This is a genomic window from Nocardioides alcanivorans, assembly GCF_021555175.1.
Lineage (GTDB): Bacteria > Actinomycetota > Actinomycetes > Propionibacteriales > Nocardioidaceae > Nocardioides > Nocardioides alcanivorans.
The window spans coordinates 1-112,576 of the sequence record NZ_JAKGRW010000012.1; the positions used below are offsets into that span (position 1 = coordinate 1).

Annotated in this window: 110 protein-coding genes and 14 pseudogenes (1 of these 124 cut by a window edge); 41 read left to right on the plus strand and 83 right to left on the minus strand. The window is 68.2% G+C overall.

Going from position 1 to position 112,576, the window contains the following annotated elements; all coding sequences use genetic code 11:
* Positions 1 to 145: 145 nt before the first annotated feature.
* The 4 genes from L1066_RS06165 to L1066_RS06180 form a co-directional block, all read right to left on the minus strand.
* Positions 146 to 916, minus strand: a complete 771-nt coding sequence (locus L1066_RS06165; RefSeq protein WP_235735481.1) for a procyclic acidic repetitive family protein — start codon at positions 914 to 916, stop codon at positions 146 to 148.
* Positions 913 to 1,956 carry a sigma-70 family RNA polymerase sigma factor gene (locus L1066_RS06170; protein ID WP_235735482.1) on the minus strand — a complete coding sequence of 348 codons (1,044 nt, stop codon included), beginning with the start codon at positions 1,954 to 1,956 and terminating at the stop codon, positions 913 to 915. Before L1066_RS06170 ends, L1066_RS06165 begins: the two co-directional genes overlap by 4 nt.
* A gap of 207 nt (positions 1,957 to 2,163) precedes the next feature.
* Positions 2,164 to 2,577, minus strand: coding sequence for a hypothetical protein (locus tag L1066_RS06175; protein WP_235735483.1), 414 nt, complete (start codon positions 2,575 to 2,577; stop codon positions 2,164 to 2,166).
* A gap of 78 nt (positions 2,578 to 2,655) precedes the next feature.
* A complete protein-coding gene (locus L1066_RS06180; protein ID WP_235735484.1) occupies positions 2,656 to 2,844 on the minus strand; it encodes a hypothetical protein in 189 nt (62 codons plus the stop codon).
* 150 nt (positions 2,845 to 2,994) lie between these two features.
* Between L1066_RS06180 and L1066_RS27540 the strand changes: the two genes are divergently transcribed.
* Both L1066_RS27540 and L1066_RS06190 read left to right on the plus strand, forming a co-directional pair.
* Positions 2,995 to 3,645, plus strand: a complete 651-nt coding sequence (locus tag L1066_RS27540) for an LPXTG cell wall anchor domain-containing protein (protein WP_235735485.1) — start codon at positions 2,995 to 2,997, stop codon at positions 3,643 to 3,645.
* A gap of 115 nt (positions 3,646 to 3,760) precedes the next feature.
* Positions 3,761 to 4,285 carry a CAP domain-containing protein gene (locus L1066_RS06190; RefSeq protein WP_235735486.1) on the plus strand — a complete coding sequence of 175 codons (525 nt, stop codon included), beginning with the start codon at positions 3,761 to 3,763 and terminating at the stop codon, positions 4,283 to 4,285.
* 21 nt (positions 4,286 to 4,306) lie between these two features.
* On the opposite strand, the gene L1066_RS06195 is transcribed toward L1066_RS06190, so the two are convergent.
* From L1066_RS06195 to L1066_RS06245, 10 genes and pseudogenes are all read right to left on the minus strand, one after another.
* Positions 4,307 to 5,275, minus strand: a complete 969-nt coding sequence (locus L1066_RS06195) for an NADPH:quinone oxidoreductase family protein (RefSeq protein WP_235735487.1) — start codon at positions 5,273 to 5,275, stop codon at positions 4,307 to 4,309.
* A 26-nt stretch (positions 5,276 to 5,301) separates the two neighbouring features.
* A complete protein-coding gene (locus L1066_RS06200; RefSeq protein ID WP_235735488.1) occupies positions 5,302 to 6,531 on the minus strand; it encodes a M15 family metallopeptidase in 1,230 nt (409 codons plus the stop codon).
* A gap of 83 nt (positions 6,532 to 6,614) precedes the next feature.
* Complete coding sequence (locus tag L1066_RS06205) at positions 6,615 to 7,193, minus strand: TetR family transcriptional regulator (protein WP_235735489.1); 579 nt, start codon at positions 7,191 to 7,193, stop codon at positions 6,615 to 6,617.
* Positions 7,194 to 7,211: 18 nt separating this feature from the next.
* Positions 7,212 to 7,747, minus strand: a pseudogene (locus L1066_RS26495) (Uma2 family endonuclease).
* 113 nt (positions 7,748 to 7,860) lie between these two features.
* On the minus strand, positions 7,861 to 9,348 hold the full coding sequence (locus L1066_RS26500) for a fatty acid desaturase (RefSeq protein ID WP_283095308.1): 1,488 nt from the start codon (positions 9,346 to 9,348) through the stop codon (positions 7,861 to 7,863).
* Positions 9,349 to 9,467: 119 nt separating this feature from the next.
* Positions 9,468 to 10,235: an ABC transporter permease gene (locus L1066_RS06225; protein ID WP_235735491.1), complete on the minus strand. Its 768-nt coding sequence runs from the start codon at positions 10,233 to 10,235 to the stop codon at positions 9,468 to 9,470.
* The gene (locus tag L1066_RS06230; RefSeq protein WP_312007163.1) at positions 10,232 to 11,137 is read right to left on the minus strand and encodes an ATP-binding cassette domain-containing protein; all 906 of its coding nucleotides are present in this window, start codon (positions 11,135 to 11,137) and stop codon (positions 10,232 to 10,234) included. The genes L1066_RS06225 and L1066_RS06230 overlap by 4 nt, the downstream gene beginning before the upstream one ends.
* 257 nt (positions 11,138 to 11,394) lie before the next feature.
* Positions 11,395 to 11,577, minus strand: a complete 183-nt coding sequence (locus L1066_RS06235; RefSeq protein ID WP_235735492.1) for a hypothetical protein — start codon at positions 11,575 to 11,577, stop codon at positions 11,395 to 11,397.
* Positions 11,577 to 12,038 carry a PadR family transcriptional regulator gene (locus L1066_RS06240; protein WP_235735493.1) on the minus strand — a complete coding sequence of 154 codons (462 nt, stop codon included), beginning with the start codon at positions 12,036 to 12,038 and terminating at the stop codon, positions 11,577 to 11,579. Before L1066_RS06240 ends, L1066_RS06235 begins: the two co-directional genes overlap by 1 nt.
* A 35-nt stretch (positions 12,039 to 12,073) precedes the next feature.
* Positions 12,074 to 13,372, minus strand: coding sequence for a protein kinase domain-containing protein (locus tag L1066_RS06245; RefSeq protein WP_235735494.1), 1,299 nt, complete (start codon positions 13,370 to 13,372; stop codon positions 12,074 to 12,076).
* A gap of 112 nt (positions 13,373 to 13,484) precedes the next feature.
* On the opposite strand from L1066_RS06245, the gene L1066_RS06250 reads away from it, so the two are divergent.
* From L1066_RS06250 to L1066_RS06260, 4 genes and pseudogenes are all read left to right on the plus strand, one after another.
* On the plus strand, positions 13,485 to 14,186 hold the full coding sequence (locus L1066_RS06250) for a vWA domain-containing protein (protein ID WP_235735495.1): 702 nt from the start codon (positions 13,485 to 13,487) through the stop codon (positions 14,184 to 14,186).
* Positions 14,183 to 14,434 (plus strand): annotated as a pseudogene (locus L1066_RS28440) (protein phosphatase 2C domain-containing protein); the annotation flags it as partial. The gene L1066_RS06250 and the pseudogene L1066_RS28440, both read left to right, overlap by 4 nt.
* Before the next feature lie 29 nt (positions 14,435 to 14,463).
* The gene (locus L1066_RS06255; protein ID WP_235735496.1) at positions 14,464 to 14,967 is read left to right on the plus strand and encodes a protein phosphatase 2C domain-containing protein; all 504 of its coding nucleotides are present in this window, start codon (positions 14,464 to 14,466) and stop codon (positions 14,965 to 14,967) included.
* A gap of 81 nt (positions 14,968 to 15,048) precedes the next feature.
* Entirely contained in the window at positions 15,049 to 16,923 is a 1,875-nt protein-coding gene (locus L1066_RS06260) for an SIP domain-containing protein (RefSeq protein ID WP_235735497.1), read from the plus strand.
* A gap of 38 nt (positions 16,924 to 16,961) precedes the next feature.
* Here L1066_RS06260 and L1066_RS06265 read toward each other — a convergent pair whose 3' ends face one another.
* A complete protein-coding gene (locus tag L1066_RS06265; protein ID WP_235735498.1) occupies positions 16,962 to 18,101 on the minus strand; it encodes a carboxylate-amine ligase in 1,140 nt (379 codons plus the stop codon).
* 26 nt (positions 18,102 to 18,127) lie between these two features.
* On the opposite strand from L1066_RS06265, the gene L1066_RS06270 reads away from it, so the two are divergent.
* Positions 18,128 to 18,940: a class II glutamine amidotransferase gene (locus L1066_RS06270; protein WP_235735499.1), complete on the plus strand. Its 813-nt coding sequence runs from the start codon at positions 18,128 to 18,130 to the stop codon at positions 18,938 to 18,940.
* A gap of 51 nt (positions 18,941 to 18,991) precedes the next feature.
* On the opposite strand, the gene L1066_RS06275 is transcribed toward L1066_RS06270, so the two are convergent.
* The gene (locus L1066_RS06275) at positions 18,992 to 19,603 is read right to left on the minus strand and encodes a flavodoxin family protein (protein ID WP_235735500.1); all 612 of its coding nucleotides are present in this window, start codon (positions 19,601 to 19,603) and stop codon (positions 18,992 to 18,994) included.
* A 27-nt stretch (positions 19,604 to 19,630) separates the two neighbouring features.
* Positions 19,631 to 20,155, minus strand: coding sequence for a hypothetical protein (locus tag L1066_RS06280; protein ID WP_235735501.1), 525 nt, complete (start codon positions 20,153 to 20,155; stop codon positions 19,631 to 19,633).
* A gap of 122 nt (positions 20,156 to 20,277) precedes the next feature.
* Between L1066_RS06280 and L1066_RS06285 the strand changes: the two genes are divergently transcribed.
* From L1066_RS06285 to L1066_RS06295, 3 genes are all read left to right on the plus strand, one after another.
* On the plus strand, positions 20,278 to 20,940 hold the full coding sequence (locus tag L1066_RS06285) for a class I SAM-dependent methyltransferase (protein WP_235735502.1): 663 nt from the start codon (positions 20,278 to 20,280) through the stop codon (positions 20,938 to 20,940).
* A gap of 195 nt (positions 20,941 to 21,135) precedes the next feature.
* Entirely contained in the window at positions 21,136 to 21,999 is an 864-nt protein-coding gene (locus L1066_RS06290; RefSeq protein ID WP_235735503.1) for an iron-containing redox enzyme family protein, read from the plus strand.
* Positions 21,996 to 22,223 carry a CDGSH iron-sulfur domain-containing protein gene (locus tag L1066_RS06295; protein WP_235735504.1) on the plus strand — a complete coding sequence of 76 codons (228 nt, stop codon included), beginning with the start codon at positions 21,996 to 21,998 and terminating at the stop codon, positions 22,221 to 22,223. The genes L1066_RS06290 and L1066_RS06295 overlap by 4 nt, the downstream gene beginning before the upstream one ends.
* Before the next feature lie 24 nt (positions 22,224 to 22,247).
* Here L1066_RS06295 and L1066_RS06300 read toward each other — a convergent pair whose 3' ends face one another.
* The 3 genes and pseudogenes from L1066_RS06300 to L1066_RS27545 all read right to left on the minus strand — a co-directional run.
* A complete protein-coding gene (locus L1066_RS06300) occupies positions 22,248 to 23,249 on the minus strand; it encodes an NAD-dependent epimerase/dehydratase family protein (RefSeq protein ID WP_235735505.1) in 1,002 nt (333 codons plus the stop codon).
* A 1-nt stretch (position 23,250) separates the two neighbouring features.
* Positions 23,251 to 23,436, minus strand: a complete 186-nt coding sequence (locus tag L1066_RS06305; protein ID WP_235735506.1) for a DUF4235 domain-containing protein — start codon at positions 23,434 to 23,436, stop codon at positions 23,251 to 23,253.
* A 2-nt stretch (positions 23,437 to 23,438) separates the two neighbouring features.
* Positions 23,439 to 23,729, minus strand: a pseudogene (locus L1066_RS27545) (hypothetical protein); the annotation flags it as partial.
* On the opposite strand from L1066_RS27545, the gene L1066_RS06315 reads away from it, so the two are divergent.
* The 3 genes from L1066_RS06315 to L1066_RS06325 all read left to right on the plus strand — a co-directional run bounded on the left by L1066_RS06315 (position 23,644) and on the right by L1066_RS06325 (position 26,037).
* Positions 23,644 to 24,822 carry an alcohol dehydrogenase catalytic domain-containing protein gene (locus L1066_RS06315; RefSeq protein WP_235735507.1) on the plus strand — a complete coding sequence of 393 codons (1,179 nt, stop codon included), beginning with the start codon at positions 23,644 to 23,646 and terminating at the stop codon, positions 24,820 to 24,822. The pseudogene L1066_RS27545 and the gene L1066_RS06315 sit on opposite strands and share 86 nt — an antisense overlap.
* Positions 24,823 to 24,880: 58 nt before the next feature.
* Positions 24,881 to 25,264 carry a hypothetical protein gene (locus L1066_RS06320; RefSeq protein ID WP_235735508.1) on the plus strand — a complete coding sequence of 128 codons (384 nt, stop codon included), beginning with the start codon at positions 24,881 to 24,883 and terminating at the stop codon, positions 25,262 to 25,264.
* Between the two features lie 98 nt (positions 25,265 to 25,362).
* Complete coding sequence (locus L1066_RS06325; RefSeq protein ID WP_235735509.1) at positions 25,363 to 26,037, plus strand: DUF6766 family protein; 675 nt, start codon at positions 25,363 to 25,365, stop codon at positions 26,035 to 26,037.
* Between the two features lie 16 nt (positions 26,038 to 26,053).
* Here the strand turns inward: L1066_RS06325 and L1066_RS06330 are convergent.
* The 3 genes and pseudogenes from L1066_RS06330 to L1066_RS06340 form a co-directional block, all read right to left on the minus strand.
* Positions 26,054 to 26,556, minus strand: a pseudogene (locus tag L1066_RS06330) (SRPBCC family protein).
* Positions 26,553 to 26,903, minus strand: a complete 351-nt coding sequence (locus L1066_RS06335; protein WP_235735511.1) for an ArsR/SmtB family transcription factor — start codon at positions 26,901 to 26,903, stop codon at positions 26,553 to 26,555. Before L1066_RS06335 ends, L1066_RS06330 begins: the two are co-directional and overlap by 4 nt.
* 202 nt (positions 26,904 to 27,105) lie before the next feature.
* Entirely contained in the window at positions 27,106 to 28,491 is a 1,386-nt protein-coding gene (locus tag L1066_RS06340; protein ID WP_235735512.1) for an NAD-dependent malic enzyme, read from the minus strand.
* Positions 28,492 to 28,621: 130 nt separating this feature from the next.
* Between L1066_RS06340 and L1066_RS06345 the strand changes: the two genes are divergently transcribed.
* A complete protein-coding gene (locus L1066_RS06345) occupies positions 28,622 to 29,185 on the plus strand; it encodes a TetR/AcrR family transcriptional regulator (RefSeq protein WP_235735513.1) in 564 nt (187 codons plus the stop codon).
* A gap of 39 nt (positions 29,186 to 29,224) precedes the next feature.
* Positions 29,225 to 31,597 (plus strand): MMPL family transporter, encoded by a 2,373-nt coding sequence (locus L1066_RS06350; protein ID WP_235735514.1) that lies wholly within the window; start codon positions 29,225 to 29,227, stop codon positions 31,595 to 31,597.
* 78 nt (positions 31,598 to 31,675) lie between these two features.
* Here the strand turns inward: L1066_RS06350 and L1066_RS06355 are convergent, their stop codons facing one another.
* Positions 31,676 to 32,332 (minus strand): DUF3592 domain-containing protein, encoded by a 657-nt coding sequence (locus L1066_RS06355; RefSeq protein WP_235735515.1) that lies wholly within the window; start codon positions 32,330 to 32,332, stop codon positions 31,676 to 31,678.
* Between the two features lie 23 nt (positions 32,333 to 32,355).
* On the opposite strand from L1066_RS06355, the gene L1066_RS06360 reads away from it, so the two are divergent.
* From L1066_RS06360 to L1066_RS06385, 6 genes are all read left to right on the plus strand, one after another.
* Entirely contained in the window at positions 32,356 to 32,754 is a 399-nt protein-coding gene (locus L1066_RS06360) for a hypothetical protein (RefSeq protein WP_235735516.1), read from the plus strand.
* A complete protein-coding gene (locus tag L1066_RS06365) occupies positions 32,751 to 33,152 on the plus strand; it encodes a hypothetical protein (RefSeq protein ID WP_235735517.1) in 402 nt (133 codons plus the stop codon). The genes L1066_RS06360 and L1066_RS06365 overlap by 4 nt, the downstream gene beginning before the upstream one ends.
* A 120-nt stretch (positions 33,153 to 33,272) precedes the next feature.
* The gene (locus L1066_RS06370) at positions 33,273 to 34,898 is read left to right on the plus strand and encodes a flavin-containing monooxygenase (RefSeq protein ID WP_235735518.1); all 1,626 of its coding nucleotides are present in this window, start codon (positions 33,273 to 33,275) and stop codon (positions 34,896 to 34,898) included.
* Positions 34,895 to 36,091, plus strand: coding sequence for a CaiB/BaiF CoA transferase family protein (locus L1066_RS06375; protein WP_235735519.1), 1,197 nt, complete (start codon positions 34,895 to 34,897; stop codon positions 36,089 to 36,091). The genes L1066_RS06370 and L1066_RS06375 overlap by 4 nt, the downstream gene beginning before the upstream one ends.
* Positions 36,084 to 37,022 carry an alpha/beta hydrolase gene (locus L1066_RS06380; protein ID WP_235735520.1) on the plus strand — a complete coding sequence of 313 codons (939 nt, stop codon included), beginning with the start codon at positions 36,084 to 36,086 and terminating at the stop codon, positions 37,020 to 37,022. The genes L1066_RS06375 and L1066_RS06380 overlap by 8 nt, the downstream gene beginning before the upstream one ends.
* Positions 37,023 to 37,070: 48 nt before the next feature.
* Positions 37,071 to 37,811, plus strand: coding sequence for a FadR/GntR family transcriptional regulator (locus L1066_RS06385; protein ID WP_235735521.1), 741 nt, complete (start codon positions 37,071 to 37,073; stop codon positions 37,809 to 37,811).
* Positions 37,812 to 37,968: 157 nt separating this feature from the next.
* On the opposite strand, the gene L1066_RS06390 is transcribed toward L1066_RS06385, so the two are convergent.
* The 5 genes from L1066_RS06390 to L1066_RS06410 all read right to left on the minus strand — a co-directional run bounded on the left by L1066_RS06390 (position 37,969) and on the right by L1066_RS06410 (position 42,527).
* Positions 37,969 to 38,268: a GIY-YIG nuclease family protein gene (locus L1066_RS06390; protein WP_235735522.1), complete on the minus strand. Its 300-nt coding sequence runs from the start codon at positions 38,266 to 38,268 to the stop codon at positions 37,969 to 37,971.
* Positions 38,269 to 38,629: 361 nt separating this feature from the next.
* Positions 38,630 to 39,430: an amidohydrolase family protein gene (locus L1066_RS06395; protein WP_235735523.1), complete on the minus strand. Its 801-nt coding sequence runs from the start codon at positions 39,428 to 39,430 to the stop codon at positions 38,630 to 38,632.
* Between the two features lie 23 nt (positions 39,431 to 39,453).
* Positions 39,454 to 40,203, minus strand: a complete 750-nt coding sequence (locus L1066_RS06400) for an SDR family NAD(P)-dependent oxidoreductase (protein WP_235735524.1) — start codon at positions 40,201 to 40,203, stop codon at positions 39,454 to 39,456.
* The gene (locus tag L1066_RS06405) at positions 40,203 to 41,330 is read right to left on the minus strand and encodes an acyl-CoA dehydrogenase family protein (RefSeq protein WP_235735525.1); all 1,128 of its coding nucleotides are present in this window, start codon (positions 41,328 to 41,330) and stop codon (positions 40,203 to 40,205) included. Before L1066_RS06405 ends, L1066_RS06400 begins: the two co-directional genes overlap by 1 nt.
* Positions 41,331 to 41,372: 42 nt before the next feature.
* On the minus strand, positions 41,373 to 42,527 hold the full coding sequence (locus L1066_RS06410; RefSeq protein ID WP_235735526.1) for an acyl-CoA dehydrogenase family protein: 1,155 nt from the start codon (positions 42,525 to 42,527) through the stop codon (positions 41,373 to 41,375).
* A 101-nt stretch (positions 42,528 to 42,628) separates the two neighbouring features.
* On the opposite strand from L1066_RS06410, the gene L1066_RS06415 reads away from it, so the two are divergent.
* Genes L1066_RS06415 through L1066_RS06440 form a run of 6 tightly spaced genes read left to right on the plus strand, consistent with a single transcriptional unit; the run spans position 42,629 to position 47,713 of the window.
* Positions 42,629 to 43,825, plus strand: a complete 1,197-nt coding sequence (locus tag L1066_RS06415) for a thiolase family protein (RefSeq protein ID WP_235735527.1) — start codon at positions 42,629 to 42,631, stop codon at positions 43,823 to 43,825.
* A gap of 47 nt (positions 43,826 to 43,872) precedes the next feature.
* The gene (locus L1066_RS06420; RefSeq protein ID WP_235735528.1) at positions 43,873 to 44,631 is read left to right on the plus strand and encodes an SDR family NAD(P)-dependent oxidoreductase; all 759 of its coding nucleotides are present in this window, start codon (positions 43,873 to 43,875) and stop codon (positions 44,629 to 44,631) included.
* The gene (locus L1066_RS06425; protein ID WP_235735529.1) at positions 44,628 to 45,419 is read left to right on the plus strand and encodes a crotonase/enoyl-CoA hydratase family protein; all 792 of its coding nucleotides are present in this window, start codon (positions 44,628 to 44,630) and stop codon (positions 45,417 to 45,419) included. The genes L1066_RS06420 and L1066_RS06425 overlap by 4 nt, the downstream gene beginning before the upstream one ends.
* Before the next feature lie 43 nt (positions 45,420 to 45,462).
* Positions 45,463 to 46,206: a DUF1254 domain-containing protein gene (locus L1066_RS06430; RefSeq protein WP_235735530.1), complete on the plus strand. Its 744-nt coding sequence runs from the start codon at positions 45,463 to 45,465 to the stop codon at positions 46,204 to 46,206.
* A complete protein-coding gene (locus L1066_RS06435; RefSeq protein WP_235735531.1) occupies positions 46,203 to 46,664 on the plus strand; it encodes a DUF1214 domain-containing protein in 462 nt (153 codons plus the stop codon). The genes L1066_RS06430 and L1066_RS06435 overlap by 4 nt, the downstream gene beginning before the upstream one ends.
* The gene (locus L1066_RS06440) at positions 46,631 to 47,713 is read left to right on the plus strand and encodes a zinc-binding dehydrogenase (protein WP_235735532.1); all 1,083 of its coding nucleotides are present in this window, start codon (positions 46,631 to 46,633) and stop codon (positions 47,711 to 47,713) included. The genes L1066_RS06435 and L1066_RS06440 overlap by 34 nt, the downstream gene beginning before the upstream one ends.
* On the opposite strand, the gene L1066_RS06445 is transcribed toward L1066_RS06440, so the two are convergent.
* From L1066_RS06445 to L1066_RS06510, 14 genes and pseudogenes are all read right to left on the minus strand, one after another.
* Positions 47,707 to 48,462, minus strand: a complete 756-nt coding sequence (locus L1066_RS06445; RefSeq protein WP_235735533.1) for an SDR family NAD(P)-dependent oxidoreductase — start codon at positions 48,460 to 48,462, stop codon at positions 47,707 to 47,709. The genes L1066_RS06440 and L1066_RS06445 overlap by 7 nt on opposite strands.
* Positions 48,459 to 49,325, minus strand: coding sequence for a DUF1214 domain-containing protein (locus L1066_RS06450; RefSeq protein ID WP_376707658.1), 867 nt, complete (start codon positions 49,323 to 49,325; stop codon positions 48,459 to 48,461). The genes L1066_RS06445 and L1066_RS06450 overlap by 4 nt, the downstream gene beginning before the upstream one ends.
* A pseudogene (locus L1066_RS27550) lies at positions 49,299 to 49,864 on the minus strand (DUF1254 domain-containing protein); the annotation flags it as partial. The pseudogene L1066_RS27550 and the gene L1066_RS06450, both read right to left, overlap by 27 nt.
* A 2-nt stretch (positions 49,865 to 49,866) precedes the next feature.
* Positions 49,867 to 50,739: an NAD(P)-binding protein gene (locus tag L1066_RS06460; RefSeq protein ID WP_235735534.1), complete on the minus strand. Its 873-nt coding sequence runs from the start codon at positions 50,737 to 50,739 to the stop codon at positions 49,867 to 49,869.
* On the minus strand, positions 50,736 to 51,869 hold the full coding sequence (locus tag L1066_RS06465) for an oxidoreductase (RefSeq protein ID WP_235735535.1): 1,134 nt from the start codon (positions 51,867 to 51,869) through the stop codon (positions 50,736 to 50,738). Before L1066_RS06465 ends, L1066_RS06460 begins: the two co-directional genes overlap by 4 nt.
* The gene (locus tag L1066_RS06470) at positions 51,866 to 52,336 is read right to left on the minus strand and encodes a MaoC family dehydratase (RefSeq protein ID WP_235735536.1); all 471 of its coding nucleotides are present in this window, start codon (positions 52,334 to 52,336) and stop codon (positions 51,866 to 51,868) included. Before L1066_RS06470 ends, L1066_RS06465 begins: the two co-directional genes overlap by 4 nt.
* Positions 52,336 to 53,502, minus strand: a complete 1,167-nt coding sequence (locus tag L1066_RS25875) for an acyl-CoA dehydrogenase family protein (RefSeq protein ID WP_235735537.1) — start codon at positions 53,500 to 53,502, stop codon at positions 52,336 to 52,338. The genes L1066_RS06470 and L1066_RS25875 overlap by 1 nt, the downstream gene beginning before the upstream one ends.
* Positions 53,499 to 53,744 (minus strand): hypothetical protein, encoded by a 246-nt coding sequence (locus L1066_RS06480; protein WP_235735538.1) that lies wholly within the window; start codon positions 53,742 to 53,744, stop codon positions 53,499 to 53,501. Before L1066_RS06480 ends, L1066_RS25875 begins: the two co-directional genes overlap by 4 nt.
* 101 nt (positions 53,745 to 53,845) lie before the next feature.
* Positions 53,846 to 54,613 (minus strand): annotated as a pseudogene (gene dctP / locus L1066_RS28445) (TRAP transporter substrate-binding protein DctP); the annotation flags it as partial.
* Positions 54,614 to 54,882: 269 nt separating this feature from the next.
* The gene (locus tag L1066_RS06490) at positions 54,883 to 55,530 is read right to left on the minus strand and encodes a zinc-binding dehydrogenase (protein WP_235735540.1); all 648 of its coding nucleotides are present in this window, start codon (positions 55,528 to 55,530) and stop codon (positions 54,883 to 54,885) included.
* Positions 55,531 to 55,670: 140 nt separating this feature from the next.
* Positions 55,671 to 55,916 (minus strand): annotated as a pseudogene (locus L1066_RS28450) (alcohol dehydrogenase catalytic domain-containing protein); the annotation flags it as partial.
* A 22-nt stretch (positions 55,917 to 55,938) separates the two neighbouring features.
* Complete coding sequence (locus tag L1066_RS06500) at positions 55,939 to 56,589, minus strand: RraA family protein (RefSeq protein WP_235735542.1); 651 nt, start codon at positions 56,587 to 56,589, stop codon at positions 55,939 to 55,941.
* The gene (locus L1066_RS06505) at positions 56,579 to 57,475 is read right to left on the minus strand and encodes an HpcH/HpaI aldolase/citrate lyase family protein (protein ID WP_235735543.1); all 897 of its coding nucleotides are present in this window, start codon (positions 57,473 to 57,475) and stop codon (positions 56,579 to 56,581) included. Before L1066_RS06505 ends, L1066_RS06500 begins: the two co-directional genes overlap by 11 nt.
* Before the next feature lie 25 nt (positions 57,476 to 57,500).
* Positions 57,501 to 59,174 carry an AMP-binding protein gene (locus L1066_RS06510; RefSeq protein ID WP_235735544.1) on the minus strand — a complete coding sequence of 558 codons (1,674 nt, stop codon included), beginning with the start codon at positions 59,172 to 59,174 and terminating at the stop codon, positions 57,501 to 57,503.
* A gap of 173 nt (positions 59,175 to 59,347) precedes the next feature.
* Between L1066_RS06510 and L1066_RS06515 the strand changes: the two genes are divergently transcribed.
* A complete protein-coding gene (locus tag L1066_RS06515) occupies positions 59,348 to 60,427 on the plus strand; it encodes a Zn-dependent alcohol dehydrogenase (RefSeq protein WP_235735545.1) in 1,080 nt (359 codons plus the stop codon).
* A gap of 27 nt (positions 60,428 to 60,454) precedes the next feature.
* Here L1066_RS06515 and L1066_RS26510 read toward each other — a convergent pair whose 3' ends face one another.
* From L1066_RS26510 to L1066_RS28460, 23 genes and pseudogenes are all read right to left on the minus strand, one after another.
* Positions 60,455 to 61,129 (minus strand): NAD(P)H-dependent flavin oxidoreductase, encoded by a 675-nt coding sequence (locus L1066_RS26510; RefSeq protein ID WP_283095309.1) that lies wholly within the window; start codon positions 61,127 to 61,129, stop codon positions 60,455 to 60,457.
* 32 nt (positions 61,130 to 61,161) lie between these two features.
* The gene (locus L1066_RS26515) at positions 61,162 to 61,587 is read right to left on the minus strand and encodes a nitronate monooxygenase (RefSeq protein ID WP_283095310.1); all 426 of its coding nucleotides are present in this window, start codon (positions 61,585 to 61,587) and stop codon (positions 61,162 to 61,164) included.
* A gap of 49 nt (positions 61,588 to 61,636) precedes the next feature.
* The gene (locus L1066_RS06525; protein WP_235735546.1) at positions 61,637 to 62,032 is read right to left on the minus strand and encodes a Zn-ribbon domain-containing OB-fold protein; all 396 of its coding nucleotides are present in this window, start codon (positions 62,030 to 62,032) and stop codon (positions 61,637 to 61,639) included.
* Between the two features lie 5 nt (positions 62,033 to 62,037).
* Positions 62,038 to 63,321 (minus strand): thiolase C-terminal domain-containing protein, encoded by a 1,284-nt coding sequence (locus L1066_RS06530; protein WP_446499896.1) that lies wholly within the window; start codon positions 63,319 to 63,321, stop codon positions 62,038 to 62,040.
* Entirely contained in the window at positions 63,209 to 63,685 is a 477-nt protein-coding gene (locus L1066_RS06535; RefSeq protein WP_235735548.1) for a hotdog family protein, read from the minus strand. Before L1066_RS06535 ends, L1066_RS06530 begins: the two co-directional genes overlap by 113 nt.
* The gene (locus L1066_RS06540; RefSeq protein WP_235735549.1) at positions 63,682 to 64,299 is read right to left on the minus strand and encodes an FAS1-like dehydratase domain-containing protein; all 618 of its coding nucleotides are present in this window, start codon (positions 64,297 to 64,299) and stop codon (positions 63,682 to 63,684) included. Before L1066_RS06540 ends, L1066_RS06535 begins: the two co-directional genes overlap by 4 nt.
* Complete coding sequence (locus tag L1066_RS06545; protein ID WP_235735550.1) at positions 64,296 to 65,549, minus strand: CaiB/BaiF CoA transferase family protein; 1,254 nt, start codon at positions 65,547 to 65,549, stop codon at positions 64,296 to 64,298. The genes L1066_RS06540 and L1066_RS06545 overlap by 4 nt, the downstream gene beginning before the upstream one ends.
* A complete protein-coding gene (locus L1066_RS06550) occupies positions 65,546 to 66,772 on the minus strand; it encodes a CoA transferase (RefSeq protein WP_235735551.1) in 1,227 nt (408 codons plus the stop codon). Before L1066_RS06550 ends, L1066_RS06545 begins: the two co-directional genes overlap by 4 nt.
* On the minus strand, positions 66,765 to 66,983 hold the full coding sequence (locus L1066_RS06555) for a ferredoxin (protein ID WP_235735552.1): 219 nt from the start codon (positions 66,981 to 66,983) through the stop codon (positions 66,765 to 66,767). The genes L1066_RS06550 and L1066_RS06555 overlap by 8 nt, the downstream gene beginning before the upstream one ends.
* Before the next feature lie 4 nt (positions 66,984 to 66,987).
* Entirely contained in the window at positions 66,988 to 68,193 is a 1,206-nt protein-coding gene (locus tag L1066_RS06560; protein ID WP_235735553.1) for a cytochrome P450, read from the minus strand.
* A 25-nt stretch (positions 68,194 to 68,218) separates the two neighbouring features.
* Positions 68,219 to 69,736, minus strand: coding sequence for a TRAP transporter large permease (locus L1066_RS06565; protein ID WP_235735554.1), 1,518 nt, complete (start codon positions 69,734 to 69,736; stop codon positions 68,219 to 68,221).
* Positions 69,733 to 70,365, minus strand: a complete 633-nt coding sequence (locus tag L1066_RS06570; protein ID WP_235735555.1) for a TRAP transporter small permease — start codon at positions 70,363 to 70,365, stop codon at positions 69,733 to 69,735. The genes L1066_RS06565 and L1066_RS06570 overlap by 4 nt, the downstream gene beginning before the upstream one ends.
* A gap of 73 nt (positions 70,366 to 70,438) precedes the next feature.
* A complete protein-coding gene (dctP, locus tag L1066_RS06575; RefSeq protein WP_235735556.1) occupies positions 70,439 to 71,722 on the minus strand; it encodes a TRAP transporter substrate-binding protein DctP in 1,284 nt (427 codons plus the stop codon).
* A 329-nt stretch (positions 71,723 to 72,051) separates the two neighbouring features.
* Positions 72,052 to 74,412, minus strand: a complete 2,361-nt coding sequence (locus L1066_RS06580; protein ID WP_235735557.1) for an arylsulfatase — start codon at positions 74,410 to 74,412, stop codon at positions 72,052 to 72,054.
* A complete protein-coding gene (locus L1066_RS06585) occupies positions 74,409 to 75,194 on the minus strand; it encodes an SDR family NAD(P)-dependent oxidoreductase (protein WP_235735558.1) in 786 nt (261 codons plus the stop codon). Before L1066_RS06585 ends, L1066_RS06580 begins: the two co-directional genes overlap by 4 nt.
* Positions 75,195 to 75,246: 52 nt before the next feature.
* A complete protein-coding gene (locus tag L1066_RS06590; protein WP_235735559.1) occupies positions 75,247 to 77,355 on the minus strand; it encodes an acetate--CoA ligase family protein in 2,109 nt (702 codons plus the stop codon).
* Between the two features lie 72 nt (positions 77,356 to 77,427).
* Positions 77,428 to 78,738, minus strand: a complete 1,311-nt coding sequence (dctP, locus tag L1066_RS06595; protein ID WP_235735560.1) for a TRAP transporter substrate-binding protein DctP — start codon at positions 78,736 to 78,738, stop codon at positions 77,428 to 77,430.
* A gap of 99 nt (positions 78,739 to 78,837) precedes the next feature.
* The gene (locus tag L1066_RS06600; RefSeq protein ID WP_283095322.1) at positions 78,838 to 80,565 is read right to left on the minus strand and encodes an acetate--CoA ligase family protein; all 1,728 of its coding nucleotides are present in this window, start codon (positions 80,563 to 80,565) and stop codon (positions 78,838 to 78,840) included.
* A pseudogene (locus tag L1066_RS26520) lies at positions 80,545 to 80,778 on the minus strand (CoA-binding protein); the annotation flags it as partial. The gene L1066_RS06600 and the pseudogene L1066_RS26520, both read right to left, overlap by 21 nt.
* Before the next feature lie 178 nt (positions 80,779 to 80,956).
* A complete protein-coding gene (locus L1066_RS06605; RefSeq protein ID WP_235735562.1) occupies positions 80,957 to 82,144 on the minus strand; it encodes a thiolase C-terminal domain-containing protein in 1,188 nt (395 codons plus the stop codon).
* A gap of 114 nt (positions 82,145 to 82,258) precedes the next feature.
* Positions 82,259 to 82,627 carry a Zn-ribbon domain-containing OB-fold protein gene (locus L1066_RS28455; protein WP_376707648.1) on the minus strand — a complete coding sequence of 123 codons (369 nt, stop codon included), beginning with the start codon at positions 82,625 to 82,627 and terminating at the stop codon, positions 82,259 to 82,261.
* The gene (locus L1066_RS06610; RefSeq protein ID WP_235735563.1) at positions 82,563 to 83,435 is read right to left on the minus strand and encodes an SDR family oxidoreductase; all 873 of its coding nucleotides are present in this window, start codon (positions 83,433 to 83,435) and stop codon (positions 82,563 to 82,565) included. The genes L1066_RS28455 and L1066_RS06610 overlap by 65 nt, the downstream gene beginning before the upstream one ends.
* Positions 83,432 to 85,020 (minus strand): annotated as a pseudogene (locus L1066_RS28460) (aldehyde dehydrogenase). The gene L1066_RS06610 and the pseudogene L1066_RS28460 overlap by 4 nt, the downstream one beginning before the upstream one ends.
* Before the next feature lie 14 nt (positions 85,021 to 85,034).
* On the opposite strand from L1066_RS28460, the gene L1066_RS06620 reads away from it, so the two are divergent.
* The 3 genes from L1066_RS06620 to L1066_RS06630 are packed head-to-tail and all read left to right on the plus strand — an operon-like array spanning position 85,035 to position 87,593.
* The gene (locus tag L1066_RS06620; RefSeq protein ID WP_235735565.1) at positions 85,035 to 86,267 is read left to right on the plus strand and encodes an NAD(P)/FAD-dependent oxidoreductase; all 1,233 of its coding nucleotides are present in this window, start codon (positions 85,035 to 85,037) and stop codon (positions 86,265 to 86,267) included.
* Positions 86,264 to 86,719 carry a nuclear transport factor 2 family protein gene (locus L1066_RS06625; protein ID WP_235735566.1) on the plus strand — a complete coding sequence of 152 codons (456 nt, stop codon included), beginning with the start codon at positions 86,264 to 86,266 and terminating at the stop codon, positions 86,717 to 86,719. Before L1066_RS06620 ends, L1066_RS06625 begins: the two co-directional genes overlap by 4 nt.
* Before the next feature lies 1 nt (position 86,720).
* Positions 86,721 to 87,593 (plus strand): SMP-30/gluconolactonase/LRE family protein, encoded by an 873-nt coding sequence (locus tag L1066_RS06630; RefSeq protein ID WP_235735567.1) that lies wholly within the window; start codon positions 86,721 to 86,723, stop codon positions 87,591 to 87,593.
* A 283-nt stretch (positions 87,594 to 87,876) separates the two neighbouring features.
* Here L1066_RS06630 and L1066_RS06635 read toward each other — a convergent pair whose 3' ends face one another.
* Positions 87,877 to 88,638 carry an LLM class flavin-dependent oxidoreductase gene (locus L1066_RS06635; protein WP_235735568.1) on the minus strand — a complete coding sequence of 254 codons (762 nt, stop codon included), beginning with the start codon at positions 88,636 to 88,638 and terminating at the stop codon, positions 87,877 to 87,879.
* Positions 88,639 to 88,652: 14 nt separating this feature from the next.
* Positions 88,653 to 88,835 (minus strand): annotated as a pseudogene (locus tag L1066_RS28465) (LLM class flavin-dependent oxidoreductase); the annotation flags it as partial.
* A gap of 161 nt (positions 88,836 to 88,996) precedes the next feature.
* On the opposite strand from L1066_RS28465, the gene L1066_RS06640 reads away from it, so the two are divergent.
* From L1066_RS06640 to L1066_RS06650, 3 genes are read left to right on the plus strand one after another with little or no spacing between them, the layout of a single operon-like run.
* Positions 88,997 to 90,652, plus strand: a complete 1,656-nt coding sequence (locus L1066_RS06640; RefSeq protein WP_235735569.1) for an AMP-binding protein — start codon at positions 88,997 to 88,999, stop codon at positions 90,650 to 90,652.
* Positions 90,649 to 91,701, plus strand: a complete 1,053-nt coding sequence (locus L1066_RS06645; RefSeq protein WP_235735570.1) for an NADPH:quinone oxidoreductase family protein — start codon at positions 90,649 to 90,651, stop codon at positions 91,699 to 91,701. Before L1066_RS06640 ends, L1066_RS06645 begins: the two co-directional genes overlap by 4 nt.
* The gene (locus L1066_RS06650) at positions 91,701 to 92,465 is read left to right on the plus strand and encodes an enoyl-CoA hydratase/isomerase family protein (RefSeq protein ID WP_235735571.1); all 765 of its coding nucleotides are present in this window, start codon (positions 91,701 to 91,703) and stop codon (positions 92,463 to 92,465) included. The genes L1066_RS06645 and L1066_RS06650 overlap by 1 nt, the downstream gene beginning before the upstream one ends.
* A gap of 73 nt (positions 92,466 to 92,538) precedes the next feature.
* On the opposite strand, the pseudogene L1066_RS06655 reads toward L1066_RS06650, so the two are convergent.
* The 4 genes and pseudogenes from L1066_RS06655 to L1066_RS06665 all read right to left on the minus strand — a co-directional run bounded on the left by L1066_RS06655 (position 92,539) and on the right by L1066_RS06665 (position 95,939).
* Positions 92,539 to 93,839, minus strand: a pseudogene (locus tag L1066_RS06655) (SDR family oxidoreductase).
* Complete coding sequence (locus L1066_RS06660) at positions 93,836 to 94,132, minus strand: acyl-CoA dehydrogenase family protein (RefSeq protein ID WP_283095311.1); 297 nt, start codon at positions 94,130 to 94,132, stop codon at positions 93,836 to 93,838. The pseudogene L1066_RS06655 and the gene L1066_RS06660 overlap by 4 nt, the downstream one beginning before the upstream one ends.
* Positions 94,111 to 94,245, minus strand: a pseudogene (locus tag L1066_RS29260) (hypothetical protein); the annotation flags it as partial. The pseudogene L1066_RS29260 and the gene L1066_RS06660, both read right to left, overlap by 22 nt.
* A 32-nt stretch (positions 94,246 to 94,277) precedes the next feature.
* Positions 94,278 to 95,939, minus strand: coding sequence for an acyl-CoA dehydrogenase family protein (locus tag L1066_RS06665; RefSeq protein WP_235735573.1), 1,662 nt, complete (start codon positions 95,937 to 95,939; stop codon positions 94,278 to 94,280).
* Between the two features lie 90 nt (positions 95,940 to 96,029).
* Between L1066_RS06665 and L1066_RS06670 the strand changes: the two genes are divergently transcribed.
* On the plus strand, positions 96,030 to 97,988 hold the full coding sequence (locus tag L1066_RS06670) for an oxidoreductase (RefSeq protein ID WP_235735574.1): 1,959 nt from the start codon (positions 96,030 to 96,032) through the stop codon (positions 97,986 to 97,988).
* 21 nt (positions 97,989 to 98,009) lie between these two features.
* Here the strand turns inward: L1066_RS06670 and L1066_RS06675 are convergent, their stop codons facing one another.
* Together L1066_RS06675 and L1066_RS06680 are read right to left on the minus strand one after the other, a co-directional pair.
* On the minus strand, positions 98,010 to 98,210 hold the full coding sequence (locus tag L1066_RS06675; RefSeq protein WP_235735575.1) for a hypothetical protein: 201 nt from the start codon (positions 98,208 to 98,210) through the stop codon (positions 98,010 to 98,012).
* Positions 98,210 to 98,785 (minus strand): SDR family NAD(P)-dependent oxidoreductase, encoded by a 576-nt coding sequence (locus L1066_RS06680; RefSeq protein ID WP_235735576.1) that lies wholly within the window; start codon positions 98,783 to 98,785, stop codon positions 98,210 to 98,212. The genes L1066_RS06675 and L1066_RS06680 overlap by 1 nt, the downstream gene beginning before the upstream one ends.
* 25 nt (positions 98,786 to 98,810) lie before the next feature.
* On the opposite strand from L1066_RS06680, the gene L1066_RS06685 reads away from it, so the two are divergent.
* The 5 genes and pseudogenes from L1066_RS06685 to L1066_RS06705 all read left to right on the plus strand — a co-directional run bounded on the left by L1066_RS06685 (position 98,811) and on the right by L1066_RS06705 (position 104,994).
* Complete coding sequence (locus L1066_RS06685; RefSeq protein ID WP_446499897.1) at positions 98,811 to 100,757, plus strand: 2-oxoacid:acceptor oxidoreductase subunit alpha; 1,947 nt, start codon at positions 98,811 to 98,813, stop codon at positions 100,755 to 100,757.
* Positions 100,758 to 100,776: 19 nt separating this feature from the next.
* Positions 100,777 to 101,102, plus strand: a pseudogene (gene fdxA / locus L1066_RS06690) (ferredoxin).
* A pseudogene (locus tag L1066_RS06695) lies at positions 101,099 to 102,194 on the plus strand (2-oxoacid:ferredoxin oxidoreductase subunit beta). Before fdxA ends, L1066_RS06695 begins: the two co-directional pseudogenes overlap by 4 nt.
* A gap of 152 nt (positions 102,195 to 102,346) precedes the next feature.
* Entirely contained in the window at positions 102,347 to 104,485 is a 2,139-nt protein-coding gene (locus tag L1066_RS06700; protein WP_235735577.1) for a tannase/feruloyl esterase family alpha/beta hydrolase, read from the plus strand.
* 86 nt (positions 104,486 to 104,571) lie between these two features.
* Entirely contained in the window at positions 104,572 to 104,994 is a 423-nt protein-coding gene (locus L1066_RS06705) for a universal stress protein (protein ID WP_235735578.1), read from the plus strand.
* A gap of 36 nt (positions 104,995 to 105,030) precedes the next feature.
* On the opposite strand, the gene hsaA is transcribed toward L1066_RS06705, so the two are convergent.
* From hsaA to L1066_RS06725, 4 genes are all read right to left on the minus strand, one after another.
* Positions 105,031 to 106,194, minus strand: a complete 1,164-nt coding sequence (gene hsaA, locus L1066_RS06710; RefSeq protein ID WP_235735579.1) for a 3-hydroxy-9,10-secoandrosta-1,3,5(10)-triene-9,17-dione monooxygenase oxygenase subunit — start codon at positions 106,192 to 106,194, stop codon at positions 105,031 to 105,033.
* 68 nt (positions 106,195 to 106,262) lie between these two features.
* Positions 106,263 to 107,180 (minus strand): VOC family protein, encoded by a 918-nt coding sequence (locus L1066_RS06715; RefSeq protein WP_235735580.1) that lies wholly within the window; start codon positions 107,178 to 107,180, stop codon positions 106,263 to 106,265.
* Between the two features lie 43 nt (positions 107,181 to 107,223).
* Entirely contained in the window at positions 107,224 to 108,411 is a 1,188-nt protein-coding gene (locus L1066_RS06720; protein WP_235735581.1) for an acyl-CoA dehydrogenase family protein, read from the minus strand.
* Complete coding sequence (locus L1066_RS06725; protein WP_235735582.1) at positions 108,408 to 109,277, minus strand: alpha/beta fold hydrolase; 870 nt, start codon at positions 109,275 to 109,277, stop codon at positions 108,408 to 108,410. Before L1066_RS06725 ends, L1066_RS06720 begins: the two co-directional genes overlap by 4 nt.
* Positions 109,278 to 109,444: 167 nt before the next feature.
* Between L1066_RS06725 and L1066_RS06730 the strand changes: the two genes are divergently transcribed.
* Positions 109,445 to 110,047 carry a flavin reductase family protein gene (locus tag L1066_RS06730; RefSeq protein ID WP_235735583.1) on the plus strand — a complete coding sequence of 201 codons (603 nt, stop codon included), beginning with the start codon at positions 109,445 to 109,447 and terminating at the stop codon, positions 110,045 to 110,047.
* Here L1066_RS06730 and L1066_RS06735 read toward each other — a convergent pair.
* The 5 genes in view from L1066_RS06735 to L1066_RS06755 are tightly spaced (at most 13 nt apart) and all read right to left on the minus strand, a layout consistent with a single transcriptional unit that may run on beyond the window.
* Positions 109,936 to 110,427 (minus strand): nuclear transport factor 2 family protein, encoded by a 492-nt coding sequence (locus L1066_RS06735; RefSeq protein WP_235735584.1) that lies wholly within the window; start codon positions 110,425 to 110,427, stop codon positions 109,936 to 109,938. The two genes, L1066_RS06730 and L1066_RS06735, sit on opposite strands and share 112 nt — an antisense overlap.
* A 13-nt stretch (positions 110,428 to 110,440) precedes the next feature.
* Positions 110,441 to 111,268, minus strand: a complete 828-nt coding sequence (locus L1066_RS06740; protein WP_235735768.1) for an ABC transporter ATP-binding protein — start codon at positions 111,266 to 111,268, stop codon at positions 110,441 to 110,443.
* A complete protein-coding gene (locus L1066_RS06745; RefSeq protein WP_235735778.1) occupies positions 111,256 to 111,459 on the minus strand; it encodes a hypothetical protein in 204 nt (67 codons plus the stop codon). The genes L1066_RS06740 and L1066_RS06745 overlap by 13 nt, the downstream gene beginning before the upstream one ends.
* The gene (locus L1066_RS06750) at positions 111,456 to 112,457 is read right to left on the minus strand and encodes an ABC transporter ATP-binding protein (protein ID WP_235735585.1); all 1,002 of its coding nucleotides are present in this window, start codon (positions 112,455 to 112,457) and stop codon (positions 111,456 to 111,458) included. The genes L1066_RS06745 and L1066_RS06750 overlap by 4 nt, the downstream gene beginning before the upstream one ends.
* Position 112,458: 1 nt before the next feature.
* Positions 112,459 to 112,576, minus strand: the 3' end of a protein-coding gene (locus tag L1066_RS06755; protein ID WP_235735586.1) for an ABC transporter permease. 761 nt of this gene lie beyond the right edge of the window; the window shows 118 of its 879 coding nt (coding positions 762–879); its start codon lies beyond the right edge, outside the window — the gene reads right to left on this strand; the stop codon is at positions 112,459 to 112,461.

Consider the following 112,576-nt stretch of genomic DNA (forward strand, 5'->3'; position numbering starts at 1 on the left):
ATGCTTCGTTCCAATCGGGTAGGTGTTGCCAGTTCATGTCGCCTACCGTGACTTCAGAGATAAACAGGTGCGTGTTTTCATCTGGCGCTACCAAACGCTACATCAAAAAGCAACCTCGGCGGGAATCAGAGCGACCTGGGCGACGTCAGAAGGTCTGGGTGTCGTTGCCCGGGTCGGGGTCGATTGCAGAAGGAGCACTCAGCGTCGCCGTCCCGGAGAGATTCATTCCGTACAGGTCGAGCACCAGCGCTGGTGCAGGACTGTCGTCGCTGAACTCATGGGAGCAGGTGATGGTGGTCCCGGCCGCAAAGAAGAACGACTGACCTGTTCCGACCTCTGCGCCGCCCGGTTCCCGGCAGCTCCAGCCGGTCGCCAGGTCGAGCCCGAAATCGTCGTCGAAGACGAAGGCCATCTCCACGACGAGACCCGCGAGCGGGGAGTCGGACGTGACCTGCAACTGACCGGTGATCGTCCACTCGGCCTCCTGCGCACCGGCCGCTTTGCTCAAGGAGCCGAAGGAGAGGTCGTACTCGGGTTCCGGCTCCGGCTCGGGTTCCGGCTCGGGCTCCGGTTCCGGTTCGGGCTCCGGCTCCGGCTCCGGCTCGGGTTCCGGTTCGGGTTCCGGTTCCGGTTCGGGCTCCGGCTCCGGCTCGGGCTCGGGTTCCGGCTCCGGTTCGGGTTCGGAGTCCGGGGCAGGGACAGGAGGCGGTGCCGGCACTGTCTGCTCGGCGGCCAGCTCGATCACCACCTCGCGCACCGGGTTCGCGTCGTCGGCGGGGACCGACGGAGGCCAGTCACGCAAGAGCGAAGGGAAGTCGGGCCCCGCAACCTCAGCGACACCCTCACCGGGGCGGTCCGATGCCCGCCAGATCACCACCGCGCAGACCAGCACGACGAGCAAGAGCGATCCACTCACCAGCCAGAGCGGCCGTCCGCGATTCCCGAGACGCCAGGCGCGGCCGGCCGTGAACAGTCGCGACGTCGTACGCCGTCCGAAGTTCTGGACACCACGCCGATCCCCGAGCCGCCATCACGGTCCGGGTAGGCCGCCAGCGTAGTTGGCCAGGGCGGCCACGGCGGCCTGGCCGCGGTGCCCCAGCTCGACGGCGCCGCGGCGCGCGCAGGCAGCCTGGGTCTGCCGCCGCCGAGAGGGAGCCGAGGTCTCGGCAGTGCTTGGACGAAGCCCGGCAAACCTCCGACGAGCACCAACGGCCAGACCACTGCTCCCATCCGGCTGTTGACCTGCTCGAGTTGCTCGAGCGCGGCCCGACAGGTCGGACAGGTCACCAGATGCTGGTCGATCCGAGAGGTCGCCGAAGCACCGAGGTCACCCCGCACGAACTGCGGCAACCGATCGACCGTCCAGTTGCATCCCCGACTGACCACGGCCGGCAGGTGCTGGGTCAGGTAGGCCCGTCGCAGCCCCTCGCGGGCCCGGTAGACCAAGGCGGAGACGGCCGCAGGCGACGTACCCATCGAGTGAGCGACTTCGGACGGCCCCTGGCCCTCCACCTCCAGCTTCCACAGCACGGAGCGCCAGGAGTCCGGCAGTGAGGCGAAGGCCTTCGCGGCGGCGTCGTGGGTCAGCTCGGAGACCAGCTCCTCGGGGCCAGCGGTGCTCGCGTCCAACAACCAGGGACGATCCGAGGCAGTGTCGATCGCAGGTTGGCGCAGGTGCTGCCGGAAGCCGTTGCGGATGCAGGCGAAGAGGTAGGCCTGGAAGTTGGTCGACGGTCCGAGCCCTTGCTTGAGCTTGTCCAGCACGGAGGCGAAGGCCTCAGCGACGAGGTCCTGATGCATGTCGGCTCCGCGCACCATGGCGCGCGCAACCTGCTCGGCAGCTCCCCGATGCCTCTCGTACAACACACCGAATGCGGAGTCATCCCCCTCGCGGACCCTGCGGACGAGTTCATCGTCGCTGGGCTGCGAGCTGCGCCCGTCGAAGTCTGCTGACACAACCGTTCCTCCTGGTCGGTTCCCCCGGAAGAACCACCGATGCCTGATGGGGAGTCCGATGTGCCGTGCATCACAAATCAAGGAAACGCGTCAGATTCGCGTCGCCGACTCATCTGGATCTCCGGAATGGAAGACGAGACGGCCCTGACGCTCGCAACGCGTCGAGGCGACTGTAGCAAGACGAACGGACTGTGATGAGAAGAACGCTCACGATGGTGCTGGCAGCGATGCTGGCCAGCTTGGGAACGATGTTCGTGGCCTCCCCGCGAGCGCACACCACACCACCATCACCGCCAAGGTCACCTGTGCCGACGACGGTGCATGGACGGTGTCCTGGGCGGTGGAGAACTGGAACGGCGGTGGAACGGCGACCGTGACCGCCTCCACCCGCAACGTGGTGCCCGTCGGGACCACCATCGCCAACAACTCCACCAAGACCTTCACGGAGCGGGTCACCACGGCACAGGCGCTGAACCTCACGGTGGACGCCAGTTGGCCCAGCGGCAACACCGCTCGCAATGCGGGGTCCGTGCCGAAGAGCGCCTTCCCGTCGAACTGCGCCCCTGCCGACAAGCCGGTCACCCCGACCGCGCCCAGTGTGGTCGACCCCACCTGTGACATCGACGGACGACTCGTCGTGCCCGCTGACACCGACAAGGTCGGCTACGCCCAGACTCCGGTCGGTCACGGCCCCGGCACCTACACGATCACCGCCACTGCCAAGCCCGGGTTCACGATCGACGGCCAGTCCACCTGGACGCTCACCGTCAAGCCCAAGCAGACCGGCCCCGCCTGCCTCAAGCCCGTGACCCCGGTGGCACCGGACGTCCAGCCGATCAGCGGGTGCGGCGAGTACGGCCACATCGGCATGATCGGTACCGAAGGCATCACCTATGAGATCGTCGAGGGAGACGGCAAGCAGGGCCCCTGGAAGGTCATCGCCACGATCCAGGACGGCTACACCCTCACCGACGGCGCCACCACCGAGTGGAGCGGCGACCTCGGCACCTACACCCCTGCCCCGTCCCGGTCACCCCGGTGGCACCCGAAGCAAGCCCCATCGACGAGTGCGGTGAGTACGGCGAGATCCGGCTCCCCCAGACCGAGGGCATCACCTACGAGATCGTCGAGGGAGACGGCAAGCAGGGCCCCTGGAAGGTCATCGCCACGATCCAGGACGGCTACACCCTCACCGACGGCGCCACCACCGAGTGGAGCGGCGACCTCGGCACCCACACCCCCTGCCCCGTCCCGGTCACCCCGGTGGCACCCGTGGTCGTCGATCTGGTGCAGTGCGAGACCCCCGGGTCGTTGACCCTGCCGATCACCGAGGGCGTGCTCTACGACGTCGTCCGCGGCATCTCCGGCCAAGGACCTTGGTCGGTCGTGGCCACCGTCCTCGACGGCTTCGTCCTGGCGGACGGTGCACGAACGAGCTGGTCCGGCGACTTCGGCGAGCTGCGTGAGTGCGGCGTGGCAGGCGAGGAGGAGACGAAGGAGGACGGGCCGGCCGATCGTGACGAGTCCACCGACACGACACCCCACAAGACCCACGGCGGTGTCGCGCCACGCGACGGCGTGCTCCCGAACACCGGCTCTCCGCAAGCGCTGTACGGCGCGGGGCTGCTCGGCCTGCTGCTCCTGCTGGGCGGAACGCTCCTGGTCCGGCGCAGGTCCACCATGTCCTGACCGTCCACCGCCCGAGCTCCTGGCCGGACCGCGTCTCCCCCGGACGCGGTCCGGCCAGGACCACTGGTCGACACCGCACTTGCGCGCGGCGTGTGGCACGCGCCACATTGGTCACATGGTGCTGACTCGGCGCACGCTCACCGCGTCCCTCGCCCTGCTTCTCGCAGGGCTCCTCTACTCCTCCGCTCCCACCTACGCAGGCACGGCGCCCTCCGTCAACGAGGTCGCACCTCGCGCCGCCGCCCCGTTGGCCAACGGCAAGTGGGAGAAGAAGATCCTCAAGCAGACCAACAAGCACCGCAAGAAGAACGGCTGCAAGGCGCTCAAGGCCAACAACAAATTACGCAAGGCAGCGCGCAAGCACACGAAGCTGATGGCTGCATCCAAGCAGCTCAGCCACCAACTGCCCGGCGAGGCCACCCTGGGCAAGCGCATCACGCAGGCCGGCTACCGCAACTGGCGTGCAGTCGCGGAGAACATCGCCTACGGCTACGCCAACCCGAAGGCGATGGTGAAGGCCTGGATGAACAGCCCCGGTCACCGCAAGAACATCCTCAACTGCAGCTACCGCCACCTCGGCGTCGGCGTGAAGGTGCAGAACGGCGTCCCCTGGGCCACCCAGGACTTCGGCCGCAAGTGATCCGGCGCGCCTCGCGTCGGGTCAGTCCCGGACGGTGACGACGGACTTGCCGAGAGCGAGTCGGTTGTCCATGTCGATGAGCGCCTGGCCGAACTGCTCCAACGCATAGGTGCGGCCCACGGGCGGGTTGATCGCCCCCGACGCCATGAGCGGCTCGAGGCGCTTCCACTGCTCCTGCATGTAGCCGGGTCGCTTCATCGCATATTCGCCCCAGCCGACACCGCGCACGTCGGTGTTGTTGAGCAGCAGCCGATTGACCTTGACCTCCGGGATGCCCTGCCCTGCTGCGAAGCCGACCACGAGCAGCCGACCCTGGGGAGCGAGCGAACGCAGTGAGTCGGTGAAGACGTCACCGCCGACGACGTCGAGCACCACGTCGACGCCCTTGCCGCCAGTGATCTCCTTGACTGCGTCCTTGAAGCCGTCGATCAGCACCACGTGGTCGGCGCCAGCGGCCTTGGCGAAGTCGGCCTTCTCGGCACTGGACACGACGCCGATGGTGGTGGCGCCCAGCCCCTTCGCGACCTGGATCGTGGCCGTGCCGACACCACCGGCGGCACCGTGGACGAGCACGGTCTCGCCGGTCTCGAGGCAGGCGCGCTCGTTGAGCGCGAACTCGGCAGTGAGGTAGTTCATCGGCAGCGCCGCACCCTGCTCGAAGGAGAGATCGTCGGGCAGCGGGAAGACGAAGACGCCAGGTACGGCGACCTGCTCACCTGCGCCGCCGTACGGCACCACCGCGGCCACGCGCTGACCGGCCGTGAAGCCGTTGCCGTCGGCCGCCACCGTGCCGGCCACGTCGACCCCAGGGATGAAGGGCAACTCGGGCCTGAGCTGGTACTGCCCCTTGCTCAGCAGCAGATCGGGGAACGAGATGCCGACGCGGCGCACATCGATGAGAACCTCGTGTGCGGCCGGCACGGGCGCCGGCACGTCGTTGATCTCCAGGGCTTCGGGTCCGTCGAGTCGGGTCACCTGAACTGCACGCATGACCGCGACCCTACCCGCGGACCGGATCAGCGAGCCTCGACGATGGCGTTCATCTCGAAGTGCATCGGGTCGGTCCAGCTCCAGTCTCCGCCCCAGCCGAAGCCCCACTTCTTGAAGATCGACACGACCTGCCGATCGATCTCACCGGCCGTGCCACGCTGGTTGCCCGGCACGTTGACGTCGAAGGCGATGCCGAAGGAGTGCAACGACAACGACGTGCTGTTGGCGATGAAACGTGGGTAGTAGCAGCCGGCGTACTCACCGGGATGGATCTTGTCGGCCAGGCCACGCTGCACGATCTCGTCCAGGGCCGCCCGCATCTGCGGCAGCATCGCCTTGTGGCAGGTCACCTTGCCCAGGATCGGCACCTCTTCGGTGCGGATGTTGGCGGCCACCCATGCGGGGTCCGGAGCGATCCGGCCGCCTCCGATCGCCTTGTAGGAGAAGGATCCAACGGCCCTGGCCACCGAACCACCGGTCAGGTAGGCCGTCTGGGTGGCGTTGAGGTCGATCCCGGAGCGGGCGACGGCGTCGAGCATCTGCACCGCCGCCTTGCCCTCCACGAGGCTCTTCAGCCGCTTGCGCACCTTCTGCGGCGAGTTGATGCCGGTCGAGATGAGCAGTGCGTTGTCACGGACCAGGCCCAGGGTCTCGCCCCACGCGCGGTTGACGACGATGTCGACGGTCAGCACCTGGTCGGTGTAGGCGCCGACGTGCACCTTGGGCGCCTCCTTGTCGTTGCCGAGCTTCACGAACGACTCGTCGCCCTGGACCTTCTGGCCCAACTCCTCACCGATCGCCAACTCACCACCGGCGACCCGGCCCCAGATCTCCTCGGCCTGCCCGGCCGGAGTGAAGCGTCGGTAGCTGGCGGGGTCGACGGCCGCCACGTTGACCACCGTGTTCTCCAGCGCCACGTTGCCGAGATCGATCAGCTCGGTCGTCTGCACGCCCTTCACCTTCTCGATCGCGGCCAGCAGGTCCTCCGCCAACGGACCGTCCTCGAGGCTGACGAGCATGATGTCGGCCGAAGCGAGCGGTTCGGTCAGCGGGCCCGGTGGATCGACGGCGTGGTCGGGATCGGCTGGCGCAGCGGTTGACGACTCGGGGGTGGGCGGGAGACTCTCGCCCACCTGGCTCGACTTCTCCTCGGCGGGCTGGCGGTCCGACGTACCCTCATCGCCGCAGGCGACGAGCCCAGCGACCAGCACCAGTGCGCCCAGCACTGCCACGGTCGTACGTCGACGAGTCCCCACGGTCCTCCCCCTCACCTTGCCGGAGAGGATATGTCGGCGAGGCCGAACGGACCACGAAATCGGACTCCCGTCCCACTTCTGCTTCAGGAAAGGACGCGTGCTGCCATCCAGGCGATCCCATCAGCGGTCTCCGCAGGCGAGGCCGACGGCTGCATGATGTGGCTGAGCACGACCCGCACCACCATGTCGATCGCGGTGTCGAGGCGTTGGGCGTCGAGCCCGGTGTCGAAGCCGCGGATCCGCTCGGTCAGGACCGCCTTGGCGGTGGCAAGCAGCGACTCGGAGTTGGTGGTGAGCAACGGCAGCAACTCGGTGTCGGCACCGTGGGTGGCGGAGACGATGGCGTGGAGCAGCGTGTTGTCCTGGGCGAACTCCAGCACCGAGCGGCAGGCGGCTCGGATCGCGGCGACCAGGTCGTCGTGCTCGTCGAAGGCGGTGTTGACGACCTCGAGGAACCGGGCGAGCTCCTCGAGCACCATCGCCTCGGCCAGCGCCGGCTTCTTGCCGACCTCGTTGTAGACCGTCTGCCGACTCACCCCGACGACGTCGGCCAGCTTGGCCATGGTCACCGACGCCCACCCGGTGGTGGTGGTCATCTCCCCTGCTGCCGCGATGATGCGATCGCGCAGTGTCAGCGGGATGTCCACGTGCTCGGCGACCATGCGCACCAGCGTATGTCGTCAACCCTCCAGGAGTTCAGCGAGGCGTACGTCGACCGCGAGCGCGGATGTCACCGGCACCGTTGCCTGCGGGGTCGCCTCGTCGATCCTGGCCAACGCGTCCCAACCCGAGTCGCGGTTGGCGAAGACGTCGATGCTGCGGTCGAGCGGGTCGACGATCCAGTACTGCTCGGCGCCTCCGGCGAGATATTCGCCGGACTTGCGCACCGTGTCTTCACTGCGGGTCGAGCGCGACAGGATCTCCACGACGAGCACCGGCGCGAAATCGACGTAGGGGTCTCCGGCACCCGGTCGACGACCATGAGGTCGGGGATGCGTTCGCGGTTGCGCGGCAGGTGGAGAGAGGTTGCCTCGACGACAAAGAGTCCCGGGAGCCCAGCGTCGAACAGTTGCGCGAAGCGCAACGAGATCCGCTGGTGTCGGAAGCTCGGCGCCGGGGTCACCACCACCTCCCCGTCGACCCATTCCGCCCGGATCTCCTCGGGCAGCGCGCAGTAAGCGTCGTAGGACATCCGCTTGCGTTGCAGCGTCGGCATGGGTGCTCCAGAGATGAGTGACACATCGACCGTCCGTCCATTGTGGGTCAGGGTGAGCGAGGCGCCAAGCGTCCCCACTCAACCCTGAGCCAGCAAACGGCTCTCCACAGAGATCACGCCGCGACCGGCGCCACCGGCACGAAGTCGACCTTCTCCCGCACTCCGCAGTCAGGGCAGCACCAGTCGTCGGGGATGTCAGCCCAAGCGGTGCCGGCGGCGAAGCCCTCGAGCTCATTGCCGGCCGCAACCTCATAGACGTAGTCACACCCGGGGCACTGGGCGGCGAGGACCTCGTCGACCTGGGCAAGCGCTGCCGCGGCGGCAGCAGCAGCGGCTGCGTCCTCCCGGGCCTGCTCCTCGCGCGCAGCGTCGGCGCGGTCGGCCGCTTCGCGCATGGCGACGCCGTACTTGGTGAGGATCTTGTCGCGCTTGCGCGGCGAGAGGTTGGCCAGGGTGAGGTCACCGTCGAAGTGGTTGATGACCCGCGGGTCCATCACCCGACGCCAGATCGGCGGGAGCAGGGCCAGCACGATCATGCCGGCGTAGCCGGTGGGGAGCACCGGGGACTCCTCGAAGTCGCGCAGGGTCTGGTAGCGCCGCGTCGGATTGGCGTGGTGGTCGCTGTGGCGCTGCAGGTGGTAGAGCAGCACGTTGGTGGCAATGTTGTTGGAGTTCCAGCTGTGGCTGGGCAGCACCCGCTCGTAGCGCTCCTTGCCGGGCCGGCCGACCTTCTGCCGCAGCATCCCGTAGTGCTCCATGTAGTTGACCACCTCCAGCAGCGAGAACCCGACCACCGCCTGGAGCACCAGGTAGGGCAGGATCCCGACGCCGAGCCAGACGACCAGCGCGCCCCAGAGCACCGCGGTCATGAGCCAAGCGTTGAGCACGTCGTTGCCGAGTCGGAACGGGTGCTGCTTGCGGCGGGCGTAGCGGCGCTTCTCCAGACGCCATGCGCTCTTCAACGAACCGATCACCGTGCGGGGCCAGAACTGGTAGAAGTTCTCACCCATCCGGCTGCTCGCGGGGTCCTCCGGAGTGGCGACGCGCACGTGGTGACCGCGGTTGTGCTCGATGTAGAAGTGGCCGTAGGCGACCTGCGCCAGCGCGACCTTGGAGAGCCAGCGTTCGTGGCTCTCCTTCTTGTGGCCGAGTTCGTGGGCGGTGTTGATGCCGATGCCACCGATGGCGCCGATCGAGACGGCGATGCCGACCTTCTGCCACAGCGTCATCGGGTCGTCCAGCAGCCCCCACAAGGTGCTGCCGCTGACCAGCATCATGGCGCCGACGAAGCCGACGTACTGGATCGGCAGGAACAGGTAGGTGATCCACCGGTAGTACTTGTCGTTCTCGAGCTCCTCGATCACGTCGTCCGGCGGATTGGAACGATCGAGCCCCGTCATCAGGTCGATCGCAGGCACGATCACGAGGATCACGATCGGGCCGAGCCACAGGATCGGGGTGAATCCCGTGGCCGCGAAGATCCCGATGGCGACGAAGGCAAGGGAGGGCACCACCAGCCCGATGAGCCAGAGGTAGCGCTTCTTGTCGGTCCACCGCTCGGTCGAGCCTTCGGGAACGGTTCCTGCAGTCCTGGTCGCCATGACGGGCCTCCTGGTCAGCGGCGACGCCGGGAGGAGTCGAGTGTGACGGGCGTCGCTTTACAAGCCAGCATGATTTGTAAAACGAGACCTGTCAAGGGCTGCCCGGCGTCGCCGCTTCCTCAGGAGTTCTCGCGCCGGAAGACCGCGGTGCCCCACCACAGGCCCAGCACCAGCAGCCCGACGGCCCACCCCGTGCCCCACATGAGGGCGGATCCGTCGAAGTCGCCGACGAAGGTGCCGCGGACACCGTCGGTGATCCACCGGAACGGCATGAAGTCGCTGATCCGCTCGAGCCAGGCCGGGCCGAGCGTCATCGGCAGCATGATCCCGGAGAGCAGCAGCACCGGCATCATGACCATGTTGATCAGCGGCGCCATCACGTCTTCGCTCTTCGTGGTCAGCGCGAGGGCGTTGGAGGCCGCCGCACAAGCGCCGCCGACGCACAGGGTGATCACCACGCCGGCGACCACTCCGCCGACCGGCGCCCGCATGCCCATCCAGAAGCCGAGCCCGACGAGGATCAGCGCCTGCACCAGCAGCTGGAGCAGGTCACGCATGAGGCGCCCGACGAGCAACGCCGTCCGGCTCGCGGGCGTGACCCGCTCCGCCTCGACCACGCCCTCGCGCCACTCGGCGATCAACCCGAAGCCGGCGAAGAACGCGCCGAACATGCCGAGCTGCACCAGCAGGCCGGGCACCAGGAACGTGTAGGGGTTGTCGGTCGGCAGGTCGAACTGGCTCACCAGCGGCTTGAGCAGCGGCCCGAAGAGCAGCAGGTAGAGCACCGGCTGCAGCACGCCGATCAACACCCACGCGGGGTTGCGCAGGTTCATCCGGAGCTGTCTCCGGAAGACGATGAAGCTCTCTCGCCAGAACAGTGCGGTCATCGGTCGGCTCCTTCGAGTACGTCGGGCTGGTCGCCGTCGGACGCCTCGCCAGCCTCCGCGTCACGCAGCGAACGTCCGGTCAGGGTGAGGAAGACGTCATCGAGGGTCGGGCGGAGCACCTCGATGGAGTCGAGGGAGACCCCGTGGCCGTCGAGGTCACGGAGCAGACCGGGTACCGCGCGCCCGGCACGCTGCACCCGACCACGCACGTGGCGACCCTCCACCTCGACACCCGTGGCAATCGCGGCGAGCTTCTCGCCCGCGACGGCCACCTGCGCCGCGTCGCTGATCTCGAGGTCGACCAGATCGCCGGAGACCTGGGCCTTGAGGTTGTCGGCGGTGTCGCTGGCAACGATCCGGCCCTTGTCGATGATGACGATCCGGTCGGCCAGGTGATCCGCCTCGTCGAGGTAGTGGGTCGTCAGGAAGACGGTGACACCCTGCCTGGCCCGCAAGCCGGCGATGTGCTCCCAGAGGTTGGCGCGCGCCTGGGGGTCGAGGCCCGTGGTCGGCTCGTCGAGGAAGACCAGGTTGGGCTCGTGGATCAGCCCCATCGCGATGTCGAGGCGACGCTTCTGGCCGCCCGACATGTTCTTGGGCATCCGGCGCCACAGTCCGGGAAGGTCGAGCTGCTCGAACAGCTCCTTGCCCTTGCGCTCGGCGTCGCGGCGCGACATCCCGTAGAGCATGCCGTGGTCCATCACCTCATCACCGGCAATGGCACTCGAGAAGGTCGAACCGGCCTGCGAGACGTAGCCGATGCTGCGGCGTACGTCCTGCGCCTGGGTGGCCACGTCGAAGCCCGCGACCCGGGCAGTGCCCTCGGTCGGCTTGAGCAACGTGGTCAGCATCCGCAAGGTGGTGGTCTTGCCCGCCCCGTTGGGCCCGAGGAAGCCGACCACCTCCCCTCGGCGACGTCCAGGTCCACCCCGGCCACGGCATGGACCGGGGTCTTCTGTTTGCCCTGACCTGTCCAGAAGGTCTGCACGAGCCCTCGTGCTTCGATCATCGATTCTCCTCCGTATTCAAACTTGAACTGACCGAGTGTTCAACATTGAACACTCGGCGGTCAAGTTGTTTTCGCGGTCGCCCGAGCCGGCCTCCGGTCATGGAGACCGACGGGCGACGACGGATTCATCGCCGGCGCCCGAACGAGGGATCAGCGACCCAGCAGGGCGCGGTAGCGCTCGCGGTCGACGTTCATCTGCCACCCCGGATCGTCGGCGGGCGGCTGCCAACCCGCCTCGTCGAAGTCGCCCACCACCAGGGCACCCGATTTGAGGTCGGCCAGGGTCTCGGTCAACCACGCCAGCTCCGTCACCACCGAGTCGCGCCACAGCATCACCGAGCGGAAGGCGTGGGGAGGCCCGTACTCCGGTGGCTCCTCCCCGGCGACGGGAACGCCGACAGCGCCTCCGCCAACCCCCTCAGGCGGACCTCGAGACTGTGGACCACCTGTGCCTTGTCGAGCAGCGGCGCCATCCCGAACGCGGCATGGAAGGCGAGCCGGTTGTAGGGGTCGACCTCCTCCAGCGCCCGCACCATCAGTTGCAGCAACTCGGCCCGGCCCTTGACGGTCGCCTCGTAGACAGCGACCTCGCGACCGCCGTCAGCAAGGTCGTGGCGCCGCAGGTGGCCCTGCTTGGTGAGCGTTGCGAGCCCGTTGTAGATCGAGCCGGGATTGACCCGAGCCCATTTGTCGACCTGCCAGGAGACCAGCTCGCGGCGGATCTGGTAGCCGTTGACCGGCTCGAACATGGCCACTGCACCCAACAGCAGCATGCGCGTCTCCGACCCGGCCATGGACCTGAGGGTACGTCGTCACGCTGCTCGCGTGATCAGGGAACGGTGATCTCCACCGACCCACCAGAGGTGCGCAACACCATCCCCGGCCGGAGGTCGATGGTCATCCCAGGGCCCAGTGCCACCGAGGAACCGCTCGGATAGGTCGCCGTCCACCCCAGGCCGGCACGATTGGCGACGCCCCAGCGCAGCGAGTCGTCGGGGTGACGGTGGAAGGTGGCCACGACCTGCGGGTCGTCACCGCCCGTCGCGAAGTGGTCGCGCCGCAGCGCCGCCACCTCGCTGACCGCCACGGACCGCCTGCCCACACGCGCGACGTACGCCGGCAGGACGGGTGCTCCGCAGTTGCGGCAGAAGCGTGCCGGGGCAGAACTCTCCCAAAAAGCAGTCGTACCGCAGGAACAGCGGAACATCGCGTCGGCGAGCCTGTCCATCGCCTTGATCCACTGACCCTCGGTCACCCGTCGACTGGGGTCGCGCAACCCGGGGCCGAAGGCCTCGGCGAACAGGTCGCGGAGGAACGCCGGATAGAGGCTCCAGTAGTTCTGCACGATCGCCGACGGCCGGTTGGCGTCGTCGTCGGGATCCATGCAGAAGAGCGGATCGGTGCCGAAGTGGCGCAGCAACCACGGCTGGTCGCGCAGCCCACCCTCGGTGCGTGCGCCCTCGAGCGGGTGGCCCATGAAGAGCACGTAGAACATCAGCACCGCCAGCGAGTGCCGGTCGGTGTCGGTGTTGGGCAGGGTGCGGAAGGTCTGGTCGGCGACGACCTCCGGTGCCATGAAGAACGGAGTACCGAGCACCCGGCCCGTGCCGTTGTCGATGCCCACGTTGTCGTTGTCGCAGATGAGCACGTCGCCGGTCTCGGGCTCGAAGAAGACGTTGCCGAAGGAGATGTCGCGATAGCACAGCCCGCCGGCGTGCAGGCGCAGGAAACTGTGCGCCAGCTGACGACAGAGGTTGATGGTCGCCGCGAAGCTGACCGACAGCGGCGAGCCGTCGGGACGCCGGTTGGCGAGGAGCCAGGAGAGCTCGAGGTAGCGCTGGTCGCGCAGCTCCATCACGTAGCCGAAGCCGGGCTCACCCGGGACCGATGCGAGGCTGAGGGGCCACAGGAACCGGTGGTGCGGCGTACCGAACTCGACGAGCGTCTGGATCTCGCGGTGCTGCTCGAGCGAGGCGCTCTCCGGGCGATACCACTTCAGCGCAAGCTGACGGCCGCTCTGCTGCTGGACCACGTGGACGAACCCTTGGCCGCCCTGTCCGATGAGATGGGTCACCCATGCGTGCCCCAGGGGGCCGAGGTCAACGGGCGTGCCGCCCTGCAACGCCACGTCGGACACCCCCTTCCGAGCGTCGTTCGGTCCGCACGTGTCGTGGCCACGGTATATCCTCGCGGCACGTCCGAGAGTGTTGCGGGATCCGAACCGCACGAGCGAGGGTGGGATGAACGACCGACTTGGCGGTGCCGTGGGACGCAAGCCCCTGCACTTCATCTTCGTGCTCGACGTGTCGGGGTCAATGCGTCGGGGCGGGCGCATCCAAGCGCTCAACAACGCCATCTCCGAGGTGATCCCGCACCTGCGCGACGAGGCCCGCAACAATCCCCATGCCGAGTTGATGGTGCGGGTGTTGGCCTTCGCCTCCGAGGCGGAGTGGGTCGTCGCGGAGCCGACGCCCATCGAGGAGTTCCGCTGGCACCGCCTCGAGGCCGTGCCACAGGGATTCACCGAGCTGGGCAGTGCCCTCAAGCTGCTCGCCGAAGGCATGGCCGAGCTCGACGAGACCGCTGGAGGCTTCCCACCCGCGGTCATCCTCGTCTCCGACGGCATGCCCACCAGCAGCAGTGGCGTCGACTTCGCCGAGGGACTGCAGCAGCTGATGGCCCAACGGTGGGGGGCCGCGGCGATCCGGTTGGCACTGGGCGTCGGACGCGATGCCGACCTGACCTCGCTGCGACGCTTCATCGGCAACGAGGAGATCCCACTGCTGCGCGCCGACAGTCCTGAGCAACTCGTCGACTACATCGTCTGGGCCTCCAAGGTGGCCAGCCGTGGCGCCTCCATGCCTGCCGTCGGTGGCACCCAGGGCAACACCCCGCCACCGCCCACGCCCACCGGCGCCCCGGTCTGGAGTTCGCTGCCATGACCTGGGCGGCCACCTCGGCCACTCACCTCGGCGCCCGTCACGCCCGCGAAGACCATCCCAACCAGGACGCCCACCGCACGGTGACGACCGGGTCCGGTGCCGTGGCGGCTGTCGCTGACGGGCACGGCCACCACGCCCACCCTCGCAGCGGAGTGGGCGCCCTCCTTGCGGTGCGGGCCGCGACGGACCTGCTCGGCGACCTGCTCCCCGAGCTCACCGACGTCGACACCGCCGAGGCCGTCGTCCGGACCCGGGTCGGCCCGGCACTCGTCACCGCTTGGCGCGCGGCAGTGGAGCAGCACGCCGCGGCCGCACCCTTTCCCTCGGCGAGGAGCCCAGCGACGTCGAGGAGACGTGGCTGCGCTACGGCACGACCCTCATCGCACTGGCCGCCACCGATGCCGTGGTGGTGGTGCTCCAACTGGGCGACGGTGACGCGGTCGTCGTGGGCCGCACGGGCGACGTCCAGCGGCCGCTTCCCGAAGATGCGTTGCTCGACGGCACGCGCACCACGTCGCTGTGCCAACCCGATCCCCTGGCCTCCCTCCGGTACGTCGCCCTGCCAGCCACCGATGTCCGGGTCGCCTATGTGTGCACCGACGGCTTCGGCAAGCCTCAACTCGACGAGCAGTGGTGGCGTCAGGTCGGCACCGAACTGGACCAACGGGCCGCGCAGCACGGTCCAGGCTGGCTCGCCGAACGGTTGCCGGGTTGGTTGGAGGAGCCGGCAACCGTCGGCGGTGACGACACCACGATGGCGGTGCTGGTCAGCGCCTCCTGACCGACACCAGGGGCCTTGTTAGGTAAGCCTTGGTTCGCCGCCTAGGGTGATCGGGACGTCTCCCCGACCCCTGAGGAACCCATGCCCCGCACCCGCCGCCAACAGCTGAACTTCCCGATCAACATCCGTGAGCTCACGGTGGCGAAGGTCGAGGACATCACTGCGGGGATGCGTCGGATCACCCTTACCGGTGACCAGTTGGGTGCGTTCACCACCGAGGACGGGATCGCCGTCCCGGCACTGCGCAACGAAGGCTTCGACGACCACGTGAAGGTGATCGTCCCCGGTCCGGGGCAGGAACATCCGGTGCCACCGGTCCAGGTGGAGGGCCACCTCGACTGGAACCCGGAGGCCGGCCGCCCCACCGGCAAGGACTACACGCCTCGACGGTGGGACCCCGAGGCCGGCGAGATCGTGCTCGACTTCGTCCGCCACAGCCACGGCTTCGCGTCGACCTGGGTGGCCGGCGTGCACGAGGGCGACTCGGCCTGGATCGCCGGGCCGAAGGAGTCCGCGCTGCTTCCGACCGATGTCGACTGGATGCTGGTCGTCGGCGACGAGACGGCACTGCCCGCGATCGGCCGCCTGGTGGAGGAGCTGCCCAACGGGATGCGGGCCCAGGTGTTCATCGAGGTGGCCGACCCGAGCCACCAGGTGCCCCTCGCCCGACGTGAGGGCGTGGAGGTCACCTGGCTGCACCGCGGCAGTGCCGCCCCCGGAACGACAGACCTGCTCGAGCAGGCAGTGCGCAACGCCGAGTGGTGGCCGGGCGAGGTCTATGCCTGGGCCGCCGGTGAGGCGATCACCCTCAAGCCCCTCCGCGCCCACCTCAAGCACGAACGCCGGGTGCCGGCCGACTGCCTCGAAGTGACCGGCTACTGGCGGCGCAGCTCGGTGCAGGCGGACGCGAGCGGCATCCCGGTGGAGGTCGAGGTCGACCAGGACGACGAACGGATCGATGCGTTGGTCGACCTGACCAGCCCGGTCGTGCTGCGGGCCGCGGCGACCATCGGCCTGCTCGAGGAGCTCGACCGCGGTCGTACGTCGCTCGCTGCCCTCGCGTCGCAGCTCGGGGTCCACCCGCGTCCGTTGGCCGCCCTGTTGCGCTTCCTGCGCGCCGCCGAGGTGATCGCCCCCGACGAGGCCGACCCTGCGCTCCAGTCACTCGACGCCCCGGTGGCCCTCGCACCGCTGGGCGTCACCCTCGCGCAGGACGAGGAGCTGCTCGAGGAGCTCCGGACCGACGGACCCGGGGCCTTCCTCGACCTGTTGCCTGCTGACCTGCTCCACCTGCTGCGCACGGGGGCTCCGGCACCGCGCGCCGACGGTCGACTCGCCGCCGAGGTGATCGCCTCGGGCGACCCCTTGGCAGTGGCACACCGCCAGCACCGTGGCGAGAGCGCCGTCCGGGTGAGCCCGACCATCGCCCTCCACCACGACTGGTCCGCCCACGACACGGTCACCGTGCTCGGTGCCAGCGCCCCGGAGACAGCCACCAAGCTGCTGCGGGAGTTCCCGCACCTGCAGGTGCGCCTGATCGACCTGCCCTCCGTGCTGGCTGCGGCCGTTGACGGGCTCGACGAGGGCCTGCGCGATCGGATCACGTTGATCGAGCAGAGCCCCCTCGCCCCGCTGACGCAGCCGGTCGGAGACGCAGTCCTCGTGGTGCGGCTCCTCGACCAGTTGAATGACGTCGACGCAGTGCACGTGCTCGAGAACGTGGCCGATGCCCTCGACGAGGCGGCTCTGCTGGTCGTCGAGCTCACCCTCGAGGCCGACGAGGAGGTGCACGACCACGATGCCGAGCTCGACCTCCAACTACTGACCGCGTTCGGATCCGGAGTCCGTGCTCCAGCAGCCTTCGAGGCGCTCTTCAGCCACGCGGGTCTCACCCCACGCGCCCCTGGTGCCCAGTCCATCGGTTGGGACCTCACGCTCTGGCAGCTCATGCGCTGACTGCGGCTCGGCGCATGACACCGCGGCTCGTGGCACGCTCAGGTGAGTTCGGCCAGCCGCACCACTGCCCGGTCGAGTCGCCCCTCCTCGGCGAGGACGGCCCGTTGCTTCGTCGAGCCGGTTCCTTGCGAGAACAGCCGGTCGATGCCCTCCTCGACCCGCGCCGTGTCACCGGTCGCCTCCAGTTCCTCACCGACGTGCGCGACCAGGGATTCCACCACCTGACGCGCCGGCCTCGGGAGGTGGGTGAGTGGATCGAGCAAGTCACCCGCCAACCCGTGCCGACCTGCCTGCCACATCGCCAACCGCAGCAGCGCGACCGGCGCGGCGTCGGGCGGCCTGCCCAGCGACCACTCCACCGCACCGGTGCCGACGAGCGCACGTGACAGCGCTGCGACGAGCACGGCGTCACGCGGGTCGAGGCAGACGTCGGCCACCCGCACCTCCAGGGTCGGATAGCTCCGCGACGGGCGGGCGTCGTAGTAGGCCATGCCTTCATCGAGCGGCACCCCGGTGTCGACCAGCAGGCGGAGGTGATCGGCGTACGCCCGGCCGCTGCCGAAGACCTCCGTCGGTCCGTTGGTCGGCCACCGCGTCATCGCCTGCGAGCGGTAGCTCTCGTAGCCCGAGTCCGCGCCCTGCCAGAACGGCGAATTCGCACTCATCGCGAGCAGCACGGGCAGCCAGGAGCGGATCCGGTCGAGCGCTCCCACGGCCTCGTCGTCGGAGGCGACGGAAACGTGCACGTGGCAACCGCACGTGAGCTGCTCGCTCGCGGTCAGGCCGAACTGTTCCGTGATCTGGGCATAGCGCGCATCGTCGAAGGCCTGGGGGCGCACCGGCATCGGCGTCGTACCACTGGCGAGGATCCGCGCACCTGCCTCGGCTGCCGCTGAACGGGCCTTCTCACGCCATCGCCGCAGCTCCATCTCCAGCAGAGCGAGATGCTCCTCCGCAGGCGTGTCGGTCTCCACCTGCTGCTCCTGCAACTCCGGGCCCACCGACCCTCCTGCCTGGCCCGCATCGACCTCGGTGTCGCCGTGTCGACGCGCCACCCGCAGCACTTGGCTGGCCATCGATCGTGGCGCGCCTGTCTCGGTGTCGACGAGGAGCAGCTCCTCCTCGACGCCGACTGTCCTGACCGGCTCCTGGGTACTGGCGGAGAAGGGTTCGTTCATCGGGACCGGCCGGAAGGAGCTGCACGATGTGTCGTCTGTTCGGATACGTGACGGAGTCCCGCTGCTCCGTCGCCGAGCTGCTCGGCGAGGAAGGCCTGGCCTCCTTCACCTCGCTCACCGCGGTGCATTCCGACGGGTGGGGCATGGCCTGGCAGACGCCCGAGGGCACGTGCACGACGAGCTCGCCGCGCTCGGCGGACATCGACGAGACCTACCGCATGCTGGTGAAGGAGCCGCTCTCGCCGGCCGGCCTCGTGCACCTGCGGTGGGCGACCGGCGGTCTCGACGTACGCCCGGAGAACACGCATCCGTTCCTCGCCGATGATGCCGCGTTCGCCCACAACGGCCACGTCTCGCCGATCGCGGACCTCGAGGCGTTGCTGACCCCCGGCTCCCGGGCGCGGCTGCGCGGCGACACGGACAGCGAGCGCTACTTCCACTTCGTGCACCAGAGCGTGGAGAAGTACGGCGACGAGGCGGAGGGCGTGACCCGGGCCCTGGCCACGTTGATCAAGAAGTTCCCCCGGTGCAGCCTCAACGCACTGATGCTGACCCCGACCCACATGTTCGCGATCCACATCAACTCGCGCGCCGACTCCCCGCTGCGGGCGTTGCGTGAGCTCTTCGACGACGAGGGGGACATCCCGCCCCGCCACACCACGGAGTACTTCGCGATGGACTACCGCGAGACGGACCGCGGACTCGAGGTCGTCTCCAGCGGCCTGGGCCAGCCCGGATGGACGCCCGTGCCTGCCGACACCGCGGTGATGGTCGATCTGGCCACCCGCGAGGTCACCCGCCTGGATCCCGTCGCAAGGCTGGATGTCGACGCCACCTGAGCCCGCGACGTACGACGGCCTGTTCATCTGCTCTCCGACCCGGTTCGGGGTTCAACTCGAGGCCGGGTAGGGCGAGCGTGCGAGCAGTCCGGCCAGGTGGGCGGCATGGGCGGCCAAGGTCTTGGTCGTGGCGGCAGTCTTCTCCGGCGTCGGCGACCTGTCCAAGTAGTCGACACCCTGCATCGCCTCGCCGACCCAGTAGGTCACCGCGTTCGCCGGGAGGCTGAAGCCGACATCACTCAGCGCCTGGGCCAACTCGGCCGTCACGTGGTGGGCGCCGTCCTCGTTGCCGACCACAGCGATGCCGGCGACCTTGCCATGGGTGAGCATCCGGCCCTCGTCGTCGGTCTCGGAGAGTTCGGCGTCGAGACGTTCGAGGACCATCTTGCACACCGCCGACGGCTGGCCGAGCCAGATCGGCGTGGCCAACACGAGGATGTCGGCGTCGAGCATCTTCGTGCGCAGCGCCGGCCACGCGTCACCGTCACCCTCGTCGGTGCTCACCCCGAAGCGCACGTCGTGGTCGACGACGCGCTCCATGCTTCCGGTGACGCCGTGGTCGGAGAGTGCGTCGAGCACCTGCGAGCCGAGCAACTCGGAGCTCGACTCCGCCGGCGACTTCTTCAGCGTGCAGTTCAGGACGAGACAGGTGAGTTCAGCCATGAATGCAGGTACCCAGCCCGGTTGCCGTCAGTCCACGACCCGGTCCAGGACGACCCGCAGGTGAAGTTCTCCCAAGCGATCGAGGTGGGAGTCGGCACGGTCCAGCAGGGTTCGGATGCTTCCACTGTCGATCCGGTCGTCGTGCTCCGAGATCTCGAGGACGACCTGCCAACCGATCCGCTTGCCGGAGAGGGCGTTGCGCAGCATCTCGAGCTCCAGCACGTCGGTGAGGGGTGATCGTCTGATCACCCGGCCGTTGGGCTTGAACCGGCCCAGCCACTCACCGGCTCGAGCCGTGGCAGCACCGAGGCGTGACGGCTCGAATCCCAACGAGCGCATGAGCTGACGCAACGACTCCCGGTCGTCGTTGACCTCGGCTGCCAACCTCCTGACCTCCGCTGCCACCTCGGGATCGGGGAAACCACGACCCACCCGGTCGAAGAAGGCAACGCCAGCAGTGGCGCCCGCCCAGTGGTGTTGGAGCTGGCCCTCCAGGACCTCGTCGTTCATGACCTGGCCCTGCTGGCCTGCTTCTTCTGGTTCGGACGACATCGGGACTCCTCATTCGGGTGGAGGATCTGGTACCCCGTCGTCGGGAGTGCACGACAGCCCACGATCGATTCGCCGACTGCTTGGTCTGTGCATCAAGAAGCCCGAGGTGGGTACCTCGCCGGATGCAGATCTCCCAGCCCTCCGGATCCTCCACGCGCCAGCTCGCCTTCGGCAGTCTCTCGATCGCCTATGACGACCGCGTGCTCGAGCCGCGCCCGTGGACTGCGGCCCAGTCGGCGTGGGCTGCTGATCTCGCCCACGACGTACCGCCCGGTCCGCTGCTCGAGCTCTGCAGCGGGGCGGGCCACATCGGCCTCCTCGCCGTCGAGACCAGCGGTCGCAACGGCGTCCTCGTCGACATCGATCCGGTGGCCTGCGACTTCGCACGCGCGAACGCGGCGGTCGCCGGGCTCGCCGACCTCGTCGAGGTCCGCGAGCGGCCCGTGGACGACTGCTTGGCGGTGGGTGAGCGCTTCGCGCTGGTGATCGCCGACCCGCCGTGGGTGCCCGCCTCCCAGACTGGCCGTTTCCCCGAGGACCCGTTGCTGGCGATCGACGGCGGTGGCGACGGCCTGGATCTCGCCCGCGACTGCGTGACGACGATCGACCGCTGCCTGCACCCGCAGGGAGCGGCCGTGCTCCAGCTCGGCACCGTCGGCCAGGTCGACGACCTCGGTGAGTGGATGGCCGGACGTCTCGACCTGGCCACCACCGAGGTCCGGATGTTCGGTGACCGTGGGGTCCTGGCCGTGCTCCGCCGACCGGGCGCCCAGCTCCCCGGCTGAGAGGAGCTTCGCCGGGTACCGCAGCCACTCGCGATCACGGAGGTTGTCCATGCAGCTCCCTGCCCCTCGGGGTCCCCTCAGTCACCACGTCGGACAGGTCCTCGCCGGCGGGACGACGGGGCTGTCACCGGTGACCGCGCTCCCCGCCCGATCGACACGGTCATCGAGGATGCTGACTTCCAGCTCGCCCTGTGGATGCTCTTCGAGCTGCACTATCGCGGCTTCGACGGCGTCGACCCCGACCTCGAGTGGGACCCACTGCTGATCCACTCCCGCGGCATGCTCGAAGGCTGCCTCGAAGAGGCGTTGCGCGCCCTGACGGCGGCCGACGTACGCCGAGCGGGTCACAGCGGTGGCGATCTCACCACCCAGCTGACCTGGTTGATCGACGACCTGGACCGGGGTTCACTCGCGACCTTCCTCCAGCGCCGCGCGACCGAGGCGCAGTTCGCCGAGTTCATGCGGCAGCGGAGCATCTACCACCTCAAGGAGTCGGACCCCCAGAGCTTCGTGCTGCCCCGGATCGACGGTCCGGCCAAGGCCGCGCTGGCCGAGTTGCAGTACGACGAGTACGGCGCTGGCCGTCCGGAACGTCTCCACGCCGGTCTGTTCGCTCAGGCAATGGAGGCGATCGATCTGGACAGCGGCTACGGCGCCCACATCGATGAGGCCAGCGCCACGACCCTGGCGGTGAACAACGTGATGTCCATGTTTGCCCTGCGACGCCGGCTGCGTGGGGCGGCGATGGGCCACCTGGCAGCATTCGAGGCCACCAGCTCGGCACCGTGCCGCCGCATCGTCTCCGGCATCGAACGCCTGGGGCTGCCGACGGTGACAGCGGCCTACTTCGACGAACACGTCGAGGCAGACGCCGTGCACGAGCAACTGGCGATCCGCAACATCTGCGCGAACCTCGTCGAGGCCGAGCCGCACCTGGCCGCCGACGTGCTGTTCGGCGCGGCCTCCTGCCTGCGGATGGACCAGCTCGCGGGGACTGCGTTGGTCGACTCCTGGCGCAGCCGGCCCGCTCCACGACGGCTCGTGGAGGTGCACGCGTGAGCAACGATCGGGCAACGGGCGACGATGTCCGAGTGCAGGAGTGTCCCGGCGGCCCGCTGCTGGTGCGCGGAGCGGCCGCCTGGGTCGACCGCGACGGCACGGAGCATCCAGTGACCCGTCCCGTGGTGGCCGTGTGCCGCTGCGACCGCTCGCAGCGTCAACCGTGGTGCGACGGCACCCACAAGTTCGTCACCCCGGAGGCGTCAGGCCGAGCAACCGCCTGAATCGAACCTCGGCGGGCGCAACCCTCAGGGATGCAACGGCGGCATACCAGTGCCGGCTCGCTCGGGCATCCCGGTGAGGACGGCATCCAGTGCCTCGGCCGCCGTGTGTCGAGGTCGCCAGTGGAGTTGCTGCTCAGCACGGTCGGTCGCCATCAGTGGCAGCTTCAGGACCGCATCGAGGAGGCTCGCCGGCACTTGGGCCAGCCGGGCGTGCCACGCCGAGTGGAGGCCGCCACGCATCAGGCCCGGGGGCACCTCGACGGTGCGCGCCCCCATCAGCTCGCCGAGCTCCTCACGTCCGATCACTCCGGCACCAGCCAGGTTGAACGCCCCGGACACGTCGGCGGTGACAGCGGTTGCGAGCGCACGACCCACGTCGCCGGCGTGCACAGCCTGGAACCGGAGACCCGCCGGGAGTGGCAGCACCGGGACGCGGCGCCGGTCGAGCAGCCACGGCCGGGCGAGCGGGCCTCCGAAGATGCGGCGCTGCTCGCTCGCCGCCGACCGCTGGAAGACGAACGCCGGACGTACGCGCACGGTCCGGACCTCCGGGTGGGTGGACTCGAAGGCGTCGAGCGTGCGCTCGACGTACGCCTTCTCCCGGCAGTAGGCCGCCGAGGAGGCACCGTCGGTGGCCCATCCCTCGTCCACCGGATCGTCGTGGTCGGCGGGCGAGTACGCCGCGACCGACGAAGCGCACACCAGCACCGGCACACCGGCTCGCGCCACTGCTGCCAGCAGCCGCCGAGTGCCGACGGCGTTGGTCGCCCAGGTGATGTCGGGCCGGTGGGTGGGTTGGAACTTCCACGCCAGGTGCACGACTGCGTCCGCGCCCGTCACCACCGACTCGAGCTCATCGGTGGAGATGTCGGCCTCGCGCCACTCCACGGATCCGGCGGTGGGCAAGTGCACTCCGTCGGGTCGGCGGCGGGCAACGCCGACAACTTCCACGTCCCCCGCTGCGCCGAGCGCTCGCAAGGTGGCGGTGCCGAGGTTGCCGGTCGCACCGGTGACGACGACCCTCATGTCAGTTGCCCGGCCACTCGCCAGTCATCTTCTGGAAGGCGCGGGCGCCACCACGGTCGACGAGCGCTCGCACCACGGCATAGATCGCACCCTGCACGACGGCAGCAGCGACGATCTCCTTGAGCGGGTACTCACTCTCGAGGGGCGGGGCGGGTCGTCCCGATCTCCGTGCGCCGCCTTCTTCCACACCCAGCGGAAGACTGCGCTCGCGAGGAGCCCGGCCACCATCGAGCTGACCAACCCGACCGGGCGGTAGAGGATCTTCGCGGACGTGCTGGCCTTCTGTTCGTGCTTCATGGCGGGCCGGTACCCAGCGGGGCCGGGAACATCCGCGGCGACTGTCGAGCGTGGACCCGGGTACCGGTGGCGGACACGATCTCGAGGAGGCCCACCCATGAAGGCCGTCACCTGGCAGGGCAAGCGCGACATCAGGGTCGAGGAGGTCCCGGATCCACGGATCTCCGAGCCCGACGACATCATCGTCGAGATCACGTCCACGGGCCTGTGCGGCTCGGACCTCCACCTCTACGAGGTCCTCACCGCATTCATGTCACCGGGCGACATCGTCGGCCACGAGCCCATGGGCATCGTCGCCGAGACCGGGCCAGACGTCCGCGAACTCGCCGTCGGTGACCGGGTCGTGGTGCCGTTCAACATCAGCTGCGGCACGTGCTGGATGTGCCAGCACAGCCTGCACTCGCAGTGCGAGACCACCCAGAACCGTGACCAGGGCACCGGGGCGAGCCTGTTCGGCTACAGCTCGCTCTACGGGCAGGTCCCCGGTGGTCAGGCCGAGTACCTACGAGTCCCCTTCGGCAACCAGCTCCCGATCAAGGTCCCGGCTGGTCCGCCCGACGACCGTTTCCTGTTCCTCTCCGACGTGTTGCCCACCGCTTGGCAGGCACTGCGGTACGCCGATCCCAGCCCCGAGAGCACCGTGCTGGTGATCGGAGCCGGCCCCATCGGAGACATGGCGACGCGATTCGCCCTCGAGGCCGGGCATCGGGTGCTGACGGTCGACCGGGTGGCCGAACGCCTCGAGCGGGTCCGCCAACGTGGCGCCGAGGCCATCGACCTCGACGACGGCGACGTGGGCGAACGGGTGCGCGAGCTGACGGACGGTCGCGGCGCGGACGCCGTCATCGAGGCCGTCGGAATGGAGGCCCACGGATCGCCGGTCGTGGAGGGCCTGACCAAGATGATCTCCCGGCTGCCCGACGCCGCAGCGAGGCCGTTGATGCAGAGGGCAGGTGTCGACCGGATGGCAGCACTCAACACCGCCTTCGACGCCGTGCGCCGTGGTGGCACGATCTCGATCGCCGGGGTGTACGGCGGCGCAATGGATCCGATGCCCATGATGCAGTTGTTCGACAAGCAGGTGAGCATCCGGATGGGGCAGGCCAACGTACGCGCCTGGACCGAGGAGCTGATGCCGTTCCTCGAGCAGGACGACGACCCGCTCGGCGTCGAGACCTTCGCCACCCACCACCTGCCGCTGGCCGAGGCTCCGGGGGCCTACCGCTCGTTCCAGGCGAAGTCCGACGGGATGGTCAAGGTCGTCTTCCACCCCTGAGCTGCACCGCGCTCGAGCATGGGGACCACCCGGCCGGGTACAGGGGGCCATGATTCGCGTGGTCATCCCCTTGCTGGCCGGTGCGCTGCTGGTCGGTGGCTGCGGCACCGGCCACGAGGACGACGTACGGCACCGGGCCGGTGCCTTCGAGACGGCGGTCGCCGCCAGCGACTGGGAACGGGCCTGCGACCAGCTGGCGCCCGGCACCCGTGACGAGCTGGCCCAGGATGCCGGCGGATCCTGTGCGAAGGCCTTGGCCGACGAACAGCTTGATCCGCCAGGACGTCCAGGATCCGTGCAGGTGTTCGGCGGCACCGCTCAGGTCCGCTACGCCGCGGACACGTTGTTCCTGAGCCGCTTCGCCGACGGGTGGCGGGTGGTCGCGGCAGGATGCACCGCTCAGCGGCCACGGCCCTACGACTGCCGGGTCGAAGGAGGCTGAGGATGCGCCTCGTTTTCATCACCTACCTGTGCGTGATCGCCGCCGGGCTGGTCTACACCCTGGCGATCGCCCTGCGCCACCAGTAAACGGAGAGGTCCATGCGCCGCTTCCTCAGGGAGAACTCCCTCAGCATCTTCTTCGCCGTGCTGTTCTTGGTGGCGCTGGTCGGCCAGGCGTTCGCAGGATGGCTCCAGTTCAACGACCAGCAACTCGGCGACGGCTACCACCGGATCTCACTGGGCCGCTATCTGACGTCTGCCGACTTCGCGGTGGACGTCACCGAGAACTGGCAGAGCGAGTACCTCCAGTTCCTGCTCTACATCGTGGCCACGGTGTGGTTCCTGCAGAAGGGATCACCTGAGTCGAAGGAGCTGGGGAAGGCCGGACTCGAGTCGGACGAGGCGCAGCGGATCGGACCCCACGCCACTGAGGACTCCCCGCGCTGGGCGCGCGTCGGAGGTCTGCGCACGACCCTCTTCTCCTGGTCGCTGGCCCTGGTGATGGCGTCGATCTTCCTGGCCTCCTGGCTGATCCAGTCGGTGGCAGGGTGGGCGGCCTACAACGAGACGCGGCTCGGTCAGCTGCGCGACCCGATCTCGTGGCACTCCTACGTCGCCAACGCGGACTTCTGGGCGCGCACCCTGCAGAACTGGCAGTCGGAGTTTCTGGCCGTCGGTTCCATGGCGGTGCTGGCGATCTATCTCCGTCAGCGCGGATCACCCGAGAGCAAGCCGGTCGGCGCCGCACACTCCTCCACCGGGGTGGAGGGCTGAGACGCCGATCCGCCTGTCACCCTGCGTCGGCGGCCAGGAACGCATCGATCTGGTTGATCGCCGAGGTCGCTCCCTCGACGACACCCATGTCAAGCACCTGCTGGAGCGCCTCGACGGTGGCGTACGTCGTCAGGAAGGTCGCGCGGGTGCCGCCCCCGTGGGCGACGAAGGCGTAGGTGTTCTGGCTGACCGGCAGGTCGGGGACCACGTTGAAGTCCTGGTCGGCGAAGGCATCCTCGAACGTGAACCCGGCGGGCTCGTCGACGGTCTTGATGTCCCAGAGCCCCGGGTACTTCTCCCCTCCGGGCTGGTCATGTAGTAGGTCGTCCTGGCCCCAGGCACCAGCGCGTGGTCGACGAAGGTGGCCGGGTGGGAGGGCGGGCCCCACACGCGCTCGAGTTGGCGCGGGTCGGCGTACAACGCCCAGATCCGCTCCACCGGTGCCGCGAAGTCGGCGACGATGGTGAGGGTGAGGTTGTCCAGGTCCTGCTTGACGTCGGTGACAGGCATGTCGCTCATTCCTTTGTCTGGTTGGGTTCTGCGATCAGTTCGTCGATACGGGCAATGCGTCCGCGCCACAACGACTCGAGCTCGGTGAGCATCGAGCGCACCGAACGCACGGCTTCCACGTCGCCGCTCGCCAAGGCTTCACGCCCGGCCCGACGCTTGCTGAGCAGGCCGGCTCGCTCGAGTACGGCGACGTGCTTCTGCACGGCCGCGAAGCTCATGTCGTAGTTGGCGGCGAGGGTGCTGACCGAGTGCTCTCCGGCCAGGACCCGGCGCAAGATGTCGCGTCGGGTCCGGTCGGCCAGGGCGTGGAACATGGCATCCGCCCTGCCCTCGTCCTGCTGGTCGCGATCGGTCATGCCTTCATGATGTACAACCAATTGGTTGTATGTCAAGGGTAGAGTCTGCAGGTCTCGACAGGCTCGACCAACGTCTGGCGATCGAGCCCCACCCGGTGATCGAGCTTGTCGAGATCAGTGACGCGCAGGGTCTCGACAGGCTCGACCAACGGCGAGTCTCAACCGACGGCGGCGAGCCTCGAGCGACAGGACGCCGGTGGCGTCACTGCGAGGGAGCGGCCTCCCGGATCGCGGCAGCAACGCGCTTGGCGACATCGGGGTGGAAGACGCTGGGGATGATGAAGGCCGGATGCAGCTCGTCGTCGGTGACCACGTGGGCGATCGCCTCGGCAGCCTTGATGAGCATCTCGTCAGTGACGTGGTGGGCACGCGCATCGAGCAGGCCTCGGAAGACGCCGGGGAAGGCCAGCACGTTGTTGATCTGATTGGGGTAGTCGGAGCGCCCCGACGCCACGACGGTGGCATGCTTCGCGGCGTCCGCCGGATCGATCTCAGGATCGGGGTTCGCGAGCGCGAAGACGATCGCGCCTTCGGCCATCCGGTCGATCATCTCGGTCTTGAGCACACCGGGGCCCGAGACACCGATGAAGACGTCGGCTCCGGTCAACCCGTCGGTCAGGCTGCCGGTACGGAGGTTGGGGTTGGTGCGTGCGGCGAGCTCGGACTTGGCCCTGGAGAGCCCCTTCATCTCACGACAGAGCAGGCCCTCGCGGTCCCAGACGGCCACGTCGACCGCGCCCCCGGCGAGCAGCAACGAGGTGATCGCCGAGCCGGCAGCGCCCGCCCCTGCCACCACGATGCGTACGTCGGCGAGCGACTTGCCGACCACGCGCAGGGCGTTGGTCAGCGCCGCCAACACCACGATCGCCGTACCGTGCTGGTCGTCGTGGAAGACCGGGATGTCGAGGCTCTCACGCAGCCGAGCCTCGATCTCGAAGCAGCGGGGGGCAGCGATGTCCTCGAGGTTGATGCCACCGAAGCCCGGAGCGATCATCTCGACCGCGCGGACGATCTCGTCGACATCCTGGCTGGCCAAGCAGATCGGCCACGCGTCGATGTTGGCGAACCGCTTGAAGAGCGCAGCCTTGCCCTCCATGACCGGGAGCGCCGCCTCGGGCCCGAGGTTGCCCAGACCGAGCACCGCAGAACCGTCGGTGACCACGGCGACGCTGTTGCCCTTGATCGTCAGGCGGCGGGCATCCTCGGGGTTCTCGGCGATGGCGGACGACACCCGGCCGACCCCGGGCGTGTAGGCCAACGAGAGGTCGTCACGGGTCTTGAGCGGCACCTTGGAGTGGACCTCGATCTTGCCGCCGAGGTGGATGAGGAACGTGCGGTCGGAGACCTTGTGCACCTCGACACCCGTCAGCCCGTCGACGACCTGGACCAGGGCCTTGGAGTGGGTCTCGTCGACTGCCGAGCAGGTGACGTCGACGACCAACCGCAGGTGGGTGGACTCCGCGACGTCGATCGCCGTCACGACACCGCCAGCCTTCGCCAACGTGGTGGCCACCTGTCCGACCACCCCGTGATCAGGACTGGTGTGCAGACGCATGGTGATGGAGTACGACGAGGCAGTGGCGGGCATGCTCCCATCGTCTCCCCGGCGACCGGCTACCACCAAGTAACCGTGCGACGCAGATCACGCCCCATTGTTTTGCACTCAACTTGGGCGAAGTGCAAGAATGCACTCTGTGTCCAAAAGTGCAATTCCCCCGATGAGTCGTCGCGAGCAGTCCGCCCGCAAGATCTCCACCTGCGCGCAGGCACTCACCGCCAGCAAGGGGTTCGAGGGCTTCACCATGGAGGATCTGGCGGGCGCCGCCGGCGTCTCCCGTCGCACCCTCTTCAATTACTTCGACTCCAAGCTCGAGGCGGTGCTCGGCCCCGAGCCCGAGCTCGACACCGAGATGACGGCGGAGTTCCGCGCCGGTGGCCCCACAGGTCACCTGTTCGAAGACCTGGGGCATGTCGCCCACACGCACTTCGCCCGCATGCCGCAGAACCGCGAACTGATCACCACCATGCGTCAGGTGATCCGGAACCCTCGGATCATGGCGGCCTGCCACGACCGCTTCGAGAAACTGGCGGAGGACGGTCTGGCGATGATTAAGGAGCGCGAGGGCAGTCACTACGACGAGCGCCAGGCCAGGGTCGCGATCAGCATGCTGCTCGTGCTGTGCCAACTCGCCCTGGACGGGTTCGTCGCAACCACGGACGACCGCACCTTCACCGATCACTACGACGAATGCCTGAGTGCTGCGCGCGCAGTGCTTGCTTGACCTCTTCCCCGCCCATCCACACACAGGAAGCCACCACCCATGGCAACTCTGCTCTACCGACTCGGCAAGACCGCCTACCGGCGCTGGCCGTTCTTCCTCGCAGCCTGGCTGATCGCGATCGTCGGCCTCGGCGGCCTCGCGACCGCCATCAGCCAGCCGAAGTCCGACGCGATGACCATCCCCGGCATCCCATCGGAGAAGGCGGCCGACCTGCAGGCCGAACTGTTCCCCGGCTCCACCGACGCGTTCGACCAGGCGGGCGTCAGCGTGGTGGTCCAAGCTCCTGAGGGCCACACCCTCAACGAACCCGAATACATGGCCGCCATCGACGGCCTCGTCGTCGACCTGCTCGCAGCGCCTCAGATGCACGCTGAGGGCGACACCCTCGAGGACGGCTCTCCGGCACCGGTCCCGGCCAACCCCGTGACCGCTGCGCAGGAGCAGGTCCAGGCCATGCTCGACGCCAAGCTCGAGGCAGGACTGACGCAGGCCGAGGCCGAGGCCGAGATCGCCGAGGAAGCTGCGGAGATGGCGCCGATGGCACCACTCACTGCCGACGGCCGCACCGGCGTCCTCTCCTTCGAATTCGACGTCGACACCGTCATGGACGTCGAGGTGGACACGCAGGACGCCGTCGTCGACGCGATGGAGACCGCCCGTGACTCCGGCCTGACCGTCGAGGCCAACGGCTCCGGCATGACGTCGATGGAGGCGCCCGGCATGAGCTCCGAGCTCATCGGTGTCGGCCTCGCCCTGCTCGTCCTCGTGCTCACCTTCGGATCACTCGTTGCCGCCGGGCTGCCCATCGTCTCGGCGATCATCGGCGTGGGCATCGGGATGATCGGCATCGAGATGATGACGGCGTTCACCGACATCGGCACCAGCACCCCGATGCTGGCCACGATGCTCGGCCTTGCCGTGGGTATCGACTACGCACTCTTCATCCTGGCGCGCTACCGCAACGAGCTCGACCACACCGATGACCGTGAAGAGGCGGTCGGCGTCGCCGTGGGTACGGCGGGTTCCGCCGTGGTCTTCGCCGGCCTGACCGTGCTCATCGCCCTGTGCGCACTGGCCGTCGTGCAGATCCCGTTCCTGACGACCATGGGTCTGGCGGCCGCTGGCACCGTCTTCGTCGCCGTGCTGGTGGCGCTGACGCTGCTCCCCGCGATCCTGGGCATGCTCAAGACGAAGGCCTTCGGTGGCCGGGTCCGCAAGTACAACCCGAGTCGCGAGGCCAACGGCAAGATCGTCAACAACGGTGTCCGGTGGGCCCGCCTCGTGGGCAAGAAGCCGATCGCCGTCGTACTCCTCGTGATCGTCGGGCTCGGCGCACTGGCCATCCCGATGAAGAACATGCACCTGGCCTTCCCGAGCGACGCCACCTCGTCGCCCGACAAGACCATGCGCAAGGCATCCGACATCCTCGCGGAGTCGTTCAGCCCGGGTCGCGAAGGCCCGATGATCCTCGTTGCCGACGGCACCGAGGTGCCCGCGGACGAGCGGATGGCCAAGTACGACGAGATCGTCGACTGGGTCAAGGGTCACGACGATGTCGAGATGGCCATGATCGGTGGGGTCAACGAGGCCGAGACCGGCGCCCAGATCATCATCGTTCCCGCGTCCGGGCCCAATGACGGCGCGACCGAGGACCTCCTCGCCGATCTGCGGGACGGTCAGTCCGACATCGAGGCCGCGACCGGCACCGACACCGGCATCACCGGCATGACCGCCATCACCGTGGACGTCTCCGAACAGCTCGCCGACGCCCTGCCGATCTATCTGGCAGTGGTCATCGGGCTGGCATTCATCCTGCTCATGATCGTCTTCCGCTCGATCCTGGTGCCGCTGACCGCCACCTTGGGCTTCCTGCTCTCGGTGCTGGCCACGCTCGGCGCGACGGTCGCGATCTTCCAGGAGGAGGCGTTCGGCCTCTTCGACGGCCAACCCATCGTGAGCTTCATGCCGCTCTTCCTGATCGGTGTGGTCTTCGGTCTGGCGATGGACTACCAGGTGTTCCTGGTGACCCGGATCCGCGAGGCCCACGTGCACGGAGCCGACTACCGCGAGGCCGTCATCGACGGCTTCCGGGGCAGCGCCCGGGTCGTGGCCGCGGCCGCCGTCATCATGACCGCCGTCTTCGCTGCCTTCATGTTCCAGGAGGAGCCGATCATCAAGATGATGGGCTTTGCACTGGCCGCCGCCATCGTGTTCGACGCCTTCATCGTCCGCATGACGCTCATCCCGGCGCTCATGTATCTGATGAAGGAGAAGGCCTGGTACCTGCCCAAGTGGCTCGACCGGATCCTTCCCAACGTCGACATCGAGGGCGAGAACCTGCACCGCCCCCACATGGAGACGCTGCACCGCGACGACAAGGACGACGAGGACCTCGCACCCGCGGGCGTCTGACCTCCGCGCGAACCTTCACTCAGAACAACCGAACCTGCAGGTTCGGGCGTTCTGAGTGAAGGTTCGCGCGTTCCAAGGCTAGGTTCGGCGGCGGCTGAGGCGGCGGCCGCGCACCTCGGCGTACTGCTGGTGCCCGATCGGGTTCTCGAAGGGACCGAGATCGACCTCGATGCGTTGACCCTGGCAGGTGAGCACGAGGTGGCCGTCGGAGATCTCGGCGACCTCGCCGCGTACGAGGACGATGTCGCCGCCGAGCTCCTGCACCGTCTCCGGTGGCTTGCATCGCACCACGTCGGCCAGCGCGAGGAGCTCGAAACGTTGCGTACGGCGGACCCAGAACATCAGGCCGAGCATCACCAGGATCATCGCGTCGGCACCGAGGGTGATGACCCACGCGACGGTACTGCTGCCGGTGTGCTCGACCGCCCGGTTGTCGGCGCGGTTGCCCGGGAGGTACTCGACCCTCAGCTCATCGGTGCTGCGCGCCTGTTCGTAGCCGGCTCGCGTGACCTCGGAGGAGTACTCCGGCTCCTCCTCGTCGGCGTAGTGCCAGGTGACGTAGTAGCGGGTGGCGCCGGACCTCTCCACGGCGCGGGCGTCGGTGACGGTGACCGTGGTCTCCAGACCGTCGACGTCGAGCTTGTGATTGGTCCACCAGCCGTGCGCCAACGGCAGGTTGACGAGGAACACCGCGACGAGCGCGGCCAGGATCCACCAGCGAGGGCTCGTCTTCACGGGCGTGACGATAGCCTCTTGTCGTGTCGTGGACTGTCGCCCTGGTCATTGCCGTGCTGCTCCTCGTGGTGGCCGTCGTCGCCCTCCTCGCCGGCTTCGTGCCCGCCGCGGGCCGACTCGAGCCGGTGGCCCGTTGGGGGATGAAGGGCTGCCAGATCGCGGTGCTCGGCTACGTGATCGCCGATGTGATCACCCTGCTGCAGGGCCATCGCGCCGACGAGGGCATGACGCACGCCGGCTACGCGATCGCCGCGGTCGGCGTACCCGTGCTCCTGCTGACCCGCCAGCCCGTTCCTCCGGACCCGGACGACCCGGATCCGGAGGCGAAACCGCGACCTGCCGACCCGCCGCACCTCGCGGTGGTCGCGGTCGCGGCGCTCGCGACCGCCGTGCTGATCGTCCGGCTGCAGCAGACGTGGTGACGCAGGGACGCTCGACCGGTCGTCAGCTGCTCATCGCGGTGTACGCCGTCTTCGCGGTCGCCGCCGGAGCGCGCAGTGCCGTGCAGATCGCCACGAAGCTCGACGAGGCGCCGGTCGCCTATCTGCTGTCGGCGTTCGCCGCCGTCGTCTACCTGATCGCAACGGTTGCATTGCGCTGGACCGGGCCGCGGGCCTTCAGGGTCGCCCTCGGCGCGATCCTCATCGAAGCCGTGGGGGTGATCGTGGTCGGACTGATGTCGGTGCTCGATGACGAGCTCTTCCCCGACGCCACCGTGTGGTCGGACTTCGGTGCTGGCTACGGCTACGTGCCTCTGGTGCTCCCCTTCATCGGCTTGTGGTGGCTGCTGAAGAAGGAGCGGCTGGCAACCGCTGACTGACCGCGGACCCGCGCGCAGCAATGGGCGCCCAGCTCGTCCAGCAGAGAGCTGGAACCTGCCCTTGTGACGCGCTTCACCTCAATGCTAATATTCATAGGCATTGATTCTAGGAGGGTCCCTGTGCGCGTCACCCCGCCAACCGAACTCGACGTCCTCGTCGTGGGAGCCGGCTTTTCCGGGCTCTACAGCCTTCACCGACTCCGGACACTCGGGCGTTCGGTCCATCTAGTCGAAGCAGACGACGACCTGGGCGGCGTGTGGTACCGCAACAGGTACCCCGGCGCCCGCTGCGACATCGAGAGCGTCGACTACTGCTACTCCTTCGACGACTCGATCGTCCGGGAGTGGACGTGGGCCGAGCGCTATCCCGCGCAGCCCGAGATCCTGCGCTACATCAACTTCGTTGCCGACCGCCTGGACCTCCGCTCCGGGATCTCGTTCGACACCCGTGTGGACGCGATGCACTGGGATGCCGAGGACTCCGTCTGGCTGGTCGCCACCGACTGCGGGGACAGGATCCGCGCCCGCCACGTGATCATGGCCAGCGGCCAGCTCTCCAAGCCCCAGTTCCCCGACATCGAGGGCATCAAGGACTTCTCTGGTGAGCTGCTCCACACCGGCGACTGGCCGCGTGACGGCGTCGAGCTGACCGGCAAGCGGGTAGGCGTGATCGGCACCGGCTCCTCCGGCGTGCAGACCATCCCTCAGGTGGCCAAGCAGGCGGCACACACCACCGTGCTCCAGCGTACGGCGCACTACGCGATTCCGGCCCGCAACCACGACCTCGATCCTGCCTACGTGGAGGACCTGAAGAGCAGGTTCCAGGACTACCGGGAGATCGCCCGGCACCATCCCGGCGGCACCCACCGTCGTATCGGGACGGAGTCGGCCCTGGACGTCGACCCCGGCGCCCTGGAGGAGACCTTCCGGGGCCACTGGGAGAAGGGCGGGCCCGACATCCTGGCCGCCTACCGTGACTTCCGCACCGACGAACGGGCAGCAGAGAAGGCCGGGGACTTCGTCAAGGAGCGCATCCGGGAGATCGTCAAGGATCCCGAGACCGCCGAGAAGCTGTGCCCCAAGGGTTATCCCTTCGGCGCCAAGCGACTGGTGCTCGAGATCGACTACTACACGACCTTCAACCGCGACAACGTCTCGCTGGTCGACGTCAAGGCGGACCCGATCGATCGGGTCGACGGCAGCGCCGTGGTGCTCGAGAGTGGGGCCCGACACGAACTCGACGTCCTGATCACGGCAACCGGGTTCGACGCCCTCACCGGACCACTCTTCGCCATCGACATCGTCGGGGTGGACGGCCAGCGACTCCCCGACGCCTGGAAGGACGGCCCGCGCACCTTCCTCGGAATCGGCACCCACGGGTTCCCGAACCTCTACGTCGTTGCCGGCGCGGGCAGCCCGTCGGTGCTCTCCAACGTGCTCATCTCGATCGAGCAGCACGTGGAGTGGATCACCGACTTCATCGACCACCAGTTCCGCACCGGCATCATCAGCGCAGAGGTCGACGAAGACGCCCAGGACCGCTGGACCCAGGAGGTCTACGACGTTGCGGCACCGACCCTCTTCATGAAGGGCAACTCCTGGTACCTCGGCGCCAACGTGCCGGGCAAACCGCGTGTCTTCTCGCTCTACCTGGGCGGCGTCGGCCACTACCGCGACATCTGCGACAAGGTCGCCGCCGACGACTACGCCGGATTCACACTCACTCGAGGAGAGATCAAGTCATGACCAGCAACGGACCCCTCGCCGGGCTGCGGGTGATCGAAGCCGGCTCTATGTATGCCGCGCCGACCGCCGGTCGAATGCTGCGCGACTTCGGCGCCGAGGTGATCAAGATCGAGGATCCCGCCCAGGGCGACTTCGCACGCCAATGGCAGCCCGCACACAACGGCACCGCAATCGGCTTCGCCCGCCTCAACTCGGGCAAGCGGTCGGTCGGCATCGACATGCGCAACTCCGACGGCCGCGACGTCCTCAAGCGTCTCGTCTCCGGCGCCGACGTGCTCATCGAGAACTTCCGCCCGGGTCGGATGGAGAAGTGGGGCATGTCCTACGCCGAGCTGGCCGCTGAGAACCCCGGTCTCGTGATGGGTCGCGTCAGTGGATTCGGCCAGACCGGACCCTACCGGGAGCGTCCCGGCTTCGGCACGGTGGCGGAGACCGCGAGCGGCTACGCCTACCTCAACGGTTGGCCGGACACTCCGCCGACAGCACCGCCGTTCGGCTTCGCCGACTCGATCGCCGGCATCTCCGCGGCGTACGGCATCGCCATGGCGTTGTTCGAACGGAGCCGCACCGGGCGCGGTCGTGAGGTGGACGTCGCCCTCTACGAACCGCTGATGTTCATCCTCGGTGATGCCGTTCTCAACTTCACCTCGACCGGCACGATCATGCAGCGCCACGGCAACGCCTCCGGCGCCGCTTCGCCGCGAGGCATCTACGAAGCCGCCGATGGCGGCTGGCTGTCGATCGCAGCCTCGAACCAGGCGATCGCCATGCGCCTCTTCGACGCGATGGAACGCCCCGACCTGAAGACCGACGAGCGCTACCGGACGAACGAAGCCCGGATGGCCAACAACGAGACCCTGCAGGCAATCGTCATCGCATGGATCAAGGAACGCACCCGCGACGAGAACCTGGCCATCCTTGAGCAGCATGAGGTCGTGGCCGCAGCCGTCAACGATTCCTCCGACATCGTCGACGATCCCCACTTCCGGGAACGCACCTTGAGCATGCTCAAGAACAGTCCCCTGGGTGACGCCCTCGTGCCCGGCCCGATCCTCCACGTCAACGGGTACGACGGCCCGACGTACGACGGCGTTCCTGCGGTCGGCGAGCACACCAACGAGATCCTGACATCGGCCGGCATCGGGGAGGACGAACTCGCTCGACTGGTCTCCGCCGGTGCGATCAGTGGCTGACCTCGACCCAGGGATCTCCGCACTGCGCGACGCGTCAGCTGGCGGGGTCCCGATGATCGACCTGCCGCCCGCGGAGGTACGGGAGCGGATCGTGACCGGCAACCGGCTCTGCTCCGCCGGCCCTGAAGTCGTCATTCGCGACGTCGCCGATGGGGAGGACGGCGCCCCCGTTGGGCTCCGCCTCTACGGCACTCCGGACCGCACCACCTTGGTCTATGCCCACGGAGGCGGCTGGGTCACCGGCGGCCTGGACTACGCAGACGAGTTCTGTCGTTTCCTGGCTGCTGAGGCCGACGTCCACGTGGTGAGCGTCGACTACAGACTGGCACCCGAGCACCCGTTCCCAGCCCCGCTCGACGACCTCGCCGCTGCCTGGGACTGGGCAGCAGCACGGTATGGCGGCCCCCTCGCCCTGGGCGGGGACAGCGCCGGAGGCAACCTGGCCGCGGCGCTCGCGCTGCGGCTGCGGCTGCGAAACGCTGCCCGGGAACCGGCGTTCCAGCTGCTGATCTATCCGGTGCTCGGCGCTCCCGGTGTCTCCGACTCCTACACGACCCGCGCCGATGCGTTTCCGATCGGCGCAGCCGACATGCACTGGTTCTTCGACCACTACGTTGGCCGAGACGCGCGGGACGCGGCCGGCAGCGACCTCCTGCCCCTCGCGGCAGATGACCTATCCGGCCTGCCGCCGACGCACGTGGTGGCGGCCGGCCACGACCCGCTCCACGACGAGGCGATCAGCTATGCAGCCCGGCTCAAGGACGCAGGCACCGTCGTCAGCGTGCAGGAACACCCGGCCCTGTGTCATGGATTTCTCCGCTTCACGGGTGCCTCAGACGCGGCCCGCGCGGCCCGCGCGAGTGTCGTGAAGTCGGTCCGGCGCCTGGCCCAAACGACCCATGTCCACGCACCTGACACAATTCATGACTAGGATTAGACGACTTCACCCCCAGCACCCGCTGACGATCGAGGACATGCAATGAGCTCAGCTTCGATGCGACCCCAGAAGACGGCCATGCTCCTGGCCCAGCGGATCGTCGCAGACATCAACCGACGCGGTAACACGGTCGGCGACCGGCTGCCCCCTGAGCGGGTGATGCTCGAGGAGTACGACATCGGCCGCGGCACGCTCCGCGAGTCCTTGCGTTTTCTCGAGCTCCAGGGCGTGATCGCACTGAAGCCCGGCCCCGGCGGCGGCCCGGTCGTGCAGAAGCCGGACTCGGCCAGCCTCGCCACCTCGCTGACGTTGCTGCTGCAGTTCTCCAGCGCACCCTTCCGGACCATCGCGGAGGCTCGCGCCGGCCTGGAGCCGATGATGGCCCAACTCGCCGCCGAGCGGATGCAGAAGGACCAGCTGGCCGATCTGAAGTCAAGCGTCGACACGATGTATGACAACCTCGGCGACCAGGAGATCTTCCTGGAGGAGAACAAGCGGTTCCACGACGTCATCGCCCACGGCTCGGGCAACGCCATGTTCGGCTACCTGGTGGACGCGCTCCTGGGCATCCTGGACGGTTCCGCAATCGGCATCGACTACCCCGAGGTACGCCGCGTCGCGGTGCACAAGGCCCACCTCGACATCTACGAGGCGATCGCGGCCAACGACCCCGCGCAGTCTGCCGCTGCGATGGAGGACCACATCGCGCAATACCTGAAGTACGCCGAGAAGAAGTTCCCCGACGTACTCGACGCCCCGATCGTGTGGGGCGTCTCCGGCTGACCGGAGATCCTCCCAACGTAGGTCGAGCCCGCACCCGTTGGTCGAGCCTGTCGAGACCGGCCCAGTCATTGATCTCGACAAGCTCGATCACCGGACGAAGGTCGAGCCTGCACCCGTTGGTCGAGCCTGCACCCGTAGGTCGAGCCTGTCGAGACCATCACTCCTCAGCGAAACGCTCCACGTAGTTCCGTGCCAGTAGCGGCAACTCGGCCGTTCTCCCCTCGATGAGTGCCTTCCGTTTGGCCCGACCCCAGTTCTGGATCTGCTTCTCGCGGACGTAAGCCGCGTCTATGCGCGGGAAGTTCTCGTACCAGACCAGTCGCACTGGTCTGCGGCGACGGGTGTAGGCCGCGCCGAGCCCCATCTGGTGCTCCGAGAAACGTCGCTCAAGATCGACGGTGCTGCCGACGTAGTACGACCCGTCAGCGCACTCGAGGATGTAGCAATATCCATTCATCACCCCACCACGATCAATCGCTCAGAGGCACCTGTCGAGCGGCTCGGTGGGGGCTGTGGATGACGGGGTCTCGACAAGCTCGACCAACGAGTGGGCTCGACCAACGGGGTGAGCTCGACCAACACTGCGTTGATCGAGCTTGTCGAGATCACTGACCTACGCGGGTCTCGACAGGCTCGACCAACGGGTGGGCTCGATCAACGGGGTGGGGGTCTCGACAGGCTCGACCAACGGGGTGGGCTCGACCAACGGGGGTGGGCTCGACCAACGGGTGGGCTCGATCAACGGGGTGGGGGTCTCGACAGGCTCGACCAACGGGGTGGGCTCGACCAACGGGGGTGGGCTCGACCAACGGGGTGGGTCAGGACCAGGGGGAGTCGATACCGAGGACCCGGGCCAGGGTGCCGCCGAGGACGAGCTTGGTCTCGGTGTCGTTGAGCCCGAGGCCCTCAATGGCGGCGATCTCCTCTGCCGGACTCGTCATCGGCCAGTCCGACCCGAAGACGATGCGCTCTGCTCCGTGCTTGCGGATGAGGTTCCGGACCCGCTCGGGACGCAGGGTCTTCAGGCTCGGCGGCCAACTCGTCTCAAGGACGACGTCGGCACCGGCCAGCATCTCCTCGGCGTCATCGAGGATCTTGTAGCCGCCGAAGTGGCACGCCATCAGTTTGAGCTGCGGGAACTGCCGGGCGATGTCGGCGATCATCCGCGGGCTCGAGAGCCTGTTGGTCTCCGGGGAGCCGCCCTCACCCACGTGGGTGATGACGGCGATCTCGTCGCCGAAGGCCTCGAGGATCGCCCACAGCCGGGGGTCGTCGAGTGCGAAGCCCTGGAAGAGCGGATGGATCTTCACCGCACGTATCCCGTGCCGCTTGAGGCTCGCGATGTTGTCCTCGACGGACAGATCGACGTGGACCGTCCCGAACCCGAACCGGTTGTCCGCACTCAGCTCGGACACGAAGCGATTGACCGAGTCGACGTGGCGCGCCTGGTTCGCGATGCCCAGGCAGCAGCTCATCGAGACACCGCTCGCCTGCATGTCGGCCGTCAGGCCGCCGACAGTCCCGTCACCACGCGCGTGGAGGTCGGGCAACCGGTTCGCGTTGAGCGCCAGGTCGGCGATCTTGTCGGGCCAGACATGGGCGTGAGCGTCGATGATCACAGTGTCCTCCTGGGATGAGTAGGTCAGAGCTTGCCGGACTCGCCACCGTCGACGACGAAGATCGCCCCGGTGGTGAAGGACGACAACGGGGAGACGAGCAGGCATGCCAGCGGCACCAGCTCCGACGGGTCGGCCATGCGACCTGCGGGGATCTTCGCGATCCGCTTCGCGTGCAGCTCCGGAGACTCGGTCACGGCCTTCTGCGCCTCGGTGACGAAGGCACCCGGCGCGATGCAGTTGATCTGGACGTTCTTGGGCGCCCATTCAGCGGCGAGGGCCTCGGTGAACCGGACCACCGCACCCTTGGAGGTGGAATAGGGCACGAGGAAGGGCTTGCCCCGCACTCCCGTCGTGGAAGCCACGTTGACGATGCGACCCGCGCCCTGCTCGATCATGTGTACGCCGGCAGCTTGTGCGAGCAGCATCGGTGCAACGACGTTGACCGCCAGCGCGTCCTTCCAGATCGACGGATCCTGCGTGGCGAACTTGCCGGCCGGCGCGATGCCGGCGTTGTTGATCAGAGCGTCGATGCGGCCGTGCCTGGCAATCACCTCGGGGACGATCGCTTGCACCGAGTCCTCGTCGCGCATGTCGGCCTCGATGGTGGTGATCCGACCGTCACCCTGGGCTGCGACATCGGCAAGACTGTCCTTGGACCTGGCCGTTGCCACGACGTGCGCACCCTCCTTGGCCAGTGCGATCGCCATCGCCGCCCCGAGACCCCGGCTCGCACCGGTGACGAGGACGACGCTGTCCTGAAGTCCCAGGTCCATCAGCGCGCACCCTTCGCGAGTCGCCGGGCGAGCGAGTCCAGCAGCACCTCCGTGGCGCCTTCGTAGACCCGGAGCGGTCGAGCGTTGCGATAGAGCCGCTCGATCTTCGATCCCCTGACCAGACCGAAGCGGCCCATCGTCTGCAACGAGCGGTCCACCACGGCGCCCGCTGCCTCCGTGGCATGCACCTTGGCCATGGAGGAGTAGTCGAGGTGACCCAACGGGTCATCCTTGGCCAGCGAGGCCGCGCGATAGACGAACGCGCGTGCAGCCTCCACGTCGGTCCAGGACTGCGCGAGCTTCTGCGAGACGGCACCGATCTCGATGAGGGGCTTGCCGAACTGCTCACGAGACAGTGCGTGCGCCTTGGCCTCGTCGAGAGCAGCCTGCGCCAGACCGACGCCCGAGGCAGCGACCGAGACGCGGAAGACGGCGAGGGTCTGGAGCATCAGCGAGAACGCCTTGCCCGGCACCCCGAGTCGGTGGTCGACCGGCACCCTCACGTCGGTGAAGGTCAGCTCGCCGAGGATGTGCGGAGCGATGAGATCGGCTCCGCGCTCGATCGACACACCAGGTGTGTCGGCCGGGATGAGGACCATCGACCAACCATCGCCCTCACGCACGAGGGTGCAGTAGAACGCGGCCGCGCCGCCGTTGGTGATGAACGACTTCCTGCCGTTGACGACGAGCTCGTCTCCGACGACCTCCATCGTGGTGCTGACGGCACGCAGGTCCGAACCCACGTCGGGCTCGGTGAGCGCCAAGCCAGCAATGGCCTCCAGCGCGGCGACCTGCGGCAGCCACCGTTGCTTCAGCTCCTCGGAGCCCCCTACGGAGAGCGAGTAGCTGCCCACCCCCTGCATGCCGAACATCGAGTCGAGGTGAGCCGAGGAGTACATCAACGCCTCGCGGACCACGGCGATCGTCAGGGGGTCCAGCACGTCGTGCACGCCGCCGTACTGCGCGGGTACGACGTAGCGAGCAAGCCCGCTCTCGGCCAGCAACTCACGTGTCTTGGGGTGCACGTCGATGTATTCGTCGGCCTCGTCGGCGAACGGCGCGACCGCCGCGGCGAGCTCACGTGCCTTGGCCTGGATCTCCCGGTGCTCCGGGCTCAGGTCGAACATGGGTCCATCCTCCCTGCCACACGTGCGGCAGTCACTGGTCGGTCAGCGTCGCTGGTCGAACTTGCGGCCGAGCACCTCGGAGACGATCCGGGTGCGCTGCATGGTGGGCGTGCCGCCGGCGATCGCCCAACCGTGGGCGTCCCGGTGCAGTCGCTCGAGACCGTACTCCTCGGTGTAGCCGTTGCCACCGTGGATCTGGATCGCGAGGTCGGTGACCCGTTTGGCCATCTCGTTGGCCGTGCACTTGGCCAGCGACACCTTCAACGGATCGGGGATGCCGTGGGCGTCGACCGAAGCAGCGGCATCGTCGCGCAGCAGACGCGCGGCCCGGACCTGCAGGACCATGTCGGCGACCATCACCTGGATGCTCTGGAACTCGATGAGCGGCTTCCCGAACTGCTCGCGCTCCTCGACGTACTTGAGGGTCTTGTCGAGCGCAGCCTGGGCGATGGCAAGACTCATCGTCGTGTTGCCCATCCGTTCGATGGAGAAGACGCCGAACAACTTGCTGAACCCACCGGCCGGAACGACGATGTTTCCCTCGGGCACCTCGACGTTGTCGAAGTACAGGTCAGCAGACGGGATGCCGCGGAAGCCCATCAACCGCTCGCTGGCGCCGCACGAGAAGCCCGGCGTGTCCTTGTCTACGACGACAGCACCGATGGCCTTGCCGCCCGGGGCGTCGGAGAGCCGGCAGTAGACGACGTACTGGTCCGCCTCACCACCGTTGGAGATCCAACGCTTGCTGCCGTTGAGGACGACCGTGCCGTTGGTGATCTTGCCGGTGGTGCGCATGTCCGTCGCGGCCGAACCTGCGTCAGGCTCCGAGATGCCAACAGCCATGGTCTTCTCACCGGTGATGATCTCCGGCAGCCAGCGCTGCTTCTGCTCCTCGGTACCGAGGTGGTTGATCACCTGGGCGGGGCCGGTGTTGGCCTCGAAGATCTGGAAGGCAGCCGGTCGGCACACCTTGCCGAACTCCTCGACGACCACCAGGGCCTGCTCGAGCGGCGCACCCGAGCCGCCGTACTCCTCGGGGTGAGCGATGCCCAGGAAGCCGAGCTCGCCCAGCTGCATCCGCTGTTCGCGGGTCACGGGCGTCCTGTTGACGTCCATCGCTTCAGCCAACGGCCCATAGATCTCGCGGGCCACTTGGGCAGCAAGCCCTCGGATCTCCGCATATTCGTCGTTCGGCACGACATCCTCCTCCACGGTTGTAATCATTATCCTAGATTATTACCCCGGCGGCATGTCAAGCATCTGGTGACATTCACTGCATACCATGATAAGGATTAGGTGTGACTGCTACCTCACCCACCGATGTCGTGATCGTCGACGCGATCCGCACCCCCAGCGGGCGCGGCAAGGCCGGCGGCGCCCTCGCCGACGTCCATCCCGTCGATCTCCTGTCCCAGACCATCGAGTCGTTGCTCCAGCGCTCGGCAGCCGTCGACCCCGGCGCCGTCGACGACGTGATCGTCGGTTGTGTCTCCCAGGTCGGTGAGCAGTCCGCCACCCCGGGCCGGATGGCCTGGTTGGGCGCAGGATTCCCGGCCCACGTTCCCGCGACCACGATCGATCGCAAGTGCGGCTCGAGCCAACAGGCCGTGCACTTCGCTGCCCAGGCGATCGCCTCGGGCGAAGCCGACATCGTCGTCGCCGGCGGCGTCGAGTCGATGAGCCGGGTCGTGATGGGCTCGGCACGCATGGGCGCCGATCCGTACGGCGCCCGGGTCGCCGAGCGCTTCGCCCCGGGTCTCGTCTCCCAGGGCGTGGCCGCAGAACTGGTCGCTGCGAAGTGGAAGCTGAGCCGGACCGAGCTCGACGAGCTCTCGGCCCGGTCGCACGAGTGGGCCGCCGCCGCACAGGACAGCGGCGCCTTCGACCGCGAAGTCATCACCATTAGGACACCGACCGGTGACGTCGACCGCGACGAGTCGATCCGCCGCGGCACCACGATCGAGAAGCTCGCCGGCCTCAAGCCAGTCTTCGAGACCCCCGAACTGAGCGCGCGCTTCCCCGACGTGACGTGGTCGGTCACCGCAGGCAACTCGTCGCAGATCATCGATGCGGCCAGTGCTCTGCTCATCATGTCGCGCGCCCGTGCGACCCAACTCGGCCTCACTCCCCGCGCGCGGATCCACAGCATGGCCGTGGTCGGCGATGACCCCATGCTGATGCTGACCGGCCCGATCCCCGCCACGCACAAGGTGCTCGCGCGCGCAGGCCTCTCGATCGGCGACATCGACCACGTCGAGCTCAACGAGGCATTCGCACCGGTTCCGCTGGCCTGGCAGGCCGAGTTCGGTGTCGACCCGGCCAAGCTGAACCCCCGGGGAGGGGCGATCGCCCTGGGGCACGCGCTCGGCGCGTCCGGCGCCCGACTGATGACCACCATGCTCCACGCGCTGGAGGACAACGACCAACGTTTCGGCCTCCAGCTCATGTGTGAGGCCGGCGGCATGGCCAACGCCACCATCATCGAGCGGCTCTGAGCCGCTCCGGCCTCGACCGCCCGCAACTGATTGAAGGAGAAGAAACAGTGGATCTCACCGGAGTCTCGGCACTCGTCACGGGGGGCGCATCAGGACTCGGCGCAGCCACCGCCCGCCGGCTTGCCGCCGCGGGAGCCCATGTCGTCGTCATCGACCTCAACGAGGAGCTCGGGAAGGAGTTCGCGGCAGGGATCGGCGGCTCCTTCGCGCTGGGCGACGTCACCGATCCGGCTGCGGTCGAAGCAGCGCTCGACACGGCTGAGGAGAACGGCCCCCTGCGCGCACTGGTGCACTGCGCCGGCAAGGGCGGCACCGTACGCCTGGTCAACAGGGACGGCTCCGCGGGCGACCTCGAGCTCTACCAGCAGCTGGTCAACATCAACTTGGTCGGCACGTTCAACGTGCTGCGCCTGGCCGCCACCCGCATGGCGCGCAACGAGTTGGTCGACGGCGAGCGCGGCGTCTGCATCCTCACCGCCTCCGTCGCCGCCTGGGAGGGTCAGGTCGGCCAGATTCCCTACGCCTCCGCGAAGGCCGGCGTGGTCGGCATGACCCTCGTCGCAGCCCGTGATCTGGCCACCAAGTCCATCCGGGTGAACTCGATCGCCCCGGGTGTCTTCGACACCCCCATCCTGGCCCGGTTCTCCCAGGAGATCCGCGACGGCCTCGGCGCCCAGGTGCCCAACCCCGCCCGCCTCGGCCAGCCCGACGAGTTCGCGATGCTCGCCCAGCAGATCGTCGAGAACCCCTACCTCAACGGCGAGACGATCCGCCTCGACGGCGCGATCCGGATGAGCCCGCGATGACCAACCAGGAGACCCCCGTGGAGAACGCACCCGAACTGATCGTCGAGGAACGAGGTCGGGTCCTCGTGCTCACGATGAACCGCCCCGAGGCCAAGAACGCCATGTCGATGGCGATGGCCCACCAGATCGCCGATGCCCTCGACCTGCTCGACTCACGCGACGACCTCAGCGTGGGGGTGATCACCGGAGCCGGCGGGACCTTCTGCGCCGGCATGGACCTCAAGGGCTTCGCGCGCGGCGAGAGGCCGGTCGTCGAGGGCAAGGGGTTCGCCGGCCTGGTCAAGCAGCCACCGCGCAAGCCACTCATCGCGGCCGTCGAGGGCTACGCCCTCGCCGGTGGTTTCGAGATCGTGCTGTCGAGCGACCTGATCGTCGCCTCGTCGGCCGCGAAGTTCGGCCTTCCCGAGGTGAAGCGCGGCTTGACCGCCGCTGCTGGGGGCTTGCTCCGCCTGCAGCACCGGATCCCCTACCACCTCGCCATGGAACTCGTCCTGACCGGCGCGATGTGGCCCGCCACCGAGGCCGCCGAGGCGCGCCTGGTCAACCGGCTCACCGAGCCCGGCCGGGCACTGGAGGAGGCACTCGTCCTCGCCGACGAGGTCGCAGCCAACGCACCGCTGGCCCTCGCGGCGTCCAAGCAGGTCCTCGTCCAGTCCGTCGACTGGTCCCTCCCCGAGAAGTTCGACCGGCAGGAGGAGTTCGTCAATCCGATCCGCGAGTCCGCTGATGCCAAGGAGGGCGCAGCCGCATTCGTCGAGAAGCGCACTCCGCAGTGGACTGGGCACTGACTCGACCCACCTCCGTGCAGGAGGTGGCCGCTGCCGCCTTGGTGTGGGGAGCCCGTACGTCGCCGCGGCCCGGTTGCGGTTGAACCGGACGTTGCCGCAGACCCCCTTTGCACCTCGGATCGCGACGTCACCGGGAGCTGCACTCAACAATCTCGGCCGACAACGCCGGGCCTCGGACTCCCGCTATCGACCCGGTGTCGGCGTCAGCACGGACACGCTCTACACGTCAGCATGGCTCGATCTCGCGAGTGGTCCCTTCCTGCTGGAGGTGCCGACCATCCGTGGTCGCTACTACTCGTTCCAGTTCGGCCACTCCGATACCTCCAGTGACCTCGCGGTCGGCTCACGGACCCATGGCGAACAGCTCCCACCGATCGTGATCACCGGCCCGGGCCACGAACCAGTTGGGCTCCCCGAGGGCGCGATGCTCGTGCGGTCGCGCACCCGCTACCTCAATCTGCCCGGGCGCATGTTGGTGGATCCCGAGGATGCCGCCGATCTCGCGTGTGCGCACCAGATCCAGGACGACATCCGGCTCCGGCCACTGGACTTCTGGCGCCGGGGCGACAACACCGTCGTCAACCCGCCTCCTGATCAGCGCAGCATCACGCCGCCCGAAGGTCTGCCGCCCGAACTGGGCATGCTCCACTCGCTGGGTGAGGTGCTCCGCGACGAGATCGTCCCGGAACCCGACCTGCAACTGGTGGAGGAGTTCGCCCGGATCGGGCTGACTCCTCGACCGGCTTCGACCCCGGCCACCTCACCGCCCGTGATCGCGATCTGGTGATCAGCGGAGTTCGAGCAGGACGTGAGCTGGTCGACGAGCAATGTCGTCACCTGGGCGTCCGGAGCGGCGGCTGGGGCACCAACCTCGTCGGCCCTCGCTTCGACGGCGACCATCTTCTCCGCGCTGCGGTGGCACGCGACCAGATCTATGTCACGGTTCCCGAGGAGGGGATCTATCCCCTTGCCCGGACCGACTCGGACGGCGTCTCCCTCGACGGGCGCCGCTCCTACCGCATCCATTTCCCGGCCGGGTCCCTTCCCCCGGTGGCGGCCTTCTGGTCGATCACCCTCTACGACGACGACGGCTTCCTCGTCGCCGAGGCCGATGGACGGCACGCGGTCGGTGACCGGACGCCGGGATTCGTCCGGTCCGACGGGACGGCCACTCTCGGGGTCGGGCCCACCGCGCCACCGGACACGACCGCATGGCTGCCGGCCCCCGCGGGCCGTTCTACCTGATGATGCGCCTCTTCTGCCCCCGCGCCGAAGTTCTCGACGGCCGCTGGAGCCCCCGCACGTGGAAGCACTGGACGCATGCGCGTGAGGAACAGAGGAGAGCGACGATGCCATCGATGAAGGCTTGGCAGATGACCGCGGCCCGATCCCCGCTCGTCCTCGCCGACGTGCCGGTCCCCGTCCCTGGCCCCGGAGAAGTGCTCATCGAGACCCGTGCGGCCGGGCTGTGCCACACGGACGTAGGGATCCTGGACGACCCTGAGTGGCTGGAGCGCGTCGGGCCACTGCCGCTGACCCTGGGACACGAGATCGCCGGCGTGGTCTGCGAGGTCGGCACCGAGTTGCAGGGATGGCGCGTGGGCGAGCGGGTGGCCGTCAATCCGGCCGGCAGGACCAGGCCCGGCTTCGGCCGAGGCGGCGGCTACGCGCCCCTGTGCACCGCCTTGCCCGAGGACCTCGTCCGCATCCCGGAGGGACTCGACTTCCCGTTGGCGGCCGCAGGAACCGACGCAGGACGGGCGCCCTACCGAGCCGTGGTCGTACGCGGACAGCTACGACCAGGGGAACGTGTCGGAATCATCGGTCTCGGCGGGCTCGGTCAGGTCGGTGCCAGGATCGCCGTGCTGCGCGGTGCGCAGGTGTACGCCGCGGAGCCCAAACGGGAACTCTGGTCGATGGCCCGAGAGCTGGGGGTGACGGACGTGGCGGCCGACATCAGCGAGTTCTCCGACCTTGACCTGGTCGTCGACTTCGCCGGCTTCGGCTCCACCACCGCCGGCGCGATCAAGGCCGTGCGGGAGTTCGGACGCGTGGTGCAGGTGGGGATGGGGCGCCTGGAAGCGACGATCTCGACCAATGACCTGATCCTGAAACAGGTGACCCTTCTCGGGTCACGCTCGGGCACCGTCGACGACATCGCCGCCGTCTACGAGATGTTCGCCAGTGGCCAACTCTCACCAGCCCTGGAGCAGATCGGCTTCGAGGACATTCCGGCAGCACTCGACCGGCTCCGGGCCGGCAAGGTCACCGGTCGGCTGGTCGCGGTCTACTGACCCTCGCCAGCGCCCAGCAACCCCGGGTGCCCGGCGAGGAGACCGCCGTCGACGTCGTACGTCGATCCGGTGACGAAGCCTGCCGCCGGCGAGACCAGGTGGGTGACCACGGCCGCAACCTCGTCGACGTGCGCCAGTCTTCCGAGCGGGTGGGCCGCCTCGAGGCGGTCGATCTCGGCCCTGCTCCGTCGCGAACGCAGGAAGTCGGTGTCCACGAAGCCCGGCGCCACCGCGTTGATCCGGATGCCGTCCCTGGCGTACTCCAGGGCCGCCGAGCGGACCATGCCGGTGAGCCCGTGCTTGCTGGTCGAGTAGGCGGCCGCTCCCGCGAAACCGACCGCGCCGCCGACCGACGAGACCACCACGATGCTCCCGCCGGTCGGCAGCATCGCTGCGACCTGAGCCCGCAGACAGCGGAAGGTCCCGTTGAGGTTGACCTCGATCACCCGGCCCCACTCATCATCGGCATACTCGTGAAGCCGGGCCGCGGGCCCGCCGATGGCGGCGAGGTTGACGGCGGCTGCCAGGCCGCCGAGCATCCCGACAGCCGCGTCGGTGGCGCGTTCCACACTCTCGGTCGACGTCACGTCGACCTCCACGGCCCCTGCCGCACCGAGACGCTCAGCGACCCGAGCTGCCGCCGTACGGTCGAGGTCGGCAACCACGACCGACCAGCCCACGGCAATCAGTGCCTCGGCACACGAGGCACCGATCGCTCCTGCCCCACCGACCACCAGCGCACCCGTCATGACGCCCTCTCCACTGGGGACGGCACCCAGGTGCCGTCAACGACCTGCTGGTGCCCGAGATATGCCCGGAGGACCAGGTAGAAGGGCGCCTCGGGCACCGGCAGCCACACCGTGTCCTCAGGCCCGGACTCATGGCCGAGGTGGAGCGTCAGTGACCCGTCCCGTGCCGGACGCAAGCCCTCGGTCAGGGTATTGATCGCGTAACGATCGATCGGGTTGGGCACCAGGCCGCGGCTCGCCCGGTCGTAGGCCGTGACCGACCAGAAGGCATCGACAGGCGGTGGTGTGAATCGGAGACGATAGCTTCCCGAACCGCCGTCCAACGGTGCTCCACGGCCGTCGACCAGCACCGTGTAGGGCCCGCTCTCCTCGCGCGTGGTGCCGCCGAGCCCGACGAAGTTGGTCGCGGCCCGATGCAGATAGTTGTAGCCGTACGCGCCCGAGCTCAGGGTCCGCCAGCCGGAATCGCCCGCCGGCGCACCCCGTGCAGTCACTGCGGCAGCGATCAGTCTTCGGGCGTCTGCGAGTCCCAGTGCCACGGCTTCGTGCACGTGCGGCGCCCACCTCGCGGGGTCCAGCGGCTCTCGACCACCGACACCGAGTGGGCGGAACCGAGCCAGCAGCGCCTCCTCCTGCACAGGATGGCCGTTGTGTCGCAGCACGGCGTCCAGGGCGCGCAGGACAGTGGCCCCGTCGAAGCCGTCGTCGTCGGCCGGCACCGCCGGCCAGCTCCCGTCGGCCTCAGCGGCCCGCAGGTCGAGTGACTCGGCGAGTACCGGACGCAACACCACCCGGTCCTGCAGCGAGCAGACCTGGGCGACGTCCTCGGCTGAGCGTACGAAGATGCGCATCAACGCCCACATGTGCTCCGACGCCACCCGCAACCGGCGGATGTCCCCGGGCACCACACCGTTCCAACCAGGAGCGACGAGCCAGACCCGTCCGCCCCCGGCCCCAGCGTTCGGGTGCTGAGGTTCACCGCATTGCTGTGGACATCCAGCAGGTTCACCGTGTAATAGCGCTCACCCATCGCCGGAACCTCCAGCTCCACCGGACCGCGGCTCAGGTCGAGCCAGGCGGTGGAGTACAAGGTGTCGACGTTGGGGGTGCGGAACTCGGCGTAGGTGGGGGTGGCGAGCTGACGATCGTGATGCCACTCGTTGAAGCGTCGCGGCGCTCCCGGCCGCAACACACTGCGGTAGAGGTTGGCGTACTGGAGAGCAGCCGGGAGGCCGTACACGATCGCGTCCCGTGCCAGCCCGCGGGTCACCTCCGCGTCAGGGTCCGCCCACGCCACGTCCGGAACTGGCCGTGCGGCCAGCAGGTCGACCTCACGCAAGTCATGGGCCGTGCCCTCGACTCCGTACGGAACCCAGCGTCTGTCCCACGAGGATGTCTCCACCGTCAGTCGACCAATGCCTCGGCCAGCGCGTAGGCCTGCCTGGTCACGTGCGAGAGCCGACGTGGCGCAAAGGCGTCGCCGAGCACGTGCAGCTCGGGCACGCGCCCGCGCAGCTCCTGGAAGAGGGCGTCGTCGCTGTCGGCGCCACAGGCCAGGACGACGGACTCGAAGCCCGTCAACCGGTCCGATGCGAAGGAATAGACGTTGCGCACTTCGAGGGACTGCGGTGTGATCGAGCGGACCTCCTCGAGCTGGCGGAACTCGACCCCGCGCCGGTGCAGTCGCGCAAGGATCCCTCCTGCGATGTATCGCCCCAAGGACTGACCCGGCGTCGGTGCCCCGTAGATCAGCGTCACCTGGTGTCCGCGGCCCGACAACATGTCGGCCACGGTCAGCGGCGGGAGGTGGTCGTCTCGAGCAATGATCGCGACCGACTTGCCGACCACGACACTCCCGGCCACGACCTCAGCGGCATCCACCACGTGGGGCAGGTCGAAACCAGGGAGCAGCGGTCGGTGCGGTCGAGCTCCGGTGGCGACGGCGACCACGTCTGGGTCGTGGTCGAGCACCGAGGCCACGTCGGCCCGTTCGTTGAGCCGCACCTCGACGCCCAACCGCGACAAGCGCCGTTCCTGCCAGCCGATGTAGTCGCCGTAACGCTCGAAGCTGGGGGCGCTGGCCACCGTCGCAAGCTGTCCGCCCAGTCGCCCGTCGGCCTCCCAGAGCGACACCCGGTGTCCACTCTCGGCTGCCAGCGCGGCCAGTTCCAGGCCGGCCGGGCCACCGCCGACCACGAGCAGGTCACGGGGACGCGCCGCGACACCGAGCGTGCCGGGGCCACCGCGTCCCCAACGCCCGCCCGCCTCCGTCTTCACGTGAGGATTGACCGCACAGGCGAAGGGAGGCCTTCGGCGTACTGCCGGCTGATGCAGTCGTTGCCACCGACACAGGGCCGGACCTCGTCAGCACGACCCTCACGGGCCTTGGTGAGCAGATCGCGCTCGGCCAGGTAGGCCCGAGCCATGCCCACGACGTCGGCATCACCAGCAGCGAGAACCCGTTCGGCGACGTCGATCGTGGTCACCCGCCCGGCATAGACGACCGGCAGCCCGACCGCTGCGCGCACCCTGCCCGCGAGAGAGGACCACTGCGCTTCCTCGTAGTACTGGGGCTGGATGTAGCTGGGGTCTCCCCACGGGGATCCCACGACTGCATGCAGGTAGTCCACGAGACCCGTCGCCTCGAGCAGCTGCGCCACCTCGACGCCACCGCTCTCGTCGTAGCCCTCGGGCATCTCCTCACGGAGGTTGAAGCGAACACCGACCGCCAGGTCGTCGCCGACTGCCTCACGCACTGCCCGGAGTGCTTCCACGGCGAAACGCGCCCGGTTCTCCAGGCCACCGCCGTAGCGATCGTCCCGGACGTTGGTGAGCGGCGAGAGGAACCACTCGAGCATGTCGTCGTGGTTGAGGTGCAGCTCGATGCCGTCGAGTCCGGCCTGCCGCGCTCGGGCGGCGCTGTACCGGTACTCCTCGACGTAGGTGGCGATGTCCTCGATCGACATCACATGGGGCCGGCTGTTGGTGAGCGGCGAGCTCAGCACTGGACCCGGAGACTGCGGTACGCCGCCGATCACCGTCAGCTGGCTGGTCACCACCGCTCCCGCACGATGCAGGCGTCCCGCCAGCTCCGAGACCCGTTCGACGTAGTTGGGCTGGCGATAGTTGCCCAGGGTCTCGGCGCCGTAGCCACCGGTCTCGAAGCCGGGAATCACCGGATTCCGCACTCGGCCACGCACGCCGTCGATCCACGCCGCGCCGTCGGAGGCCCGCGACTCCCAATAGGCCATGTGGATCTCGGCTTCTTCGGGCGTCCCCCAGAGATTGCCGATCCCGGAACCGTGTGGCGGCACCATGATCCGATTCCGCAATCGCATCGGGCCGAGCGTGATCGGACGCAGGACATGGGAGAGTGCCGCCTCGGCGGCGCGGGTGGCCGTGCTCATTCGGTTCCGCCCCCGTCGGCGGGGAGTTTCAACATCAGGCCGGCGCGCTTGCAGGTCATCACCAGCACGTCGTCCTGGTTGAAGCCACGATGCTCGAACCAGACGATGCCTGAGTCATCGCGGCTGCTGGACTCCCGCTTCCCCACGATCGTGGTCTCCCCACGCAGGGTGTCCCCGTGGAAGACCGGCGCTGGGAACCGCACCTCCTCGTAACCGAGATTTCCCAACGTGGTGCCCATCGTCAGTTCGGGCACGTGGAAGGCGCCGATCAGCGCGACCGTGAACAGGCTGTTGACCAACGGCCTGCCGTGGACCGTCGTCTTGGCGTACTCCGCATCCAGGTGGATCGGCGCCACGTTCATCGTCAGCGAAGTGAACATCACGTTGTCCGACTCGGTGACCGTCCGACGGAAGGCGTGCCGGTAGACACGTCCGACCTCGAACTCCTCGAAGTAGAGACCTCGCATCAGTAGCTCCTCGGTAGGCCGAGCACGTGCTCGGCGACGTAGTTGAGCACCATCTCCTGGCTGATCGGCGCGATCCGCATCAGGCGAGCCTCGCGGAAGTAGCGTTCGACGTGGAACTCCTTGCTGTAGCCCATCCCGCCATGCACCTGGAGCGCGACGTCCGCGGCCAGGTAGCCCGCCTCGGCGCAGAGCCACTTCGCGTAGTTGGCCTCAGCTCCACAGGACAACCCGCGGTCCACCTTCCAGGTGGCCTTCGCCAGGACGGCATCGGCCGCCTCGAGTCGAATCTTCGCCTCGGCGAGTTGGAAGGCGAGGCCCTGGTTCTGCCCGATCGGCCGCCCGAAGACGACCCGGTCCTTGGCGTACTGCGTCCCGCGGCGCAGCGCCGCCTCACCGATGCCCAGCATCGCGTTGGCAGCCACCACACGTTCGGCGTTGAGCCCAGTGAGAATCACCTGGAATCCCCTGCCCACCTCGCCAACCACATCCTCGTCGGGGACGAAGAGCTCATCGATGAACAGCTCGTTGCTGTCCACCGAGTTGCGCCCCATCTTCGGGATCGCGCGCACCGTCACCCGCTCGCGGTCGAGCGGCGCGAAGAAGACAGTCAGTCCCTCGGTTCGCTTCGCGCACTCGTCCTTGGGGGTGGTGCGTGCCAGGAGGAGCATGCGCTCGGCCCGCTGGGCATTCGAGATCCACACCTTCTTGCCCGACACCGTCCAACCACCATCGACCTTGCGCGCGAAGGTGGAGATGTTCGTGGTGTCGGTGCCGGCGTCAGGCTCGGTCACCGCGAACGAGATCTGCAGGCCGCCCGCTGCCACCCGGGGCAGGAAACGTCGTTTGAGCTCGGTGCTGCCGTGCTTGAGGATCGGCTCGAACCCGAAGATCCCGATGTGCACCGACGAGCACCCGCCCATGCCGGCCCCCGAAGCAGCGATCTCTCGCTCGACGATCGCGGCCTCCGTCACGCCGAGACCACCTCCGCCGTACTCCTCGGGGATGGTGAGACCGAGCCAGCCGCCGTCGACCATGGCGTCGAAGAACTCCTGAGGGAACTCGTGGCGCTCGTCGCGCTCGGCCCAGTACTCGTCCGGGAACTTCGCGCAGAGCGCACGGACCGCACGTCGGATGTCGTCGTGCACCGGGTCCGACTCGTAGGTCACGACGGTCGCCTCTCACCCATCGCCGTCCCGTCCCACAGCGCGTCGAAGTAGGGCTGCAGATCCGGCGCTCCGCCGGAGTACCACTGCGCGAAGTCCGCGTAGCTGGTCCCGACTCCGTCGATGCCGAGCCCTTCGATCCGCTTCGCCCAGTCGGCCTCGGCCTGCTTGGCCACGTCGACGAGCAGTTCTCCGTCCGACACCGCGTCCCCTTCCGCGACCTGCTCCTCGACCTGGGCATGCACAGACCTGAGGTTCTCGACGACCTCGTCGTCGAACTCCTGGAAGGAACCCCCGACTCCTGCACGGTCCGGACCGCGGCCAGGGTGTTCTCCCAGGCGCCCTCGAAGTTGGCCTGCAGCAACACGTCCAACCGGTCGTAGAGCAGCTGCTGCGCGGCAAGCGGGAGCTCGTTCCAGCGCGCCAGGCTGATCGCGATGGTGCCTCCGGGCGAGTTGAAGCCGTGCTCGGCATCGAAGCCGACCTGGGGCGCCGCATCGATGAAGCCGCCCAGCGCGGCCCCGGTCACGGTGCTGAACGCGCAGTCGACGACGCCACGCTGCAAGCCCTCGTACATCTCCGCGTAGGTGATGGAGCTGGGATTCATCCCCAGCGCCTCGGCCTCCTTCTTCTGCACCCTGCTCTGGGAAGCGACGCCGCGGCCCCTGAGAGCCGCCTTGGAGGTGCCCGGCTCGGTGCAGTAGGGCATGTAGGCGCCGGAGCCGAATGCAGGGAGCAGCAGCTTGATCCCGTGCTCCTCGAACTCGCGATCCGCGTCCTCGAGTGCCGCAGCCATCTCGAACATGATCCCGTGCCACTGCAGCATCCAGTCCACCGGCAACTGGCTGCCGAGGTGGCTGAGGTCATTGATCGCGGTGGACGCCGGGAACTCGTCAGGCGTCAACGACGGCATCACCGAGCCGACGTCGAGACGTCCGTCGGCGAGTGCCGTGTAGACCTCGTCCGGGGGTGCCGCACCGTTGGAGTAGACGAAGTCGAAGGTGATCTTGCCGTCGGACCACTCCTCGACGGCGGCTGCGTAGTCCTCGAACCGCCGCCCGGTCGCGGATCCCTTGGGTCCGGTCGACTGAATCACGAACTCCACCGCGTCCATGTCCTCGAGCGCCTCGACGTACTCCGCCTTGGTGGCGCCGTACTCGACACTCACCCCACCGGCGTTGGTCTCTCCGGACGGGCCGTCGGAGCAACCGGCGAGCACCGCCAGGCCGAGCACGCCGACAGCGGCGGTGAGTCGGGTGCGGATGCTGGGTCTGACCACGGGACAACCTCCGTTATTCGGGACGATGGTAATAATCCTTATCAGTGATATGTACCACAGTCAACGCCCGGTCCCTCGGCTGAGCGAAGGTCCGGGCCGACGGTTCACAGGGTGATCACCGCGCGGCCGAGCACGGAACCGCGCTCCAGGCGGGCGTAGGCAGCGGCCGCGCCGTCGAGCGAGTGTTCCTCCACCTCGACTCGGAGCAGGCCGGCCCGAGCCCGCTCCACCAGAGCCGCCAGCTCGTCGCGTGTTCCCCAGAAGGGCAGGTCGGTACGGGTGCCCAACGGCAGCGCATGCATGCCCACCGGCAACCGGTCGGCGCTGACCCCGACCACCGAGATCACCCCGTTCCGGGCGACGATCCCCGCCGCCAGGTCGAGCGTCGTACGCACGGCGACCAGGTCCAGCACCACGTCACAGCCTCGCCCCGAGGTCAGCTCGCGCACGGCCGCCGCGGCCTCCGGCCCTCCGTCCAGCACGTGATCGGCGCCGAGAGTCTGAGCGAAGGCACGCTTGTCGGCCACCCGGTCGACCGCCACCGTCGTCGCACCGGCCAGGTTCGCCATCTGAACGGCGAGGTGACCGAGGCCGCCGACCCCCACCACCGCCACGACCACCTCGCTGCGCGGCCGATCGCACAACGCGAAGGCGCGTTCCAACGCATGATGGGCCGTCAGACCGGCATCGCTGAGAGCCGCGGCCTGGGCTGGAGCGAGGCCGTCCGCGGCCAGCAGGTGGTGGGCATCCACGCCCACGTACTCCGCCAGGGCTCCGTCGCTGCCCAGGCCGGGCGGGAACTCGGTGGCCGGCTCCGTGCAGTAGTTCTCGGCCCCCGACGAGCACCGTCGACATCGGCCACACCCCGGGGCCCATAGCCGACCACCCGGTCACCGGCACGAAGACCCACGACCCCCGTCCCGACCTCCACGACCGTGCCCGCCAACTCGTGTCCGAGGACCAAGGGCAACGCGAACGGATGGAGGTCCGGCGGCCGGGCGGCCAACGTGAGGTCGGAGTGGCAGAGCCCGGCAGCGGACGTCTGCACGACCACCCGGCCCGGGCCAGCCACGGGATCCGCGACGTCGGCGAGTCCCCAACCGTCATGGTGCAGGACGAATGCCTTCACCGCGCGCACCGGTCAGTGCCGCCACGCGGTCTCACGACCCCTCCTCTGCTGGCGGACTCGCGAGCAGGCTTCCGCCCCGTCGGAGCCGCGCAGCGACCGCCTGCTCCCGAAGGACCCGCTCCCGGCCGGCGTCGATCACGTCGCGCCATCGCCCGCGCGGGACCACCACCACGCCGTCGTCGTCGCCGACGATGACATCGCCCTCGCGAACCGCTTGCCCGAAGGCGGCCACCGGTACCCCCATTGCCCCGTCCCCGTCCGGGTTGCCCATCCCCGGAGAGATGTGCCGGTAGTAGCAGGGCAGCCCCGTGCTTCGAAGCTCCGCCACGTCACGGATGCCGCCGTCCACCACGACACCGCAGGCTCCGGCACGGACCAGAGCGGTGTTCGAGAGACCGCCGTGGACACTCACGCTTCCTGCGCCACCGGTGTCGATGACCAGAACCTCACCGCTCACCGTCGCGTCGACGGCCCGGCAGAACCATGACGCATTCCCCTGGAGGGCCACCACCGTCCTGGCATAGCCGACCATGGTTCGCCCCGGATGCAGCCAGTGACCGCCGTGCATCGCTCCCAGCCGCGCCATGGCGTCCGTGATCACCGACGTGCCGAGCTCCAGGAGAGGACGCAGCTCCTCGGGTCCGCGCGTCGCGGGGTCATGGACGAATCGATCAGCTCCCATGCCTGCCGGTCCCACGGACCAGACGGGTGTGGGCGAGCCAGTCGCGTGCCTTGTCGGCATGAGCCAGGTCAACGTGTTGGCCACGGAAGCGAACGGCGCCGTCGCCCCGAGCAACGGCTGCGTCGACGGTCGTGACCAGTTCCTCGTAGTAGGCGACCTCCTCGTCGGAGGGTGTGAAGACCTCGTTGATCACAGGCACATGGCTCGGATGAATCGCGATCATGCCGCGGAAGCCCAACTGCAGTCCGTAATCCGCGAACTGGCGGAGGCCGTCGAGGTCACCGAGGTCCTCCCAGAGCGCTGTCAGTGCATGCAGGCCGTACTGTCGGCAGGCGAGCAGGATCCGACTGCGCAGGTAGAGGGTCTCCGACCCCTCCCGCGACTGGCGGAAACCCACCGCGCGGGCGATGTCGGCGTGCTCGGAGGTCGGGCCGATCATCGCTCCCACCCGCGGTGAGGCGCCCGCGATCTCGAAGCAGTTCGTGATCGCGTCCACCATCTCGACCGGCACGATCATCTCCAGGTCGCGGGCGCCGTTGCGCGCCTCGAACCAGTCGATGAGCGTCTCCCAGCGCAGGACGTCGGTCGCATCCTTGATCTTGGGAGCGAACAGGCCGTCCAACTCCGGGCAGACCACCGCCTCCAGATCCGCTCCCGCCTGCTTGGTCTCCAGTGCGTTGGGACGCACGAAGAGCCCGATCCCCGGATGCTGTGCACGGAGGCGAGCCAAGGTCTCGCGGGCCGTCGTGCGGGCCTCTGCCTTCAGTGCCTGTGGCACCGAGTCCTCGAGGTCGACCACGACGCAGTCCGCGCCACTGGCGATCGCCTTGTCGGCCCACGCGGGCTTGTGGGCGGGAACGAACAAGATGGTGCGGTAGGGATGCACGGCGTCTCCTCTTGCCAGAATTCCGTCAGACTCGAACTTCACGATCGTGGGTGTCGGGCGTGACGCCCAGGGCCCGGAGCTTCGCCTTCTGCACGCGCTGCGAGGGCGTCTTGGGGAGGTCGTCCACGAACCGCAGGTAGCGCGGAACCGCGAAGGACGGGATCCGGCTGTCGCAGTGTGCCCACAGCTCTTCCGCCGTGGGTACGGGCGCACCAGAACCGGTGATGACGTAGGCCATCACCTCGTCCTCGCCGGCCTCACTGGATGCCGGCACCGCGATGACGGCGCACTCGACCACGGCCGGATGGGCCAGGATCGAGGTCTCGATCTCGTAGGAGCTGATGTTCTCCCCGCGCCGCCGGAGCGCGTCCTTGAAGCGGTCGACGAAGTAGAACCAGCCCTCCTCGTCCTGACGGAGCGCGTCACCCGTGTGGAACCACAGGTTGCGCCAGGCCTCAACGGTCTTGTCCGGCATGTTGAAGTAGCCCTCGGAGCAGATGAACGGCACCTTGGGGCGCACCACCAGCTCGCCGATCTCGCCAACCTCGACCTCCTCATCGGTGGCGGGGTCGACCAACCGCACGTCGAACCACTCGTCCGCAGCCAAGCCCGCCGCACCCGCCGGCCGGTCCTCTCCGTAGGGACTGATGATGGGGGCCGATGTCTCGGTCAGGCCGAAGACCTCGACGAACGCCTCGATGCCATAACGCTCCTTCATCGGCTGCACCAGGCTCGCCGCAGTCGGTGCGGCGAAGACCACCCGTAGCGGGTTGTCAGCATCGTCGTCGCGTCGTTCCTGCTTCCAGATGAAGTCCATCATCACGCCGATGAAGTTGGTGACGCTCACCCGGCTCTCGCGGATCTGGTCCACCCAACGACTTGCCGAGAAGCGGCTGCGCGTGACGAACCGCGCACCCGCGACCAGCGTCGGGTAGGCAGCCATGAACTGAGCGTTGCCGTGGAAGAGCGGCGTGACCGACATCCAGGCGTCCGCCGGGGTGAGCCGAACCAGTGAGACGCACTCGTCGGCGAAGAAGTACATCTGGGCGTGTGGCATCGCCACACCCTTGCTGGGTCCTGTGGTGCCCGATGTGAAGAGCACCGAGGCCAGGTCCTGCGGCTTGACCTCAGGAAGAGCCAGCGTGCCCTCGACGATCTCCGCGCTCGTCGCCTGTTCGTCCAGCTCCTCGAACGGCGCCGCGTCCCAGCCGGCCTCCCTGAGGGTCGCCAACGCCTCGTTGCGCGAGCCGGTGTCGATGACCCAGAACTTGCGGATCGACTTGGCCGCCTCGGCGATGGCGACGAAACGGGCGGCGTACACGTCGTCTACGACGGCGAAGGTCGCCTCCACCGTGCTGACCTGATGGGCCAGGAAGTCGTGTTCGTATGCGGTGTTGATCGGGACCTCGACCAGACCCGCCACGGCTGTACCGACCCAGGTCCGAACGAAGGCCGAGGAATTCTGGGCGACCAGTGCCACCCGGTCGCCGGGCTCGGCACCGTGGGAGAGGAGGCTGCGCCCGACCCTCTCCGCGGCGGCCAAGGTCTCGGCGAAGGTCCAGGTACGCCCCTCCTCCGGGCAGTCGAGCCAGACGGCGTCGGGACGCTCGGCCGCGTGGTGTCGCAGCACCGTGGGCAACGCCCACTGGGAACGGTCGGCGAAGGTGGGGGTCAGGTCGCGGTAGTGGCGGCGGGTCACGGGTCGTCCTCAGTTCTCTTGCTGCCGGGCAGGGCACCTGCTTGCGGCGGGGTCAGGCTTGCGCCCTCGCGCGTGTTCGCAGGCACTGCACGCTCGTCGTCACCAATCTATGGTGTTGATGATCAGCAATCTACGGTAGGATCGACGTCACATCAAGAGAGAGGTGCGAATCGATGCGAGCTGCGGTGCTCAACGGCTTCGACGAACAGCCCGTGATCGGGGACATCGACCTCGGGGACATCCTCCCCCAGGAGGTCAGGATCCGGACCGCGGCCACCGGCGTCTGCCACTCCGACCGCTTCGGGCAGACCGGCGGCAACCCACACTTGGAGCTTCCCGCAGTCCTCGGCCACGAAGCCGCAGGTGAGGTGCTGGAAGTCGGCTCGGCGGTCACCGCGGTGCAGCCCGGCGACCATGTGGTGGTCGCGCCCGCCGGATCCTGCGGCACCTGCACCTGGTGCAGCCAGGGCCATCCGCAGCACTGCACGAACCTGATGCGGGTGCGAGCGCCCGGACTCGGCTCCCGATTGGTCCGCGATGGCGCCCCGGTGACTCAGTACGTCGGCATCGGCAGCTTCGCGGAGGAGATGCTCGTCCGGGCCTCCAGCGTTGCGCGCGTCCCGGACGAGATGCCCCTCGACAAGGCAGCCCTCCTCGGCTGCGCGGTGATCACCGGCCTCGGTGCGGTGCGGCACTCGGCCGCAGTCCGGTTCGGTCAGTCGGTGGCCGTGATCGGCTGCGGAGGCGTCGGCCTGAGTGCCATCCAGGGTGCGGTGCTCAGCGGAGCGTCGCGTGTCATCGCGATCGACCGGATGCCCGAGAAGCTCACCCTGGCAGCATCGTTCGGCGCAACGGACGTCGTCGACGCCTCCGCCGCCGATCCGGTGCAGGCCGTCCTCGAGCTGACTGGCGGAGTCGACCACGTCATTGAGGTGGTCGGCCTGCCGACCACCATCGAGCAGGCCTTCGCGATGCTGGGCACGCGCGGGACCGCCACGGTGGTCGGCTTGGGCCGTCCCGGAGACACCGCAGCCCTCCCGACCACGGCCTTCCTGGGCGAGAAGCGAATCCAGGGCTCCCGGCTCGGTGGCACCCAGCTGCGGGTCGACGTACCGCTGTATGCGCAGATGTATCTCGCCGGCCGGCTGGAGCTCGACCCACTCCTGGGCCAGACCATCGGGCTCGATTCCGTCGGTGACGCCTTGGACGAGCTCCATCACGCGACCGCCGCGCGCACGGTGGTCACCTTCTGAGTCGCTCGGGCTGACCTCGCTCGCGCGTCAGTCGGAGAGGGACCGCCCCAGTCTCTCGACCGCGTCCAGATAGTCCTCGGCCATCTCACGCACCACCTCACGGACCGGGCGCGAGGCGTTCATCAGGCCCACGCCCTGACCGACGAAGTACGTCGCGAGATCCTGGGCTCCGGCGTTGCCGGCCTCTGCCAACTTGTCGACGCGCGCCAACGCTCGGCGGGCCAGGACGCTCTGCAGCGGCATCGGCAGGGCCTCCGGGCCGGCAGGCGCATCCCAGGCTTCGGTCCAGTCCGAGCGCAACTGCCGGCATGGCTTCCCAGTGCGGCTGCGGGAGCGCACCGTGTCGCGGGACGTCGCAGCCAGCAGCTTGCGCACCGTGTGCGGAGCCGTCTCCGCCTCCTCCGTGGTCAGCCACACCGAGCCGGTCCACGCACCGGCCGCGCCGAGGGTCACGACAGCAGCCATCTGACGACCGGTCACGATGCCGCCGGCGGCCAGCACGGGCACGTCCCGAATCGGCCGGATCGCCTCGACGACCTCCGGCACGAGCACCAACGTCGAGACCTCTCCGACGTGGCCGCCCGCCTCCGCGCCCTGGGCGATGAGGAGGTCCACCCCTGCATGCACCTGCTTCACCGCATGCTCCTTGGCGCCGACGAGCGCGGCGACCGGGACGCCCTCGGCCTTCGCCCGGTCGATCATGAACGGCGGCGGCACCCCAAGGGCATTGGCGATCAACCGGATCGGGTGGCGGAACGCGACGTCGAGCAGGGCCTCCCCGTCGCTGCGTCCGGCACCCGATCGAGGACGAAGAGCTCCTCGGGGTCGGCAGGCACACCGTGCTCGGCGAGCAGCCCACGGACGAACTCCTTGTGGGCCTCAGGAACGCGCTGGGCCAGCTCCTCACGCGAAGCAGCCTCCCCCGCGCCCACCAACTTGTGGGGCACGACGATGTCGACGCCATAGGGACGACCGTTGACCTGCGCATCGATCCATGCCAGCTCGTGCTCCAGCTCCTCCGGCGTGTGGCTGGAGGCGCCGAGCACTCCGAAGCCGCCGGCATTGGTCACCGCGGCGACGACGTCGCGGCAGTGGCTGAACGCGAACAGCGGGAGGTCGATCCCGAACCGTTCACAGATGTCGCTGACCTCGGTGGGCATCGCCCCACTCCCTCATGTGCCCCTCGGGGCACGGTCTTGTTCGCAGGGATCAGCTGAGGCCTGCCACCGGAAGGTGCTCGCTTCCCTCGGGCTGCACGAAGCCGACCGTGACAGCTGCACCTTCCACGAGCCGGCTCGGGTCCACTTCGGGCAACCACAGCGAGAGCCATGGGCCCTCCTCGAGCTCGACGATCCCGATGACGACGTCCGGGGTGGTCACCTCGTCCCTGGTCCGGCCGGGCTTGATCGTCCAGCTCACCAACGTTCCTCGGCCGGACGACTCACGCCATTCGAGGTCATCGGCCTGCGTGACCGAGCAGAAGCGCGCTGCGGGCTCGGACCACTCACCGCTGCTCGGCGAGAAGCGCAACAGCAGTCTGCCGGCCGAGGTGCCGTCGAAGAACGGCGCGGAGAAGTCGTCACGGACCACGGGTGCCAGTGCCATCGCACTCACCGTCCCTTCGAGTGCGGGCTGAGGATCAGGGTGGAGTGGAAGTCGAGCACGCCGCCGTTGCCACTGACCATCTGCAGGTCGTGCTTCTCGACCTGACGCTCGCCGGCTTGGCCGCGAGCCTGGATGATCGCCTCCGAGAGTGGCGTCATGCCCCACATGTAGTAGGAGGAGAGCTCCCCGCCACCGGTGTTGGTGGGGTGGGACCCTCCGGGTGCGATCGCGCCGCTGGCCACGAACTCACCGCCCTCACCCTTGGCGCAGAAGCCGTAGTCCTCCAGGGTGATCAGCGTGGTGTAGGTGAAGCAGTCATAGATCTGGCGGATGTCGATCTCGTCAACGCCCACTCCTGCCATCTTCAACGCCTCCGGGCCGGACTGTGCTGCCCCGCTGACCAGACCGAACTCACTGTCGCGGCGGTTGGTGTAGCCGGGATGCGCCTGCCCCCAGCCCCAGACGTGGACCGGCGGCTGCTTCAACGAAGCGGCGCGCTCGGCGCTGGTGACCACGACCGCCACCGCGCCATTGCTGACCAGGCAGCAGTCGAGGAGGCGCAGTGGGTCCGCGATCATTCGCGAGGACTGGTGGTCCTCAAGGGTCATCGCATCGCGCATCTGGGCGTGGGGGTTCATCCTGGCCCACTCGCGGGCTGCAACCGCCACCGCTCCGAACTGCTCGGAGGTGGTGCCATAGGCATTCATGTGGCGGCGCGCACCGACGGCGTACCGCTCCGGTGCCGCCTTGAGCCCGGCAGCGAAGGGCAACGAACCAACGCCGACCATGGCCCGGGCCTGCCCCGGGTAGGCGGCCCCGGCACGCTTGCCTTCCTTCAGGGGTGCATCGGCATAGACACACACCACGACATCGGCCATGCCCGACTCGATCGCCATCGACGCGTACTGCACCATCTGCCCGGCCGAGGAGCCGAAGCCCTGGATGGTCGCGAGCACGCGGGTGTTCTGCATGCCCAACGTCGACTGCAGTCGCATGTCGGTGTCATTCTTGATGCCGGGGTTCACGTAGAGGCCGTCGACGTCGGAGAGCCTGAGGCCCGCGTCGGCAACGGCACTGGTGATGGCCTCGACGGCGAAGTCCGTGGCCGACCGGCCGTAGACCTTCCCCATCTCGGTGATCCCGAGACCGACGATCGCGGTCCGGGGGACTCGATGCTCATGCGTTCTCCTCGTTGTGCGACATCTCGACGGGCAACAGCACCTCGACGGTGCCGGGCCCGACCGTGGTGCCGTTCGGACCCTCACAGCGAACAGCGATCTCGACCACACCAACAGGACCGCTGGGTCCCTGCTCAATGCGGGAGGTGGTCACCTCGCCGAGCACCCGCATCGTGGTGCCGACGAAGTTGAACGACCGCATCCGGAACCCGCGAATGGCCCGAATCCGCCCGGTGCTGCCACACCAGTCCCTGACCAGGCGCTCCCACGAGCTCATCAGGAACGAGGTGTTGGCGTACATCTCCTCAGCCCCGGTGGAACGTGCGTACTCGGTGTTGTGATGGATCGAGTTGAAGTCGCGGTTGCTGCCCGCGGCCATCACCAGCCGATAGACGGTCAGCGGCAGCACGACCTCGGGCAGCTGCTCGCCGACGACGACCTCCTCGAACCGCCGGCCGGTCAGGACAGTGCTCACCGTGCGGCCTCCTTCTTCGGGTGCGGAACATAGGCGTAGGTGCCGATCCGGATGCGGCCCACCACCTCGGGCTCGGCGTCGGCGACGCCTGCGGGGCGCGAGACGATCTCGCTCTCCCAGGTCATGAAGGCACCGCGACCGACGCCGGTCTCCTTGGGCTTGCAAGCAACCAGGCGCTTGCCCCGGCGGCCGAGGTGCTCGCCGGCCGTCACCTCGCGGTCGAAGTCGAGTTCGATGTCGGTGCCGAAGAAACCGGTCGTCTTCGGTCCGACCCCGAGGTCGGTGTTGTTGATCGCGCTGTGTACCGGCTGGGCGTTGCGCTCCTCGGAGTCGAAGAGCACCTCGCCGGGCTGCCAGGCCGCCGGGATGGTCCAGGCGATCACGCCGGTGGCCGGCATGATGACGTCGTCATGTCCGGCGGCGCGTGCCGCTGCCACATCGGTGTGGAGGGCGCAGTCGAGCTCGAGCGGTTCGAGGTAGCGCCGGATCGCGCCGGGTTCCACGGGGTCACCGCCCCACGTCGTCTTCCCGTCCAGGAAGTCCCGCCCGACGGCGTCGACCACCTCCTGCCACGGCGCTGTCCAGTCCGTGCCGTTCGTGTCGGCGGCGGTCATCGCAGGATTCCTCCTTCTCGCAGCGCGTCGATCCGCGCCTCGTCGTAGCCGAGCAGGTCGCGCAGGACCGTCTCGTTGTCCTGCCCCAGCGCGGGAGCCGCTCGTCGTGGCGTGCCGGGCGTCTCGGAGAGCCGGTAGCGCGGCCCCTCGACGAAGGTCCGGCCGTGCGTGGGGTGCGGCAGCTCCACCAGGTGGCCCCGGTGGGCGAGCTGCGGCTCGTGCGGGTAGTCGTCACTGGTGACGGCCGCGTGTGCGGGGACGCCGAGGCGCTGGAGGGCCTCTTCGACCTCGCTCGCCGACCGTTCCGCGGTCCAGGCCGCGATCAGCTGCTCCAGCTCGCCCTCGATCGCACGGCGTCCCTCGGCGGTCGCCAGATCGTCCCGCTCGGCCAGATCATCGCGTCCGATCGCGCGAGCCAGCGCCTGCCACTCGGACCGGTCGCGGACGGCGATCGCGACGAATCGCTCCACGCCCTCCACGCTCCGGGCCGGGAAGACGCCGTGCGGAACTGCCTGCGGGTCGCGGTTTCCGTGCCGCTCGGCGATCGTGCCGTCGCAGCCGTAATGGGCGACCTGCGGGGAGAGGAAGAAGACGCCGGCCTCGACCTGCGCGACGTCGATGTAGGCGCCCTCGCCGGTACGGCGCCGATGCTCCAGCGCCGCGAGCAGCGTCACCAGGGCGAGTCGGGGACCGACGTAGTCGGTGTAGGGACCGAACGTCCCCATCGGCAGGCGGTCCTCGTAGCCGACGAGGTGCTGGAAGCCGCTGAGCGACGAGCCCACGTTGCCGAAGCCGGCCAGTGTCGACCAGGGTCCGTCCTGACCGGCGATCGACGTGCTGAGCATGACCAGGTCGGGCTTGTCGGCGCGCAACGTCTCGTAGTCGAGGCCCCACTTGCGCAGCTGGCCGGGAGAGAAGGACTCCACCACCACGTCGGCCCAGCCGACGAGATCACGGACGACCTCCTGGCCTTCGGAGGACTTGAGGTCGAGCGTCAGGCCGAGCTTGCCGGCGTTGCAGTTGCCGAAGAGCGCGGAGCCCTCCTTGTCCTGCTTGCCACCGTGGAAGGGCTGCATCAGTCGCGCAGTCTCGACACGCACACTGGACTCGATGCGCACCACTTCGGCGCCGAAGTCCGCCAACGCGCGCCCGACCAACGGACCGGCGACCACCCAGGAGAGGTCGAGCACCTTGAGGCCAGCGAGCGCATCGGGCCGCGTCTGCGAGGTGCCACCGTTCGACAGGGTCATCTCTCCCCCAACCACTCTTTGAAGACGATGTCGTCGTGCTCACCGATGGTGGGAGCCCGCCCACCGGCCCGAGGCCCTTCCGGTCCGATCACCTGAGCGAAACGACCCGGTATCGCCACGGGCTCCCGGACATCGGGCATGTCGACGTCGACCCAGAAGTCTCGGTGCGCCAGGTGGGGGCTCTGCGCCAGATCGGACATGTCGAAGATCGCCATGCAGAGCAGGCGCCGTCGGATCGCGGCATCGAGCACCTCCGCCTTGGTCTTGCCGAGCAGGAACGCCCGGACGGCAGCCCGAGCCTCATCCAGCTGGTCGTGGCTGAGCTCGCCGGAGACCAGCTTGTCGGGCACGAGACGCCAGTCCCAGGAGGAGATCGGCTCGTCCACCCCGCCCTCCTCGGCGATCCACGCGAAGAGGTTGTTGGTGAAGGCGCCAGCGGCCGGGCCCATCGACAGATGGAGTTCGACCATCCCGTCGCGGCAGTGCCACTTCTTGAGGCTGTTGGGCGTTGCGGCACCCGAGCCGCTCTGATCGGTCCGCCCACCCGACGGACGACCCGGTGTGGTCTGCCACTCCGGGTGGTCGTCACCCACGGCGGTCGCCAGCACCCGGGCCAACGTGGCCACGCCGATCGACGCCTGGGCCGAGACGTCAACCACCTGGCCGCGCCCGACCTGCGCCCGAGCGAGCACGGCCATCAGGGCACCGGCCGCGGCGTCGGAGGCAGCGTGCAGGTATGCCTGCGGTACGGAGATCCGCAACGGCGGCAGGTCGCCGTCCCGGTGCGGCGCCAACGGTCCTCCGGCCGCCCACACCACGAGGTCGGTGTCGGCGTACTCCGCCTTCGGGCCGTCCCAGCCGAAGGCGGAGATGATCGTGTAGACCGCCCCGGGGTTCTCGGAATGCACCGCCGCCGGATCCAGCCTGAGTGCTTCCAGCTGGGCCCGGGGCCACGAGGTGACCACGATGTCGGCCACGCCGGCGAGCGCCCGCAGTCGAGCCACGGACTCCTCGTCGGCCAGGTCGACGCTGATGCCTCGCTTCCCGGCCGCGAACGTCTCCCAGTAGAGCGAGGTGGCTCCCGCCAAAGGCGGGGCCTGGCGCCCGGTCGAGCCGCCCACCGGCTCCACCTGGACGACGTCCGCGCCCAAGTCCGCGAGCAGCCGGCCGCAGAGCAGGCCGCGCTCGTCGGTCAGGTCGAGGACCCGAAGATGCTCAAGCATCGGTCGGCGTCGCTGCTGCCAACACGGCAATCGCACCCTCCGGGCACGCGTCCGCGGCGTCCTCCGCCTGCCCGACCAGCGAGTCGGGGATGCTCCAGCACCGTCCCCGCTCCGCGACGAAGCCCTCGTCGTCGTCAGTCAACAGGTCGGGCGCCACTGCGTAGCAGCGGCCGTGACCCATGCACTTGTCGGCCTCGATCGAGATGAACATCTGCTCAGACCTCCCACTCCAACGGCAGCGACGCCATGCTCAACTGCACGCCGCGCTCCCGCAGCTCGGTTCCGGGCGCCACGCGATACTCCGGAATGCGCTTGTGCCACTCCTCCAGGACCACCTTGAGCTCGAGTCGCGCCAGGTGCATGCCCAGACAGCGGTGCGGTCCGCCTCCGAAGGCCAGGTGCTGGTTGGCGTTGGGCCGGTCGATGTCGAACTGATCGGGGTTGTCGAACTTGCGCGGATCGCGGTTGGCCTGCGCGACGCCGAGCCAGACGACGTCTCCCTTGTCCAGCTGGAGGTCCTCGAAGCTCTGCGGCTCCTGGACCTCACGTCCGGCCTGGAAGACCAGGGGGTAGAGGCGGAGGAACTCCTCGACCGCCTTGGGGATCAGGGTCGGGTCATCGATCAGCGCCTGGCGGTCTGCCGGGTTGTTCGCCAGATGCGTGTAGATGTAGCCGAGGGCGCTGCGCGTGGTGTCCAACCCGGCCAGCATCAGCGTCAAGCAGATGGTGAGGATCTCGTCCTGGGTCAACGGCACATCATCGATGCGCGCCTCGACCAGGCGAGTGACCATGTCCTCCTTCGGATCACGTGGGTTGGCCCGACGCTCGTTCACCGCGTCGTCGAAGTAGCTCATGATGCTCGACTTGGCCGTCGCGGCACGTGCCGGATCTCCTGCGAGCAGCGCACTGAAGTAGTCGTCGGACCACTCCAGGAACTGCTCGCCGTCACTGACCGGCAGACCCAGCAGGGCAAGGAACATGTCGGTCGGGTAGCGGATGGCGAACTCGGCGACGAAGTCGCAGGAGCCCACCTGCTGGAGCTCCTCGATGAGCTCGATGCAGCGCTGCTGGGCCATCGGCTCCATCCGGCGAACCGCTGCCGGAGCGAAGAACTGGTTGAGGATCCGCCGCAACTTCACGTGGTCCGGACCGTTGAGGTCTTGGGGCAGCAACGGCTCGTCGGACACGTCCGGTCGAAGCGCGGACCGGACGGCGGTGGTCCAGGTCTCGTGCTGCTGGAACCCCTCACGGACGTCGTCGTAGCGCTGCAGCATGAAGAAGCCGCGCTCCGTGGTGTCGTTGAAGAGGAACCGTGCTTCCTCGCGGTCCTCGTCGAGCATGCGGTAGTGCTCGTAGAGCGGCGTCGTCCCGGTGAAGTCGGTGTGCGCGACCGGGCAACCCCGGTGGGTGGTCTCAGTCATGGTGAGGTCCTTTCGTTCCCGGAGGTCACTGATTGCTTGATGCCATGTCAGGTATCCATGTGCTGATCTCCGGGAAGAAGATCAGGATCACCGTGACCAGGATGGCCATGGGCATGAACCACCAGCAGGCGTTGAAGACATCGTTCAGCCTGATGTTCTGACCCTGGTTGACCTCGGGCTCCTTGGTGATCTGGTGAATGATGAAGGCGAGGATCCCGACCGGTGGTGTCACCACGGCGAGCTCACCCATCAGGACGGCGAAGGCGCCGTACCAGAGCAGGGAGATCTCCAAGGACTCCAGCGTCGGCATGAGGATCGGGATGGTGAGCACCATCATCGGCAACGGCTCCATGAAGGTGCCCAGGACGATGTAGACCACCATCATCATCAGCAGGAACGAGACCCGGTTGAGGTCCATCGACTCAACCAGCTCGGCGAAGCCGGTGCTGATGCCGGTCAGCGTGAACATCCGGGAGAGCGCCTCGACGCCGATCAGCATGAAGAAGATGGCACCAACGCTGCTGATGGTGGCCACGGAGGCGTCCGCGATGGCGCGGAACGGCCCGTTGCCCCACTTCCAGATGAAGGTGATGAGCAGCGACACCACCGCGGCGGCGGCACCCGCCTCGGTCGCCGTGAACGTCCCGGAGAACATTCCCCACACGATCACCATGACCAGCAGCGGCACCGGCCAGATCTTGACCAGGCTGCCGAAACGGTCGCCCCACGTGACCTGCTCGGCTTCCTGCTCGAGGTCGACGGCGGGCGCCCAGCGCTTGGCGAAGATCACGATCATCACCGTGAACAGGACGGCCACCAGGATCCCGGGGCCGATTCCGGCGAGGAGCTGCGGACCGATCGGGACCTCGGCGATACCGGCGTAGATCACCAGCATGATGCTCGGCGGGATCAGCTGACCGGGGAGCCCGGCGACGATCACGGCGCCAATCGCGAGCCGCTTGTCATAACCGGCCTTCAACATCTCCGGGATACCGATGCGGGCAAGCGCATAGGCCGTGCCGACCGAGGATCCGCTCACCGATGCCAGTCCGGCGCCGGCGATGTTGGTGCCGACGGCGAGACCACCGGGCATCCACCCGAGCCACTTGCGCCCAGCGGAGTAGAGGCTCTCGGTGAGCCCGGCGCGCCAGAGCAGAAGACCCATGAGGATGAACATCGGGACCACGCTGAGGGTCCACTCGGTGACCTGGCCATAGGGCAGCGTGCGGAACATGCTCTCCACGAGAAGCTCGCCCCGCAGCGCATACATGCCCAGGAACGCCGGCACGATCATCGCCAGTGCGACCGGCAGCCGAAGGAAGATCAGGCAGAGCATCAGGACGATCGCGGCGATGCCGATCGCCTCGGGGACCAGGGGCAGGAACATCGCCACGGTCGAGCCGACCAGCATGGTCATGGTGATCGCGAAGATCACCCACGACGAGCGTCCAGACCCCTTGGGAGGGTCAGTCAGGCCCGTGCCGTCTCCGGCGTGATTCCCGGCCACGGTGTCCACGGTGGCGTCGGCGGTGTCGGCACTCATCGTGCCTCCTTCTTGGTGGTCGGCGCACGGTCCGTGGACTGCTGCGCGGCGGCAGCCTCCTCGGCCTCACGTGCCTCCATCTCCTCGAGTTCATCGAGAAGGAGCAGGTCATCGGGATCGGTGACGATGTGCTGGCTGTCACCCTTGATCAGCGCCCGGCCCGCGGCCCAGAGCAGCTGAACGGTCATCACGGCGAAGGCGAGCGGCACCAGGTAGTAGGGCTCCCAGGCCGAGAGGTCGCTGACGCCGGCGGTCTTCTCGATCTCGTGTGCGTGAACGGCCTCCTCCCATCCGTACTTGGCGAAGCCGGCACATACCAGCGCAGCCAGCAAGGAGAGGATCGCCAGCACGTAGCGCTTGGTGACCTCCGGCAGACGCTCGTAGATCAGGTCGGCAGCGATGTGCTGACCCCGCGCCTGGGCGGCCATGAAGCCGAGGAAGGCGATGATCGGCAGATACCAGTACTGCGTGACCTCGAGAGTGTCAGCGATCGGATCGTTCTTGAAGGTCCGCATGATCGCGTTCGCCGTGATGTGGAACATCATCGCGAAGGTCACGACTACGGCCGGAACCTCGATCAGCAGCGCCGGCTTCAGCCATGCCGGACGCCGTGGTCCTGGGTTGCTCATCTCATCTCCATCGGAAGGAGGGTGCTGGTGGCCCGGGTCGCGGGCCACCAGCTGCGTTGGTCCTGATCGATGATCAGGAGGGACGGTGCTCCGCGAGGATCTCGTCATGGAACATCGTCGTGAACTCGCTCAGGTCGATCGAGTCCTTGTTCTCGGCCCACCACGCACCGAAGTCGGCGTACCCGACGTCGTCGAGACCGAGTCCTTCGACCTTCTCCTGCCAAGCCTTGTTGGCGCTCTGCATCGACTCCACGAAGGCGTTGCCGTCGGCAACCGCGTTGGTGCCCGAAAGGCTCTTCAACAGCTCCTCGTTCTTCGCCTGCAGCTTCGCCCTGGCGTCGTCGTCGAAGGGGTTGATCCCGCCGCTGGACTTCGCCACGACGTCGGCCATCTCCGCATTGTTGGCGAAGATCTTCTCTTCGACGTTGGCGGCGACGAAGACGTCGAGCCGGTCCCAGAGCAGCTGCTGGGCCACGAGCGGCAGGGTCTCCCAGGTGGCCTTGCTGAAGGTCAGCGCGCCCGGTGCGACGGAGAAGCCCGCGGCAGGGTCGACCGTGACGAACGGCGCCTCCGCCAGGAACCCGCCAAGCACCGCCACGGTGGGCGTCGAGACGGTGCAGTCGACGACGCCTCGCTGCAGGCTCTCGTAGAGCTCGGTGTAGGGGACAGAGGACGGCGATCCGCCGAGCGCCTCGATCTCCGCGGACTGGGAACGCCCGCCGGAGCCGACCGAGGTGCCCTTCAGATCAGCCAGGCTGGTGCGCGCCTGCGAGCAGAACAAGGCATTGGCGCCTGAGTTGTAGACGGGCACCAGGGGCACCATGCCGTGATCGTCGAACTCCGCCATGATCTCGTCGGTCTCGAAGGCAACCTGGTTCGGCCAGGCGTTGGAGCTCAGGACCCCCTCGACGGCGCTGTGGTCGGAGATGAACCCACCGTCGATCAGCGCCGCGTTGGCGGGGAACTCGCTGGGGTCGTAGATCGGCAGCACCGAAGCGATGTCCAACCGCCCGTCGGTGAGCGCCTCGTCGGCCTCGGTCGGATCGGCCACGGCATTGGAGTAGGAGATGTCGAACTTGATCTTGCCGCCGGACCACTCCTCGACCGCCGCGTAGTACTTCTCCTGGGGAAGGCCGGTCATCGACCCCTTGGGGGCCGGGGTCTGGGTGAGGAGGGTGATCTCGTCGATGTCCTCGAACGCCTCCTGGTACTCCTCCTTGGTGGCTCCGGCATCGATGCCGTCGCCACCGGACTGATCTGCGCCGCCCGATTCGGCACACCCGGCCAGGGCTCCGACCCCGACCAGCATTGCTGCGGCGAACACTCCCGCTCGCCGCGAACCCAGCACTCTGTTCATGAGCCTGAATCTCCGTCCTACCGTTGTGCCCTCATCGGGCCTGCCTCGTGATGGGCATCACGACATGCATAATCATTAACCTAGATTCCCCGCGCGTCAAGAGACCATGCGCATGAATTTTCCGCCGCGGTGTCAGCGTCGGAACACCGCGACTCCGGTGACCCCCGTCACCCTCTCAGGAGGGTCGTCGACGGTGACGTGTGGGTCTCAACCCCAGTGATCGAGCGAAACCCGGTGATCACGCGAGTCCCGGTGATCGAGCTTGTCGAGATCCCGCACCCGTCGACGTGGGTCTCGGCAAGCGCGACCGCGGGTGCGCGGTCGCGCCCTCACTGCAGGCCGAGCGCCAGCGCGCGCGCCTCCTCGAGCCGGGCATCCACCTGGCCCCAGGTCTCGGGGTCCGGGTGGTAGGTCACTGACCTCAGCACCCCGGTGAAGGGAAAGCTCCGGCGCCGCTCATGGATGTCCCAGGAGACCGGGGAGCGCCGGCAGACGCCGACGTCGATGCCCTCGAACGGCAGATAGGAGAGGAATCGGAGGAGTCCGGGAACGCGCAGACGCTCCTCGCCGTCGACCAGCACGGTCGCGGTCCACCTGCTGTCGACCACCTCCATCCTCAACTCCAGCGTCGAGGACGGCGCCGACAGCGGAACAGGCCCGAAGCGGTGCGGGGCACCGTACTGGTTCTGCTCCAACCACAGCGCACCGTCCTCGACATGCAGCTGGTAGCCGCCGCCTTGGCCGCCATGCGCGAGCACCACGCCCTCATCACCCGGGCGATAGGACCAGTCAACGGTGACCCGCCACGACAGGCCCTGAATGAGTAGGCCGCACTGATGCCGCTCGAGAGTCGGAGTGCCGGCCAGGATCCGCACCGGCTCCGGAGGCCGCCGCGGCGGATGCTGGAGGAACTTGACCTTGGACCCCTCATCGAGCGGATAGACCTGATTCGCCCGAGCGGCCTGGTCGAACGCCTCCTGGAGCTCCGCCAGCTTCTCCGGATTCTCAGCGGCGAGGTCCCGTCGTTGGGTGACGTCGGCGGAGTCGAAGAGCTCCCAGCGGTCCTCGGAGAACGGCACACCCGGACGCCGGTGCGTGACCGCCTCCCAGCCGTCGCGGTAGAAACCGCGGTTGCCGACGCATTCGGTGTACTGCTCGATGTGCGCGCTGGGCGCCTCCGAGTCAGAGACAGTGGGCGCGAAGCTGACCCCGTGCAGGTCGGCTGCAGGCACCCCGTTGCGCTCGGCGGGCAGCTCCAGGCCCAGCAGGTCGACGAGCGTCGGCAGCACGTCGGTCACGTGGGCGTACTGACGCCGGATCGAGGTTCCACCCCGCTCCAGGCCTTGGGGCCAGGAGACGATCAATGGCGACTGCTGGCCACCCCGCAGCGCGCTGAACTTGTAGAGCCGGAAGGGCGTATTGCACGCCATCGCCCAACCGCGCGGATAGTGCGGCCACATCGTCGGCCCGCCGAGGGCGTCGAGACGCTCCGGCAATTGCTCGTCCACCTCGGGGACCACGCCGGGCGTCTGCATGTAGCCGAAGTACGTCGCGGTCCCGGTGTCGTCGCTGCTTGCCCAGCTCGGCCGCGGCCGCGGCTGGTCAGTCAACCGCGCCGCGCCGTTGTCGCTGCAGAAGAGAATGACGGTGTTCTCCAACTCGCCCAGCTCGGCGAGCAGAGCACGCACCCGGCCGACGCTGCGGTCGATGGCGTCGACCATCGCCGCGTAGACCTCCATGTGCCGGGCGTGCACCCTTTGCTCCGTGGGGTTCAGCTCCGACCAGGCACCCACCTCGTGGCCGTCCTCCTGGTTGCGCGGCGGAAGCTCGGCGTCAGGAGGCATCACACCGCGCTCGATCTGCTTGGCCAGGCGCCGCTCGCGGACAACGTCCCAGCCCTCGTCGTATCGTCCGCGCTGCCGAGCGATGTCCTCGGCCTTGGCATGCATCGGCGCGTGCACCGCGCCATGGGAGAAGTAGAGGAAGAAGGGCTTGTCGCGATCGGCCGAACGCACCTCACGGATCATCCTGAGCGCACGGTCGGTGAGGTCGTCGGTCAGGTAGTAGTCGTCGGGGTACTCATCGACGTGCACCACCGAGTTGCCCTCGTAGAGGCGGTGGGGGTGATGGAAGTCGGTCAGCGCTTCGAGGAAACCGTAGTACTGATCGAAGCCACGCTGCAGCGGCCAGTTGTGCCGATGGCCGGCCTCGTGGAAGTCGTCCTCCTTGCACAGGTGCCACTTGCCCACCATCAGCGTCGCGTAGCCGTTGGATCGGAAGACCTCCGGCATCGTCGGCTGGTTGAGCGGCAGCTCGGAGTGGTAGCCCGGGAAGCCCGGGTCGATGTGAGTGGGGAACCCGATGCCCGCGGCATGGGCGTTGAGGCCCGTCATCAGGGCCGCCCGCGTGGGCGAGCACAGCGGAGTGACCCGGAAGTTCGTGTACTGCAGACCGGCATCCGCTGTTGCGTCCAGGTGTGGAGTCGCGATCTCGGACCCGAAGCATCCGATGTCGGAGAAGCCGAGATCGTCAGCGAGGATCACGACGACGTTCGGGCTGCCCTTGGGGGCTTCCGCGGGAGCAGGGGGCCACCAAGGCTCCGACTCCGCCATGGTGGTCCGCACCTGACCGCCGAAGCCCGCGTAGGGCTGGAACGGGCGTGACGCCCCGGCCTTGCTCTCGCCCGTCATCGCAGACCACGCCAAGCCATGAGACCGCCGTCGACGGGCAGGGTCACGCCGGTGAGGAACGACGCCTCGTCCGAAGCCAGGAAGCACACCACGTCAGCAACCTCCTTGGGTGTGCCGAACCTCGGGATCAGGTGGGCGCCAGTCATCAACCACTCCTGTCGCTCCGGATCCGGCGAGGAGGCGATCCGCTCGCGGGCCATCGGCGTCTCGATCGATCCGGGCGCGAAGGCGTTGCAGCGCACCTCCGGAGAGAGCGCGACCGCCGTCGCCTTCGTCAGCTGCACCACCGCGCCCTTGCTCGCCACGTAGGCCGGAGTGGCGTAGCCGGTGAGGCCTGCGACCGAGGCTGCGTTGACGATCGAGGGTCCTCTGGTCGAAGCCCGCAATGCCTCACTCGCCGCCTGGGTGGCCAGATAGACCGCCTTGACGTTGATGTCGAAGACCCTGTCCCACACGTGCTCGGGGAGCCTGTCGACGGTCGCGTGGTCCGGCGCGAAGGCCGAGTCGATCACCCCGGCATTGTTGACGAGCGTGTCCAACCCGCCACCGCCCCGCAGCGCCGTCTCCACCATCGAGCGAACCTGCGCCGAGTCGCTCAGGTCGACACCCACCACCTGACCCCTGCCCCCCGCTTCCTCGACGAGAGCAAGCGTCTCCTCGGCTCCGTCCACCGAGATGTCGGCGACGGACACGTAGGCCGCGCCCCGCCGAGCCATCTCGACGGCAATCTCGCGGCCCATGCCTTGAGCTGCGCCGGTCACCAGGACTCGCTTGTCGTGCATTCTGCTCCTCGGATCAGTCAGTTGTCGGGGGTGTCACGTCGTTCGGTGTGGGTCAGGTCCGCCAGGTCACCAGCGCGTCGAGCGCCTCGACGGTGGCACCGTCGACGCGCAAGGGGTTGATCTCGAGCGAGTCGAACGCGGCATGGTGCTGCTCGGCCAGCGCACTGGCCAGGCGCCCGACGCCGGCGATGGCCGACGCCAGGACAGCGCGGTCCGCTGGTGCACGACCTCTGACCCCGTCAAGGAGAGCGCCACCCCTCAGCCGGTCGAGCATGCGGCGAACCGCCTCCTCGTCTGCCGGGAGCGGAGCCAGGACCACGTCGTCGAGTACCTCCACCAACACACCACCGAGTCCGACTGCGAGCAGCAGCCCCCAGTCGTCGTCACGAGTCACGCCGACGAGGAGCTCCACCGCTGCTGCGCGCATCGGTGAGACCAGCACCCCGTCCAGCCGCGCATCGGGTCGGGCTGCGCGACAGCCGGTGAGGATCGAGTCGTACTCGGCTGCAGCGCGGTCAGGCTCCACGTCGAGCCGGACCCCGCCGATGTCGCTCTTGTGCGCGATGTCCGAGGAAACGACCTTCATGGCCACCGGGCCACCCGTCTCCGCTGCCGCCTTCTCCGCCTCTTGGGCTGAATGCACGTGCCAGGAAGGGACGACCGGGATGCCGGCGGCGACGAGCAGGTCACGGGCCGCCGCCTCCGAGAGCGGTTGCGCGTCGACTCGGGGAATCGAGATCCCCCTGGCCTCCGGTCGGGAAAGAAGACGACGTCGTGACCAGTCGGCGACCCGAGCCACGCCGTCCACGGCCAACCGCAGGCCGGGGACGACGTGGGTGATGCCACCGGTGCGCAGCACACCTTGGGCCTGTGGCCCGATGGGCTGACTCGTCTGCGTCACGTAGAGCACCGGCACGTCCGCCGCCGCGGCACCGGCACCGATCGCGTCGACGTACTTCTGTCCATAGAAGGGCTTGCCGTCCTCGCGCCAGGGCAGGCTGTTGATCACCAGCACGGACCCGACGGACGGGTCGTTGCCGACTGCTTGCACCGACGCCGTCCACAGCGTCGGATCAATGATGGCTGCGCCGGTGATGTCGAGCGGGTTGTGCGCGTGCCCGAAGTCCGGCATCCGCTCCGCGAGCGCCGCCGTGGTCGCCGCAGACAGCTCGGGAAGCTCGGCGCCACCGGCATCGGCGAGGTCGGCGACGATGTCGCAGGCACCACCGGAGATCGAGACGACACCGATGCCGGGCCGGTCGAGAGGGCCGGTGTGCGCCGCGATCCCCGCGGTCACCAGCATCTCCTCGATGGTGTCGACCCGGATCACCCCGAGATCGGTGAACATCGCGTCGATCACGCGGTCGTCTCCCACCAGCGCACCGGTGTGCGACGCCGCGGTGCGGGCGGCAAGCTCGCTCCGCCCGGCCTTCAGCACCACGACGGCCTTGCCCGCGGCTGCGGCGCGGCGAGCCGCCGCGGCGAAGACCTCCGGCTCCTTCACGCTCTCCATGAAGATGGCGACAGCCCCGACGGCATCATCGTCGACGAGCACGTCCACGAGATGACCGACGGTGACCATCGCCTCGTTGCCCACGGTGCACACATGCGAGAGCCCGACCCCCGCCATCGCGGCGAACTCCTTCATTGCACCGCAGCTTGCTCCACTCTGCGAGATCAGCGCCACCGGCCCCGGCTCGGTGGGCGGATCGGAGAGAGCCATCGCCGGGATGCCGGAACCGACATTGACCAGACCCAGCACGTTGGGGCCGAGCATGGCGATGCCGAGCTCCTCGGCGAGCGCCACCAGCTCCTGCTGCCGCCGAAGACCCTCCGGCCCGACCTCCGACCATCCAGAGCTGAGCACGATCGCCGCCTTGGCCCCCGCTGCAGCTGCGTCGCGGAGCGCGTCCGGCGCCGCTGCAGCGGGAACCATCACATGCACCAGGTCGACCGGTCGACCGACGGCCGTGCAGGTGGGGTACGTCGGACGACCGTGCACCTCGCGGCGACGGGGGTTGACCAGGAAGGTGGTCTCCTCCCACCCCGCCGCCACGAGATTGCCGTGCAGGAGCGTGGAGAAGGTGGACTTGTCACTCGCCCCGATCAGCGCGAACGATCGCGGGTTGAGCAAGGCATCGACGGACTCACGGGACAGCACTCAGGGATTCCTTCGGGTCGCAGGTCGTCGCCGGTACGACGGGTTCACGGACGGCAGCCACCGGCACCGGCCTCAGGCGGGCCGATGGGGCAGGAGGATCTCCTCGAACACCACGTCGATCAGCGGCTGGAGGTCCACGTCCCCCGAGGCATAGAAGTCCGCGAAGTCGTCGTACGCGACCTCCTCGTAGCCCAACTCGCCGGTGATGGTCGAGTCCCACTTCTCGATCGACGACTCGACGGCGTCGATGAAGGCGTCGCCGTCGTCGACGGCGTCGGTGCCTCGCAGTTCCTCGAGGCGATCGGCGTTGAGCTTGGCAATGGCCTCACGAGCATCGTCCTCGTACTCGGACACGCCGCCGCCAGCCTCGGTGTAGGCCGTGGTCACCTCCGAGATCACCTGCCACACCGATTCGTAGTTGGAGACCATGAAGGCATCGAGGCGATCGAACAGGAGCTGCTGGACCACCAGCGGATAGGAGTCCCACGCAGCCTGGCTGAAGGCGAGAGACCCGGGACCGGAGCCGAATCCGGCCGAGGAGTCGATCGTCGCGTGGGGAACCTCGCCACCGAAGCCACCGAGCTGACTGACCAGAAGGCTGTTCATGCTGCAGTCGGCCACGCCGCGCTGGAGGCTCTCGTAGATCTCCGGGTAGGCCATCGAGATCGGCGTGGCGCCCAAGCTCTTGAGCACCTTGCCCTGGGCGGCGGTGCCGTTGATGATCTGGGCACCGTCGAAGTCATCGAGCGAGGTGATCGCCTCCGCGCAGTTGAGGGCGATGAGGCCACTGTTGAACGCCGGCATCACGACCTTCACACCGTTGTCGGCGAGCTCGTCGAAGATCTCGTTGGTCTGGTAGGCGACGTCGAGCCACCAGGTGTTCGACTCCAGGAGCCCGACGAACGCACCTTGGCTTCCTGCGAACGTGACGTCGGCCAGGAGTGAGTTGGCGGGGTACTCCTGCGGTTCGTAGGTCGCGACGACCGAGCCCATGTCGAGCCGGCCGTCCCGCAGGGCGTCGTCCACCTCGGTGGGCGGCGCGATCGCGTTGGAGTAGGCGATGTCGAAGGTGATCTTGCCGTCGGACCACTCCTCGACCGCCTGCATGTAGCCCTCGAACTTGGCGCCCGTCAACGACCCCTTGGGGGAGGGCGACTGGGCCGTGATGGTGATGGGCTTGATGTCCTCGAACGCCTTGGCGTACTCATCCTTGGTGGCACCGAAGTCGATGCCGTCGCCCTTGGCCTGTGCACCGCTGCCTTCCTCGGCGCAGCCTGCCAGCGCCGAGGCCAGGAGTACACCGGCCGCCAAGCCACCGAGCCAGCGTGTCCTTCTCGTGGTCATGCTCACTGCCGTCTTCCCTTCGTCAAAGGTGATGGACATCACCTGCCCTGACAATCATTCGCACGGAATGTCCGAAGGTCAATAGACCATGCGCATGAATATCCCACTTTCGATCGAAAAGTCAGCGCGTCGTCGGGGTCATGAGGACGCGCTCCAGACCACGGCGGCGTCCAGTGCCTCGACACCACCCTCGGTGACGCGAAGCGGATTGACCTCGAAGGCCGCCAGGCCGTCGCCGAGCACGAGCGACAGGTCGGCGATCCGCACGATCGCCGTGACCAACCCCTCGACGTCCACGGGAGCAGCGCCGCGTGCGCCGTCCAACAGCGGCCAGGCACGCAGTGACCGCAAGGCGCGCTCCACCTCACCCTCGTCGGCAGGCAGGGCGACACGCTGGACATCCTGGAGCACCTCGGTCCACACGCCACCCAGCCCGATCGCCAGGACGTTTCCCCACCCTGGTTCACGCACGACCCCCACCAGGAGATCGATCCCGTCCGGACGCTGCGGGCCGACCAACAGGCCCTCGATCGTCGCCCCGGGGGCGGCCGCAGACACCCGGTCGAGCATCGCTTGCGCCTGCTCCCCGACATCGCACGGCGCCACGCCCAGGGCCACGCCGCCCACCTCCGTCTTGTGGAGGATGTCGTCGGACAGCACCTTGATCACCACCGGATCGTCCCAGTCCGCGGCCACCGCCGCAGCCTCGTCCGCCGAGGTGACCACCTGGCCTGGTGCGACGGGGATGCCGGCCGACTCGAGCAACGGCCGGCAGATCCGCTCGGTCCAGCTGCCGGTCCGTGCCACCGAGGGCAGCTCCACGGCGCCGGCCTCGCGAGGTGCGTCATCGTGCCGGTGGACCGACCACTCCTGGATCTGCCGGATCGCTGGCAGGATCCGGTCGACACCGCCAAAGAGCGCCGGAGCCCCCACCTCACGGCGAATCTCACGCACACGTGGGGTGAGGTGACGCACGCTCGTGTTGGCCAGGACGACAGGCACCTCCGACCGCTGAGCGACCGCGGACATCGAGGCAACACACTCCAGGCCCCACTCCAGGTTCTCCGCTTGGTGATCGATCTCCTGGGCGGCGACCACCACGCCGATCCCGGCATCCTCGACAACGGTCTCCAGTGCCCGTGCGAAGAGCGTGGCATCGGTGACGGCTGCTCCGGTGATGTCGAGCGGATTGTGCACCGAGGCGAAGCTGGGCAGGATCTCCTTCAGTGCCGTCACGGTCTCCGAGGCGAACTCAGGCATCGCCAACCCGACGTCCTCGGCACGGTCGGCGACGATGTCACACGTCCCGCCCGAGATGGTCAGCAGCGCGGCACCACGGTCGATCGGTCCCGTGTGGGCATAGGTGTCGGCGACGGTCAGCAAGTCTTCGAGCGACGAGACCCGGACGACCCCGGCGCTGCGGAGGAACGCGTCGATGACCTCGTCGTTGCCCACCAGCGATCCCGTGTGGGCGAGCGCTGCCCGGGCAGCGGCCTCGCTGCGGCCGACCTTCAAGCAGACGACAAGTTTCCCGTTGGCGCGGGCGCGACGACTCGCCTCCAGGAAGGCCTGGGGGTCCTTGAAGCTCTCGGCGAAGACGGCGATCGCATCGGTCGCCTCGTCCTCGGCCAGGAAGTCGACGACATCGCCCACGCTGACGTCCATCTCGTTGCCGGTGCTCACAGCAAAGCTCAGGCCGACGTCGAACGAGCGCGCCATGTTCATGATCTGCACCGTCACGTTGCCGCTCTGGGAGACCACCGCGATGCGTCCGGGCAGCAGGTCCTCGCCTGGCTGGAAGGGCTTGAGGGCGACCTTGGCGGCGGTGTTGACGTAGCCCAGGGCATTCGGGCCCAGCACCACCATGTCGTGAGCACGGCACAGCTCCGCCAGCTCCCGTTGATCGGCCCTGCCCTCGTCTCCGACCTCAGCGAACCCTGAACTCAGGATCACCGCAGCCTTGACGCCGGCGGCTGCCACGTCCCGCATCGCCGGAAGGACCGCGCCACCCGGCACCATGAAGAAGGCGACGTCGGGCACCTCCGGCAGCTCGGCCACACTCTTCGCGAGCGGTCGCCCGTGGGCCTCCCTCCACGAGGATTGACGAGATGGCGCTCACCGTCGAAGCCGATCACGTCGAGGGCGGTGTTGATCCGGTGCGACCAGTTGGAGCGTTCGCTCGCTCCGATCAGGGCGATGCTGCGGGGCGCGAGAAGCGCACGGAGACGATGAGTCATGGCGAGACCTTCCGTAGGGATCAGGTGCGGGCAAGGAGCAGCAGGGAGCCGTCGGACATGTCGCCGTAGCCGGTGACGAGGCCGAGTTCCGCGTTGGAGAGTTGACCGGCGCCGGCGTCGCCCCTCAGCTGCCGGACGGCTTCGACGACGTGGTTCATGCCGGCGATGTGCGCCTGGGAGAGCAGCCCACCGTGGGTGTTGACGGGCAGCGTGCCGCCCGGGCCGATGCCACGATCGCGGATGAAGTCAGGGGCTTCGCCTCGCGCACAGAAGCCCAGTTCCTCGAGCTGACGCAGCACGACGAAGGAGAAGCAGTCGTAGAGCCACAACGCATCGAAGGCGTCCAGCTCGAGACCGACCTCCTTCAGCAGCCGGGGCGCAAGCTTCGTGAGGCCCATCTGGAGCATGTCCGGACGAGAGACCAGGTCGTCCGGCGTGTCCGCACGCCCCTCTCCCGCTCCCAGCACTCGGACCGGCGGCCGGACACCGTGGAGCCCGGCGCTCGCGCTGGCCACCACGACCGCTGCCGCGCCGTCCGACTCCTGGCAGACGTCGAACAGCCGGAACGGCTCGACGAGCATCGGGGACGCGTCGTACTGCTCCCTGGTCAGAGGACGGTCGCGGAAGTAGGCCCGGGAGTTGCTCTGGGCATGTGCTCGCGTGGCCAGGGCGACATCGCGCAGTCCGTCGCGGTCGGCGCCGGTGGTGGCCAGCCACCGATTGGCGTGCAGGCTGTACCACTGCATCGGTACCGACAGACCGTAGGGCCGCTCGAGATGATCACGTAGGTGCTGGCCGGGCCATCGGATGGCCATGCCTGCGCCACCGGAATCGCTGAGTCGAGCCGCTCCGCTGTACTGGGTGCCGCCAGCCGCGACCAGCACCCTCGACGCCAGGCCGGCGCGCACGGCGCCAGCTGCGATGCCGATGGCTGCCACGGTCCCCGCGCCACCCATCGAGGTGGCGGCGTGGAAGCGCAGGTCACCGATGCCGAGCGCGTGGACGAACTCTTCCGCGTCGATCTTTCCGTTGGGCACGACGACGCCGTCGATGGCGCTCGGCTCGATGCCGGCGTCGGCACAGGCGGCCAGGGCCGCGCTCATCGTGAGTTGCACGGTGGTCTGGTCGGTGCCACGGCAGTAGTCGGTCTCACCCACGCCCACGATGCCCGCCCCGGGTTGCGCCACGGTGGTGACCGGCGCGGTCACGACGTGGCCTCCGCTCGTGACCACACCAGGGCGGGAGCGCCCCCAGCAACTCCCCGCGGCCCCGGACCACCAGCCCACAACGCAGCGTGGCCGGCGGGTCGGCGTAGAGCCCAGTCAGGCGGATCCCCCGGACACGTCGACAACGGCGACTCCGTAGGGCAACCGGTCGGCGAACCACGGATGGAAGGCACGATGAACGACGCTGAAGGTGTGGACCGTCCCCACCGGATCGACCGGGTGGGAGGCGAACGCCGTCTGGTGACAGGTGCCGCAGGTGGGCCGGGGCGGCCACTGGACAGTGTCACAGGCACGGCAGCGCCTGACCACGACACTCCCCGGCCCAGAGCATCGACATGGTCTGCGTACTCCGGAGCGACGTGCTCGGGGAAGGGTCTCGACACCACGGCTTCCGAGCCACTCACGCCTGATCACCAACTCGGCGACCCGCCTCGCGACGCCCAGCTTGGTCAGCGTACTTCTCATCAGCCATGGGTGAGGGCCCTCCGGCTCCGGTCATCCCGGCGTCGACGGGCAGCACCACCCCGGTCACGAAGGCCGCGTCGTCACTGGCGAGATAGAGCACCCCCGCGGCGACATCAGCGGGTACCAGCGGACGCCCCATGTAGCGAGAGCGGTCCAGCGCCTCTTGGGCTCCGGACAGATCGGTCGCGTCTCCCGCGACGAGATCCGCCGTCATCTGCGAAACGACAGCACCGGGGACGATGACGTTGGCGCGGATCCCGAACTGTCGCAACTCTGCGGCGACCGAGTTCGACAACCCGATGATGCCGGCCTTCACGGCGCTGTAGACGTGGGCGCCCACTCCGCCCATGACGCCGGCGGGGCTGGAGGTCGAGATGATCACGCCCGAACGCTGGGGCTTCATCACCCGAGCCGCATGCTTCATGCCCAGCAGCGCGCCGCGCAGGTTGACGGCGATGGTGAGGTCGGCATCCTCCGTCCGGGTCCGGTCGATGGGCCCGACCGCGCCGATGATGCCCGCGTTGTTGAACATCACGTCGAGGCGACCGAACTCGGCGACCGCCGCGTCCACCAACGAGGAGACCGACGCCTCGTCGCTGACATCGGTACGACGGAAGATCACCCCGGCTCCGAGCTCCGTGGCGAGCGCGACGCCCGCCTCCTCCTGCAGATCGGCGATCACGACCTTGGCGCCCTCGGCATGGAAGAGACGGACCGTGCCGGCTCCGATGCCGCTGGCACCGCCGGTCACCACGGCGACCCGGCCGTCGAGACGGCCGCGCGGGGCCGCCCCGGATGCACCACTCACGACGGGACCGCGATCGACTTGGTCTCGAGGAACGCCTTGAAGCCTTCGGGGCCCATCTCACGCCCGATCCCAGACTGCTTGTAGCCACCGAACGGGGAGCCGTAGGCCTGCGGTCGCCCGTTGATGCTGACCATGCCCGTGCGAATCCGGCGAGCGACGGCGACGGCGTGGTCGACGTCGGCCCCCAGACCGAACCGGAGAGTCCGTAGACCGAGTCGTTGGCGATCCGGACCGCATCCTCAACGTCGTCGTAGGGGATCGCGGCCACGACGGGCCCGAAGATCTCCTCCTGCGCCACCCGCATCTGGTTGTCCACACCGGCAAGCAGCGTGGGTGGCACGAACCACCCTGCCTCCAGCTCCGACGGAAGTGGCAACGTCTCGCCGCCGGTGACCACCCTGGCACCCTCCTCTCGACCCAACGTGATGTAGCCCGCGACGCGGTCACGCTGGCGCTGGCTGACCATGGGGCCGATCCTGGTGTCGGGGAGCATCGGGTCACCGACCTTCTGGGCAGCGAGGGCCGCGGCCAGCGCTTCGACGAACTCAGCCTCCCGGCGACGAGGAACGAGGATCCTGGTCTGTGCGATGCACGCCTGTCCGTTGACCATCATCGCCATCGGGAGCAGGGCCGGGATCACGGTCTCGATGTCGGCGTCCTCCAGCATGATCGCCGCGGACTTTCCGCCCAACTCGAGAGTGACCCGAGCGATCCGCTGCGCAGCCGAGGCCATGATCGCCTTGCCAGCCGCACTGCTGCCCGTGAAAGCGACCTTGTCGACCTCGGGGTGAGCAACGAGGTGGGCGCCCGCCTCGCGGTCACCGGGAAGGATGCTGAGCACCCCTTCGGGCAGCCCGGCCTCGAGGAATGCGTCAGCGAACGCCTGCACCGTCAGCGGCGTCTCCGGCGGAGGCTTCAGGACCACCGAGCATCCTGCCGCCAGGGCCGGCGTGATCTTGAGGGACGGGGTGCTCAACGGGCCGTTCCAGGGGGTGATCGCCCCTACCACCCCGACTGGCTCCTGGGTGACCAGGCTCGTGTTGGCGCCGTCCGAACGCCGCTCGTCGTAGGCGAACCCGCGTGCCAGGTCGGCGTAGTAGCGGGTGTGCCGGATCGGGTTCGGCACGTGTGCCATCTCGCTGAACCACAGGGGGCATCCGAGCTCGGAGGTGATGCTCACCGCCAGCTCGGGCGCACGCTTCTCCAGGAAGTCCGCGGCCTTGTGCATCACCTCCGCGCGCTCCTCCGGCGTGGCCCGGGACCACACGCCGGAGTCGAAGGAGGACCGAGCGGCGGCGACAGCCGCGTCGACGTCATCGGCCGAGGCGAGGGCCGCGGAACCGACCCGCTCTCCGTTCGCCGGGTTGCGCACCTCGGTGACCGCTCCTCCGCGTGGATCCTGCCACCGGCCTCCCACGAAGAGCTGCGGCCGCTCGGTCATGGCATCGGGCAGTGAGACGGGCTGGGACATGAGTGGGGTCTCCCTCCGGCGAACAACGTCGCCACACGGGTGCTGAGATGACTCTGCGAGGACTATTGCTGATAATGAAACATAACGTATTGTCTCGGGTGACGCCAGCCACATCCCAGGAGCAGAGCATGTCAACACATGTCGTCATCGTCGGAGCCGGCCTTGCCGGCCTTCGCACCGCCGAACGTCTGCGCCGAGGGGGTTACGACGGCGTCCTCACGCTGATCGGCACCGAGGCGCATCCGCCGTACGACAGACCGCCCCTTTCCAAGGCACTTCTCGGCGCCGAGCAGACACCGGACCTTCCAGCCCTCCGCAACAGTGACCGGCTCGCCGAGCTCGATCTGGATCTCAGGACGGGAGTGACCGCGACCGGCCTCGACCCCCGGGCACACCGGGTGAGGCTGGACGACGGCAGCGAACTGGCCTATGACCAGCTGGTGCTCGCGACCGGGCTGACGGCGCGAGCGTTCCCGCAGTGGCAGGGCATCGAGGGCGTTCACGTACTGCGCAGCTTCGACGACTGCCTGGCCCTGCGCGCATCCGCAGCCAATGCCCGACACGCCACCGTGATCGGGGCCGGCGTGCTCGGCAGCGAGATCGCCGCGACGCTTCGAGGCCGGGGCGCGGAGGTCGATCTCGTCGACGCCCTTCCCCAGCCCCTCCACCGTGTCGCCGGGGACGAGGTCGGCGCCTTCATTGCAGACCTGCACCGATCGCACGGCGTGAGCCTCCACCTCGGACGCACGGTCGCGGAGCTCGCGACCGACGAAGGGCGCGTGCGGGAGGTCCGTCTCGACGACGGCACCCGGGTGCGCACCGACCTGGTAGTGGTCGCCGTCGGCGCCTCTCCCGTGACCGACTGGCTTGAGTCCTCCGGTGTCCATCTGGATGCCGGCGTGGTCGTCGACGACCGCGGCGCCACCTCCGCTCCGGATGTCTGGGCGGTCGGCGACGTTGCCGCGGTTCCCAACCCCCGCGGCGACGGCACCATCCGGATCGAGCACTGGACCGCGGCCGGAGACTTGGCCGCGACCGTGGCGACCAACGTCCTCGCAGCGCTGGGTACCGGTGAGCCGCGAGCCCACGCAGAGATCCCCTACATGTGGACCGACCAGTACGACGTCAAGCTGCAGTGCCTGGGCCTGCCCTGCGCCTCCGACGAGCGCGTCCTGCTCACCGGCTCCCCGGAGAGTGGCGCATTCCTCCTGGCCTTCGTCGACGACGGACACGTGAAGGCGGTGGTCGGCGCCGGCATGCCGGCCGCGCTGATGCGTTGCCGCGCGGCAGTGACGAAATCCTGGCCCGTGACCGAACTCCGGGAAGCAGCTCCGTGGGAACGAAGGAAGGCAACCGCATGAGCGACCTCGAAGACCTGATGCACCGAGTGGCCCGGCTGGAGGAGGCGGAGCTCGCCCGGAACCTGCTGCACGCCTACGCGGAGACCCTCGACGATCCGACGCCCGAGGCGGTGGCGGATCTCTTCACCGAGGACGGCGTGCTCTCCGTACCTGCGGGCGACTTCGCCGGGACCACCGCGATCACCGGGTTCTACCGCGACAGGCTGGGGCCGGGCGCCTCGGAGAAGCGGCACTTCATCATGAACGTGCGAACCCGTCCACAGGGTCCGGGTCTGGTCGAGGTGGCGTCGTACTTCCTGTTCACGGCACGGGATCGCGACTCGGGCCTCGGCTGGGGTCAGTACCGCGATCTGATCGAGGTCGCCGGTGGCCGAGCCCGGTTCCGGCACAAGACCATCACCCCGCACCTGGCCACGGACCTGAACCGTGGCTGGCCCGCCACGGAGGCGTGAGATGCGGCAGATCCTCGCCGAGCAGGTGGTCGACGTCTACGCACAGCTCCCAGAGCCGGGCAGATCCTCGCGCTGGGTGGAGGCACGCAGGTTCGGGGCACACAACCGGCCGCTGATCGAAGGCCCGACCTACGTGGCGAACGGCGACCTCTACCTCGTCGACGTGCCCTGGGGTCGCCTGCTGCGCGTCCGGGACGGTGCGGTCGACGTCGTCCTGGAGTACGACGGCGAGCCCAACGGACTCGCCCTCCATCCGGACGGACGGATCTATGTCGCCGACTCGCGTCTCGGCATCCTCGCCTTCGAACCGGAGACAGCCGAGATGTCAACCGTCTGCGATCACCGGCGGACGGTGCCGTTCGTGGGACCGAACGATCTCGTGTTCGATGCCGAGGGCAACCTCTACTTCACCGACCAAGGGCTGAGCGACTGGCGGCAGCCCTACGGGGCTCTCTTCCGGCTGTCGCCCGGGGGTGACCTCGAACGGCTCCTCGACGGGCTACCAGGACCGAACGGTCTGACGCTCAGCGCCTCCGGGAGAGCCGTCGACGTGGCACTGACCGCTGAGAACAGCATCCTTCGGGTCACGCTCGATCCCCACGGCCAGGTGAACACGACCTCGACCTATCTCCGACTGCAGGGCGGCCTGGGCCCGGACGGCATGGCGACCGACCAGCAGGGCCGGCTCTTCGTCACGCACCCGGGCCGCGGCGTGGTCTGGGTCTTCGACCCCTGGGGCGAGCTGTGCGCGGAGATCCGCTCTCCCGCCGGACGGCACGTCACCAACGTCGCCGTCGTCCCCAACCATCCCGGCCGGGTCATCATCACCGAGGCGGAGCACGGCGTACTGCTCCTCGCCACGGTCGACGCCTGACCCCCGGACTGATCTCGACAAGCTCGATCAACGCAATCATCCGGAGGTCGAGCCAACCCGGGGTCGAGCCCTAACCCGGGGGTCGAGCCAACCCCCGGGGGTCGAGCCTGTCGAGACCCAACCCGCGAGTGATCTCGACAAGCTCGATCAACGGAGTGCAGTCGATCAACGGGGCGCAGTCGATCAACGAGGGTGGTCGATCAACGGAGTGCAGTCGATCATCCGGGGCGCAGTCGATCAACGGAGTGCAGTCGATCAACAGGGTTGCGGGGGCGGGCTGGGGTCAGCTGAAGGCTGGGAGGACCTCGTTCTTGAACTTCTCCAAGGTCGCGAGCATCCGGTCCTGTGGCAGGTCGTACCACTGCATCCGCAGGATCACATGGGTGATGCCGATCTCCTCCAGCTCCTTGAGCTGGGCGATCGCCGTGGTCGCATCCGTGAAGAGGTAGGACTTGTCGGCCACGGACTTCAACCCGGCGTCCCCCTTGAGATGGCGGTAGCTGTCGGTCTTGTCCGGAGCCTCGAACTCGGCGTACTTGCGGGTGTTCTCACCGCGGAAGTGGAGGCCAACCTCCAGAGCCTTCTCGGGGTCGTCGTCCAGGACCATCTCGCGGCGAACGACGACTTCCTGGGCCGGGCCTCGACCCAGCCGCTCCCGCTCCTCGGCATAGAAGGCGAGGATCGAGCGGAGTTTCTCCGGCTCGGCGTGCGGCGGGACGATCCAGGCGTCCCCGAGCGCGGCGGCGCGGCGAGCCCCCGTCTTGTGGACCCCGGCGCCCACCCAGATCGGCGGGCCCCCGTCCTGCACCGGCGGGATTCCGATGGACTCGCCCTTGATCGTGAAGTGCTCACCCTCGAAGTCGACGGTCTCGTTGCTCCAGAGGCGCCGGAGGATCTCCACGCTCTCCTCGTAGCGCTTGACCCGATCGTCCATCGAGATCCCGAACGCGTCGTACTCGTTGCTTCGGTAGCCCATGCCGAGACCCGCCACGGCATGGCCGTTGCTGATCTGATCCAGGGTCGCGAACTCCTCGGCGACCGCCACGGGGTGTCGCAGGGGAGGATGAACATGTTGGTGCCGATCCGCATGTCACCGGTGTGCTCAGCGATCGCGGCCAGCCCGACGAGCGGCTGGAGGGTCTGCATGTTGCCGAGGTAGTGGTTCAGCATCCACGCTGAGCTGATGCCGCTCTCCCGCGCTGCCCGTGCCTGCTCCCGCAGCTCGCCGATCCGCGCGGAGGGGAGATGTGGGGCGGGAAGTCGTTTTGCAGGGCCAGACCGAACGTCAGCGCCATGGAATCCTCCAGAAGGTCACGAGCAGGGCTTAATACATACTATTCATATTCAGAGATCTTGGCTAGGGTCTGAGGCAGACATCCGCGAACGAGGGGAGCCTTCCGCCCATGACCCGGACCTACGACGCGCTCGAGCCCACGGATCCGGACTGGACGAGGTGGACCGGCGCCCAGGTGCTTCGCCGCCAAGCGGCCGAGCGCGGCGACCGGACCTTCCTGATCGCCCCCGAGGAGGACCTCGAGATCACCTACGGTGAACTCCTCACCACCTGTGAGCGCGTGGCTGGCGGGCTCCACGCCGCTGGCGCCGAGCGCGGCGACCGGGTCATCATCATGGCCAAGAACTCCAGCCGCTTCGTGCTGACCTGGTTCGCCACAGCCCTCGGCGACCTGGTCGAGGCAGGTGTCAACACCGCCTACGAGGGCGAATTTCTGCGCCACCAGGTCCAGCTCGTCGACGCCAGGTGGGTCGTCGTCGACGACGACTTGGCCGACCGATTCATCGCTCTGCGTGATCACCTCGACCAGGTGGAGGGCTTCTGGGTCATCGACAACACGGGTGCCGCCGAGGGCGCCGTGGAGCGACTCCGGGCCGCCGGCTGGCGGGCAGAACACTGGGACGGCCTGCGCGAGGCAGCGCCGTACGACGGTCCCGAGCCCGACGCCCGCGACCTGACAGCCGTCTTCTTCACCTCCGGCACCACCGGGTTGTCCAAGGGCGTCGCCATGCCGAACGCTCAGATGAACTTCTTCTCCGAGCTGACCCGCTGCCTGACCCGGTTCACCGAGGACGACACCTGGCTGTCGGTGACACCGCTCTTCCACGGCAATGCGCAGTACATGGCGCTCTACCCCGCCCTGATCGCCGGCGGACGAGCGGTGATCCGTTCCCGCTTCAGCGCGAGCAGATGGGTGGACCAGCTTCGCGAGCACGACGTCACGGTCACGAACTTCCTGGGCGTGATGATGGACTTCGTCTGGAAGCAGCCCGAACGCCCTGACGACGCGGACAACCCGCTGCGCTGCGTCTTCGCGGCGCCCACCGCCTCGTCCATCCTCGAGGAGTTCAAGAAGCGCTTCGACATCGAGGCCTTCGTCGAGGTCTACGGCACGACCGAGACCACCACCCCGATCCTGAGCCCCTACGGCGAGGACCGACCTGCGAGGGCAGCCGGGCTCAACGCTGGCAGGTGGTACGACGTCGCGATCGTCGACCCGGAGACCGACATGGAGGTCCCGGTCGGCGAGGTCGGCGAATTCTGCGTGCGACCCAAGCATCCATGGATCAGCAGCCTCGGCTACTACAACATGCCGGAGAAGACCACGGAGGTGTGGCGCAACATGTGGTTCCACACCGGCGACGCCGTCCGCCGCGACGAGGATGGCTGGTACTACTTCGTCGACCGCATCAAGGACGCGATCCGCCGGCGCGGAGAGAACATCAGCTCCTACGAGGTCGAGCAGGCGCTTCTCTCCCACTCCGCGATCGCAGAGTGCGCGGTGATCGGAGTACCCGCCGACTCCGAAGCCGGGGAGGACGAGGTGATGACCGTGATCGTGCGCGATGGTGATCTCACTGCCGAGGAGGTGTGGGAGCACTGCGTCGGCAGGGTCCCGGCCTTCGCGATCCCGCGCTTCGTACGTTTCCGAGAGGATCTCCCCATGACGCCGTCGGAGAAGATCCGGCGCAACGTGTTGCGTGACGAGGCCACGAACGCGCAGGACATCTGGGACCGGGAAGCGTCGGCCGGAGCGGCCCGATGAGCCAGTCGACGCCTGCATCCGTGCTCGCGGTCCAGGTCACGAGCCTGGACGGGCCTTCGGGACTCCGAGTGGTCGAGCTTCCCGGTCTCGGTCCCGAGGATGCGGCTGGCGCGGTGTTGGTGGATGTGCACGCAGCCGGCGTCAGTTTCCCCGATCTCCTGATGTGTCACGGGCGCTACCAGCGCAAGCCTCCACTTCCCTTCGTACCAGGTGTCGAGGTCGCTGGCGTCGTCGCCGCCGCACCCACCGGCAGCGGTTTCCATCCCGGGGACCGCGTGGCCGCCTTCGTCCGAGTCGGCGGGTGGGCGGAACGCGTGGCGGTGCATCCCGAACTCACCTTTCCCCTCCCCGACGACATCAGCTTCCGCAGTGGCGCGGGAATGCCCATGAACTACCTCACGGCGCATCTGGCACTCACCCGGCGCGGCGGCCTCCGCCCAGGCGAGACGCTGGTGGTCCACGGTGCTGCGGGAGGCTTGGGAACGGCTCTGCTCCAGGCAGGTCGCGCACTCGGCGCCCGCGTCATCGGCGTTGTTTCGACCGAGGAGAAGGCAGCATTCGCCCGTGCCGCCGGGGCACACGAGGCGGTGCTGGTCGGAGACTGGCTGGCGGTTGTCCGCGACCTCGTCCCCGGTGGTGTCGACGTGCTCGCCGACACCGTCGGCGGCGACCGGTTCCTCGACTCGGTCCGTTCCCTCGGCAAGGAGGGCAGGCTCATCGTGCTCGGCTTCGCCGAGGGCATCCCGACGGTCGCCGCCAACCGCCTGCTGCTCAAGAACGTCGACGTACGCGGAGTTGCGTGGGGAAGCCTCATCGAGGACGAGCCGACCTATCCGCGCCAGCAGTGGAGCGACGTGACGGACTGGCACGCCGCAGGCCACGTCAACCCGGTCGACGGTGCCACCTATCCGCTCGAGCAGGCAGCCGACGCGTTGCGCGAGCTCGAGGACAGACGAGCGACCGGCAAGATCACCTTGACTCTCCGGAAGGAGAATGCAGGACCGGTCGCTGCAGAGCAGAACCCCAACCGAGAGGCAGGAACCCACTGATGGGCCAGATCCACGTCAAGGAACGCAGCGAGGCTGTCTGGATCACGTTCGACGCTCCGGAGCGCCGCAACGCGTTCGATCCGGAGATGGCGCAGGCGGCGGTCGAAGCCCTGGAGCAGAGCACCGATGCACGTGCCGTGGTCATCACCGGCGCCGCCGGAGGGTTCTGCGCCGGTGGCGCGCTGGATCTGCTCGGCACTCCGACGCTTCCGCAGATGCGCGAGCTCTACCGCATGTCCCTGCGTCTCTTCGACGCGGTGCGCACTCATCCCAGGCCTGTGATCGCGGCAGTGAACGGTGCCGCGGCCGGCGGAGGAAACGAACTCGTGGTGGCCTGCGACCTCGCGGTCGCTGCGGCCTCCGCCACCTTCGGGCAGACCGGTCCGCGGGTGGGAAGCGCGCCGGTGACGGGTGCCACGAACGTGCTCGGCGTCCAGATCGGTGAGAAACGGGCCAAGGAGATGGCATTCCTGTGTCGCCGCTACACCGCGACCCAGGCCCTCGAACTCGGCCTGGTCAACCAGGTGGTCCCCGACAGTCAGCTCGAAGCCGCCGTGGATGGCATCGTCGAGGAGCTCGGAGCCCTCAGCCCGCGCTACCTGGAGATCGCGAAGGTCTCCTCCAACATCTGGTGGAACCAGGCTCGGGACAACTTCATGGGCGGACTGGGCATGCTGGTGCAGGCGGTGGGAAGCGAGGACATGGTGGAAGGGGCGACGTCCTTTCTGGAGAAGCGCACGCCTCGGTTCCCCGATCCCCAGTGAGACCGCACGCCACATGAGAAGAGGAGGGGCAGGCATGAGCCGGCCCCTCCTCCCTGTGTCGGACTGCGCAGAATCAACCCAGCGCGTCGAGCTCGTCCGGGTCCACGTCGAGCTCGACGTCCTGGACACCACGCCACGCCATCGTGCCGCCGTCCACCGGGACGTTGATCCCGGTCAGGAAGGAGGCCGCGTCGCTGGCAAGGAAGCAGACCACCTGGGCGATCTCCTGGACCGTGCCGCGGCGCGGAATCAGGTGGGTGCCATACATCGCCCTGGCCCGCTCCAAGCGGTCAGTCGCACTTGCCAGGTGCGAGTTGCCCATCGGGGTCTTGATCGCCCCCGGTGAATAGGAGTTCGCTCGCACGTGGGGGCGAGGTTGATGGCAGTGGTGCGCGTGAGCTGGATGACGGCGGCCTTGGTGACGGCGTATGCCGCCATGCCCGCACCCGTCATCCCGGACACCGAGGCGGCGTTGACGATGCTCGGGCCCCGATCCGACTTGCGCAGGTGGGGCGCTGCATACTTCGTCGCCAGCCAGACCGCCTTCAGGTTGATGTCGTTGACCGCGTCCCAGGCCTCCTCATCGAGCGTGTCCACTCCGACTCGGTCTGCATCGGTGAACACCTGGTCCAGGACACCTGCGTTGTTGACCAGGACATCGAGGCCGCCCGCCCAATCGGCGACCTGGTCGATCATCTGCTCGATCTCCGCGCCGACGCGCAGGTCGGCGACCACGCACAGCGCGTCCCCGCCCAGCTCCCGAACGAGCGCGGCGGTCTCCTCGATCCCGGCACCGTTGGCATCGGTGAGCCCGATGTGCGAGGCGCCCTGCCGGGTCGCTTCCAGTGCGATCTCGCGCCCCATGCCTTGGGCGGCGCCCGTGATCAGGATCCGTTTTGCTCCCAGCATCCCTGCTCCTTCAGTCGTCGGTGACCCAGCCGGTGGCCAGGTCCGTACGGAGGTGGCTCTGCATCGCGACCCGCGCGAACCGCGGCTCGCCGCCCGAGACGTCGACCAGGTCGTCGTACTCGCCCCACCCGAGGATCGACTCCCCGGGAGCCGACCGATGAACGAGAAGTAGGCCTCGAGACGCACCAGGCCGGGCTCCAGCCACGTGGTGCGCGGACTCGCGACGAAGTGCCGCTTCGCGGAGGGGTCCGTAGCCCATGCCTTCATGAAGAAGGCACCGATCTCGTCGAGGCCCGTCGATTCACCACGTGGGGTCGCCAGCACCGCGTCCTCACGGAAGCAGGCGAGCGTCGCCGGAAGGTCCTGGGCGTCCACCGCCGTGGCGAAGGTGTGCAGGATGTTGCCCGCGACGACGCACTCCCAGGCTCGCGTCCCCGGGTCGCTCCCGCTAGCCGCGCCGTTCATTCGCGCGGCAGCCCGAGGCCACGCGCGATGATGCCGCGCTGGATGTCGTTGGTGCCTCCGCCGATGACATACATGGGCGCCACCCGGATGGCTGCTTCATGACGACCGGCCAGTAGCGCAGACGGACCGAGTACGTCGATACAGGTGCGTCCGAGCTCCTCGGCGAGATCGCCGCTGAGCACGGCAGCCATCGGCCCGGCGATCCGGGCGTCGGCGCCGGTGGCGCTGCCCCCATGAGACGCGTGGCGCGCAGCACCAGCGCCCGAGCCGCTTGGAGACGACAGGCGGCCCAACTGATCCGGTCACGGTCCAGGGCATCGACCGATCCCCCGGCAGCGACCCGCGCACGCAACTCGGCGACGGTCTCGTCGAAGTGGCGTCGCAGCGTGGCAGCGACACCACCCATCACGACGCGTTCCGCGGTCAAGGCGTCGGTGATCACACGCCATCCGCCATGGATCTCTCCGACGCGGCAGGAGTCGGGCACCCGGACGCCGTCGTAGAAGACGGTGCAGGAGATCTCCCCGAGAGCGCGGTGTGGTTCTGCACGGTGATTCCGGGAGTGTCCATCGGGACCAGGAAGATCGTGATGCCGGCGTGCCGCGGCTGGGCGTCGGGGTTGGTGCGCACCGCCAGCCACACGTGGCTCGCGGTGTTGCCCCGAGTGGTCCACAGCTTCTGGCCGTCGATGACCCAGTCGTCCCCGTCGCGCACCGCACGGGTACGGAGCGAGGCCAGGTCGGAGCCTGCCTCCGGCTCCGAGTACCCCAGGCAGAACGCCATCTGGCCCGCATGCAGGAGCGGCAGGAACTGCGCCTTCTGCGCCGCCGTCCCGTGGCGCAGCAACGAGTGGCCGATCAACATGGTGGCGCTCATGGCCCGATCGACGGGGCCGCCCGCGTACTTCATCTCCTCGTGGAGCACGACCTGCTCCTCGACGGAGACCTCCTTGCCGCCGTACTCCTCCGGCCAGTTGAGGGCGAAGAGCGACTGCCGGTCCATCTCGGCGCGCAGTGCCTCCACGTCGTACTCACCGGCGACTCCGGCAGCGAGGTCCGGGTCGGGGCGACGGAAGCGGGTCAGCAGCGCGCGCACCTCCTCGCGGAATGCTTCGGCGCGATCACCCAAGTGGAAGTTGGGCAGCCCCTCACCCTCGAGAAGGCGATCGGCGACACCGTCGCCGCGACGGTCGTCCAGGGCCCCGGAGCCGAGATGGGACAGGTCCGTGTGGACGCGGCGGAAGAGCCAAGCGGCCTCGTGTTCGTCGAAGAAGCCGACGGCACCGAGGGTGTGCTGGGCCCCTGCCATGATCCGCTGCGCCGCAGTGCGGGCATGGCGGGCAGCCAGAGCTGCGGCGATCTGGGCGTCGGCGCGGTCGGCAAGGAATGCCTCGACCGCCTCGTCCACCAGGGCCTCGCTTGCCGAGACCTCGATCTGACAGGCAGCAACCCGCTGTTGGACCGCCCCGAAGGCGCCGATGACCTTGCCGAACTGCTGGCGCACCAACGCGTGCTCGACGGCCAGTTCGTGTGCGCGGCCAGCCGCCGCGGTCGCACGAGCGGCAACGGCGAGTCGGAGCAGTGCCGTCACCCGCTGCGCTTCGCCGTCGTGGAGTCGTCGTGAATGCACGCCGTCGCCGAGACTGACCTCGCGCAGCGCGGGGGCGGCGAGCCCCGCGAGGGAGTGGGCAGCGGCGAGCGGGTGCAGTGAAACCGTGTCCGCCGCATGGTCGAGAACGACGCCGTGAGTGGCCGTGCCGGCGTCATCGACCACCGTGTCGGCACCGGCGGATCCGTGGATGATGACCGGACGCAGCTCGCCGTCACCGATTGCGGCGGCGTGCTCAGGAAACAGGATGGTCGCGACGTAGGCGTCGGCCACGGGGAGCGGACACGACCTGCGGCCGAGCTCACGGACAGCGGCCACCAGGTAGTCCGCAGCTGCTGCCTCACCGAGTTGGTACCAGCCCTGCTGGGCGGCAACCTCCACCAGTTTGGCGGTGTCGGAGTCCTCCGCGCTGACGGCGGAGGGCCACAGACCCTCCAGCGCCCCTGCGACTGCCCTGCGGAAGTCGCGCACCTCGGAGCCGTTGTCTGCCATCTCGTCACCGTCCTTGCCGAAAGCTGGTGATCTATGAATACCATATTCATGATCACCCTCACATCCGTGTGTCCAAGAGGAGTAGCCGTCATGATGTTTCCGCACCTCTTCCGTCCGCTGACGCTCGGCTCTCGGACAGTGAAGAACAGAGTGGTGCTCCCACCCCATGCACATGTGGTATCCAGCCTGTGGGGCACGGACGAGGAGGCGGAGCGTCACATCGGCTACTGGGCGGAGCGCACCTCCGCCGGTTGGGTCGACGGTGTCTCCGCCCACGTGCGCAACAACCTCATCCCGGGCTTCGAGCCGACCGGGGTGGGCGCGCAGTACGACGGCCACTACCGCCAGCCCTACTTCCTCGACCGAGTGGGTCGACTCGCAGAGGTGCTGCACCGCGACGGCACCATCCTGACGGTCCAGATGATCCTCCAGGGCGGGATGCCGCACGCCGCATCGCCCACGTTGAGCGGACCCGTCGTCAACCAGGTGCCCCATGCCCTCACCCACGACGAGATCGACTGGTTCGTCGAGGAATACGCACATGGCGCGCGGCAGATCGCGCTCGCTGGCGCGGACGGCGCCGAGGTGCACCTCAACCACGACGACATGCTGGAGTACTTCCTCTCCCCGCTGACCAACCACCGTACCGACGAGTACGGCGGCGACCTCGCCGGGCGACTGCAGTTTCCGCTGCGCATCCTCAGTGCCCTGCGGGATGCGATGGGACCGGACCGCATCGTCGGCGTCCGGCTCAACCTGCGCGAGGAGGAGCCTGGCGGCTACGGGATCGACGGCCCGGACGGAGCTGTCGCGATCGCGCAAGCACTCGAGGCCAGTGGGTACGTCGACTACCTCAGCTGCGCCATCGGCAGCCCATGGGGCAACCCGAGCTACATCCAGTCGCAGCACCACCGGCCGGCCGAGTGGTCGGAGCTGGCCGGTCGAGTGAAGGCAGCCGTGTCACTGCCGGTCGTCTACACCGGTCGGGTCACCAGCCCGGCGGTGGCGGAGGAGTTGCTCGCAGCGGGTCACGCGGACGTCGTCGGGATGGCACGGGCGGTGATCGCCGACGGCCAACTCCTGACCAAGGCGAAGGAGGGGCGCCCGGAGGACATCCGCCCCTGCGTGGGTGGCAACGAGTGCATCAGTCGACGCGTCGTCGAGGGAACTCCGTTCTCGTGCGCAGTCAATCCCGAAGCAGGCAAGGAGGCCGACAACGCTGTCCGGCCGACTGCCTCACCTCAGCGCATCCTCGTCATCGGGGGCGGCCCGGCAGGGATGGAGGTGGCCGGCATCGCGGCAGAGCGCGGGCACCGGGTGACCCTGTGGGAGGCGCAGGCTGCCCTCGGGGGCCAGCTGCGGACCGCCGCGAACGCTCCGCGCCACGAGGACTACCGTTCCTACCTCGCCTGGCAGGAGCGGCGCCTCGCGGCCGCCGGCGTCACTGTCGCGACGGGACGACGCGCCGACACCACGGCGGTTGCGGACTTCGGCGCAGATCGAGTCGCGGTGGCGACCGGCGCCACGGCTCGAACGCCGAGCATCCCCGGCGTCGACCTGCCGCACGTGCACACGGCTCACGCCGTGCTGGACGACGAGGAACAGCGGATCGCCCTCGGTGAGCACGTGCTCGTCGTGGCCCAGGACGATCACCTTGCTCCCCTGTCGGTTGCGGACTTCCTGGCGACCAAGGGCCACCGGGTCACGATGGTGCACGGAACGGCAGCCCCGGGGCCCCTGTTGAGCCGCTACATCCTCGGCTCGATCCTGGCGCGTCTCGACGCAGGCGGGGTCACTCTTCGCACCTCCGAGCAGCCGGTCTCGATCGAGTCGGGACAGGTGACCGTGCGACACGTCTATTCCGGCGCCACCCGCGCCATTGCGGGAGTCGACTCCGTCGTGCTCTCCTGCGGAGCGGTGCAGGAGTCCTCCTTGTACGACGAGCTCCGTTCCCTTGACGTTGCCGCCGACATCGTCGGCGACGCCTATGCCCCACGTCGCTTGGTGTTCGCCACCAAGCAGGCGCGGGAACTTGCACTCACCTTGTGACCCTGCCTGAGAAGTCGTGACTCACGCGTAGTAACCGTCGCGACCTGCCGTGCCCAGCACACTGTCGCCCCCGTCGATGACGAGGCAGGCGCCGTTGATCCGTGGCGCACGAGCGAGGAACAACGCCGCCTGCGCGACGTCTCCCGCCGTGGTGGGAACGCCGCTGGACGACGCCGCAGCCAGGCGTGCGTAGGGTGTCTCGAGGTCGTCGCGGTCACCCATCAGGCCCGCCGCCAACGACGTGACCGCACCCCCGGAGCAACGGCATTGATCGTGAGACCGTCCCGCGCAATGTCGACCGCCACGGATTCCACCAATCCCTTCACCCCGTGCTTGGCAGCGGTGTAGGTGTGCGGCCCCAGGCCGCCCCGAACCGATGCCACGCTGCCTGTGCAGACGATCGCGCCCGCCCCAGCAGGACGCATCACCCGCACCGCGTGCTTGACGGTGAGGAACACACTCGTCAGCAGCAGATCCATGCTGCGGCGATAGTCCTCCAGCGCATGGTCCTCGATCCTGCCGGTCACGCCCACGGCTCCCGCATTGGCGAAGACCGCGCTGAGTGAGCCCTGTGCCGCCGCGGCATCCACGGCGGCAGCGACGTCGGACTCCCGAGTCACGTCGCAGTGCACGTACCTGGCAGCAGCACCCAACTGCGCCACCAAGGCTGTTCCAGCCTGGTCATCGACGTCGGCAACCACCACTCGGCCACCGTCCGCCGCCATGGCCCGGGCAATGGCGGCACCGATGCCGCGCGCACCTCCCGTCACGAGCGCAGTCGCCATGTCGCCAGCCATACCGAACCTCCTTGATTGACACTCCATCCCACGAAAGATTACCGTAGAATCATTATCAGAGATAGGAGCATCGGTGACGCACAAAGAGGTCCGTCAGCTCGACCGGGTGATCATTCGTTTTGCCGGTGATTCCGGTGACGGGATGCAGCTCACCGGTGATCGTTTCACTCAGGAGTCGGCTGCGTTTGGCAATGATCTGGTGACGTTGCCGAACTTCCCGGCCGAGATCCGGGCGCCTCAGGGCACGATCCCGGGGGTGTCGTCGTTCCAGGTGCATTTTGCTGACCACGACATCTTGACTGCTGGTGATGCCCCTGATGTGTTGGTGGCGATGAACCCGGCGGCGTTGAAGGCCAACATCGGTGACCTGCCCGCGGGGTGCACGATCATCGTGGACACCCACGACTTCACCAAACGCAACCTGGACAAGGCCGGCTACGACGCCAACCCGTTGGATCTGCTGGGGGACGCGAACGACCCGTTGGGGTCGTTCAACGTGCAGCCGGTGGACCTGACCGGGATGACGGTGGCCTCGGTGGCCGAGTACGGGTTGTCACGCAAGGACGCAGCCCGGGCGAAGAACATGTTCGCCCTCGGATTGTTGTCGTGGATGTACGGACGCCCCACCGACACCACGGTGGAGTTCTTGTCGAAGAAGTTCGCCAAGGCCCCCGCCATCCGCGATGCCAACATCACCGCGTTCAAGACCGGCTGGAACTACGGCGAGACCACCGAAGCGTTCGCGGTGCAGTACGAGGTGAAACCCGCCACCATGCCCGCGGGCACCTACCGCAACATCACCGGCAACCTCGCCCTGTCCTACGGCCTCATCGCTGCCGGGGTCCGCTCCGGACTGCCGGTGTTCCTCGGCTCGTATCCGATCACCCCCGCGAGCGACATCCTCCACGAGTTGTCCAAACACAAGTCGTTCGGTGTCACCACCTTGCAGGCCGAAGACGAGATCGCCGGCGTGGGCGCCGCCATCGGCGCCTCCTTCGCCGGCCACCTCGGCGTCACCACCACCTCCGGACCCGGTGTCGCGTTGAAGGGTGAGGCCATCGGGCTCGCGGTCATGACCGAACTGCCCCTGATCGTGGTCAACGTGCAACGCGGCGGCCCCTCCACCGGCCTGCCCACGAAGACCGAACAATCCGACCTGCTCCAAGCCATGTTCGGGCGCAACGGTGAAGCACCCGTACCGATCATCGCCCCCTCCTCACCCGGCGACTGCTTCACCGCCGCCGTCGAGGCAGCACGCATCGCCATCACCTACCGCACCCCCGTCATGCTCCTCTCCGACGGCTACCTCGCCAACGGCTCCGAACCCTGGGCCATCCCCACCGTCGACGACCTCCCCCTCATCAACCCCAACTTCACCACCACCGAGACCCTCAACGGCGACACGTTCGAGCCCTACTCCCGCGACCCCGACACCCTGGCCCGGCCCTGGGCGATCCCCGGCACCCCCGGACTCGAGCACCGCATCGGCGGCCTCGAGAAAGACGGCACCACCGGCTCGGGCAACATCTCCTACGACCCCGCCAACCACGACCACATGGTCCGCACCCGCCAAGCCAAGATCGACGCCATCGCCAACTCCCTGCCCCCCTTGGAGGTCGACGACCCCTCCGGGCAAGCCAAAGTGCTGGCACTCGGCTGGGGCTCCACCTACGGACCCATCGGCGCCGGCGTCCGCCGCGTCCGCAAAGCCGGCTACCACGTCGCGCACCTCCACCTGCGCCACCTCAACCCCTTCCCCAACGACCTCGGCGACATCCTCACCCGCTACGACAAAGTCCTGGTCCCCGAGATGAACCTCGGCCAACTCTCCCTACTGCTCCGCGCCAAATACCTCGTCGACATCGTCGGCTACAACCAAGTCCGCGGCCTCCCCTCAAAGCCGCCGACCTCGCCCAAGCCATCAGCGACCTCGTCGCCCAAACCGACAACACCACCGTCGACCTCACGATGAGCACCCCCGGAGCCCACGCATGACCTACGTCATCAACGAATCCTGCATCGACGTCAAGGACCGCGCCTGCATCGACGAATGCCCCGTCGACTGCATCTACGAAGGCACCCGGATGCTCTACATCCACCCCGACGAATGCGTCGACTGCGGCGCCTGCGAACCCGTCTGCCCCACCGAAGCGATCTTCTACGAAGACGACCTGCCCGAGGAATCGTCGGGCTTCCTGACCATCAACGCCGACTTCTTCACCGAACTCGGATCCCCGGCGGCGCCACCAAGACCAACACCAACCACCTCGACCACCCAGACGTCACCGCACTCCCGCCACAAGGAGAAGACTCATGAGCATCGATCTGGGACTCCCCACCCTCGGCACCACCGGCGTACCCACCCTGCCCGAGGGCGAGAGCCTCACCGGCAAGGACTTCACCAGCGACCAAGAAGTCCGCTGGTGCCCCGGCTGCGGCGACTACGCAGTGTTGAAAGCCGTCCAGAGCTTCCTGCCCACCTTGAACATCCGCCGCGAAAACGTCGTGTTCATCTCCGGTATCGGCTGCTCCTCAAGATTCCCGTACTACCTCGACACCTACGGCATGCACTCCATCCACGGACGCGCCCCTCCATCGCCACCGGCCTCGCAGTCGCCCGCGAAGACCTCCACGTCTTCGTCGTCACCGGCGACGGCGACGCCCTGTCCATCGGCGGCAACCACCTCATCCACGCGCTGCGCCGCAACGTCAACATGACCATCTTGCTGTTCAACAACCGCATCTACGGGCTCACCAAAGGCCAATACTCCCCCACCAGCGAGATCGGCAAAATCACCAAATCCACCCCCGTCGGCTCCCTCGACCACCCCTTCAACCCCGTCTCCCTCGCACTCGGAGCCGAAGGAACCTTCGTCGCCCGCACCATCGACAGCGACCGCAAACACCTCACCAGCGTGCTCACCGCAGCCACCGCCCACCGCGGCACCTCACTCGTCGAGATCTACCAAAACTGCCCCATCTTCAACGACGGCGCCTTCGACGCCATCAAGAACCCCGACTCAAAAGCCAACGCCATCATCCCCCTCGTCCACGACCAACCCATCACCTTCGGCACCCCCGGAGAAGACGGCATAGGCACCAAAGGCCTCATCCGCAACCCCACCACCGGTGGTATCGAAGTGGTCGAGGTCGCCGAAGTAGGCATCGAACAGATCCTCGTCCACGACGCCCACAACCCCGACCCGTCGACCGCCTTCGCCATCAGCCGACTCACCGATTCGGGCTACCTCAACCAAAGCCCCATCGGCATCTTCCGCCAAGTCCAACGCCCCGCCTACGACGACCTCGCCCGCGCCCAAATCACCACCGCCAAGAACGAACACACCACCACCCCCACGACCGCCTCACCAACCTCATCAACAACGGCGACACCTGGACCATCACCTGAGAAGCCACTGAGCCCCACCCATTTGCGTTGCGGCATCATCGATTCTGTGGTTACGATCACATTGATATGCATTGTTTCTCTGGTACGGGAGAGTGCTGATGGTGTTCAGGTCCACGGGTTCACGAAAATGTCTGAGTAGCTTGGCGGCAGTCATGGCAACCTTCGTTGCAGGGAGCCTGAGCCCCACTGCAGCCGCAGCCCCAGCCGACGTGGGCACGCTTGCCGTCGCCTCCGCCGAGGATCAGTGCAGTGCCGCGGACGGGCTCCTGGACGGCCTGTCGCTGGAGACCGCCGAGATCATCGGCGTGAGCACGCAGTGGAACACCTCCGGGCAGACCGAGCTCACCCCTCCGGTCGGCACTGACGTCGGTGGCATCGACTTCTGCGAGGTGGCAGTCACCCTGACCCACGGCGAGGAGAACGGCTTCGGACCCGATGAGGTCAGCGTCTGGGTCTGGTTGCCTGCCACCTGGAACGGCCGCATCCAGGCGGTGGGCGGAGGTGGGACACGTGCCACGCACGGAGCTTCGTCGATGACCGCTGCGCTGGCCGATGGCTATGCAGTGACGGCGAGCGACTCCGGTGTCACCGATGACCGACAGCCCAACATCTTCCTCGACTCCGACGAGACCGGAGACTCCTTCAACTGGCAGATCTTCGAGAACTGGACCTACCGCGGCGTCTGGGAAGGCACGCTCATCTCTCAACAGGTGGTCGACAAGCACTACGCCGCACCGGCCGACTACACCTACTGGAACGGCTGTTCCAACGGCGGCCGCCAGGGATTGGAGATCGCGCAACGCTTTCCCGGTGTCTTCGACGGCGTGATGTCGGCTGCGCCTGCGATGTACGGCGCCGACCGGCTGAACATGACCATGTCCTGGCCAGCCATGGTTCAGCACGATGCCTTCGGTGGTTTCATTCCCCGTTGCAAGCTCGCTGCCATGGGAGACGCGGTCCGGAATCACTGCGACGCGGATGACGGCGCCGTGGACGGCCTCGTCTCGACGCCCGCCCGCTGTGACTACGAGGCCGCGTTGGAGACCGTCATCGGCATGGAGACCGAGTGCGGCACGATCACCAAGCGTGAGGCCGAGGTCGTCGCGCAGATCTTCGAAGGCCCGCGCACGGCGGACGACCGCTTCGTTTGGTACGGCCACACTCCCGGAGTGGACCTCTCCGGCGGCACTTTCAGCGTGCCTCCGTCGTTCGCGTTGCAGAACTTCGCCTTCGCCGACACCACGGTGGACTGGACGAGCCACACCTCCGACGACTTGGTGACGACGATCCGCGATCGGATGCAGGGTCGTCTCGAGTTGCTGGCGAGCGCCGACCCGGTGTTGGAGCCCTACCGGCGCAGCGGCGGCAAGTTGCTGATGTGGCATGGCGAAGCCGACGGGCTCTTCCCGGCGGCGCAGTCGGCTCACTACTTCGACGAGGTCGCGCGCGTCTCGGGCGACCGGACCGAGGACTTCTTCCGCCTGTTCCTGGCACCCGGGGTCAATCACTGCGGTGGTGGCACCGGGCACCAGCCCGACGACCCGTTCGCAGCACTGGTGCATTGGGTCGAGGACGGCGAAGCACCCGACGTCCTTCCGGCCACTCTCGAGAACGAAGCCGGCGAGAGTCACCGCAACCTCTGTCCCTACCCCCAGGCGCAGATGTACGACGGCGGCCCGCTCACCGATGCCGCCAGCTTCCAGTGCGGCGAGGAGACAACCGCCGCAGCCAAGATCAGTACCACCGTCGGAGCTTCCCCAGTCACCGGCGCCGTCGGCGAACCGGTCACCGTCACGGCTCACGTCAGTGCAGAGGACGACGCTGAATTGACCGGGGTCGTTGACGCCGTGATCAACGGCAAGACGGTCGCCTCCGGCACGGTCTCCAAGGGCGTCGCCGAACTGATCGTGCCGCGCAAAGCCATGCCTGCCAAGCGCCTGGAGCTCCGCTACCGCGGCTACGGCAACTACAGCGGATCCCAGACGAGCGTCGCCATGCGACTCGACCCTGCCACGAGCACGGTCAAGGCCAAGCCCGCGAAGAAGAAGGTGCGCCGGGGCGGGAAGCTACGGGTGTCCATCACCGTGCGTGCTGCAATCACACCAGCCGGTCGGGTGGTGGTGCGCGGCCTTGGCTCGGCCAAGGCCAGGCTCAATGCCTCCGGGAAGGCCACGGTGGTCCTCACCGTCCCCAGACGAGCGACCGTGGGCAAGCACCGCCTACGCGTCGTCTACCGGGGAAGCGGCACGGTGGATGGGTCCGCGACGAAGGTCACCGTCCGCGTGCGGTGACCTCGTTCGACCCATCGGGCACTATTGATATGCATGAATCGAGTTGGTCCGCGGAGCATCAGCTCCCTCAGCCTGGAGGTACGGAAATGGCGGAACTGATCATCGTCGGAGTCGACGGCAACGAGCGTGCGGAGCGGGCGGCGGAACGGGCAGCACAGCTCGCCAACGCGACTGGGGCAGCCTTGCACGTGGTGTGTGCCTACGTTCGCGACCAGTCTGCGCAGATCACCGTGGCCGACGGCACCCACTCCGTGTCCGTCGCCGAGGAGAGCGCTGACATCGCGGCCCGCGTGGCAACCCGGCTCGCCGACGTGGTCGCGACGGTGACGAGTGCCGCCGTACAGGGCCGGCCGGCCGAGGCACTTCTCGAGGAGGCCGAACGCCTCGACGCCTCCCTGATCGTGGTCGGCAACAAGCGCCTCCAGAGCATCGCGCGCGTCCTCGGCAGCGTGCCGGCGGCCGTCGCCCACCATGCGAACTGCGACGTATACATCGTGAACACCGCCTGAGCCGGGCCCGAGGCCGAGTCCAGCCCAGCCGCGCAGTCAGACGAGGTTGTCCTCCACGGTCATCCCGAACGCACCCTTGCCGTAGAGGGCGAGGGTGCGTTCGATGTCGTTGGCGACATGCACCGATCCCGCGTGGGCGTCACGCCAGGCCCGACCGATCGGGTGGTCCGAACGAAGTGAGTTGCCACCCGCGGTCTTGAAGAGCATGTCGATCGCGGTCAGGGCACGCTCCGTGCCGCGCACCTGGTCGCGGCGGGCCCGCAGCCGCAGCTCCATCGGGATCTCTCGCCCGGCCGCAGCCGCGGCATGGAGTTCGTTCATGTTGCGCTCCATCTGCAGGATCGAGGCGTCGATCTCCGAAGCGGCACGGGCCAACGCGACGTGGGCGAAGGGATCCTCCAGGAAGCGACCACCGCCCAGGCTCAACCGGTGTCGTTCCCGCATCGTGGCGACGTACGTGTCGAGACACCCCTGGACCGTGCCGAGGATCGGCGCAGTCACGGTGTTGGTGAACACCGCACCGAACGGCATCCGATAGAGCGGGCCGGTGTTGACCTGCTGTCCCGGCCCGCTCAACCGGGAGTGCTCGAAGTTGCGCATCGCCCGATAGGACGGCACGAAGACGTCGCGCACGACGATGTCGTTGCTCCCGGTACCACGCAGTCCGATCGTGTCCCACACGTCGATGATCTCGACCTCCGACCGACGGACCAAGGTCGTGATGAAGTCCACCGGATCGCCACCGGGACCGGTGACCAACGCGCCCAGCAGCAACCACGCGGCGTGGTCGCAACCGGAGGAGAAGCTCCAGCGCCCGGAGAGCCGGTAGCCACCGTCCACCTCCACCAGCCGGCCCACGGGCGCGTACGACGACGCGAGCAGTACGTCGGGCCCCTCTCCCCAGACGTCGTCCTGCGCTGCTTCGGGAAAGAGCGCGAGCTGCCACGGATGGACCCCCATCACTGAGGCGACCCACCCGGTCGATCCGCAGACGCTCGCGATCGCCCGGACCACCTCGTAGAAGTTGACCGGGTGGTCCTCCAGGCCGCCGTACCTGCTCGGTTGCAGCATCGTGAAGACGCCCGCCGCCTGCAGTTCGGCGATGCTCCGTGCGGGCACTCGACGGGCATCCTCGGTCGCGACCGCGCGTTCGGCAAGGCCGGGCAGCAGGTCCCGGACGTTCTCCAGCACCACGTTCATCCTTCAAGGATCAACTGGTTCCGGAGACCTCCTCCCCGCACTGTCGCTCAGTGGGAGCGCGCACGCTCTTACTCCACGCTGAAGGCCGCCAGCGGCTCCGACCCGGACCAGTCGTGACCCCAGTAGGAGTCGGCGGTGATCTCCTCGGCGGTGTAGAAGGTCTCGTCGACGAGCATCCCTTCGCAGCCGTACTCGAGATCCCACCCGCCAGGTGCCCGGACGTAGAACGACACCATCTTGTCGTTGGTGTGCCGGCCGAGGGTCGAGGACAGTGAGAACCCCGCCTTGTTGACCTTGTCCAGGGCCCGCCCGACGGAGTCAAGGGTGTCGACCTCCATCATCAGGTGCACCAGGCCGGGGGCTTCGCCGTGCGGTGCGGGGCAGATCGCCAGGCTGTGGTGGCGCTGGTTGACCCCGAGGAAACGTACGCGGCGCACCGGAGGCGGCGAGTCGAGGCCACCGAGGCGGATGGCGCCGCGGGGCAGGAAGCCCAGCACCTCCGTGTAGAACTCCACTGTCGCCTCGGGCACCGTCGTCGGCAGCACCACGTGACCCATCCCGTGGTCACCCGTCACGAACGACTGTCCGTGGCCGGTCAGCACCGGGCTGTGGTCGAGCACCGGTCCGAAGAAGACCTCCAGCGGGGTCCCTGCCGGGTCCTCGAACGCCACGCCTGCCTCGATCCGGCGGACGTCACACTCCTCCTGGCTGAGCACCTTCACCCCACGACCCGAGGCCTCCACGGCTCGTGCCACCGCAGCGAGGGCGAAGTGGTCACGGACCTCCCAGCCGACGGCCAACACCTTGTCGGTGTCGCCGGGCAGCACGATCAGGCGGGCACTCCGCTCGTCCATCCGCAGGTGCAGACCGCCCTCGTTCGGCCCGTCCACCTCCTGCATGGCCAGGCAGTCGACGGTCAACTCGCGCCACCGCGGGATGTCGGCACTCTGCACCTTGAGATAGCCCAGACCGCGAATCTCCGTCATGGGTGTCCTTCCTGGGTCGGTGTTCATTCGGATCGGCGTTCGTTCAGATCATGGAGAGCATCGGTCCGGGCGGCGGCTCGACGTCGAGGGAAGTGAGCGCGGAGACCTGGAAGACCGCACCCGGCACGTGGATCGCGTGGGCGAGTCCCATGTGACCGTCGCGCCAGAAGCGCTGGATCGGGTTGTCCATGCGCAGGCCGTTGCCGCCCGAGCGGGCGACGATCTCGTCCATCGCGCGGACCGCACGCCACGCCGCCGAGACCTGCGTACGACGCGACGCAGCTCGCTGCTCCAAGGTTGCCTGCTCGCCCCGGGAGGCGATGTCATGGAAGCGGTCCGCGTTCTCGAGCAGCGCCGTACGGGATGCCTTGATCTCCTCCGCCGCAGCGCTGAGGGCATAGAGCACGTGCGGGTCCTCCTTCACCGCCGTGCCGGTGATCTGGACCCGGGACCGCTGGTAGGCCATGGCCGCTGCGAGTGCACCTTCGGCGATGCCGATGACAGCGGAGGTGATGCCGAGCGGGAACGCCGTCGTGAAGGCCACGTGGAAGAGCGGGTTGGTGTGGCCGGACTCGCGCGGCTGCGAGCCGTCCATGAACTTCGAGAATGGCACCACCCGGTAGTCGGGGACGAAGGCATCCTTGATGACGATGTCCTTGGAACCCGTGCCGCGCAAGCCCACGACGTCCCACGAATCCTCGACGATCGTGTAGTCGGAGCGCGGCAGGATCACGTGGTGGCTCTGCGGCGGCATCAGCGGGTTGCCGTCCTCGTCCCCGAGGAAGGCGCCGAGGAAGATCCAGTCGCAGTGGTCGGTGCCGGACGAGAACTGCCAGTGCCCGTTGAAGATGTAGCCACCGTCAACCGGGCGCAGCACGCCCATCGGGGCGTACGGGGACGCGATCCAGGTGTCCGGGTCCTCGCCCCAGACCTCTTCCTGCACCCGCGGGTCACACATGGACATCTCCCACGGATGGACGCCGACGATCCCGGCGACCCACCCCGTGGAACCGTCCAGTGAGGCGAGTCGCATCACCGCTTCGGCGAACTCTCGGGGATGTGCCTCCATCCCGCCTCGCTCGCAGGACTGCAGCATCCGGATCACACCGGTCTCCCGCAGCAGTTCGACGGTGCGGTCGCTGAGCTGTCCCAGTTTCTCGTTCTCGGGCCCGAGCGCTGCGAGCTCGTCGGCGTGCGTCTCGATCGCCTCGAGCACCGGGTGCCTCGTCATGCGCGTTCCCGGGTCAGGAAGGCCAGCACGGTCGCCTCCCAGGCGGCCTTGGCCTCGATCATGGTCCAGTGCCCGCAGTTGGGGAAGATGTGCACCTCCACGTCGGGCACCGCGCGCATCGGCAGCAGCACCATGTCCACCGGACTGACCCGGTCGTCGCGGCCCCAGGTGATCAGGGTCGGCGCGGTGATCTTGTGCAGCATCGCCCAGTACGGCGGCTGGTCCGAGGCCTCGGCTGCCTTCGCCATGGCCTGGAGGACGCCACGGCCATACATGCGTCGTGCCGAGGCGAGCGCCTCCGGGTCGAGGGCCAGCTCCCAGCGCTCGGCGATCAGCTCGTCGGTGACCAGCGAACGGTCGTGCACCATCGAGTTGAGCCACGCGACGAGCCGTTCCTTGGTGGGGTCCTCGACGAAGTCGGTCAGCAGGTTGATCCCCTCACCCGGCGACGGGCTGAAGATGTTGCGTCCCATCCCGCCGATCGTGACCAGCCGCTCCACCCGGTCGGGGTTGGCGATCGCGAACCGGGTCGCGACCACGCCGCCCATCGAGTTGCCGATGATGGCGGTCCGTTCGATGCCCAGGCCGTCAAGAAAAGCGCTGACGGCCGGGAGAGCCGCAGCCATCGGGTGGAGGTCGGTGTCGTCACTGATCCCGAAGCCCGGGAACTCGAGAGCCAGGCAGTGGAAGTGTTCGGCGAAGACGGGCAGGTTGTTGCGGAAGTTCCGCCACGCCGAGACGCCCGGCCCGGAGCCGTGCAGCATCAGCAGCGGAGGCGCGTCAGGATCACCTGCCTCGTGGTAGCGCAGCACCCCGGAATCGGTCTTCAGTTCACGCAACGTGGACTCTCGTGTCAGCTGGGTCACACGTGCACGCTAGGGGCGCGGCACAGCGCCGGGAGGCTGCTCCCAGTGACTGGGAAGAACTGCACCGCTCCCATCTTCGACGGCCCGATGCACGCCGCCCGGACCGGTTCGCGTCGCTGAGCGGGATCGAGCACGGCCGAGGCAACCGGACCGAGTTCGCTGGTCCCATGATGACGACTGATCCGGTCGACGGCCCGACCCCTGCGGAGATGCGAGCAGCCATGGGGCACTTCGCCTCGGGCGTCACCGTGGTCACCGGCCAGGACGACGGCGGACCCGCAGGCTTCACCTGTCAGTCCTTCGCGTCGGTGTCGTTGGAGCCGCCGCTGGTGCTCTTCTGTGCCGACCACCGGGGCCGGGCCTGGCCACGCATCCGGGAGGCGGGTCGGTTCTGCGTGAACGTCCTCAACGAGGACCAGCGCGACCTGTGCGACCGCTTCGGCTCCAGCCGCGGGAGCCGGTTCGAAGGCCTCGACTGGACCACCTCGCCGTGGGGCGCCCCCGCACTACCCGGCGTACTTCTGCGGGTGCACGCCGAGATCCACGACGTGCACCCGGCAGGTGACCATGACGTCGTGATCGGACGAGTCCACGCACTCGACGCCGGCGACCACTCCCGGCCCCTGGTCTTCTACCGGGGCACCTTCGGCATCACCGGTCAGGAGAAGGACTCGGTGATCACGAAGCCCTCCGGCAACGGCTTCACGAGCGTCCACAGCACCGTGACCTCGCAGCGGGCGATCCGCCACTCGCCGTCCTCGATGACGTAACGGTCGGCATACTCGATCGCGCTGAGTCGTTCGACCTTCTCCACCAGGTCGACCTGGCGGAAGCGCAGCGTCCAGGCACCCGTCGCCTCGCCGTCACCGATCACCTGGATGTCGGGGTGCATCGCGTGGTGCATGTCGAGGATCACGACCTTGTCGTCGACCCGCTTCAACGCAAGGCTGCTGAAGACGGCCGCGATGCCGTCGGCGTCCTCGAACTTGCCGATCCGCGGCCCGTAGTCGACGATCGCCCCCTTCGCGATGAAGCAGTTGCGGAAGTCCTCCGGCCGCTTCGCGTCGCATGCCCGCAGATAGCGGTGCTTGAGCGCCTTGATGTCCTCGATCGCCTCCAGGCGGGCGATCCTCTGCTGCATTGCGTCCATGTCGGACTTCCTCTCACTGGGTACTGGGGTGGAGCTTCTCCTGCGGCACGGCCTCGACCAGGTGGCAGGCGGCCGTCGTGCCAGCCCGCGACGTACGGGTCTGCGGAACCTGCTCGTGGCAGAGTTCGATCGCGTCCGGGCACCGCGAGCTGAAGACGCACCCGGTCGGTGGGTTCATCGGATCGGGCAACTCACCGCTGAGTCGGATCCTGGTGCGCGACCGCTGCACCACCGGGTCGGCGACGGGCGCGGCCGAGAGCAGCGCACGGGTGTAGGGGTGCTGCGGGGATCCGAACAGCTCGTCGGTGCCGCCCTGCTCCACCAGGGTGCCGAGATACATCACGGCCACACGATCTGCGATCTGCCGGACGACGGCGAGGTCGTGGGTGATGAAGAGACACGCCACTCCGAGCTCGGCGATCAACTCCTCCAGCAGCGCGAGCACCTGGTTCTGACTCGAGACGTCGAGCGCCGAGACGGCCTCGTCGGCCACGATCACCTTGGGCCGCAGCACCAACGCGCGAGCGATCGCGATCCGCTGACGCTGTCCACCGGAGAACTCGTGCGGATACCGGTCCGCGTGCTCGGCGCGGAGGCCCACCATCTCCAACATCTCCACGGCCGTACGTCGCCGCTCACGTCGGCCCTGGTCGGTGTGCACCACCAGCGGCTCACCGATGATGTCGGCCACGGCCATGGAGGGGTCGAGCGAGGAGAAGGGATCCTGGAAGACCATCTGGATGTCACGCCGCACCCTGCGCAACGCCTTGCCGCGGAGCCTGACGAGGTCCACCCCGTCGAGCTCGACCGAGCCGCGGTCGGGACGGATCAGCTGGGTGATGCCCCGGACCGCGCTCGACTTGCCCGAGCCCGACTCCCCACCAGGGCCACCACCTCGCCCTCGGCAACCTCCAGGTCGATGCCTCGCACGGCGGGCAGCGCCCGACGGCCGATGCGGTGGGAGACGTGCAGGTCGCGGACCTTGAGCAGTGGGGCCCGCCCCAGGTCGTCGTCGAGGCCAGCGCCGGTCATACGGAGACTCCTTCGGTGCTGCGACGAAGGTCGAGCTCATCGGTACGGATGCACCGCACGACCCCTCCGGTCTCGCGTGGTTCCAGGCTGATCGCATCGATCGAGCACTCCGTGATCGCGTGACTGCACCGGGGTGCGAACCGACAGCCCGTGGGGAACTGGTCCGGCATCGGCGGAGTGCCCGGGATGATCTCGATGCCACCGACCCCGTCGACGCGGGGCAACGACCTCATCAGTCCCGCCGTGTAGGGGTGACGCGGCCGCTCGAAGATGTTGAAGCACTCGGCCCGCTCGACCACCTCACCGGCATACATCACGACGACCTCGTCACAGACGTCGGCGACGACACCGAGGTCGTGGGTCACCAGCAGGACGCCCATCCCGAAGTCCCGGGCGAGGTCACGCACCAGGTCGAGGATCTGGGCCTGGATGGTGACGTCGAGCGCGGTGGTGGGCTCGTCGGCGATCAGCATCCGCGGTTCCGTCGCCAGCGCCATCGCGATCATCACACGCTGTCGCATCCCACCGGAGAACTGGTGCGGATACTCCACGAAGCGGCTCGCCGCGCGTGGGATCCCGACCAGGTCGAGCACCTCGATCGCACGCTTGCGGGCGTCGGCGCGGCTGAGCCCCCGGTGCCGGCGCACCACTTCGGCGATCTGGGAACCGACGGTGAATGCCGGGTTGAGGCTCGTCATCGGCTCCTGGAAGATCATCGCGATCTCGTTGCCGCGCACGTCGGCGATCTCACGCTCACTGAGACGGAGCAGGTCGCGACCGTCGAGCAGCACCTCGCCACTCGACGTACGTCCGTTGTCGCCGTGCAACCGCAGCAGGGCGAAGCACGAGACGCTCTTGCCGGATCCGGACTCGCCGACCAACGCGACCACCTGGCCGGGCTGCACGTCGAAGCTCACGTCGGTGACCACGGGCTGCCAGGCCCCGCGCACGGAGAACTCCACGGTCAGGTCACGCACGGACAACAGGGGTGACGTCATGTCAGACCCTCCCCTTCTCGCGGCCCACGGAGTCGGAGAGTCCGTCGCCGATCACGTTGCAGGCAAGGACGGTGAGCACGACCGTGACGGTCGGCACGATCACCGGCCACGGTGTGTAG

Bases quoted from the DNA above. Each gene is read 5' to 3' on its own strand.
- L1066_RS06175 (WP_235735483.1), bottom strand. From the start codon at position 2,577: ATGTCACAGGTGGGGTCGACCACACTGGGCGCGGTCGGGGTGACCGGC.
- L1066_RS06180 (WP_235735484.1), bottom strand. From the start codon at position 2,844: ATGCCTTCGGTACCGATCATGCCGATGTGGCCGTACTCGCCGCACCCG.
- L1066_RS06190 (WP_235735486.1), top strand. From the start codon at position 3,761: ATGGTGCTGACTCGGCGCACGCTCACCGCGTCCCTCGCCCTGCTTCTC.
- L1066_RS06195 (WP_235735487.1), bottom strand. From the start codon at position 5,275: ATGCGTGCAGTTCAGGTGACCCGACTCGACGGACCCGAAGCCCTGGAG.
- L1066_RS06205 (WP_235735489.1), bottom strand. From the start codon at position 7,193: ATGGTCGCCGAGCACGTGGACATCCCGCTGACACTGCGCGATCGCATC.
- L1066_RS26500 (WP_283095308.1), bottom strand. From the start codon at position 9,348: ATGGCGACCAGGACTGCAGGAACCGTTCCCGAAGGCTCGACCGAGCGG.
- L1066_RS06225 (WP_235735491.1), bottom strand. From the start codon at position 10,235: ATGACCGCACTGTTCTGGCGAGAGAGCTTCATCGTCTTCCGGAGACAG.
- L1066_RS06235 (WP_235735492.1), bottom strand. From the start codon at position 11,577: ATGCTGTGGCGCGACTCGGTGGTGACGGAGCTGGCGTGGTTGACCGAG.
- L1066_RS06240 (WP_235735493.1), bottom strand. From the start codon at position 12,038: ATGGCCGGGTCGGAGACGCGCATGCTGCTGTTGGGTGCAGTGGCCATG.
- L1066_RS06250 (WP_235735495.1), top strand. From the start codon at position 13,485: ATGAACGACCGACTTGGCGGTGCCGTGGGACGCAAGCCCCTGCACTTC.
- L1066_RS06260 (WP_235735497.1), top strand. From the start codon at position 15,049: ATGCCCCGCACCCGCCGCCAACAGCTGAACTTCCCGATCAACATCCGT.
- L1066_RS06265 (WP_235735498.1), bottom strand. From the start codon at position 18,101: ATGAACGAACCCTTCTCCGCCAGTACCCAGGAGCCGGTCAGGACAGTC.
- L1066_RS06270 (WP_235735499.1), top strand. From the start codon at position 18,128: ATGTGTCGTCTGTTCGGATACGTGACGGAGTCCCGCTGCTCCGTCGCC.
- L1066_RS06275 (WP_235735500.1), bottom strand. From the start codon at position 19,603: ATGGCTGAACTCACCTGTCTCGTCCTGAACTGCACGCTGAAGAAGTCG.
- L1066_RS06280 (WP_235735501.1), bottom strand. From the start codon at position 20,155: ATGTCGTCCGAACCAGAAGAAGCAGGCCAGCAGGGCCAGGTCATGAAC.
- L1066_RS06285 (WP_235735502.1), top strand. From the start codon at position 20,278: ATGCAGATCTCCCAGCCCTCCGGATCCTCCACGCGCCAGCTCGCCTTC.
- L1066_RS06290 (WP_235735503.1), top strand. From the start codon at position 21,136: ATGCTCTTCGAGCTGCACTATCGCGGCTTCGACGGCGTCGACCCCGAC.
- L1066_RS06300 (WP_235735505.1), bottom strand. From the start codon at position 23,249: ATGAGGGTCGTCGTCACCGGTGCGACCGGCAACCTCGGCACCGCCACC.
- L1066_RS06315 (WP_235735507.1), top strand. From the start codon at position 23,644: ATGAAGGCCGTCACCTGGCAGGGCAAGCGCGACATCAGGGTCGAGGAG.
- L1066_RS06325 (WP_235735509.1), top strand. From the start codon at position 25,363: ATGCGCCGCTTCCTCAGGGAGAACTCCCTCAGCATCTTCTTCGCCGTG.
- L1066_RS06335 (WP_235735511.1), bottom strand. From the start codon at position 26,903: ATGACCGATCGCGACCAGCAGGACGAGGGCAGGGCGGATGCCATGTTC.
- L1066_RS06340 (WP_235735512.1), bottom strand. From the start codon at position 28,491: ATGCCCGCCACTGCCTCGTCGTACTCCATCACCATGCGTCTGCACACC.
- L1066_RS06345 (WP_235735513.1), top strand. From the start codon at position 28,622: ATGAGTCGTCGCGAGCAGTCCGCCCGCAAGATCTCCACCTGCGCGCAG.
- L1066_RS06350 (WP_235735514.1), top strand. From the start codon at position 29,225: ATGGCAACTCTGCTCTACCGACTCGGCAAGACCGCCTACCGGCGCTGG.
- L1066_RS06375 (WP_235735519.1), top strand. From the start codon at position 34,895: ATGACCAGCAACGGACCCCTCGCCGGGCTGCGGGTGATCGAAGCCGGC.
- L1066_RS06385 (WP_235735521.1), top strand. From the start codon at position 37,071: ATGAGCTCAGCTTCGATGCGACCCCAGAAGACGGCCATGCTCCTGGCC.
- L1066_RS06390 (WP_235735522.1), bottom strand. From the start codon at position 38,268: ATGAATGGATATTGCTACATCCTCGAGTGCGCTGACGGGTCGTACTAC.
- L1066_RS06400 (WP_235735524.1), bottom strand. From the start codon at position 40,203: ATGGACCTGGGACTTCAGGACAGCGTCGTCCTCGTCACCGGTGCGAGC.
- L1066_RS06405 (WP_235735525.1), bottom strand. From the start codon at position 41,330: ATGTTCGACCTGAGCCCGGAGCACCGGGAGATCCAGGCCAAGGCACGT.
- L1066_RS06425 (WP_235735529.1), top strand. From the start codon at position 44,628: ATGACCAACCAGGAGACCCCCGTGGAGAACGCACCCGAACTGATCGTC.
- L1066_RS06440 (WP_235735532.1), top strand. From the start codon at position 46,631: ATGGCTGCCGGCCCCCGCGGGCCGTTCTACCTGATGATGCGCCTCTTC.
- L1066_RS06445 (WP_235735533.1), bottom strand. From the start codon at position 48,462: ATGACGGGTGCGCTGGTGGTCGGTGGGGCAGGAGCGATCGGTGCCTCG.
- L1066_RS06450 (WP_376707658.1), bottom strand. From the start codon at position 49,325: ATGTGGGCGTTGATGCGCATCTTCGTACGCTCAGCCGAGGACGTCGCC.
- L1066_RS06465 (WP_235735535.1), bottom strand. From the start codon at position 51,869: ATGAGCACGGCCACCCGCGCCGCCGAGGCGGCACTCTCCCATGTCCTG.
- L1066_RS06470 (WP_235735536.1), bottom strand. From the start codon at position 52,336: ATGCGAGGTCTCTACTTCGAGGAGTTCGAGGTCGGACGTGTCTACCGG.
- L1066_RS06500 (WP_235735542.1), bottom strand. From the start codon at position 56,589: ATGGGAGCTGATCGATTCGTCCATGACCCCGCGACGCGCGGACCCGAG.
- L1066_RS06515 (WP_235735545.1), top strand. From the start codon at position 59,348: ATGCGAGCTGCGGTGCTCAACGGCTTCGACGAACAGCCCGTGATCGGG.
- L1066_RS26510 (WP_283095309.1), bottom strand. From the start codon at position 61,129: ATGATCGACCGGGCGAAGGCCGAGGGCGTCCCGGTCGCCGCGCTCGTC.
- L1066_RS26515 (WP_283095310.1), bottom strand. From the start codon at position 61,587: ATGCCCACCGAGGTCAGCGACATCTGTGAACGGTTCGGGATCGACCTC.
- L1066_RS06525 (WP_235735546.1), bottom strand. From the start codon at position 62,032: ATGGCACTGGCACCCGTGGTCCGTGACGACTTCTCCGCGCCGTTCTTC.
- L1066_RS06540 (WP_235735549.1), bottom strand. From the start codon at position 64,299: ATGACCGCCGCCGACACGAACGGCACGGACTGGACAGCGCCGTGGCAG.
- L1066_RS06545 (WP_235735550.1), bottom strand. From the start codon at position 65,549: ATGACCCTGTCGAACGGTGGCACCTCGCAGACGCGGCCCGATGCGCTC.
- L1066_RS06550 (WP_235735551.1), bottom strand. From the start codon at position 66,772: ATGCTTGAGCATCTTCGGGTCCTCGACCTGACCGACGAGCGCGGCCTG.
- L1066_RS06555 (WP_235735552.1), bottom strand. From the start codon at position 66,983: ATGTTCATCTCGATCGAGGCCGACAAGTGCATGGGTCACGGCCGCTGC.
- L1066_RS06560 (WP_235735553.1), bottom strand. From the start codon at position 68,193: ATGACTGAGACCACCCACCGGGGTTGCCCGGTCGCGCACACCGACTTC.
- L1066_RS06565 (WP_235735554.1), bottom strand. From the start codon at position 69,736: ATGAGTGCCGACACCGCCGACGCCACCGTGGACACCGTGGCCGGGAAT.
- L1066_RS06570 (WP_235735555.1), bottom strand. From the start codon at position 70,365: ATGAGCAACCCAGGACCACGGCGTCCGGCATGGCTGAAGCCGGCGCTG.
- dctP (WP_235735556.1), bottom strand. From the start codon at position 71,722: ATGAACAGAGTGCTGGGTTCGCGGCGAGCGGGAGTGTTCGCCGCAGCA.
- L1066_RS06580 (WP_235735557.1), bottom strand. From the start codon at position 74,412: ATGACGGGCGAGAGCAAGGCCGGGGCGTCACGCCCGTTCCAGCCCTAC.
- L1066_RS06585 (WP_235735558.1), bottom strand. From the start codon at position 75,194: ATGCACGACAAGCGAGTCCTGGTGACCGGCGCAGCTCAAGGCATGGGC.
- dctP (WP_235735560.1), bottom strand. From the start codon at position 78,738: ATGTCCATCACCTTTGACGAAGGGAAGACGGCAGTGAGCATGACCACG.
- L1066_RS06600 (WP_283095322.1), bottom strand. From the start codon at position 80,565: ATGGTGGTGCTGGGCCCGAATGCCCTGGGCTACGTCAACACCGCCGCC.
- L1066_RS28455 (WP_376707648.1), bottom strand. From the start codon at position 82,627: ATGAGAAGTACGCTGACCAAGCTGGGCGTCGCGAGGCGGGTCGCCGAG.
- L1066_RS06620 (WP_235735565.1), top strand. From the start codon at position 85,035: ATGTCAACACATGTCGTCATCGTCGGAGCCGGCCTTGCCGGCCTTCGC.
- L1066_RS06625 (WP_235735566.1), top strand. From the start codon at position 86,264: ATGAGCGACCTCGAAGACCTGATGCACCGAGTGGCCCGGCTGGAGGAG.
- L1066_RS06630 (WP_235735567.1), top strand. From the start codon at position 86,721: ATGCGGCAGATCCTCGCCGAGCAGGTGGTCGACGTCTACGCACAGCTC.
- L1066_RS06640 (WP_235735569.1), top strand. From the start codon at position 88,997: ATGACCCGGACCTACGACGCGCTCGAGCCCACGGATCCGGACTGGACG.
- L1066_RS06645 (WP_235735570.1), top strand. From the start codon at position 90,649: ATGAGCCAGTCGACGCCTGCATCCGTGCTCGCGGTCCAGGTCACGAGC.
- L1066_RS06650 (WP_235735571.1), top strand. From the start codon at position 91,701: ATGGGCCAGATCCACGTCAAGGAACGCAGCGAGGCTGTCTGGATCACG.
- L1066_RS06665 (WP_235735573.1), bottom strand. From the start codon at position 95,939: ATGGCAGACAACGGCTCCGAGGTGCGCGACTTCCGCAGGGCAGTCGCA.
- L1066_RS06670 (WP_235735574.1), top strand. From the start codon at position 96,030: ATGATGTTTCCGCACCTCTTCCGTCCGCTGACGCTCGGCTCTCGGACA.
- L1066_RS06675 (WP_235735575.1), bottom strand. From the start codon at position 98,210: ATGGGTGACCGCGACGACCTCGAGACACCCTACGCACGCCTGGCTGCG.
- L1066_RS06680 (WP_235735576.1), bottom strand. From the start codon at position 98,785: ATGGCTGGCGACATGGCGACTGCGCTCGTGACGGGAGGTGCGCGCGGC.
- L1066_RS06700 (WP_235735577.1), top strand. From the start codon at position 102,347: ATGGCAACCTTCGTTGCAGGGAGCCTGAGCCCCACTGCAGCCGCAGCC.
- L1066_RS06705 (WP_235735578.1), top strand. From the start codon at position 104,572: ATGGCGGAACTGATCATCGTCGGAGTCGACGGCAACGAGCGTGCGGAG.
- hsaA (WP_235735579.1), bottom strand. From the start codon at position 106,194: ATGAACGTGGTGCTGGAGAACGTCCGGGACCTGCTGCCCGGCCTTGCC.
- L1066_RS06715 (WP_235735580.1), bottom strand. From the start codon at position 107,180: ATGACGGAGATTCGCGGTCTGGGCTATCTCAAGGTGCAGAGTGCCGAC.
- L1066_RS06720 (WP_235735581.1), bottom strand. From the start codon at position 108,411: ATGACGAGGCACCCGGTGCTCGAGGCGATCGAGACGCACGCCGACGAG.
- L1066_RS06730 (WP_235735583.1), top strand. From the start codon at position 109,445: ATGATGACGACTGATCCGGTCGACGGCCCGACCCCTGCGGAGATGCGA.
- L1066_RS06735 (WP_235735584.1), bottom strand. From the start codon at position 110,427: ATGGACGCAATGCAGCAGAGGATCGCCCGCCTGGAGGCGATCGAGGAC.
- L1066_RS06745 (WP_235735778.1), bottom strand. From the start codon at position 111,459: ATGACCGGCGCTGGCCTCGACGACGACCTGGGGCGGGCCCCACTGCTC.
- L1066_RS06750 (WP_235735585.1), bottom strand. From the start codon at position 112,457: ATGACGTCACCCCTGTTGTCCGTGCGTGACCTGACCGTGGAGTTCTCC.